Source organism: Corynebacterium glutamicum ATCC 13032, assembly GCF_000011325.1.
GTDB classification, from domain to species: Bacteria; Actinomycetota; Actinomycetes; order Mycobacteriales; family Mycobacteriaceae; genus Corynebacterium; species Corynebacterium glutamicum.
Window position 1 is genome coordinate 2,362,205 of the sequence record NC_003450.3, and the last position, 115,343, is coordinate 2,477,547.

The window sequence follows — 115,343 nt, forward strand, 5'->3', positions numbered from 1 at the left end:
AAGACTCGCTCTGCTTCAGGCCCGGTAACACTAGCCGTGTAAAAACCAGGCGTGCTCAAATCGTCTCGGGCAATGTTGTGTGCATCGCTGAAATCCTCAACCTCAAGCACAGCAGGCTGAGCTTTCACAGATTCCAGCAGCGCCTGAAACATCTCTTCCCTCGATGGCGCATCAAGTTTTAAGAGTTTCCACTGCAAAGGATTGGCGACCAAGTGATCACCGACAGCCGAGGAACCACCCAACAATGCAAAAAGGCGGACTCGTAGTTTTTCATCCTGGCGAATCTCTTGATCAAGCTCGTTTCGAGCATCCTCGCCGATTGCTTCAAGTGCCTGATACAGCCGAATAAGAAGGTTCAGCGCGACATCGGGATCGCCTGCACCTGACAAGCCCCACAACAAATCCAAAGACTCAACATTGCGCCAACCCAAATGCTCTAGATCTGCTTGGGCATGCTCAGATTTCAGCGATAAAGAACCAACTTTTGGCAGTGGGTCTCTGACAAAGCCAACGACTTTACGTTCACTTCTTAACGGTCCTGACATAGCTTCTCCCCTCCTTCATCGGGTCGCAATTGGGTCGCCGTAGGGTTTCCATTGGAGTGCAAAAGTCTAGTAATCAAGATTGTTTCGGAGCTCCCACGGAGTGATCTGCTCTTGGTAGTCACGCCATTCACGCCACTTATTGCGCAAGAAAAACTCAAAAACGTGCTCACCGAGGATGTCAGCAACAAGCTCTGACTTTTCCATTTGGCGCAGTGCCTGATCAAGGCTGCTTGGCAGATCGTTGTAGCCCATGGCGCGACGTTCCCGGAAGCTCAAGTTGGAGATATCGTCCTCAGCTGGCTCGTCGAGCTCATAACCTTCTTTAATGCCTTTCAAACCAGCGCCGAGCATCACTGAAAACGCCAAATATGGGTTACAAGCGGTATCAGGAAGACGCACCTCCACCCGGCGCGACTCCTCCTTATTCAAACGGTAGGTAGGAACACGAACCAGCGCAGAACGATTAGATACACCCCAGGTTGCCGCAGTTGGAGCTTCGTTTCCGTACACGATGCGTTTGTAGGAATTGACCCACTGGTTGGTCACAGCGGTGAATTCTGGAGCGTGATGCAAGATTCCAGCGATGAACTGTTTTGCGGTTTTGGACAGCATGTAAGAATCGTCTGGATCGTGGAACGCGTTGGTATCGCCCTCAAATAAGGACATGTGCGTGTGCATGGCGGAGCCTGCATGTTCTTGGAATGGCTTGGGCATAAATGATGCCCCGACGCCTTGGTCCCTTGCCACCTGTTTCATGATGTAGCGGAAGGTCATGATGTTGTCGGCCATGGTGAGCGCATCCGCATGGCGTAAATCGATTTCTTGCTGGCCAGGTGCAGTTTCATGGTGGGAGAACTCGACAGGGATGCCGAGTTCCTCCAGCGCTACCATCGCGTTTCGACGGAAATTCGGCGCCTCATTGAATGTGGCTTGGTCGAAATATCCGCCGTTGTCAGTGGGCACAGGTGGCAGTCCGTTGGTGCGAAGGCTTTGCACCAAATAGAACTCAATCTCTGGTGAGATCATGCAGGTCAAGCCTTCATCTGCAGCTAGTTGGACCTGCCTGCGCAGCACTTGGCGCGGGTCAGAAAAAGATGGCTGTCCGTCTGGCATCGTGACATCGCAAAACAGGCGTGCTGCCTGCAGTTTTGAGATGCCCGCTTCTAGTGGGAGGACCTGGAATGTCGATGGATCTGGGCGGGCAATGGTGTCCGCTTCCGAGATACGCGCGTAGCCCTCAATGGCTGAGCCATCGAATCCGATGCCTTCTTCCAACGCAGACTCTAGTTCTGCAGGAGCCACAACCACTGACTTCAAGTGGCCAAGAATGTCAGTGAACCATAGACGCACAAACTTAATGTCGCGTTCTTCAATGGCGCTGAGTACAAATTCCTGTTCGCTGTTCATGAAAACTAATCTACGCAGCGATGGGACATCGACTGCGCATTTGCCACTTTTATACTCCCATCGGGGGTAGTTTTTCTCAGAGTTACTCAAGGATGTCGCGGTTTTTTGATGACACGGGGGTGGGAGGTGTCCAGCTTGGGTGGTTCACTGAGAACCGCACCGAAATTAGAACACTCCTACGAATAAGGAAACCGCAATGACTCTCTCCCACTTCTCCGACAACGTCACCGACGCACAAGACTCTTACCGTCAGATTTTAGAAGAAAGCATCATCAGCCACCTAGGTTTCTGTGCGCTTCGTGGGTGGACTCCCGCCGATCTCCGCCATGAGTTTTCCGCCGATATTGATCCACTCCTGTTTCACGCGCTACCTGAGATTGCTTACTCCTGCTCCGATGAGATGTACACACTGTGGGTGAACGGAACGCGTGCCGCCGAAACTAGCCACTTGCCGGTGATGACCCTGGAGAAGATTCTCACCGAGCTACCGAAGCTAAGTACCTTGCCTGACTGGGCAATGCTCGCAGAGCTCCACGCCTTAGACAATCAAGACACCAGCCCAATGACCCCGGCACAGGCCAAAGCGCATCATCGTATCACCGCACTTTTGAAAAAGGCAGAGTCCACCAACTTCGAAGAAGAAGCCGAAGCATTGATCCTTAAAGCAGAGACACTTCGACAGCAGTACCGGATTGAATCACTGCTGATTAATTCCTATGACCAAGATGTCCAAGCTCGATCTTCTACGATTCGTGCATCTCGGGTGTATCTGGAAGCTCCATGGATCCGACACCAATACAAACTGCTCAATGCCATTGCTCGGGTGCATTCCAGCGAAGCGCTGCTGATCACCAAATCTGGCATCTGCACCCTCTTCGGCGAGCAAGATGACGTAGCCCACATTATTGATCTGTTCAACAGTCTTAATCGACAACGTGCCCACTTCATGAAAACGTCAGCAGGTGCCCGAATTGCCCAATTAAATGGCGAAACAAGCTCATATCGCCGTAGTTTTATGATCTCCTACGCCAGCCAAATCTCTAGACTTCTCATCTCAGCAAAAGAGGATGCATTCAACGAACTAGCTGGTCAGGCACCACTAGCTCACAGCGCCATCGTTCCTGTCCTAGAGAACAGAAGTGTGAGGTCAAAGGAAGCACTGAAGGAAACCTTCCCGAATATGCGGACAATGACCTTCAAATCGACCAACCGACGAGGCATTATTGACGGATTTAATGCTGCCAATGAATCCCACCTTGGCGGGGAATCTGCCAGCTTGGAAGACTCAACATTCATGTTCTAGAGCGGGTGAAAGCCCCATTTCCCGCGTAACATGAGGTGGGCAAAGACAACACAGGTTCCCTATGAAAACGGGGAACCTGTTTCACCTACTTTTTAATCACGCTTCACAATCACATAAGTCTTTAAAGGATGGATACAACAATGGGCCAGCATCTAGAAGTGGAAACTAAGTTTTCCGTCAGTGAATCAACTCAGATTCCACAACTTGAGGCTATCGCAGAAGTCGACCACATTGATCGCACCGAAATCCACCAACTAAGCGCTGTTTACTTTGACACCGTAGATTTGCGCCTCACCCGCGCAAAAATTACCCTCCGTCGCCGCACCGGTGGAAACGATGCCGGCTGGCACATTAAGTTCCCCGGAACCATCGGTCGCCGTGAAGTCCAAGCCCCACTTGATGGCGAAGGCGCAACAGAAACCCTCCCTCCACGTGAGCTCTTGGGACACATCCGAGCGCTGATCCAAGGCCGTGAGCTGACCCCTATCGCCCAGGTGGATAATGAACGCCACATGTCTTACCTCGCGGATGAGGACGGCGCAGTCATCGCAGAATTCTGCGACGATCATGTATCCACCGTGTCCCACCTTCCAGGTGGCGTGCGCAAGCAGTGGCGTGAGTGGGAATTCGAACTCGCTGATGGCACCCTCGCCGAAGAAGCCATCTCAGTACTGCTGCAATCTGCACAGTCAGTCCTGACCGCAGCTGGAGCTTTTGTCTCCAACAGCCCATCCAAACTTGTTTCGGCGCTGGACGAATCAGTCAACCACGCGCCAAAGCCTCCACAGATGGCGCAGCTGGACAAGAATGACCCAGCACGTGGTGTTCTTGCAGCAATCGCAGCCAACGCCTCAAAGATCGCCGAATACGATCCTCGAGTACGCGCCGATGAATATGATTCAGTCCACCAGATGCGCGTAGCTACCCGAGAACTACGCAGCCACCTCCAAACCTTTGAGGGCATCCTCGGCGGCGAAGACTACCTCAACCTGGAAAAGGAACTGAAGGTTCTCGCCAACATCTTGGGTCGCGCACGCGATGCTGAAGTTGTGGAAGAGCGCCTCAGCAACCTGATTAACACTGAGGTTGGCGACTCCATCGAGGAGGAGACTAAGAAGGAACTGCTTGAAGATCTTGGTGCAGAATACCGTCGTGAGCATGAGCGAGTAGTTCGTGCGCTGGATAATGATCGCTACACTGATCTTCTTCAGGCACTGGAAAACCTCCTTGTTGATCCACCGCTGATCACAGAAGTCGAAGAACCCGAAGCTACCGAAGCCCCTGAGTCCGCTGAGACTACCGAGTCCACTGACGTCTCTGAAGCAACCGAAGAAGCAGACGCAGAAGCTGAGTCTGTCGAAGAAGCTACTGAGCAGGAAGAATCAGCAGACGCGCCTGAATCTGCAGATCTGGACGCTCTCGATGAGGAGTACTCCCCTGGTTCCCAAGCGCCGGTGGAGGAGCCGAAGGAACCGAAGAAGGTTGATGCTGCTCTCGTACTTCTAGAGCACCTTGATAAGGCGCACGTGAAGCTCGTCAAGCTGGAAAAGAAGGCTCGCTCACAGTGGGATGATCTCAGCATTCCGATGCTGGAGCGGGAAGAAAACTTCCACAACCTGCGCAAGGCTGCCAAGAAGCTTCGCTACAGTGCAGAGGCAGTGGGCAAAGCAACCACCGTTGAGACGAAGAAACTGTACAAGGCGTGCAGTGGTTTGCAGTCAGTTCTTGGCGATTACCAAGATGCCATTACTTCCCGTAATGAGCTGTTGCGCCGAGCTCAGGTTGCCCGCCGCCAAGGCCGGGATACCTTCGCATACGGAATCCTCTACCAGCACGAACAAACCCTGTCGAGGGAATACCTGACTGGTTATTCCGATGCGTTCAAGAGCGTAGAAAAAGCCTATGCAAAGCTGGCTGAAGATACCGCCAAGCGTTCAAAGAAGAACAAGCGTAAGTAAACGCAGGCAATAAAAAACTGGGGTCGCATCTGAAAGTGTGACCCCAGTTTTTTTTAGTCTTCCTTGTCGTCCCAAATTTCGGCTGCCTTGGTTCGGGCTGCCGCAATGGAGATGGCGTGATGGGCTTCCTCTTCAGTGTCATATGGGCCCATGCGGGTTTCAAAGCCGGAAACCTTGCCTTGAAAAACCTTGCCGGTTGCCAGATCGTAGAACCACTTCAAATCTTCTTTAGCCATGTGGGCTCAGCTCCAATCACGAAACAAATCACGGTTTGTAGTGTGTAGCACCCCACTATAGACCTCAATAAGAACCCGCAACGGCTAGAGTGGGTCTGTTATTTATTTGTGATTTCTATCTGTGGAGGCTTCTCTCACATGGCCATTTGGCAGCCAACTCTCACCGGCCCGCACGGCGCACAAGTTGGATCGTCTCCCACTGAACTTCTTGAAGCCTGCGTGGCTTTCCACCGCACTTTCTTTGACGTCAATCCCAAAGGCGCTGCTACCGCACCGGCAACATGGACGCTTATTGGTGAGCATTCGGATTACGCCGGTGGTGTGGTGCTGGCGGCTAATGCGAATTGGCGGACTGCGGTTGCCGTCAATAAGAACCGCGACGATGTTGTTAACGTATGCGTTGTGGATGTGGAGGGAGGCGTCGAAAAGCATTCTTTAAGCACTGCGGACATTGCAGCTCGCGCACACGCCCATATGAAATCCCATGATGTTTTGGGGCGGCAGACTACGCCGCCTCAGCCGGAGGGCGGCGTTGCTGCCCGGTTGGGCGGGATTGCGTGGACAATGATCCATAAGCAAATGCTTTCGCGTGACACAAAAGGCCTGGATATCACCGTGTTGAGCACCATTCCTGAGGGGGTGGGGCTGGGTGAAAATTCCGCCATGGATGTGGCGCTCGCATTGGCGCTGTATCGGGAAAATATTGAGGAAGCCCCCACGAAGGCGCGCATTGCGGAGATTTGTTCGCAGTCCGCATTCATGTTCAGTGAGACTTCAGTGTTGCGTGCGCGGCACACCGTGGCGTTGCGGGGTGAAACTGGACAGATTTCGGTGGTTGATTACGCCGATGGTTCGGTCACTCAGGCGCCACATCCGGTGAGTCGTTCCGCTGGTTTGTCGGCATTTGTTGTTGCTGCGCAAACTGAAACTGATCCGAGCATTTACCGCGAGATCTATGCTCGACATGCGTTTATCGATGAAGCTGCGCGCGCTTTCAGTGTGGAATCTTTGCGGTTGCTTCCCGACGCTTCCACTCGTGTTGTGGATTGGTTGCAGGCCGTGATTGAGGTGACTGGTCGAGAGGATCTGCCCTCGATTGAACAAGCCCAGCGCTGGTTGAATCTGTGGGAAAACGAAACCCGGCGCGCTCAGAGGACAGCCAATGCCCTGCGTTCGAGAAGGCTGAGTGAGTTTTCTGAGCTGCTGATGGAATCCCAAGATGATTTGAGCGACACCTTCGATTTCCCCCCTGCTGATTTGGCGCTTGCTCGTTTGTGCGTCGAGCGGGGTGCCACAGCTGCTCGGTCCACGTCAGCGCGCGGTGTGATTGCGTTGGTTGATGCCCATCATGCGCACAATTTTGCTGCGGATCTCAGCGAGGATGGCTTGTTGGTGGTTCCTCTCGGGCACGGGGACGTCGCGGAACAGGGCTAGCACGCCTACTTAACCAGCCTGCATGCTTAGTCAGCCGGCCACGCAAACAAAACTTCACGCTTCTTCAAGTTCGCAGTCACCAGTGTGACATCTTGGTTTGTTCCCTGTTCTGGGGCGCCAATACACTTTGCCAACACTGGCGGTTTGTACACAAAAAGTCGAGCAGAGTTCTTTTCAGGTTCGCTCGCTACAACCACCGCGTTGAAGTTTTGGCCCTCCCAGTATTTCAACACGGTGGCTTCTGTGAGGTCGAGGCAGGCATTATCCACTTGGCTGGCCAAAATGGAGGAGTATTTCATGGTGTCGAGAACTTGCTCTTCCACCCTGGTCACCCATTCAGGAACGTCCGTTCCGGAGGCAATCGCAAGGCAATGTTCGGTGGCGAAACGGTCGATAAGTCGGCGCAGCGGTGCGGTGACGTGAGCATAGTAACCACCAACACCGGAATGCACTTCCGAGTCCCCATTTTTCACGCTGGCGTAGCCGGAGCCCCGCAAGAGTTTCTGTGCTTCCCTCTGAATGGCCATCCCTTTGGGCGTATTGGGATCCACACTTTGAAGAAACTCACCGATGGGTTGTTCGGGCGCGATCTCAAAACCAAGGGCTTGCGCCTCTGATCTGAAAGTAGCTTCGGATTCTTTGGTCGCCGGGGCGAGTGTACGCAGCAAACCGTGCCCCGCTTTCACCATCATCTCCCCCGCTACCATGCCTGTGAGCAGGGAAATCTCGGAATTGTAATCCATGATGTGCGGGCGTGGCTCGATGACAATTTCATAGTGTTCACCGGCGTCATCATTGGGCACTTTCACCACTCGCTGGCTGGGAATAGAAAGATTCACGGCTTCGCGCCGTAGCGCGCTTTCCTGCCTCAGCTGCCCGACCTTGGGCAATAAGCTTATCGACGGATGCAACCGACCATTCTCGGCATCTATTTGAGCCTGATCATAATCCAAACGCGCCCGGGATTTCACCAACCCGCGACGCACCTTGGTGGCTGTGACTTCGCCACGTTCATCTAGATCAATCGACCACACAACCGCTGGTCTCGTTTGTCCCTCCAGCAGGCTTGCCGCATCTTCGGATAATTCCTCAGGGTGCAGTCGCGCTGGGGAATCCGGCAGATAAATAGTCTGCCCGCGGTGAAGGGAAATCTTTTCCAATTCACTGCCCGGCTCCACGAAGGCTGCGACATCTGCAATCGCGTAATGCACCCGAAATCCGCTGTCGATCTCCTCAATCAGCACAGCTTGATCGAGGTCTCTGGAACCTACGGGATCGATGGTGACAAAGGGCATGTGCAGGAGATCTTCCCGCTCTTGCGCATACCTATCGACACTTGACGCGGCTTCGTCGTGGATATGAGGGTCAAAACCTCGCTCCACACCGAACTCTTGTGCCACTGGTTCAAAGTCGAGGACTGCTGCATAGAGCTTCATGCGCTCCCATTGTTCCACAGCGGAAAAGTATATGCAGGGGTGTTGAGTTTCCTTGGGCACAGAAGGGTCGAGGTTCCCCAGATAGGTCTTGGTATGGGTCGAGCTCATTTAGCCCGTTAAAAGCGATTCTGAGAGGGTTCCATTTTGGGACTGGTGGGGCAAATGTGATTTCTGCAGGTTTACTGATCAAGGACTCACCACATTCCCGTGGTCAGACCTTCAAATCGAACATATTTTTGCAGTCAAATGACCCAAACTTGCAAAAATCCACGACAATCGGCCAAGTCAAGGCGATTTGTGGTGTATATTCGCACATTCATTCCACTCCCGGCAAGCCCAAGGATGAGCATTCCATCCCCCAGCAACCAGAGCGCCAAAAACACAAATAAAAAGGGCGAATGAGCCAACCTATAAGCCGGATTCTGTACCAGTTGCAAAAACAACCGGCGGCGATCATCCATCTCGTCGCAGCCATTGCTGACTGCCTCTAGCAGCTACCTGCAGGCTTGGCGAGCAGCCTTCAACACCTGCACAGACATACCATTGGATACGTCCTCATGCCTTGCTCCCGGTGGGGTTTACCTGGCCAAATCAGTCACCTGACCTGCCGGTGCGCTCTTACCGCACCCTTTCACCCTTACCACCAAACTAAGTTGATGGCGGTTTACTCTCTGTTGCACTTTCCCGCGGATCGCTCCGGGTTGTTGTTAACAACCACCGTGCTCTGTGGAGTCCGGACTTTCCTCGGCCGACGCTTGGGAGCAATCCCCCAGTTCGTCGAACGCAATCACCCGGTTGCCTCATTCGCAACGTTTTACTTTACACCTCGAGGGTGGAAAAACTTAAAAACTCCGGCGAGCTTCGCCGAGCTTCCGTCAGACTGTCGTCACGCTTCCAGGTGTGAGGTGTCGTTGAACAGTCTTACGCAGGTTGGGCCGTCTTCGTAAAACTCTGCGATCGACAGCGACGCCAAGTCAAGGTGTGCCTTCTGAAAGAAGGATGGGCCTGCGTCCAATGCTTGCCTCATGATGGCTTTGATTGGGGTGACGTGGCTGACCACCAAAACATTCGCTGCACCGTATTCGCGTTGGAGGCTTTCACGAGCCTTTTTCACACGTCGATTAACCGTCTGCAGGGACTCACCACCGGGTGGGGCTACAGATGAGTCAGTGAGCCACTTGGTGTGCAGTTCTGGATCTTGTTCGTGGGCTTCTGAAAATGATTTTCCATCCCACAGTCCAAAGTCAGTTTCGATGAGATCATCGATAACACGTACTTTCATTCCCAGTGCGGCCGCTGCTGCTTCTGCGGTTTGCATCGTGCGGGTGAGCGGAGAACTCACAATAGCGTCGATGCCACCGGTTTGAGCGAGTCGTCGTGCTGCCGCTGCTGCTTGTTTTTCACCAAGTTCAGACAGCTCTGGGTTGGACCTACCGGAGTAAAGGCGTGCCACTGACATAGCAGTTTGGCCGTGGCGAAGCAACAAGAAACGAGTGGGATCTGTGGTTGCGCCGTTCCAGTTGGTGGGTTTGGTTTCGGTGCAGTTGAGGTCTTCTTTCTCTGAGCCCGCAACCGAAGAAGCAGAAGATACAGAAGCAGAATCCCCTACAACACCTACCGGCTTACCTGCCGCTGCAGCATCCATCGCCACGTTGGACAATGCGTCAGCTCGTTTGTTTTTCTCACGCGGAATCCACGTATAAGAAACGGACCCGATTTCGGAAGCAATCTCCTTGGCTTCGATCGCTAGAACTTTCATGTCGGGGTGTTTGATTTTCCACCGGCCGGACATTTGTTCAACGACAAGTTTGGAGTCCATGTAGACATCCACGGAGGTAGCGCCGAGCTCGCGGGCTGCTTTGAGGCCTTCGAGTAGTCCGCGGTATTCGGCGACGTTGTTGGTGGCTTTTGTTCCGACAACATAGGCGATTTCTTTGAGAACTTCTGCTTTGTTGTCGGAGTACACCACGGTGCCGGAGCCGGCGACGCCGGGGTTTCCGCGGGAGCCGCCGTCGGCCTCGATGACTAATTTCACTGGGTGGTCTTTCTAAGAGATGTCAGTGATGAGGTAAGAGCCACATTCTGGGCACTGTGGAACCTCATCTTTGGGGGTGTTGCGGATGTCGGAGATACCGGTTGCAGGGAGAACCATGGCGCATCCGCTGCAGGAGCGGCCGTTGAAGAGTGCTGCGCCTACGCCGTTTTCGAGGCGTTGTGCATGGAATTCTGCCAGTGCTTCGGAGGGAAGTTTCTCTTCCAGGTGTGCGATGACTACTGCTGGGTCTTCACCTTCTGGGGTTGCTGCTGCGGCGGCTTCTGCGGCTGCGCGGGCGTCGGCAACTTTGCGTTCGGTGTCTTTGACGCGAGACTGTGCGAGGTCGCGGTTGTTGCGCAGCGCATGGATTTCATTGTGAGCTTCTTGCAGTTCGCTCATGAGGTCAGCGATGCGGGACTTCGCAGTGTAGACGTCGTGGTTGAGGTCGCGGCGACGCTCTTCGTCAGTTTCTGCACCGAGTGCGTCCTGGCCGTCTTTCTTGCGGCGGCGCAGTTTGCGTTCGTCGGACTGAATGCGCAGGATTTCGTTTTCCATGTCATCGACAGCCATTTGTGCAGCGGATGCAGCGTCGCGGTTGCGGGAAAGTTCAGCGACAGCCTTGTCTACAGCTTCCTGCTCCGGGGTGGTCTTCGGTGCGGAGTTGGCGTTTTGGGTGCGCAGGGTGGTGGCGAGCTGCAGCAGGGTTTTGTGCAGAGATGGGTCCAGCTTCATTGAAGTTCTCCTTTTTTAGTTCTCAAGAATTTAGTTCACTGCTCGCGCAGACATGGTCCAGGGGTCTGTGCGGATCGAAATCACATCAACTTCAACCTGTGGGGCTTTGTCCTGCAAAATTTCTTGGGCTTGGGAAGTCCATGGAAATTCGCTGGCCCAGTGTGCAGTATCGATTACTGCAGGGCCACCTTCTCGGAGATATTCATCAACTGGATGGTGGCGCAGATCAGAAGTGACATAAACGTCCACTCCGAGCTTAATCACATCGTTTAAGAAACTGTCACCCGACCCTGATGAAACCGCCACACGGGACACCATTTGTTCAGGATCGCCGGTAGCGCGCACGCCCCATTCGGTGACAGGCAGGTTGTTGGCCACTTGTTGCACGAAATCCGCGAGGCGCATCGGCTCCGGCAATTCACCCACACGACCCAATCCGGTCGCATTTTCTAAACTCTCAGCGCTGTGCATTTCAACAATATCGAAGGCAGGCTCCTCATACGGATGAGCCTCCCGCAGCACCGACGTGAGCCGGGCGCGCAGGTTGCGCGGTGCAACAAACTCGATGCGCAGCTCAAGGGATTTAAAAAGCTTATCGACGTCCCCCTCTGCCGGATTCGCCCCCTCCACGGGCCTAAACTGCCCGGTTCCTTCGATCTCAAAGGCACACTCTCGGTAGTCGCCGATCGCACCGGCACCTGCGTCGAAAAGCATCTTCTTTAGGTACGCTGCATCCTTGGGCAGAACGTGCACGCCCCATTTGTCCATGCCGCCTAAAAGCCGTGTCGCGATGGGTCGCCCGGCCGTGATGCCGACGAGCTCGGCGAGTTTATCGTTGACACCTGGGCGCGCGGAATCCGCATTAGTGTGCGCGGAAAACAGTGCCACCCCGCCGCGAATTAGGGTGTGAATGACCTTGCCTTTTGGCTCATCCGCAGCAACAGACGTCACCCCACGCAGCAGCAATGGGTGGTGAATGATCAGCATGTCCAAACCCATGTCCACAGCCTTGTCGGCCACTGCCTGGGTGCAATCGAGTGCTAAACCGACACGCTTCACCGACTCTGTTGGATCACCGCAGATCAGCCCCACTTTGTCCCAGCTTTCCGCCAACGCCGGCGGATAAGCCTCATCCAAAATGCGGCGAATATCGCCAACGGTTACATCACTCACGCATTAACTCCCCTGGTTGGTACCGCATGTTCGTTTCCCAAGTCTAGCCAAGCCTTGAAAAATTCTGGCAAGGTTAATGGTGTGACTACGCCTTCTAAGAAAACTCTGCTCTTTGATCTCGACGGAACCCTCGTCGATTCTTTCCCCGGTATCCGCACTTCATTCCTTCACACCCTGCACGAAAAGAACTGGGAAATCCCCTCTGAGGAACGCATCTCGCAAGTTCCAGGACCTCCCATGGAATGGACGTTCCAGGATTTGGGCATGACTCCAGAGCAGGCACAAGACGCTCTGCAGACCTACCTTGAGCATTACGGCCAGGTGGGTTGGGATCTTTCCGAAGCATTCCCCGGCATGCGAGATTTGCTGATCCGCTTGAAATACGAAGGTTTCCGTCTGTGCACCGCCACCTCCAAGGGCGAGTTCTTTGCGGAGAAGGTACTTCGCAAATTCGAGATGTTCGATCTCTTCGAATTCATGGGTGCCGCCACCGACAACGGCAACCGACGCAGCAAATCTGCCGTGATCAAACATGTCCTCGACAGCGTTGGGTTGGACGAACCAAATGATATTTTGATGATTGGTGATCGATCACACGATATTGAAGGTTCGAGTGAATTCGGCATCGATTGTGTTGCCGTAACCTGGGGCTACGGCAGCAAAACTGAATGGGACGCTGCCCGCTACACCGTGAGCACCGCAGAAGAATTAGAAAGGATCATCCATGACTGGGCCTAAAACTTCGCTACCTGTGGAAATTGTTTTCGTATGCACCGGAAACATTTGCCGATCCCCCATGTCGGAAGTCATCGCGAAGGCAAAAGCGGAAGAAGCTGGCTTGGAAGACAACGTCATTTTCTCCTCCTGTGGCATGGGCAATTGGCACGTTGGCCAACCTGCTGACAAGCGAGCTCTCGCGGAACTGAAATCAGCCGGTTACAACGGCGACACCCACCGCGCAGCACAACTTGGTCCCGAGCACATGCGCGCAGATCTCTTCGTCGCGCTAGATTCCGGCCACGCCGGTGAGCTCGCCGCAACGGGTGTTCCCAACGACAAAATCCGCCTCATGCGTTCCTTCGACCCAGAGTCCAACCCCACCGACGATGTCGCAGACCCTTACTACGGCACATCCCAGGATTTCGTGCTCACCCGTGAAAACATCGAAGATGCTATGCCGGGCCTTTTGGAGTGGGTCAGAGATCACATCCGCACTGATTCTTAGGTCTTTGAGCTAAAAAGTCCTAAGGTAGACAAGTGTGGACAGCAAGGTAAATAGCCCTTCCGGGCACGATAAGCATGACGTGAGCTCCCGCTATTCCGGAAATTCACGGTCAAGAACCAAACCAAAGGGTTGGAGAGCATTCCTCTCCCCCGGTTGGATTATCTCTGCCTTGCTCATCGTCTCCTTCTCCTACGCGGCAATTTCCATGCTGGCGCCATGGCAGCTCCACAAAGACGACGACATCGTCGCCCGCAACGAGCAGATCACCGAAGCCTTCGAGCGCGACGTCGTCCCATACGCGGAGCTTTTCGACGCCTCCGGCCAGATTCCTTCATCGCAGGAGTTCTTCCGCGTGTCACTCACCGGACAGTATCTTCCAGACAGTGAGGTTTTGCTGCGCCTTCGCCCCGTCGACTCCGGCCCAGCATTCCAATCGTTAACCCCCTTCGAACTTGAAAACGGACAGATTGTCCTCGTCAACCGTGGTTACGAATCATCAGAGGGCACAATCGTCCCAGAGATCGAGCCTGCTCCTTCCACACCAGTAACCATCACCGGATTCGCCCGCAAGAACGAGGGCCTCCCAGGTTCTGCACCTATGGAAGACAGCGGCTACACCCAGGTCTACGGAATTAACACCGAACAGATCAGTGACGTCACCGGCCTTGATCTTGGCACCGACTACGTCCAGGTCGCAGAAGGCGAACCTGGTGTTTTGAACCCAATGCCACTGCCTCAAATGGACCGCGGTAACCACCTCTCATACGGCTTCCAGTGGATCGCCTTCGGCATCATGGCACCTTTAGGGCTTGGATACTTCATCTGGGCTGAAATGCGCGAACGACGCCGCGACAAAGCAGAACGCGAACAGATGGCCGAGCTAAACACTCTTGAACCAGTGGTGGAAACCCCTGAAGTTGTTGAAACTGCAGAACCAACCATCACCCCGGCTGCATCCAAACGACGTTCACGCTACGGCGATCAACACCGCAATCACTACGAGAAGATCTCCAAACGAGACCAAGAGCGCTTCTAAGCCCGTCTCATTTTTGCACCTGCCATTCCGTGAGGATATGGCAGGTGCTTTTTCATGCCACTATCTGGGGTTCTCGGTGTTAGATCTTCTGATAAAAACCCGATAGTTTTCTTGCGCTAGACACTAATTACGGCACCGCTTAAGCATGGTCGTGACACGTAAAACCTGACTTAGGCCATTTTGGTGTGGTGTAGATCATATTGACGTCCAGGCCTGTGAAAACAGGTCCTCCCAGGGCTGAAATGTCAGACTAAGAGATTGTGCGGATAGGTTAAGGTCTGTGGCCCGGTCGGGTGTCCCAGCGGTAACTAGTCCAGGCCTGTTTGATAAGCCGACGCAGAATGATCACCGCGTTGGCTAAAGCGATAAACGCTTCCACGACCCGGGTACATCGTTCGGTGCAGATACTAAGTTTCTTAAAACCCCGGTTATGCCAAGAGTTAGTACGCTCCACCACCCACCGAGCCCCAGCCTGCAGCGGCTTACCTTTAGTGCTGATCACCCAGCTATAACCACGTTCGCTGAGTAGCCTGCGGGTTTTCTTCGAGTCATACCCAGCATCGAGATGCACCGTGATCTGATCGGGAAGACAACCTCCAAACCGGCCGAGCGTGTCCAAGGTTGCAGCTAACAACGGTGAATCATGCCGATTGGCTCCGGCGACCACGCACCCGATCGGGATTTTATGTCCATTAAGTTTTCTAGGTCTAACCCGATGAAACGGTCGTAGGACTCCAGACAGATCTGTTCTAAATTCTTAAATATCCCGGCAGTGATCCACTCGTCTCGGCGGGTGCGTAGCGTGGTGGCTGAGCATGTGGAATCGAAAAATCTTGATATAGGAGGCACCGAGGACAAGCACTGCGATGAGTTTGTCGAAGATGATCCGGTCAGCAATGCGTGGACGGTGGCACCCTAGTGGGTGGGTGTTGATAACCGGTGGGATTAAGGCGGAGAACTGGCGCCAGAGGGGGTCGATGATAGATGATGAAAGGGCAGGCACGAGCGTTCCTGGATGATGATGAATTCTTGGTCGAATTCTTATGTACCAGGCCTCGTGCTTGTTCTATTTCATGACCCCTGTGTTTTTCCTTTTATCCACCTATCCGCGCAATCTCTTAATCGGGGACTCGTCGACCGCCTTCACGAAAGAGCTCATAGCTAAAATGAATGAAGTGACTAACTCCGCCGAATCCACATCGTCTAAAAGGCCTGGGCGACCACGTAAAGACGGGCACGACGAGAAGATCATCGACGCAACTTTACGGCTCATCGACAGCAATCGTCCCGTCACGGTCAATGCAGTTGTCAAAGAAAGCGGAGTGTCACGTGCAGCGGTTTATCGACGCTGGCCCGGGCTAGTGGATCTAGTAGCGGAAGCTTTAGATGCCGGGCGAGCTCCAGTTGAAATAGATACCTCAGGGGACATCAAAGAGACCTTGATTGATGGGCTGTTTACAAATCAGGCGAAAACCACTGGAGTCTCCTATCCTCGTCAGCGATTTCGCAAACGGCTCGAGTTGGTGATGTCAGATCAAGAATTACAGCTCGCCTAATGGAATTCACATGTGAGGAGACGTCGAGAAGCAAATATTCGCGCGCTGCAAGTCGTGCAAGAAAAAGGCCAAATCCGGGCGGATCTAGACATCGAGGCGTGCCTCGATGCAATCCTTGGGGTGTTTTATTACCAATCGGTCGCGCGTGGAGTAAATTTCACCGACCAAGGCACAATGCAACGATGCAACGATGCAGAGAAGCTTTCGAGGTGATCTGGCATGGAATGGAACCTTAAATTCAGGTTCTGACGAGGTGCGAAGCAAGTTGTCGCGCGCCGCACCTCAGTATCCGGATCAACTTAATTTCGAAGTGCTGGGTTTTCTCATGCATACCCAATGCGTACCGATGTGCCCATGAGCGAAAAACAGGCCACGATAAGTTTCTTAAAACCTATCGTGGCCTGCTTCTATATTTGTGCGCCCTGACGGGCTCGAACCGCCGACCTGCTGGGTGTAAACCAGCTGCTCTTCCAGCTGAGCTAAAGGCGCGCACGTGCTTTTCTAGAACCACCTTGGTGGCCTCGAAAGCAACGAGTGAAATACTAACACACAATCTCCACAGACCTAAAATCGCTGCTCAGGCCGTGGAAATTAGCGATTGTTAAGGCTTCTTGTTTCCACGCTGGACGAGGCAAGAACCTTGCCAATTACCGAGACGTTCTGCCTTGGTCTGCACGAGACCTGCCAGTTGAGCTGATTCAGAGATAACTCCAGGAGCCAGGGCTCCTTCTTTACCAATGCCAGGAGTCAACACCCAGATACGACCATTCTCAGCGAGGGAGCGGATGGAATCCACAAGTCCGTCGACGAGATCGCCGTCATCCTCGCGCCACCAGAGCAGCACGACATCGCACAGCTCGTCGGTTTCTTCATCGAGTAGTTCCTCACCGATTGCATCTTCGATGGACTCGCTGATCAGCGTGTCGGAATCTTCATCCCATCCAATTTCTTGAACGATATGACCCGATTGAATGCCGAGTAGTTGAGCATAATCCTGGGCACCTTGCTTGACTGCGCCCGGAGCGTCGGCCACTTTAATAATCCTCCTCGTGTGGGCCCCGATGTGTTTTTCGATTACATGGATTCAACATGAAACCGCGGGGCTATTGATATATCCGAATTGCACATTACCGTCCAACCGGTACTTTGAACCACCTTTCCCTGGAATTTTTTCCTTTTCCTCCCCCTTTACGCTCAAGAATCAATGAATTCAATCACTGGCCAGCGATTAACTTTTCGAGTTTTCAGTCTTGGATTTCCACAATTCTCTTCAAAATAATGGTGGCTAGATTTTTCATCAAACCCTCACCAAAAGGACATCAGACCTGTAGTTTTATGCGATTCGCGTCAAACGTGAGAGAAACATCACATCTCGCGGGAAACTACCCGATAATTCTTTGCAAAACTTTGCAAAGCGGAATGAACATGCAGCTAGTTTCCGTAGAAATGTTCTTTAAAAAATCCACAACAATTGCCAGGAAGCACACCGATTGATGGATACCTGAAATCCCAGTGAGCGCACCGCTCCCCTTACGTCACAGTCTGTAAAACAAATCTTCGGTGTTGCGTATCCTTGTTAATAACTTATGCGTTGACTCATTCGTGCACTTCGGCGTGTCACAATTAGGTACGACCAAGAATGGGACCGGGAAACCGGGACGTATAAACGAAATAAAACATTCCAACAGGAGGTGTGGAAATGGCCGATCAAGCAAAACTTGGTGGCAAGCCCTCGGATGACTCTAACTTCGCGATGATCCGCGATGGCGTGGCATCTTATTTGAACGACTCAGATCCGGAGGAGACCAACGAGTGGATGGATTCACTCGACGGATTACTCCAGGAGTCTTCTCCAGAACGTGCTCGTTACCTCATGCTTCGTTTGCTTGAGCGTGCATCTGCAAAGCGCGTATCTCTTCCCCCAATGACGTCAACCGACTACGTCAACACCATTCCAACCTCTATGGAACCTGAATTCCCAGGCGATGAGGAAATGGAGAAGCGTTACCGTCGTTGGATTCGCTGGAACGCAGCCATCATGGTTCACCGCGCTCAGCGACCAGGCATCGGCGTCGGCGGACACATTTCCACTTACGCAGGCGCAGCCCCTCTGTACGAAGTTGGCTTCAACCACTTCTTCCGCGGCAAGGATCACCCAGGCGGCGGCGACCAGATCTTCTTCCAGGGCCACGCATCACCAGGTATGTACGCACGTGCATTCATGGAGGGTCGCCTTTCTGAAGACGATCTCGATGGCTTCCGTCAGGAAGTTTCCCGTGAGCAGGGTGGCATTCCGTCCTACCCTCACCCACACGGTATGAAGGACTTCTGGGAGTTCCCAACTGTGTCCATGGGTCTTGGCCCAATGGATGCCATTTACCAGGCACGTTTCAACCGCTACCTCGAAAACCGTGGCATCAAGGACACCTCTGACCAGCACGTCTGGGCCTTCCTTGGCGACGGCGAAATGGACGAGCCAGAATCACGTGGTCTCATCCAGCAGGCTGCACTGAACAACCTGGACAACCTGACCTTCGTGGTTAACTGCAACCTGCAGCGTCTCGACGGACCTGTCCGCGGTAACACCAAGATCATCCAGGAACTCGAGTCCTTCTTCCGTGGCGCAGGCTGGTCTGTGATCAAGGTTGTTTGGGGTCGCGAGTGGGATGAACTTCTGGAGAAGGACCAGGATGGTGCACTTGTTGAGATCATGAACAACACCTCCGATGGTGACTACCAGACCTTCAAGGCTAACGACGGCGCATATGTTCGTGAGCACTTCTTCGGACGTGACCCACGCACCGCAAAGCTCGTTGAGAACATGACCGACGAAGAAATCTGGAAGCTTCCACGTGGCGGCCACGATTACCGCAAGGTTTACGCAGCCTACAAGCGAGCTCTTGAGACCAAGGATCGCCCAACCGTCATCCTTGCTCACACCATTAAGGGCTACGGACTCGGCCACAACTTCGAAGGCCGTAACGCAACCCACCAGATGAAGAAGCTGACGCTTGATGATCTGAAGTTGTTCCGCGACAAGCAGGGCATCCCAATCACCGATGAGCAGCTGGAGAAGGATCCTTACCTTCCTCCTTACTACCACCCAGGTGAAGACGCTCCTGAAATCAAGTACATGAAGGAACGTCGCGCAGCGCTCGGTGGCTACCTGCCAGAGCGTCGTGAGAACTACGATCCAATTCAGGTTCCACCACTGGATAAGCTTCGCTCTGTCCGTAAGGGCTCCGGCAAGCAGCAGATCGCTACCACCATGGCGACTGTTCGTACCTTCAAGGAACTGATGCGCGATAAGGGCTTGGCTGATCGCCTTGTCCCAATCATTCCTGATGAGGCACGTACCTTCGGTCTTGACTCTTGGTTCCCAACCTTGAAGATCTACAACCCGCACGGTCAGAACTACGTGCCTGTTGACCACGACCTGATGCTCTCCTACCGTGAGGCACCTGAAGGACAGATCCTGCACGAAGGCATCAACGAGGCTGGTTCCGTGGCATCGTTCATCGCTGCGGGTACCTCCTACGCCACCCACGGCAAGGCCATGATTCCGCTGTACATCTTCTACTCGATGTTCGGATTCCAGCGCACCGGTGACTCCATCTGGGCAGCAGCCGATCAGATGGCACGTGGCTTCCTCTTGGGCGCTACCGCAGGTCGCACCACCCTGACCGGTGAAGGCCTCCAGCACATGGATGGACACTCCCCTGTCTTGGCTTCCACCAACGAGGGTGTCGAGACCTACGACCCATCCTTTGCGTACGAGATCGCACACCTGGTTCACCGTGGCATCGACCGCATGTACGGCCCAGGCAAGGGTGAAGATGTTATCTACTACATCACCATCTACAACGAGCCAACCCCACAGCCAGCTGAGCCAGAAGGACTGGACGTAGAAGGCCTGCACAAGGGCATCTACCTCTACTCCCGCGGTGAAGGCACCGGCCATGAGGCAAACATCTTGGCTTCCGGTGTTGGTATGCAGTGGGCTCTCAAGGCTGCATCCATCCTTGAGGCTGACTACGGAGTTCGTGCCAACATTTACTCCGCTACTTCTTGGGTTAACTTGGCTCGCGATGGCGCTGCTCGTAACAAGGCACAGCTGCGCAACCCAGGTGCAGATGCTGGCGAGGCATTCGTAACCACCCAGCTGAAGCAGACCTCCGGCCCATACGTTGCAGTGTCTGACTTCTCCACTGATCTGCCAAACCAGATCCGTGAATGGGTCCCAGGCGACTACACCGTTCTCGGTGCAGATGGCTTCGGTTTCTCTGATACCCGCCCAGCTGCTCGTCGCTTCTTCAACATCGACGCTGAGTCCATTGTTGTTGCAGTGCTGAACTCCCTGGCACGCGAAGGCAAGATCGACGTCTCCGTTGCTGCTCAGGCTGCTGAGAAGTTCAAGTTGGATGATCCTACGAGTGTTTCCGTAGATCCAAACGCTCCTGAGGAATAAATCACCTCAAGGGACAGATAAATCCCGCCGCCAGACGTTAGTCTGGCGGCGGGATTCGTCGTAAAGCAAGCTCTTTTTAGCCGAGGAACGCCTTGTCAGACAATGTTGCGCCCTTGATGTTGGCGAACTCCTGCAGCAAATCGCGCACAGTCAACTTCGACTTGGTAGCCTGATCTGCCTGGTAGACAATCTGGCCTTCATGCATCATGATCAGGCGATTGCCCAGGCGAATTGCCTGTTCCATGTTGTGCGTGACCATAAGCGTAGTCAGATTTCCATCTGCCACGATCTTTTCGGTCAAGGTGGTCACAAGCTCTGCACGCTGTGGATCAAGCGCTGCGGTGTGCTCATCCAACAGCATGATTTTAGGTTGAGTAAAACCAGCCATCAGCAGGGACAATGCCTGACGCTGACCGCCAGAGAGCAAACCAACTTTGGCAGTGAGCCTGTTTTCCAGACCCAGCTCAAGGCGCTCAAGTTCCTGCTTGAATTGCTCACGGCGCTTCGAGGTCAGTGCAAAGCCCAATCCACGGCGCTTGCCGCGCAGCAACGCGATGGCCAGATTCTCTTCAATGGTGAGATTCGGCGCGGTGCCGGCCAGAGGATCCTGGAAAACGCGGCCGATGTAGCGGGCACGCTTGTGCTCTGACATCTTGTTTACCTTGTTGCCGTCGATGGAAATCTCGCCGGAATCAACAAGCAAACGGCCAGAAACAGCGTTGAGCAGCGTGGATTTACCCGCACCGTTAGAACCGATGACGGTGACAAAATCGCCCTCAGCCATATCGAGTTTGAGCTGCTGCAACGCGCGGCGCTCATTCACAGTGCCGGGGAAGAACGTCTTAGAAATTCCGTTGATGGATAACATGTCTTAAGCCTCCACTGCTACTGGTTGCTTAGGCTTCGGTGCCTTGGAGAACTTCGCACGCCACCTCGGCAGCAGCATGGCGACAACCACCAAGATCGCAGAAATTGCCTTCATATCGTTGGGGTCAAGGCCAACGCGCAGTGCTGCGAAAATGATCAGGCGGTACGCGATGGCACCGACGATGACAGCCAACACAGCCAACCACACGCGACGCTGACCGAAGATGGCCTGGCCCAAAATAACCGATGCGAGACCGATCACGATGAGGCCAATACCCATCGAAATATCTGCGAAGCCCTGGTACTGAGCGATGAGTGCACCGGCAAGACCAACAAAACCATTGGACAGGGAGATGGTGAGGATTTTGGTGAAATCCGTTGAAACACCAAAGGACTGCACCATCGGCCCGTTGTCGCCGGTGGATCGCAGCGACAGTCCGATATCAGTGTTGAGGAACCAGATGACGATGAGTCCCAAAATTCCCACTGCAACGGCGAGGATCGCCGGGCCTGCCCATGTGCCGAGGAGGCCGGCGTCGCGAAGCGGGGTGAAGAGGTTATCGGTGCGCAACAATGGCACGTTCGCGCCACCCATGATGCGCAAGTTAACCGACCACAACGCAATCATGGTCAAAATACCTGCGAGCAAACCATCGATCTTGCCCTTGGTGTGCAGCAAACCGGTGATCATGCCAGCGATAAAGCCAGTAACGAAACCAGCGGCAGTAGCCATAAGGGGAGGCCAGCCAGACATAAGAGCTGTCGCAGCTGTTGCCGCGCCAGTGGTCAGGCTGCCGTCAACGGTGAGGTCGGGAAAGTTGAGCACACGGAACGTCAAATAGACGCCCAATGCGACAACTCCGTACAACAATCCGAACTCAAAAGCGCCGATCATACGCGTTCGGCCTTATCCAAAATCTCTTGAGGGATCTCCACGCCCTGGCGCTCTGCTGCATCTTCGTTGATCACGTAGGTGAACTCAGTTGCAGTCTCCACAGGCATGGTTGCTGGGTCTTCGCCGTCCTGCAGAATACGCAGAGCCATCTCACCAGTCTGGCGGCCAAGCTCGGTGTAATCGATACCCAGGGTTGCCAGTGCGCCACCCTCAACAGTGCCGGACTCAGCGCCGATCACAGGGATCTGCTTCTGCTCAGCAACCTGAACCAGAGAAGAAATACCGGAAACAACCATGTTGTCAGTTGGAACGTAGATGACATCAACATCGCCGAGAGCTTCAACAGCCTGCTGAATCTCGTTCACGGTAGTGACAGTCTGAGTATTAACGGACAGCCCCAGTGGCTCAGCAGCCTTGGTGACCTCATCGACCTGCACCTGAGAGTTGACCTCACCAGACGCGTAGACGATGCCGATGGACTTTGCGTCAGGAACCAGCTGCTGCAAAAGCTCCAACTGCTGCTCAATCGGTGCGATATCAGAAGTACCGGTGACGTTTCCGCCAGGTGCTTCATTAGAATCCACCAGCTCTGCCGACACTGCATCGGTAACTGCGGTGAACAGGACTGGGATATCAGTGATATTCTGCGCAGTTGCCTGTGCTGCTGGAGTTGCAACAGCCAACACGAGATCCAAATTGTCAGAAGCGAACTGCTGAGAAATAGTCAGTGCAGTGCCCTGCTCGCCGTTAGCGTTTTGCTCATCAAAGGTGACGTCAACGCCTGCCTCTTCAAAAGCTTCCTTGAAACCAGTGGTCGCTGCATCAAGTGCAGGGTGCTGAACAAGCTGGTTGATGCCAACTCGGTAAGAGTCGCCACCTGCAGCATCAGTGGAGGTGGAGCTGTCACTGGAATCGCTTGAGCACGAAGCCAACGCCAAGGCGCCAACAGTAAAGATGCTTGCGAGTACCTTCGAACGGGAAGAAAACATGGCACATCTCCTTAAAGTGTTATTTTCAAAAAGGGGCAGACAGCGTCAACACATGTCTCGGATAAAGAACCATATGTGAAATGTCTCATGATTTAAACTACTTGTTCTACCAGTCATATGCGCAATTCCCCCTGGATATCCCGCAGGACATGGACAAAATGGGTGGATAGCGGGTGCACCAATTCAATCTTTTAGAGGCCCTAGACACCGCGGTTTCCTTAATCGATCATTAAAGAGGGATCCTCTCCCCTAACAAACCTCCAAAGACTAGAGTGGGGAACACCATGAACGTTTCCTCAAATAAACCCAGTGACTCTGACCGCGAATATCTTCAATCAGAACTCACCCGGCTCGTTGGCCAGGGGCGACTCGATCTAGATACTTACCAAGACGTGGTTGATACCGTTTGGTCTACTGATGATCTAGGCGAGTTGATGAGGATCCGTGCCCGCTTCCTGGGAGGGCCGCAGGTTTCGCAGCAGCGGCCCCAGCAGCCGCCACAGCATTATGGACAACCCGGCTACGGCCAATCACCTCAATATCCACCGCAGCAGCCTCCGCATAATCAGCCCGGCTATTACCCCGATCCCGGCCCTGGCCAGCAGCAACCACCGATGCACCAGCCACCAACGCGTCCAAATCAATATCAGCCTGGCCCACAAGGTGGAATTCCAGTGGGTGGCCATCTGCCACAACCAGGTGCAGGGCACATGCCGGAACCAGAAACCTCCACGATGGGCTCCATCCAAAAGTCCGGTGAATGGCTCGTTCCTGCATATTCGGCATACAAGCTCAACGGTGCTGACCTTTTCTTAGATATCCGCCATGCCACCGCGGCTGCTCCTGTCATTACCTTTGATGTCAACATGACCATGGGTTCTATGACGCTGATTGTTCCACCGGGTGTGTATGTGGAAGTGCAGATGGCTTCCAAGAACTGGTCGGATTTCAAGGTTCAAACAACCAATCCTCTCCCCGGTGCTCCCCGAGTGTTCATCACTGGTGTTGCACGCGCATCAGGGTTGAAGGTTTTCACCAAGCATCCTCATGAGCCTTTTGGGTTCTGGCAGAAAATGTTTGAGTAGCCTCGGGCCACGCCCGAACCAGGTTCCTCAGCCCAGCCCGTCCAAAATGTTGCCGATCGCATTATTGAGGATTCCTGGCGCTTCAAGCGGAAGCATATGACCTGCTCCTTCTGCGATTTGAAGGCGTGCGCCGGGCCAGACTTCGCAGATGCGGTCGGCTTGGCTAATTGGGGTGACATCATCTAATTCGCCGGCAAGGACGTAGCCTTTGAGGCCTTCCAATGCTGGTGCGGCATCGAGTTCGTCGTGTTCTTGGAGGTCGTCGAAGAAACCGACGAAGGTATCCAAGGGGGTTTCGTGGATCATGGCGGCGTGGAAATCGATGACTTCATCGTTTGTGTCTCGTTGGAAGACTGCGGTGGCCAGGGTGGGGGCTAGAAATGTGGTGGCGTATTGGCGGAATTTTTGGGCATCGTTGGGGGCTGCTTCGACGGCGTTTTTGATGTTGTCGGCAAGGGGTGATGCCAGGACTTGTGGTAGACCTTGGGTGGATAATGATTCGATCGATGTGGCGACTAGAACCATGCCGACGATCCTCTTCCGAAGTGAGTGATCTGCCCGTTTAACCAGGTTAAGTGCCGTGAGTCCGCCGAGGGAATGCCCAACCAAAATGAGCGGGCCGGTCGGTGCGTGTTCGTGGATGGCTGCGAGAACATCGTTCGCTGTTCCTTCGATGGTGCAGAGCTCTGGGCGGATCTGGCCGGTGGCGCCGTGGCCGCGGGCGTCGATAAGCACGCTTTTAATATTTGGGTAAAAGGTTTGTAGGTAGTCGACCTGCATGTAATACACTTCGGCGGCGAGGGTGAAGCCGTGGATGAACACGACCGTTGCCGTGGCATTTTCGGCATGGCCAACCATGTACGTGTGGATGCTGAGGCCGTCGGAGTCCACGATGGTGTGGCGGTCGACGTGTTTTAGACCCGGGGTACGGTTTTTGCTAAATGCTGCGCCACGCTCCAGGAGGAGTTGCCTGCGACCATTTGGCGTCATCTTTAGCCTTGCTTTATGAGCTTTTCCCCGCAATGAGCCGCGTTGTGTATCCATAAGTCTTAGCCTACAAGCGCTTTGAGGTAGTTTGGGATCATGGATTTCAACGACAAAGCCGCTTCAGAAAACGCTGTAAAGACTGGCGCAGAAGGCCCCAACGTTTTCGCGAGCGTGGCCAAGATTTTGCAGGATGTTGGCGGAATTTCAGCCGAAGACGTCACTCCGGAATCTCGTTTTACTGAGGATTTGGCAGTGAGCTCACTCAATTACATCGAGTTGATTGTCAATGCGGAGGACGCATTTGGTGTTCGCATTGAGGACGCCGATGCCAAGGATTTGACCACCGTGCAGGATTTGATTGACTTTATTAACACCAATAAGGCTGATTAGCGGGAAAATTTCGCCCAAAACAGGGACAATGGTGTTATGACAGTGAACATTTCATATCTGACCGACATGGACGGCGTCCTCATCAAAGAGGGCGAGATAATTCCGGGTGCAGATCGTTTTCTTCAGTCTCTCACCGATAACAATGTGGAGTTTATGGTTTTGACCAACAACTCCATTTTCACCCCGAGGGATCTTTCTGCACGTCTTAAGACTTCCGGTTTGGATATCCCGCCGGAGCGTATTTGGACTTCTGCAACCGCCACTGCTCACTTCCTGAAATCCCAGGTCAAGGAGGGCACAGCCTATGTTGTTGGCGAGTCCGGTCTGACCACTGCGTTGCATACCGCGGGTTGGATTTTGACGGATGCAAATCCTGAGTTTGTTGTCCTGGGCGAAACCCGCACATATTCCTTCGAGGCAATCACTACTGCGATAAATCTGATTTTGGGTGGCGCTCGCTTTATTTGCACCAACCCGGATGTCACTGGACCTTCACCAAGTGGCATTTTGCCTGCTACTGGCTCTGTCGCCGCACTTATTACCGCAGCTACTGGCGCTGAGCCTTATTACATCGGCAAGCCAAACCCTGTGATGATGCGCAGTGCGCTGAACACCATCGGGGCGCATTCCGAGCACACTGTCATGATCGGCGACCGCATGGACACCGACGTGAAATCTGGTTTGGAAGCCGGCCTGAGCACCGTGCTGGTTCGAAGCGGAATTTCCGACGACGCCGAGATCCGCCGCTACCCCTTCCGCCCAACTCACGTGATCAATTCCATCGCCGATCTTGCCGATTGCTGGGACGATCCTTTCGGTGACGGTGCATTTCACGTACCAGATGAGCAGCAGTTCACTGACTAGTATTCTGTAGGTCATGGCATTTGCAGACATTGTGCGCAGCGTCGAAAACCGCACCAACGCAGCGACCCTCAACTGGTCCATCAAAAATGGCTGGAAGCCCGAAGTCACCGGATTTTCCGGGTACGGCTCCGGGCGTCGAGTGCGCGTCCTTGCGCGCGTGCTCATGTCCAACCCCGAAAATTTGCTTGTCGACGCCCCCTCCCAATCAATTACCCAACAAGCACAGCGCGGTTGGCGCCAGTTCTTCACCATCCAAGTGCCCAACCTGCCAGTAACTGTCACCGTTGGTGGGAAAACAGTTACCTCATCCACCAACGACAACGGCTACGTTGACCTCCTGGTGGAAGACCACAACCTTGACCCCGGCTGGCACACCATCCAGATCCAAGCCGAAGGTTCCACCCCCGCCGAAGCCCGCGTCCTCATCGTGGAAAACACCGCCCGAATCGGACTCATCTCCGACATCGACGACACCATCATGGTCACCTGGCTTCCCCGAGCACTCCTCGCCGCATGGAACTCGTGGGTTTTGCACACCAACACCCGCAAACCAGTCCCCGGAATGAACCGCTTCTACGAAGAACTCCTCAAAGACCACCCCGACGCACCCGTGTTCTACCTCTCCACCGGCGCATGGAACACCTTTGAAACCCTCCAAGAGTTCATCAACAAACACGCACTCCCCGACGGCCCCATGCTGCTCACCGACTGGGGACCAACCCCCACAGGACTATTCCGCTCAGGTCAAGAGCACAAGAAAGTCCAACTGCGCAACCTGTTTATCGAATACCCCGACATGAAATGGATCCTCGTCGGCGACGATGGCCAACACGATCCCCTCATCTACGGCGAAGCAGTCGAAGAACACCCCAACCGCATCGCAGGCGTTGCAATCCGTGAGCTCTCCCCCGGCGAACATGTGCTCTCCCACGGAACAACTGCGTCACTGTCCACCATCACGACCAACGGGGGCCAAGGAGTCCCAGTAGTTCACGGCCGCGATGGATATGAGTTGCTGCAGCGCTACGAGACGAAGCCGTTCGCCTGAGTCCTACTGGGTGTCTCATGAACCAAACCGGGTGACCAGCGTCGCCTTAATTTTGGGTTCCTCGGTCACCTAGTTTGGTCCTTGGTTGCGTTCGCGTATGGCATAAATGGGCACTGACTATTTTTGGGGCGGGGCCCCGAGGTAAAAGGCGATTTAAGAGGTTGAGATCCCCAAATAGGCTTTTGGTATGGAGGACGCCCGTTGAGGCTCTTAAAACCGATTCTGAGAGACCTCGGCTTTGTGACCAGTGGGACAGATGAGATTCCTGCGAGCTTGCTGATCAAGAACTCACCACAATTGTGTGGCCAGACCGTCAAATCGAACATATTTTTGCACTAACTAGACCCAAACTTGCAAAAACCCACCACAAACACTGTCTCGCCAGCAATCTGTGGTGAATTTTCGCATAATTGTTCGACCAAGAGTCCGACGGTAATCAACACGTCACAAACCACCCCACAAAGTGCGCCAAAAACCCGTGGGGCCTCCCTCTTCCTCTAGAGAGGCCCCACGGGCTGGTCTATTTACACCCCGCCGAGCTAAAGAATCACTGGCTTTCTAGTCAACGATTCGCAGCTCAACTTCAAAACGGTATTCATCAGCCAGAGATTCCAGCACTCCTCGAAGTTTGTCGAGTTCGCGTGGAGTTCCGGTGATCACCTCTCGACACTCAGTGAGGCCAAGTTCGAATGGGTCACGGCGCCATGCAGTGAACCATCGTGCGGTGAGCGGGTCCCTGTTGGAGCCGGACAGCTCCGAAGGACTCGGAATACACACAACCATTGCGGATTCCACGGTCTGACGCAGTTCCTTTGGCATTCCGCTGATTTCTAGAACAGCGGTATGCATTGGGAGGGCTACATCGTCGATGGATTCTTCGATGGTAGTTTTCAGTTGGGGCAACCCCATGTCTTCCCAGAAGTCTGCCGTGAGCAAATCCGCCTGATGACGGGTCCGGGTTGGCACGGTTAATGCATTGTTCGTCATGTTCGGTTTCCTTCGGCAACACTTAACTGCCTTCAATTCCCGCACACATATACAAGTAGATATGTGCAGTTACTAAAGGAAGTAAGACGAGGTTCGTCTTCCCCAACGGCCTCGAGCTCGCTTCAAAATCCCTTGAATGACTACACAGGCGATTGTGGTTGAGTAAGTGGACCCCGGCAACCCTCAACTTAAGCTTTATCCCCCATTTACTAAAGCTAAAGTTAAGGTTTAAACTTCATAACATTTCGGACATTTTCCCACGTCACAGAAGTAACATCTGTAACACTGGCCATAATTAAGCACCGTAATTACGGCAAAAGTTTATGAATTTAACTCGGCCCAGACTTCGTCATTGAAGGCAGTCCACAACGGTTTAGCCCAAGGACCGAAATTTCGGTCAGTCAAAACAACCCCGACTTGACCTGAGCCTGGAACAGTCCAAAAGAATGTTCCCGACTGTCCAAAGTGTCCAGCAGTGTTCTCCGGCATCAAGTCACCTGTCCAGTGCGGCGACTTCTGTCCCTTAATTTCAAAGCCCAATCCCCACGGACACGGCTTCTGCATGCCATAACCGGGGACGGTGCCAATCAGTTCCGGGAATTGCACCTGGAAAGCCTCTGCAAGGGTTTCTGGTGAGATCAGAGTTGGTGCGGTGAGCTCTTGGCCGAACTTGGTCAGATCAGCCACTGTGCTGCGCGCCTCGTGGCCCGCAGAACCCCATAGTTCAGAGTTCTCCATTCCCAAAGGCTCGAACACAGCCTCGCGGAGATACTCTGCAAACGGCATTTCAGCTTCAGCGGCAACAGCATCCGCCAAGATGTCCATGCCAGCAGAGGAGTAAATGCGGCGCTCCCCCACTCCCTTTTCCGCTACCGGCTTATCGAATGCCACGCCGGAAGCATGTGAGAGCAGATGCCTCACTGTGGATCCTTCAGGACCCATCGGTGAATCGAGCTCAAAAACACCTTCTTCGATGGCAACAAGGAAACCGTAGGTGGCCAGGAGTTTTGTCACACTCATGAGTTCAAAAACACGATCGACGTCGCCGTAAAAGTGCACGGCGCCGTCGGAGATGACACTGGCCGAAACATTGTCGACAGGCCAAGATTCAAGCGTCTTAAAACTCTGCATGGAGACAGACCTTAGCAACTAATCTGTTAAACCCCTGGCAACACAACGATGTATGTTAAGAAATTTCTTCTACAACCTTTTTTATAGCTCTGGTTGGAGGAAAGCTTCCTCGAAATTCTTGAGCGCAAATTTGGTTTTCCCGGCGCGGATTTTGCGCTGACGGTCGGTCAAAGAAGGGTCCTCGAGGTTGAAAAATCCCGTGTCGAAACGGTTGGCGCCCCGAGGATAGGTCTGCTTGCGGAGCCCTTCGACCAGTGTGGTGCAGTAGTCCATGATTCTGTCGAATTCTGCTGGGTCGTTTTCTGCGGTGCTGGCGTACAACTCGGCGATCGCTGATTCTTCGTCGGAGTGGTGGATTTGGGCGGTTTCATCGATGTCCCAAAACAGGCGAAGGGCTAGCGCTCGGTCGCATTTGGGGTGTCGGACTACTGCAAGGGGAACCGCGAAGCCGTCGTCCCAGTTGTATTCGTTGATGATTTCCCACAGTGCGGTTTCATCGGAGAGGTCCGCGATTTCGGCAGGCAGGTTTGCTTGGTTCATGGCGAGGATCCTCCATTTTTCCGCGACGGTTTCCACCGAGTGTAATTACGTCGATAAGCGTGCTTGTAAATAGGCGCGCAAGTCCGGCGCGTGGACGTGCTCGTTCTCAAACGCCCAGATCTCAGGCTCGGGCGCGGCGAAGACGAAGTAGGCGCGGTTGTAGGGCGCGCGTGCAAGTGCGTCGAGCGAGAACAGCGCGCACCGGGCAGGGTCGAGCGGGCGATTTTGCTTATCGACGAGCACCCCCACCCGTTCAAACTCATTATCCAGAAGATCCTGCAAATGAAGGCGAGGGTCGGTGAGATGATCGAGGTAGTCATCGGGATCAATGACGTTTCCCAAGGCCTCACTGTTTGTCCAGGATCGGGCGTAGCTATAGAACTCCGTCAGCTGCGGGCTAAGCGGTAGCTTTGTGTGCCCGTCTAAAGCCGTGAGATACGCCGGCGGTTGGTTCGCTGGGCCGCACAGTAGTGGTCCGAATTCTGCAGCCCATTCCGCTTGCTCGGGAGAAAATCGGAGGGCATCCAACGTGTCGGTGATCGACACGGTTTCTGCAGCATCCTCAAGGACTTGGATCCAGCCGTCGCCAAAAGAGACCGTATGGCTCATGGGCTTTATTGTATTCTGGCGGGCGTGAATAACACTCCCGCATGGCTCGTTACCCAAGATGATTCCGAGGATCTGGGTTTTGCGTTCGATTGCCTCATCGTTGATGCAATCACTCTTGATGAACTCAAAGAATGGATTTATCGAGTCATCGTGGAAATGGATGAATTCCCAGACTATTTGATCGACATCACCGATGTCAGTCATAAGCACGATCTTATTCTTGGCTACCAGGATATTGTTGGTTTTTGGCCCTACTCGACACTATAACGCACCGAGGAAACTGCATTGGTGGGAATTGCTTACGCCCGTTTCCCTGATACCCGCGACGATTCCATCAGCCGCGGCAAAGCACGATCAGCGTTGGAGAAATCCACGGGCCTTAAAGAGCGTTTCGCGCGTCATTTTCCTGCAATTTCCATACCTGTCGATACGGGTGATGCTGCAGATATTCTCGTATCGGGTTGGTGGCTTTCAGGTTCTAAAAAGAAGATCCTGACTGCAGCGGAAATCCAGACCTTATTTATCAACCGATTGGCCACAGGTCCATTGAGCACTCAATTGGAAACTGCTACCGGGTTGAAACTGCAGGTGGTGACCAATCGAGAGCGTATGAAGATCACTCTCATTGAACCCAAAGGCACATCAGGACATGCCATCGACCCCCAAGCTGGCAAGGGTTCAAGGGGTGGCTTCCTCCTGGACAATGGCCAAGAAGATGAATACGACGATGTCGACACCGTCACAATCCCCGATGCACTCAATGTCATCGGTTACATTCTTACCCATGGAACTCCACCTCAAGAAGGCTGGAAGGTAGACGTGTTGGAGCGTTAGTCCTCGATGAATTCTTCTCCCATCACGATCGCCTGCTGAATTTCTTCTGGGCTAGCTTCTGCTGCTTCGCATAGTTTTTCCAGCGCAACAACGATATCTTCGCGCACCCCGGCATCAATGAAATTCTTCTTTGCGGCGAGCTGGTTGATGCTTGCGATGAAGCTGCGCAGGGTTTCTTTTAAGGGATCCTGGTCTGGGGTCTTTGTTGAGGCTCTCATGGTTCGAAGGGTCTCTTTGTAAATATTTCCAGCCTTTTTCGCAGCAGACACCGGGATATGAGGATTATCGCCCCAGTGTCTCAGCGGATTATCGATATTTTCCGCCAACCACTCGGGCTTCCGCGGACCGCGAATATCAACCCACGCATCGATGCGCGGTTCAAAACATGCAGAATAGTCACCTGCGGAAAACCCTTGGATGCTCATTCCCCCAAAAACTACTACGGGTGTGAATCCAATGTGCACGAATACTATTCGCAGAACTGCCTGACGAATAAAAGCCGTATTGCGACTACATTGAGATCCAAGAAATTTCGCACCTCAGGAGTAGCGATACTTCGTAAATTTGGGAAGAAGGAGTAGCCACATGACGTTGATCGACCTCACTGCTGGAGTGAGCGCATGAGCGATTCACCGTGCACCGTCGTCATCCTGAACCGCACAGCTACTGCGACTTCCATCCTGAGAGATATTAAAGCCCTCACCGGTTACGGCCTGTCTGAGATCAGGTCGCGCATCGTTGCGGGACTTCCCGTCGTGATCGAGGAGATGTTCTCAAACGCCTGGTACGACGAACGCGCACAACTGTTGCTGGCACTGCTGACCAAATGGCAGAACGAAGGAATCACATTCGAGATTCGGGAAGTCGCTGAGGATGATCCCATCGAAGCAGGGGCATTGATCTCTCTAGAAGTGCTGCGAAACATCATTGAGCCAGACGATAATGAATCGAGGGACGGTATCTAGTGGTGAACGTAAACCCCCGGCCAGACGACCGGGGGTAAAACATTCAATATTGGTGGGGCCACCGGGGCTCGAACCCGGGACCAATGGATTATGAGTCCACGGCTCTAACCGACTGAGCTATAGCCCCTACCGCTGCACGTTCATGCAACGAGAATCAGTATAACTAGGTCCACTTTCTAATTTGAATTAAGCCCTCTTCAATTTTCCGCTTTCGCTGCGAGGTGTGCCAATGTGGCGCATTATTTAATGCATACTCGGCGCTATTTTGAGGAGCCTCATGCCACAGTTAAGCAGACGCCAGTTCTTGCAGACAACCGCCGTTACTGCAGGTCTAGCCACTTTTGCGGGCACACCTGCACGCGCTGAAGAACGCCAATTCCAGCATGGCGTGGCTTCCGGGGACCCCACCGCAACCTCTGCCATTTTGTGGACTCGGCTGACCCCAATTCCCGACGCCACACCTGGAAGTGGCCTTGGCCCCGACTCTCCTGTCACCTGGGAAGTCTCCCCCACTCCTGATTTCGCCAGCATCACGCGCTCGGGAACCGTAATCACCTCCGCAGCAAGCGATCACACCGTCCACGCGCACGCCACGGGTTTGAGCCCATCCACCCGCTATTTCTACCGCTTCATCTCCTCCACCGGCGAGGTCTCCCCTGTGGGGCGCACGCAAACAACATCGCTTGTCGACGCTCCCCTCCCGCACCTTCGCTTTGCCCTTGCGTCGTGTGCCAATTGGGAGGCAGGATTTTTTGCCGCCTACGGCGACATCGCCCGGCGCGCTGACGCCGGCGAATTGGAGATGTTGATTTTTTTGGGTGATTACATCTACGAGTACGCCACCGGTATGTTCGCCGGAAAGGACGGTGTGGTGCGCCCGCATCAGCCTCTTCATGAAACCATCACGTTGGAGCACTACCGCACTCGTTATGGCCATTACCGCAGTGACAATCACTTGCAGGCAGCGCATGCGGCGTTGCCGTGGATTGTCATGTGGGATGACCATGAGTCGGCCAACAACTCTAATCGTGAGGGCGCGCAGAATCATTCCGCTGATGAGGGTTCGTGGGTGGATCGTCAAAATGCTGCTCGGCAGGTCTTTTTGGAGTGGATGCCGATCCGCCAGGAGGACACGCTCTATCGTTCCTTCACTTTTGGTGACCTCGCCACGCTGTCACTTCTTGATCTTCGAAGTTTCAGAGATCCAGCACCCTCCCAGCAACAGTGGCTGGAGGGTCAACGTGCGGACACCATGATGGGGTCGCAGCAGTTTGAGTGGCTGAAATCCAACGTGGAACACACCACCACGACGTGGAATATCATCGGCAGCTCAGTGATGTTTGCCCCCATGGCAATTACCGGGCAGCCTCTTTTCCAGATCCCTGAACCTATTCCCGCCAATTTGGATCAGTGGGACGGCTACTCCCGTGAGCGCGACCGACTCCTAGCTGTACTTGCCGATTTCGCCACTCCAACGCTTTTTCTATCTGGCGATATCCACTCCGAATGGGCAAACGCCATCCGGTTTAATGGTCGAGAAATCGGTGTCGAGGCAGTATGCAGCTCCATCACCTCAGCTAATGTCAACGACTTCGCCAAACTCCCTGAGGACAATCCGGTCTCCCTGCAAGCGGAACAAGTAATCCGAGCCAACAGTTCGCATGTGCGCCACGTTGATCTTGACGCCCACGGCTACGCCACGGTGAATCTCACCCAAGATGGCGCGCACATGGTCTGGCACCGCGTCGCCGATCTCTCCCTTCCGGACTCAGAAGTTGCTCCGGCAATTGCACTTGAGTGGAAACCAGGCGTCGGATTCACTACTTGAGCTGCTGATTTGTAGGTTTTAAGACCTTGAAGATATAGTTAATTCTCGTTGCAAGGAACCAGATTCCAAGCAATGCTTATTCCTCCATAGCTCAGTTGGCAGAGCATTCGACTGTTAATCGAAGGGTCACTGGTTCGAGCCCAGTTGGAGGAGCAAATTGAAACCCACTGTTTTTTAACAGTGGGTTTTTTGCATGTTCCATACAGTTAACGAACCCCAATTTTGTAACTTCCACTCTCCTAGCTATGATGAGTACTCGTTGCAAGGAAGTAATTTCTTTCCAATACTTATTCCTCCATAGCTCAGTTGGCAGAGCATTCGACTGTTAATCGAAGGGTCACTGGTTCGAGCCCAGTTGGAGGAGCAATACACACAGCCCGCCGTTTTTCTTAAAACGGCGGGTTTTGTTGTGGAGGGGCGCGTCGAAAAGCAATTTTTTTTCCAAGATAGCTCACTTTATTGGAGTCACCTGGCCTGAAATCCTCTACTCTGGGCGCATGACCATTCCAGGAGCTTCCACACAGACTGATATCCCTCTGGACACACTTCTTGAGGATTACGCGCTACTGTCAGACACTCACACCGGCGCTCTGCTGTCCAACATGGGCAGTTTGGACTGGTTGTGCCTGCCTCGTTTTGATTCCCAAGCCATGTTCACCAGGCTGCTTGGTGATCGCGAGCACGGACACTGGAGTTTGCGTGTCCCAGGTGGTGAGGTGATCAGCCAAAACTACCTCGGCGATTCCTTCGTGGTGCAGACCGTGTGGCGTTCAGAGACCGGTACTGCCCGGGTTGTTGATTTCATGCCAATTCACGGTCAAGAACAACCCGATATCACCGACCTGGTGCGCTCTGTGCACTGCGTGGAAGGCGAAGTGGATGTGGAATCGATCCTGCGCCTGCGTTTTGATTATGGCGAGTCCACTCCGTATTTCCGCACCAGCACTGTCGACGGCATCAGCATCGTGCAGGCTGTCGCCGGCCCCAATGCGGTATATGTTCGTGGACCTGAGATGCCACACCGCCCTGCAAAGGATTGTCACAGTGGCACCTTCCACCTGACGGCCGGCGAATCCGTGGAATGGGTTCTCACCTGGGCACCGTCGTTCGAACCGCATCCCCCCATGCCGGATTACACCCGCTCTTTGGAGAGCACCTTGAGCTTCTGGGCATCATGGGTTGAAGAGCTCCCCCACCAGCGCCTCTACGACGCTGAAGTCCGCCGCTCCATGCTCGTACTGCGCGCCTTGACCGATCTACAAACCGGTGGCATCGTGGCCGCACCGACCACCTCACTACCAGAGGATTTCGGAGGCATCCGTAACTGGGACTACCGCTACGTGTGGCTGCGCGACTCCGCACTCACCATTGAAGCCCTCGTGGAATACGGATTCTCCCAAGCAGCCCTCCAATGGCGCACCTGGCTGCTGCGCGCCATCGCAGGCGACCCGGAAAACCTCCGCATCATGTATGGCCTCGGCGGCGAACGACACCTCCCTGAACGCGAACTCCAACACCTGCGCGGATACGAAAACTCCGTGCCTGTTCGCGTTGGCAATGGAGCCGCCGAACAATACCAAGCAGATGTCGTCGGCGAAGTAATGGTCGCGCTTGAAACCATCCGCCGCGCCGGGTGCCTCGAGGACGAATTCTCCTGGGGCATGCAAAAAGCCATCCTCGATTTCCAAGAAGCCAACTTCGACCGCAAGGATCAAGGCATCTGGGAAATGCGCTCCGAACCGCAATATTTCACCCACGGCCGCGCCATGATGTGGGCCGGCTTCGACCGCGGCATCAAAGCCATCGAAGAATTCAACCTCGACGGCCCCATCGAGCGCTGGCGTGAACTCCGCGCCAAACTCCGCGAAGAAATCATGACCAACGGCTTCAACGAAGAGATCCAATCCTTCACCCAGTGCTACGACAACACCCAAGTCGACGCCTCGCTGCTTCAGCTCGCCCAAATAGGCTTCATCGGCTTCGACGATCCAAAAATGCTCAGCACCGTAGCGCGCATTGAGCAAGAGCTTCTCGACGCCCACGGCTTTCTTCACAGGTACCACACCGACGGGTCTGACGGCCTTGCCGGCGACGAATACCCCTTCCTCATCTGTTCATTCTGGCTGGTAGAACAATACGCAAGCTCCAACCGCCTCGACGAGGCCAAAGAAAAGATGAACCGCATCCTTGCCGTCCAAAGCCCACTTGGCCTACTGGCTGAGGAATACTCCACCCACCATGGCAGGCTCGCTGGAAACTACCCTCAGGCCTTTTCCCACATTGGTCTGATCAGCGCTGCCCGTGCCATAAATTTCGAAGAAGCGCGAAACAGGTAGAGTCTAAGGTGTCATTCTTGGTACAAGTTTTATATTTAGGGAGAGTTATCCACACATGATCCAGTTAGTGATAGGCGCTGCAGCAGGCTACGTGCTTGGCACAAAGGCCGGCCGCAAGCGTTACCACCAGATCAAAAAGGGATATGAGGCAGCGATTAACTCCCCTGCCACCAAATCTGCAGTAAACGCCGCCCGCAAAGCCATTGCCAACAAGCTGGATCCGCAGCCCCGCATGAAGGAAGTAAAAAACCTGCGGACTGCGGACGGGCATGAAGTCCTCGAGCAAGACCAGGACTAAATTACCCTCTAAACGCCCGGGCCAACAGCTCCCGGCGCGCCTGTTCCAGGGCAACCAGATCGGAAAACAGCGAGTTGTAGGCTTGCTCATCTTCAGACGGACGCATTCTTTGCAGCTGTCCTTTCAAGATGGCGATCTGGTTGCCCACTCGTGTTTCCTGCAGCCTGGACAACACACCATCGGTATATGATTCCAGGTCTTGCGCTTCCACCTCGATGGGTTCCATCGCCAGCTCTGACACCAACGACGTGCCCAAAATATCAGTCATATTTTCCGATACGGCAGGCAACCAATCAGTGCCATCGAGGGCACGTTCACATCCCCCAGCAGCCGAAATGGCATCGCGTACCATGCGGTAGGCAGGGTTGGTGAAGCTATCGGTTGGCAGTCCATCAAAGTACGATCCCGCGAGCTCCGGATATTGCAGGGCGATCTTGAGTGATTCCCGTTCCTGCCACAGCACAGGGTTCCGCGGATTAGGCAGCGCCATGGTGGGTCGCAGGCTTTGATCCTCGAGCGGTTGATCGAAACGCTTTGCACGCACAGGCTTCTTATCGCGCTTGGGGCGACGTGCTTCCTCGTGAACCTGACGCAGCACCTCTGAAGGATCAGACCAGCCGACCCAACCAGACAGCAGGCGGGCGTATTCAGACTGCAGCGTCTTATCGCGAATATCCGCCACGATGGGGACTGCCCGACGAAGCGCAGCCAGACGGCCTTCCACGGTGTCGAGGGTGTATTCGCTGATGATCGATTGGATGACGAACTCAAACATCGGGATGCGTCGTGCCACAAGATCACGCACCGCCGCATCGCCACGCTCAAGGCGCAGATCACACGGATCCATGCCGTTGGGTGCCACAGACACAAATGATTGTCCTGTGAACTTCTGATCGCCCTCAAAGGCACGCATGGCGGCCTTCTGGCCGGCCTCATCACCATCGAAGGTGTAAATCAGTTCACCGCGGAAGTAGTTATCATCCAGCATGAGTCGACGAAGCATCTGCAAGTGTTCTTCACCAAACGCAGTGCCACACGATGCCACGGCTGTATCAATGCCCGCGGCATGCATGGCCATCACATCGGTGTAGCCTTCCACCACTACTGCTTGGTGGCCAGCTGCAATGGCCTTCTTTGCAGAATCTAGACCAAAGAGCACCTTGGACTTTTTGTACAACAACGTCTCAGGCGTATTCATGTACTTGCCCATTTTGTCGTCATCGAAAAGCTTGCGGGCGCCAAAACCAATGACATCACCAGACAGGTTCTTGATCGGCCACAGCAACCTGCGCTGGAACTGATCAATCGGACCGCGCTTACCCATCTTGCTTAGACCGGCAGCTTCTAATTCCTTGAACTCAAAGCCCTTCTTCAGCAAATGCTTGGTCAAGGTATCCCAGCCGGCAGGCGCATAGCCACATTCGAAATGATAAATGTGCTGCTGTCCGAATCCACGCTGCAGCAAAAACTCCCTGCCAGGTTGTGCTTCGGGGGTTTCTAATTGCTCGCGATAAAACTGGTGCGCAGCCTTATTAGCCAAAATAAGGCGCTGGCGAGTTCCAGGTTCCTCACGGCGCCCCGGGCCACCACCTTGGTAATTGATCTGATAACCAATTTTCTCCGCACACACTTCCACAGCCTCAGGGAAAGAGATGTGTTCCATCTCCATGAGGAAGGAGAACACATCTCCACCTTTGCCGGTGGAGAAACAGTGGTAGTAACCACGGTTGGGGCGCACATGGAACGATGGTGTTTTTTCATCTTTAAAGGGAGAAAGCCCCTTGAGCGAATCAGCACCTGCCGATTTCAGCTGCACATAATCACCCACGATCTCCTCGATCGGGGTGCGCTCGCGGATTGCCTGAATGTCACTTTCCGGAATACGTCCCTTTGCCATGACCATCACTTTAGCCCGTCCCTTTAGTGTGCCTATATTGGTTGTATGCAAAACAGCAAGAAGACCCTCGGCGGAGTGCTCGGAGTCATCGTTGTCCTCGCTGCTGCATGGTTTGGAATTGATCTGTCCACTTCAGGTGAAGCCACCAGCCAAGCATCAAGCTCAGCAACTACTACCACTATTACTAGCTCTAACACTCCAACATCTGAGTCCATCTCCAGCAACAGCGACTTAGACGGTGACAGCTGCTCCATGAGTGAGCTGCCACAAGAAGCTGATGAGGTGGTCGACGATATCCTCGCCGGTGGTCCTTTTGATTACCCAGACAATGACGGCGTGCGCTTTGGAAACTACGAAGGCGTACTACCGAAAGAGTCCAGCAACTACTACCGCGAATACACCGTGGAAACCCCAGGACTTAGCCACCGCGGTCCACTGCGCATTGTCACCGGTGGATCAAACCCAACTGATCCAGAGGTGTGGTACTACACCTCAGATCACTATGAAACTTTCTGTGCCATCACCGATGCGGAGAACTAAATGAATATCGTCTTGCAGGGATCGTTTAGCACTCGACAGGAGTTCTTTGATCTCCTCGGTGCCGCTGCCTGGGGTGTGGAACGACCAGCGCCAACCAATCTGGACGGCATGGTCGATCTGATCCGGGAAACTGGACTGGACACAATCACCGTCAAAGGTCACTGGCTTGTACCGGCAGAGGAAACAGAACGGATTGAAGAAGTCTGCGATGATCTAGGCGTTGATCTGCGCTTCAACCGTCGCTAAAAACACCACAAGTGCCGCCCCTTGGGGCGGCACTTGGCGTCGAGAAGCGAAATCTTTTTATTCGACGGTGACAGACTTTGCCAGGTTACGAGGCTGATCCACGTTGTAGCCCTTTGCGGTTGCCACAGCGCACGCAAAGATCTGCAGAGGCACGGTGGACAGCAGAGGCTGCATCAGGGTTGGGGCCTGAGGAATGCGGATGATGAAGTTGGCGTAATCGTTGACAGCCTCATCGCCTTCCTCTGCAATCACGATGGTGACAGCGCCACGTGCACGGATCTCCTGAATGTTGGAGACAACCTTGGAGTGCAGGGAATCGCGACCACGAGGTGAAGGCACGATAACGAAGATCGGCTGGCCTTCCTCAACCAAAGCAATTGGGCCGTGCTTGAGCTCGCCTGCAGCGAAACCTTCAGCGTGCAGGTATGCGATCTCCTTGAGCTTCAACGCACCCTCAAGCGCAACTGGGAAACCAACGTGGCGGCCCAGGAACAGCACAGACTTAGCATCTGCCATATCTTGGCCAAGCTTCTTGATCTGCTCTTCTGCATCGATGACCTGCTGAATCTTCTCAGGCATCTCACGCAGGCTGTCCAGAATGGAAGAAACCTCATCAGCGAACTTGTTGCCGCGCAGCTGAGCCAAGTACAGGCCAAGCAAGTAAGAAGCAGTGATCTGAGCCAAGAACGCCTTGGTGGACGCCACAGCGATCTCAGGGCCAGCGTAGGTGTACAGGGACGCATCTGCTTCACGTGGAAGAGTGGATCCAACAGTGTTACAAATAGCAACAACCTTGGCACCCTGCTCACGTGCGTGGCGAACAGCCATGAGGGTATCCATGGTCTCGCCGGACTGGGACAATGCCACAACAAGGGTCTTCTCGTTGAGGATTGGGTCGCGGTAACGGAACTCGTGAGCCAGCTCCACCTCGGTTGGGATGCGGCACCAGTGCTCAATGGCGTAACGAGCAACCTGGCCTGCATAAGCTGCAGTACCACAAGCAACAATGACGATCTTGTCGACACTACGCAGAATAGCTTCATCGATGCGCAGCTCATCAAGAACGAGCTTGCCATCTTCATCAAGACGGCCCATCAGGGTATCGCGAACAGCTGCTGGCTGATCGTGGATTTCCTTCTCCATGAAGGAACCGAAGCCACCCTTTTCAGCAGCTGCAGCGTCCCACTCCACGTCGAAAGGCTTGCCAACTGCTTCTGATCCATCAAAGTTGGTGATGGCGTAATCATCAGCGGTGATGGTAACAACCTGGTCATTAGCCAGCTCTACAGCCTTGCGGGTGTAATCAATAAAGCCAGAAACGTCAGATCCGAGGAAGTTCTCGCCCTCGCCGACGCCGATAACCAAAGGAGAGTTACGACGAGCTGCAACGATGCGGTCATCGTGATCAGCATGAATAGCTAGCAGGGTGAAAGCACCCTCAAGGCGCTGACCGGTCAGCTGCATAGCAAGGGTGAGGTCACCGTTTGCCTGAGTATTGTAAATTTCAGCAAGCAAAGAAGCAGCAACTTCGGTATCGGTATCGGATACAAAGTTGTAGCCCTTAGCGGAAAGCTCAGAGCGCAGTTCCGCAAAGTTTTCGATGATGCCGTTGTGTACTACGGCAAGCTTGCCATTGGAAACAACGTGGGGGTGAGCGTTGACATCGGTTGGGCCACCATGAGTTGCCCAACGGGTGTGTCCAATTCCCAAAATAGAATCTGGAAGAGGTGCTTTAGCGATTTCTGCATCTAGTGCAGCAACCTTTCCGGCCTTCTTTCGGTAGCTAATCTCACCATTGGCGTGAATAGCAATACCTGCGGAGTCATATCCGCGGTATTCCAGGCGACGTAGTCCTTCAACAACTACATCTAGAGCAAAGTAATCACGGGAGTCGCCCGCTTGGCCAATATATCCAACAATTCCACACATGCGCATGACTTTACAACAACTTTTTCTCGATCACTTAATGGACGAGAATAAACAATCCACACAGCACACTGAGCTGGGAGGACCATAATTAAGTTGCAGCACGCAATGTGTTCAGGAACGAAAAACGCACTCCTCTAGTAGTGCGATTTTACGGTAGTTGGCAGCTTTTTTACGAAATCTTGAGAAGCTTAGGATTGAGCGGAAACTTCAGACAAGCACTGACCAACGGATGATTAGCAGTGACACCAGTCAGCTCAGAAACTAGAGCATCCGATGCTTCAGGGTTCCCCCGTGCTTGGGAAAGACGCGCTTGCAGATCAACAGCCTCTGCATCACCTTCCACATCAAACGCTAATGCTGCTGCAAACGGCAGACCTCAGATTATTTGGGTTATGTCCGTGTTCTGCCAGCTCTGCAGCGGGGCCAATGAATCGCTCGTTGGCAGAAATCTCACGGATTGGTACGTCCCACACGATTGACCGTGTCAGGCAATGAGGGGCTCGTGAGACGATGCAGGATCTTTTCTACATAAGCCTTTCGAACCTCCGGTTCAAATCGGAAACCGTGGCCGAAGATTTGAGACCCACAAAATTTATAAAATTTTATTTACTTGGCAGAAACCGACTGATCCGACAAATCACTTTTCTAAACCCTCGATATGTAAGCAATAAGCTAAATGGGTTTGACCCGCTTCTGGGGAATTGTGACTTTTGGGGTTTCGACCCAGAACGAACGCCCGATCACACCAGGGTGCATAACGTGCTGATACTTTACAGCGGTAAACGACTCAGACACCCACAAACCTTAAAGGCGAAATTTTTGGGCAGCGTGATTTGATCCCTGTTTAGTCCCCGAGCACGAATTCATGTTCGCTAGCCTTAAGGCCACTACTTCACCCCCATCTGACACGACACAGGTTTAAGCCAGAACATTTTATTAGCCTCACTGAAACTTACTGCTGCTCTAACCAATTATCCCAAAAATCCTGAGATGTCAGCAGCATTCCGGGCAAGGCGTTCCAGACGAGACTCCGTCATCGACGCAATCTGATCAACAATCACACGGATCTGTTCCGATTCTGAATCCGCTTCAATAAACCACTGGCGATACATCGGATCCAACGATCCCGGAGCCCCCAGCACCAGGTAGTCAAAAACCCGGAAGATACGATCCCGTTGCCTGTTTTGGCGCGCAAGGTGCCCTGGGTCATCCATCACGTAGAGAACCGCTAACGTTTTGAGCAGTTTTACTTCACTGGCCGCTGTTTCTGGAATGATCAAATCGCCGTGCATGCGTCCCACATCAATGCCAGCGTGTGTTTTCTTTGTTGACTCGATGGTAGAGCCAACGTATCTTCCCACTAGTTCTGAAGTCATCGCCTTCAGCGCAGCGTAGGAACGCAGTGAGAAATCAAAATCCGCAGCGGCAGCCACCACCGGAAGTTCCCGCAACGATGCTGCACCCTCGATGAGCTCTGCAGGCGAACCTCCGAAAGCAGCTGCTCCTTTGTCTGCCAAAGCTGCTAATTCAACCAGGTCCCACAGCACTTTTAAGTCGATACGCCCGGATACAATACCGTCTTCCACATCGTGCACCGAGTAGGCAATGTCATCAGAAAAGTCCATGACCTGCGCTTCGATCGGTGGGCGAAGATCCTCATGGCCTTGTCTAATCCAAGCGAGGATTTCTGCGTCCTCGTCATAAGCACTGTATTTCTTATTGACACTGCCATCCGCATTTGTTTTAGCCCACGGATACTTACATGCAGCATCAAGAGCAGCCCGCGACAAGTTCAGCCCAAAGCTCTCCCCCTCATCAGAGACAATTTTTGGCTCCAGACGCGTGAGAATACGCAAGGTTTGGGCGTTGCCCTCAAATCCTCCACAGGCCGCAGCAACTTCATTCAACGCGTTTTCACCGTTGTGTCCATACGGCGGATGCCCAATGTCATGGCACAGCCCTGCCAGATCGCACAGATCAGGATCCAAATCCAGTCCAGCTCCGATTCCCCGTGCAATTTGAGCTACTTCCAAAGAGTGCGTCAGCCGGGTGCGCGGAGTATCACCATCATTGGGGCCAACCACTTGGGTTTTATCCGCGAGGCGTCGAAGAGCAGCAGAATGCAGCACGCGAGCCCGGTCGCGGGCGAACGCGCTGCGGGTGTCTACGGCGCTGGTACGCAGTTGGCTGGACTTGGCGCGCTCAGGCTGGCGTCGAAAAGCGTCTGCGTCGGAATAGGGGTACATCTACTTTTTCAGCCTCCGAAGTTGCTCATGGCGTGCACGCCGCGAAGGGCGCAGCAGACCTTGGATTGCGCGCAAAGATGCTTCCACCTTATCGGCCACCCGTTCACCCAAGAGCCGCGACACGTCCTGTACTACTACCCCGCCCCACTCATGGGACAAGGTCAGAAAATAAACTATCGACGGAAACTTCGCGGGACTATAGGTTGTCGGGGAAGGTTTCGCGTCAAAGCCCATGCGTCGCGCGATGCGCACCGCCCGATACGAATGGTTCGGATCAGTAACAATCAGCACCCGACCAAGCTTTTCCGGATCAAGCGCCTCATAGGAGGAGACAGTGTCATTGCCAACTGCAGAGACAAAAATCAGATCCGGATCCACGCCCTCTTTGATCAAATACTCCCGCGCGACTTCTGCTTCGGTGAAACGATCGCCAGGAAGTTTTCCGCCGACAGTATATACATGCTGGATTTCATGAAGACGCCACAGCTTCGCGGCATGCCTCAAACGAGCAGCAAACTGCCTCGATGGAACTCCATCATATTGAGCTGTGCCCAACACCAAAATTGAATCAATTTTGTGCCGATTATTAGGCGTTCTGAGCATCGAATACGCCACCACCCTCAGGGCTGGCTGCACTACTGCGGTTAAGAGTAAACTCTTGGCTAAAAATCTTCTCACGTTAACTAGTGTGCCAGCTGGACTCGTCTAAGGTGGGGACCATGAACTTTAGTTTGGTGCATCTTCGGGAAAACGTCCGCCGTGTATCGGTCACTGTGGCAATTGGAGCTGGCGCGCTCCTTATCAGTGGACCATTTTTTACTGCTCACACTGCAGAAGCCACAGAAACATATGTCTTGGCTGAATCACCAGAATTTTACCAAGACAATGTCACTGACTACACCGGCCAGATTTCCTCGTCCGATATCACCAACATTCAGGCTGCCATCGATGATGTAAAGGCATCTGAACAAAAGGTTATTTTCGTTGTTTTCCTAAGCTCTTTCGACGGAGTTGACCCTGAAACGTGGACGCAGCAAGCACTCCAAGCCAACGGCGGCGGAAACGTCTTGATTTATGCACTCGCTCCCGAGGAACGGCAGTACGGCATCCAAGGTGGTACTCAATGGACCGACGCTGAACTCGACGCCGCCAACAACGCTGCTTTCCAGGCACTTTCCCAAGAAGATTGGGCAGGCTCTGCACTAGCGCTGGCAGAATCAGTTGGTTCTAGTTCTTCCAGCTCTTCGGGCTCGTCCAGCTCTTCCGATTTTTCCGGCGCTTGGTTGGCTGCTGCGGGCGTTGGCACAGTGGCCGCTGGTGGCGGAATTTGGGCCTATTCCCGCAGCCGCAAGAAGAAAACAAGTGCTGCAACCTTGGAAGATGCACGCGAAATCGACCCGCGCGATACCAACCGCCTCATGCAGCTTCCCATGGAAACTCTCGAACACCTTGCCCAAGAAGAGCTCACCTCCACTGATGACTCCATCCGTCGCGGAAAAGAAGAGCTCGCTATCGCTACCTCCGAGTTCGGACCAGAGCGCACCCGCAGCTTCAACCGCGCCATGAACCACTCCACCGGCACCCTGCAAAAAGCCTTTGAGATTCAGCAGCGCCTCAACGATTCTATCCCAGAATCCGAAGCCGAACGTCAATCCATGCTGGTAGAAATCATTTCATCCTGTGGCCAAGCCGACGATGCCCTCGACGCCGAAGCCCAAAACTTTGCCGATATGCGCAACCTGCTGATCAACGCGGGCAGCAAATTGGATGCTCTCACCCAAAAATCCGTCGACCTGCGCACCCGCCTCCCCAAGGCCCAAGAAACACTCGCTGGCCTGCGCACTCGCTACTCAGCAGAGGTCCTTGAAAGCATCGACGACAACGTCGACCTCGCCAGCGCTTCGCTCGACGAAGCAGAAGAAGTCCTGCCACAGGCGTACGAGATAGAGTCCATGCCCGCAGGCGAGCAGGGCGGGCTTATCGACGCGATCCGTCACATCGAGCACGCCATCACTACCGCAGACAAACTCCTCGCGGGCGTCGAGCATGCCGATGAAAACATCTCCACAGCCAAAGCAAACGTTGCCGATCTGATCCAAGAAATCTCAGACGAAATCAACGAAGCCGGCCAACTCAAACAAAGCGCAGGAGCCGACGGTGCCCGTGCCGACTGGGCCTCCCTCGACGATGCTGTCCGCGCAGCCAGCGCAGCACTAATCACCGCATCAGCAGACGCCGAAAAGGATCCGCTCGGAACCTACACAGAACTTGTCGATGTCGACTCCGCCCTCGACACTCAACTTGACACACTTCGCGCCACCGCAGCTGATCAAGCCCGCCAGCTACGCGTATTCGACCAACAGCTGCAATCTGCAAGAAGCCAAATCCAAAAGGCCGAAGACCTCATCTCCACCCGCGGTCGCATCGTAAAATCCGAAGCCCGCACCCACCTGGCCAACGCACAAAAGCTGTACGCCATGGCACAACAAAACCGCACCCGCGACACCCGTGCAGGAATTGATTACGGACGTCAAGCAGCAGTCGCAGCCCAACGCGCCAGCAAGTCAGCACAAAACGACATCACCACCTACAACAATCGCCACAATTCCGGTGGCGGAACCACCGGTGCGATTGTCACCGGCATGGTGATCAACTCGATTCTCAACAGCGGCCGCGGTGGCGGTTTCGGTGGAGGCGGAGGCTTTGGTGGAGGCGGTGGCGGCTTCAGCGGTGGTGGCGGTGGCGGAGGAGGGTTCCGCGGAGGCCGCTTCTAGCCTGAAACGAGCAAAACCAAGTGACCGAAGAGACCTCGCATAGGACATTTTCGGTCACCTGGGATGGCAGCAAACTTGAACTTGGCTCAAATTAGTGCCGAAGGCGAGTCAACGACCCTAATCCTCCACTTCTTTAAATGAGATAGAGGTCTTTACGGAACTCTTTCCTTCACACCGAGGGCAACTTAGTGCGGAAAACCTATGATTCACCAGCCCAAACATCCTGGTCAGGGCGCCAATGTGATCTTCCACAACACAAAATGAGCAAAGTCATTACACGGCGGTTTAAGCGGTTGGGATCGTGGAACGGGTATTTGCGTCGGTTAGTGGGTGGGAGGCTCTTAAACGCGATTCTGAGAGGGCACTTTCTGGGCCTCCCAATGGGAGTTTACGGCCGAAGTTGGAGGGGGCTGCATTTTGAGGCCAAACGCCGGTTGGGGAATGGGGATCTTGGTTTGATATTGCAGTATCGGCGCCGGAAAGTGTTCATTTAAGGCCAAACGCGGGGTCGGCATAAGCAGTTTTGGTTCGAAACGAACGTGGCCTAGCTGACTTGGCTCAAATTAGTGCCGAAAGCGAGTCCACGACCCTAATCCTCCACTTCTACAGATGAGATAGAGGTCTTTACGGAACGATTTCTTTCACACCGAAGGAAACTAAGTGCGGAGATTGGATCCTTCAAAGGAAATGATCCCCCGGCTACAAAAAACAGGTGGAGGGGTGCGTCGATAAGCAAAAAGCTTTTAAATTTTCGGCCGGCGCACGGCCGAATCCACCAGGACGCACGCCCAGCTCAAAAATACTGCGTCGACGAACGGCAACGCCTCGCTGCCCGCGGTGCCCACAATGAATTCGACTTTACCGCTGGTCATCGGGCGAAGCCGCGCCACTTCCACCCCATTGTTGGTGATCAGGCGTTCTTTACGCCACGGCGACACCCTTTTTAGTGAATACGTCCGGCGCCCGCACACCGCAGTGAGATCCCCCACAGTGAAAGAATTCTGAGTCATCGTATAGACCTCACCCCCGGACAGTGTTGCGCGGCAACGAAAACGCATGGTGCCGGGGGTGGATTCGATGAGTAGTCGTTCGCGATCCACGTAGAGGACGTCGGAGCGAACGTCGGCGATGACCTCGCCGGACTCGTCGAAAAGTTCATTACCGAGCCACACCCATGTTTCTTCTGTGTGGCTACCGAAGATGCCTGCTTTGGGGCGCTGAGCGTCTACCATTGCATGGTCCTTTTAGCTGAAAGTGAGGAAAATAATGATTGGCGTCAAAATGATCAAAAACAGAGTCAGTCCCCAACTGGAGCCCAACATGCGGGATTCCAGAGTTTTCCGAGCAACCCACGACAAGAAAATTTCCTGCTCCTGGGTGACTTCTACGTCAGGCTCAAACTCCACAATCGCGCGACGCACACCGTTGTTCATACCGGTAAACTGAGCGACTTTATTCTCTTCAGAATCGTCGATAATCCAATTGTTTTTATCTTCATTAACAGCAGCCATCGCGGTGCCGTCCATGTCGATTTCAATCCGCTTGGACTTGGTAAAGGTCTTCTCACCTGCATTCGCGCTGAACACACGACCATCAGGAAGCTTGGCAGTTGCCGTTCCATCAATACTGAAGGACAGTTCCCACTGCTGCTCATCAACCGTTGCGGTGGTTTCAAATGATTTGCTGGGAACTTCACCGAAAGTGGCTAAAACCTTTTCATCAGCACTATCAGTGGTGCTGCGAAGTAGGTTAATAAAAAGCTTCCCGTCATTCTTGAAACGCTTGCCCCAAGACGTATAGGAGGTCACAATCAGATCCTTCGAAGTCATGCGAACAGAATAGCACCGGCCTGTTAAGCCGGTGCTATATGTTGCTGCGATTACATTCGCCTTAGCGAATTATCGCTCTATTGGTTGCCGTTTAGCAGCCGATGAGGCGCTGAGCCAAGTAACCCTGCAGCTCATCAAGTGGAACACGAACCTGCTCCATGGTGTCGCGCTCACGCACGGTCACAGCGTTGTCCTCGAGAGAATCAAAGTCAACGGTGACGCAGAATGGAGTACCGATCTCGTCCTGACGACGGTAACGGCGACCAATCGCACCTGAAGTGTCGTAATCAACGTTCCAGAATTCACGCAGCTCTGCTGCGAGCTTTTCCGCCAAAGGCGTCAAAGTGTCCTTCTTTGACAGCGGCAAGACCGCAACCTTAACCGGCGCAAGGCGACGGTCAAGCTTCAGAACAACACGCTTATCGACGCCACCCTTTGAGTTTGGTGCTTCGTCCTCGTGATAAGCATCCATCAGGAACATCATCATTGCGCGACCAAGACCTGCAGCAGGCTCGATTACGAAAGGAATCCAACGCTCATTGGTCTCCTGATCGAAGAATGACAGGTCCTCACCAGAGCCCTCAGAGTGCACGCGAAGATCGTAATCAGTACGGTTCGCGATCCCCTCCAACTCGCCCCACTTGGTGTTAGCAAAGTTGAATGCGTACTCAATATCAACAGTGCGCTTGGAGTAGTGAGACAGCTTCTCCTGAGGGTGCTCGTACAGACGCAGGTTCTCAGGCTTAATGCCCAGGTTGATGTACCACTGCAGGCGAGTATCAATCCAGTGCTGGTGCCACTCTTCGTCCTCACCAGGCTTGACGAAGAACTCCATCTCCATCTGCTCGAACTCACGAGTACGGAAAATGAAGTTACCTGGGGTGATCTCGTTACGGAAAGACTTACCGATGTTCGCGATACCGAAAGGTGGCTTCATACGTGAAGTGTTCATCACGTTCTTGAAGTTCACGAAGATACCCTGAGCAGTTTCAGGGCGCAGGTAGTGCAGACCCTCTTCGTCGTCCACAGGTCCCAAGAAAGTCTTCAGAAGACCAGAGAACGCCTTAGGCTCAGTCCAGTTACCTGGCTGGCCGGTCTCTGGATCGTTGATGTCAGCCAAGCCGTTTACAGGTGGGTGACCATGCTTCTCTTCGTACTGCTCCAGCAGGTGGTCCGCACGGTAACGCTTGTGGGTGTTCAAAGACTCAACCAGTGGGTCAGTGAAGACCTCAACGTGGCCGGAAGTTACCCACACCTGGCGAGGAAGGATGACAGAAGTATCAACACCCACAACATCTGGGCGGGAAGTAACCATAGAACGCCACCACTGGCGCTTGATGTTTTCCTTCAGCTCCACACCCAGCGGGCCGTAGTCCCACGCAGAGCGGGTACCGCCGTAGATCTCACCACAGGGGTACACCAGTCCACGTCGTTTACACAGGTTAACCACGGTGTCGATGATCGATTGCTGAGCCACGTCGGATGCTCTCCTCCACGTCGAATGAAAAAATAACCGTCCCTTTTAGGACATACCCAACCAATCCTAGCCCAACTAACGATGTTGCTTCCGCTGACCCCGTCATTTTGCGGTCTTCGCGATGTAAACTAGTTCTAATAACTATTTTTTCATTTCCCTCATAAAAGGTTTATATAGAAGGTAAAATAGCAAGCGTGCTAGATCCATTCCAGACCTAGCCTAAGGACGGAAGGACTTCCCCGTGGCTCAACACTCAAATCGGAATTTCGTCACCCCTGCAGAAGAGTCCGAATCCACAGCATCAGCTGAGCTTCAGAAACTTGCAACAGCAAAAAACATCAAAGCGATCAGCCTGCTGATTAGGGCACTAGATTCCCCCTTAAGAATCGAAATCATCCTCGCCCTCAATGAAAGGCCCCACTACGTCCACGAATTGGTCAAGCTAGTAAAAAGTTCGCAACCACTAGTGAGCCAGCACCTCAAAGTCCTTAAAACTGCAGGTATCGTCGACGCAGAACGTCAAGGCCGGCAAATGACTTATTCACTTGCCGAACCACTCGTCCTCGACATACTTCTCCTGGCACTAAACGCAGGGGTTGACACATCTGGGTAGACTATCGAAGTACATTTTGTGTCATTGAGGAGGATCAACGGTGGGTATCAATCGCATCAGCCAAGGCTCTGCCCCGAAGCTGGGAGTGCGAAGCACCAGACAGCGAAAAGCCGTAATTGACGTTCTTGAGGAAATCGATAACTTCGCTTCCGCCAAAGAAATCCATCACGAGCTATCCACCAGGGAACACAACGTCGGCCTCACAACCGTCTACCGAACCCTCCAATCCCTCGCCGACATCGGAGCAGTCGACGTACTTACCGTCACGGGTGGAGAAACTCTGTACCGCCAATGCCACGACGAGGGACACCACCATCACCTGGTCTGCACCAATTGCGGTCGCACAGTCGAAATCGATGGCGGTCCAGTAGAGACATGGGCACAGGAAATTGCCACTAAAAACGGCTTTGCTCTCAGTAGTCACGAGGCTGAAATCTTTGGACTTTGCGCTGATTGTAAGGAAAAAGTTACGTAGTTCAAGGACATATGAAGCTGTCGAACATGTGAGTGCTCGACAGCTTTTCTATTTCGAAAAATAGCCTTGTATTCGAAAATTTGATCGGGTATGGTGGTTGGTATTAGCACAGGGAACTAAACGGGAAAGGGGGAAGACACCATGAGCATCACCACACACGTCCAAGCACTCACCACAGCACTCAACGCCATCGACAACCATTTGGCCAGCATGCTTGACCATGGTGTCACCCCAGACCAATACAAGGCCATCGAGCCCGACCTCATCGCCCTAGAACACACCATCAACCACCACGCCACCATCGCCGCCCAAACCACCGCCCTCGCCGAACGCACCAATGCTGCGCAGTCGATTGGCTCCACCCACCTCATCGACTACCTCACCACCACCTTCGGCCTATCTAAAGCACGCGCCCACCACCGCATCAATCTCGCCCACTCCCTCTACCCCATACCGAAGCCAAACTCTGGATCTGGCAACGGCGGTAATGGTGGCAATCCCGATGGCGGTCCTGATGGTGGCGACTCGGGTGATGACGACTCCGGCGATGATGACCCCGACCCCGAACCGGACAAGCCTGAAGACGGCAAACCTGATAGTGATAAGCCCCGTAGGCCACGGATCAGCGCGGAAAAACACGCCATCATCACCGACGAACTCGCCCGCCTCAACCCGAATACCACACCCAGCGCCGAGGAACTACGCACCCAAGCCCTGAGTCAAGCGATCTGGCGCACCCCAGAAGACCTCCGCACGTGGCTACGCCACCAGGTCACCACCGCGAACAAAAACAACCCCAACCCCATCACCGCCATGAAAAGGCGCTACCTCTCAGTAGGTAAACCCGATGCCGACAACATGGTCCGCATCAGCGGCCTCGTGCCCGCAGCCACCGCAGCACTGATCACCGCGAACACCGCACCGTTAACCAAACGTGGCAACCTCGTGGATCTACCAGCAGCAGAAGATATGCGCACCCGCGGGCAACGCCATGCGGATGCGTTGCATCACATCATGGAGATCTACAACCACGGTATTGTCACCCCAGCTCGTGGTGGAACAGCCAGCATCATCATCTCCATGACCACCGATGATCTTGACGAGATCAACCACGGTGATCATGGCGATGGCAGTCTACTTAACAACCTGTACCCCACGAACACGGGTTACTCATTGAACTTGGCGGAGATCATGAACCTCATCGCTGCGAAATACGACTTCGCTGTGCTCCTCGATGGTGAGACGGGGCAGCCGTTGAACGTCAATAGGATGCAGCGCTCAGCGAACCTGACTCAACGCATCGCGTTGTTTGCTTCTGAGTTGGTGTGCTCGGCACCCAATTGTGACAGGCCGCAGTTAGAGTGCGAGGTTCATCATTTAGATCCCTGGATGAGAGGTGGGCTGACCAACCTGGTCAATCTCACGCATCAGTGCTTTAATCACCACCCACGCAACGATGATTCCAGGAGTGGGGTCAATGGTAAAGGGTTTATGGACCGCGATCCTGCTACTGGAAGAGTGGGGCACTACCCAGTGGGTGGTGAGGGGCCGGTGTTTAACCGGTCGGCTGCTGCTGATAGTTCGGGTGGTGCGTGGGCCAGACGTAAACATCATGGCCCACCACCCGAACCGCCGAGCCCGCCGGATCCACCTGGTCCTGAGCCGGATCCTGGTGATGAGGGCAGATTGTTCTAGCCCTTGTTATTGCTGAGTTGTTGTCATGTTGTTGTGCCTGTTGTCAGTCGCCCCAGTGTGTCTGATACCGGACACACCCATGCCTTGCATCAACATACCGACAAGCCAGCACACCCCGAACTGGCCAGCCGGGCCCGGGCCGCCTGCAACCTGACGTCGAGAAGCAAGAGCTTTTAAAGGATCATGCCGAACAGGAGGCCGAGCACGTAGGTGACCAGCGCCGCGCCGTAGCCGATCGACAGCTGACGCACCGCGCGGATTCCCGGTGGCTTTCCCGATAGCAGGCCGGTGGTCGCGCCCGTTGCCATCAGTGATAGTCCGACGAGGACTAGGGACACCACTGCCCCGGCGAGGCCTTCCATGCCGAAGACGTATGGGACGATCGGGAGGAATGCGCCGATGGCAAAGGACAGGAAGCTGAATGTGGCGGCCGAACGAGCGGAGCCGGCGCTTTGGATTTCGGTGCTGCCGAGGACGTTGTCGCTGATGCGTTTTTGGTCGCTGATTCTTTGGAAAACTTGTGACGCTTTTGCCCGCGCTTCGTCTTCGCTCATTCCGCGGGCTCGGTAGACGAGTTCCAGTTCGTTGGATTCGACGTCGAGGGCGTGGAGGGCTTCGCGGGCTTTGGGGTCTGGGAGGGAGGCGTCGAGAAGCTCTGTTTGGGAGCGCACTGAGATGTATTCGCCGGCGGCCATGGATAGCGCGCCGGAGAGCAGACCGGAAATGCCGGTGATGAGAACAATTTGGGCGGGCACGCCGGTGGCCATGACACCCATGACGAGGGCGACGTTGGAGACCAGGCCGTCGTTGATTCCGAATACGGCGGCACGGAAGTTGCCGCTCATGCGTTCTCTGCCGCGGCTGGCTAGGCCTCGAACGACTTCGGCGTGGATGCGTTCGTCGGCGCTGATTTGGCGGGAGGCGTCGGCATCGTCGTCGTAGGGGCTGCGCGTTTCGGCGGACTGCATGAGTGCCAGGGTGAACACGGAGCCGAATCGGCGTGCTAGAAAACCGAGCAGGCGGGTTTTGACGTCGGCTTTTGGTGGGTTTTCGGCATCAGGGCCGAGCTTTTCCACCCAGTAAGCGGCGTGTCGGTGTTCAGCGTCGGCGAGCGCTAGGAGGATGTCTCGCTCTTCGCCTTCGCGTCGTTTGGCCAGGTCGCGGTAGGCTGCGGCCTCTGCTTGCTCATTGGCCAGGTATCCGCGCCAGCGTTTGATTTGGGCTGGCGTCGGCTGGTTGGTGGGCATTATGCGCTTCCGAATCTGCGATCCCGCTTGGCGTATTCCAGGACCGCGTCGTACAGATCTTGCTGCGTGAAATCAGGGAACAGCTTGTCTTGGTAGACCATTTCCGCGTAGGCAGACTGCCACAGCAGGAAGTTTGACGTGCGCTTCTCACCGGATGGGCGCAGGAACAGGTCGACGTCTGGCATGTCAGGTTCGTCGAGGAAGTTCGGGAAGGTCTTCTCAGTGATTTGTTCCGGGCGCAGTTTGCCTTCAGCTGCAAGGCGGGCGATGTCGCGGGCTGCGTCGATGATTTCGGCGCGTCCACCATAGTTCACACACATGGCCAAGGTCATGGTGGTGTTGTCTTTGGTTAGCTCTTCCGCAGTTTCCAGCTCACGGATAACCGAACGCCACAGGCGGGGACGACGGCCAACCCAACGCACACGAACGCCCTTTTCATGTAGGTCATCGCGTTGTCGTCGCAGCACATCTCGGTTGAATCCCATGAGGAAACGGACCTCATCGGTGGAACGACGCCAGTTTTCAGTAGAGAAGGCATAAGCAGAAAGGTACGGAACACCAAGTTCAATGCATGCATCAACAACATCAAGCAGGACTGCCTCGCCACGCTTATGGCCTTCGGTGCGCTTCATGCCACGCTCGGTAGCCCAGCGTCCATTTCCATCCATGACAAGCGCAATATGCTTGGGTAGGAATTGGGCAGGGATTTCGGGTACTTGGAATTCACTCACCTAAGCTATTCTGCCATGCAAACTATTTGTGTTTGCCATTTAGCCTGATCTCAGGGTCTGGAGGGGCTGCAGTTCAGCCAGGCACCTCGGCCTTAAAGCCGGACGCCTAAGCCTAAGCACTAGGCCTGATCCAGCACCGCCAGCGTGGGCAGCTTTCTTTCAATATGCCACTGCAGATGCGCGGTTGTCAGTTGGTGAATGGTGGTTTGCTGCTCTGGGTGTTCCCGGGGAATGCGGGCTGCTTGGCCGTTGGCGACCAACCACATCATGTGTAGTGCTTCTGGTGGGACTTCGGCGCTTCCCGGCGGTCGGCAGTACAGGCACACTGCCCCGCCGACGCCTGGGTGGAATGCGTTGTGAGGTCCTGGTCGGCCGCAGGCTGCGCAGTCGAAAAGGCTTGGTGCCCAGCCGGCGTGGTTCATGGCGCGGAGCATGAACTCGTCTAGGTTGAGGATGGGTTCTGGGGAGTCCTGAATGTTTTTCAACGCCCGGGTGGTTTCTTCAAACAGGTGCGGATCGTTTTCCAGTCCTGCGATGTGGGTGGCGATTTCCAGGATGGCGGACGCACAGGAATACCGAGTGAAGTCCTCGATGATGCCTGATGCGTAGTAGCCGACGGTGTCCGCGCCAGAGATGGTGGACAGTTTTCTACCTGGGTAGAGCTGCACGTCGAGTTCCACAAAAAGCTGCAGCCTTGACCCAAACCGGGATTTGGATCGGCGTACTCCTTTGGCAACTCCGCGCACGATGCCGTGGTCTCGGGTGAGCAGCACAATAATGCGGTCGGCTTCGCCAAAATCATAAGTTTTGACTACTAGCGCGCGGTCCCGAAAACTGTCCCTACGCATGAACTCACCCCCTTAAAGCTAGAAGCCCAGGCGGTTCAAAGCCTTTGGATCGGATTGCCAGTTCTTCAGCACCTTGATGCGCAGGTCAAGGAATACGTTTTGGCCGAGGATCTTGATGATGTCTTGGCGTGAGGTGTGGATGATGCGCCCCAGGCGCTGTCCCTTGTGTCCGACGATGATGTCTTTCTGACCAACACGCTCGACGTAGATGATGGCGTGCACAGCCAGGACACCGTTGCGTTCTGGGTCTGGCAGGATTTCATCAACCTCAACTGCGACGGAGTGCGGCAGTTCGTTCTTCAAGCCAGACAGTGCTGCTTCGCGGATGGCTTCCGCGATGCGGGTGTTGGTGTCCTCATCGGTGATGTGATCATCCGGGTAGAACTTGGGGCCTTCAGGCAGCAGGTCGGTCATGACCTTAATAAGCGTTTCGACGTTTTCCCCCGAGGTGGAAGACACTGGGACTACCTCGCTGTTTCCGCCGAGCAGCTCATGGACAGCCATCAGTTGGGCCGCAACCAAGTCACGTGAGACGCTGTCTGCTTTGGTGATGATGCCGAGGATAGGAGTTTTAGGCGATACCTTGCGGACTGCTTCAAGGATCCAGCGGTCGCCAGGACCAATCTTCTCGTTTGCTGGAACGGTGAAACCGATCAGGTCGACGTCAGCGTAGGTGTCTTTAACTGCTTCGTTGAGGCGCTCACCCAGCAAGGTGCGTGGGCGGTGCAGGCCTGGGGTGTCCACGACGATGATCTGTGCGTTGTCGCGGTGGACCAAGCCACGGATTGGGTGGCGGGTGGTTTCTGGCTGGTTTGCGGTGATGGCGATTTTCTCGCCGACCAGCGCGTTGGTCAGGGTGGACTTGCCGGTGTTGGGACGTCCCACGAAGCTGACGAAGCCGGAGCGGAAGCCATCAGGGGTATCGGTAAAGCTCATAAATCCTCTTTGAAAGTTTGGGATGATCGAACCAGCCACTTCTTGGCAAAAAAGGGCCGGTTTCCTTGGACGTCCCAGCATAGTCCCCTACTGCTGTAAAAAACTAACCTTCGTTGTCCTCGCTGGGCTCGCCAACTTCTACGACTGCTGAATGCATGCGCAAACGACCCCGGCGGTTCTTGGCTCCCTCGGCGGTGAGCTTTAGTCCGCAGGTTTCCACAGTGGCACCCGGCAGAGGCACTCGGCCAAGTTCAAAGGCAATAAGGCCACCGACAGTGTCGACCTGATCTTCAATTTCATCACCGAATTCGATTTCTAGGTCGAGTTCTTCTTCGATGTGGTCTTTGAGATCTTCCAGCGAGAGTCGGGAGACCACGCGGTAGGTGCGGTCGCCGATTTTCTCGATGGGGGCTACTTCGCGGGCGTCATATTCATCAGCGATTTCACCGACGATTTCTTCCAAAATATCCTCAATGGAAATAAGACCTGCCACGCCGCCGTATTCATCAACCAGGATTGCGATGTGTTTGTGGTCTTCCTGCATTTCCTGCAGCAGCGCATCAAGGGACTTGGAGTCTGGCACGAAGGTAGCTTCGCGCATGACCTCGTCTACAAGCACAGACTTTCCGCCATCAGTGGCGTAGTAGGTTTTTTGGACCAAGTCTTTGAGGTAGACGATGCCGATGATGTCGTCGACGTTTTCACCGATGACTGGGATGCGCGAATGACCAGAGCGCACGCACAGCGCGGTTGCTTGCCCGGCTGTTTTTCCAGATTCAATCCAGATCATTTCAGGACGTGGCACCATCACCTGGCGAACCGTCGTGGATGCCAGGTCGAACACCGACTGGATCATGCGGCGCTCTTCAATTTCCACGATGCCGTGTTCTTGGGCGATATCGACCATCTCACGCAGTTCCACTTCAGTGGCGTAAGGGCCATTGCGGAAACCTGGGCCGGGCGCGATGATGTTGCCGATCCAGATGAGGCCACGTGCAATGGGGCCAAGGATTTTAGCTAAACCGCTCAGCACGACTGCGGAGCGAAGCATCACTGAATATGGGTTTTTGCGGCCAACGGTGCGGCCAAACACGCCCACTACTGCGAAGGTCAGGAGGGAAACCACCACGATGGCCAGGACGATGCCCCACGCCCAGCTGTCCATCACATTGACTGCGATTGCCCCGGCGAAGACTGCTGCGGAGGCATCCAGCAAGGTGCGCAACATGATGAGCATGTTGATGTGGAGTGCGCGTTCGTCGATGACTCGCAGCAAGGACGCGGACCCGGAGGCTTCATCCTTGAGCATTTGTTCAACGCGGGCGCGGGAAACAGAAGAAAGCGCAGATTCAACCGCACCTAATAAACCGGAGAAGAGCAACGCAACGACTGTGGCGATGCTCAACCATATAACTGAGGATTCCACCTAGGACTCAACGCCTCCAAAGCCAGAGTCATCCGCTTCCATCTTTTCGTCCAATTCCAGACGATCAGCAGCGGTGGGGAATGCACCGGCGCCGGATGGTTTTGGCTGGTAGGTGACGCCACGGGCTTCGACGTTGTCGTACCAATCGGCAAGCAGCTCGTTTTGAAGGGCGAACATTTCACGCTCTTCGGCTGGATCGACGTGGTCGTAGCCAAGCAGGTGCAGGCTGCCGTGCACGGTCAGCAAAGCTAGCTCGTGGGCTAAGTCGTGGCCTGCTTTGGTCGCTTGCTTTGCCGCGAACTCTGGGCACAGCACAATGTCGCCCAGCATGGCGGGGCCGGGGGTGGCGCCGTCGGGGCGGGAGTAGCCGGGGGTGAGCTCATCCATCGGGAAGCTCATCACGTCGGTTGGGCCTTCAAGATCAAGCCATTTCACGTGGAGATCGGCGATGGTGTCGACGTCGACGATGTGGATGGATGCTTCGGCGTCGGGGTGGATGTCCATTTCCCCGAGTGCGAAGGAGAGGACATCAATGAGCATTTCTTCATTGACGCCGTCGTATCCTGATTCGTTGAATACCTCAATGCTCATGGCCGTGTCTCCTGGCGTTTGCGTTTCAATTCGCGGGCCTCGCGTTCTTCATAGTCTTCGTATGCATCCACAATGTGTCCAACCAGTTGGTGGCGGACCACGTCGGATGAGGTGAGCTCGGAGAAGTGCACATCGTCTACTCCGCGCAGGATGTGGCGAACCAGGCGCAGGCCGGACTTTTGGCCTCCTGGGAGGTCCACCTGGGTGATGTCACCTGTGACTACCATTTTGGAACCGAATCCCAGGCGGGTGAGGAACATCTTCATCTGTGCTGGGGTGGTGTTCTGGGCTTCATCCAGGATCACGAATGCATCGTTGAGGGTGCGTCCGCGCATGTAGGCAAGTGGGGCGACTTCTACGATGCCGGCTTCCATGAGTTTTGGAATGACTTCTGGTTCGACCATGTCGCGCAGCGCGTCGTGAAGCGGGCGCAGGTAGGGGTCGATCTTTTCGTTCAGGGTGCCGGGCAAGAAGCCGAGTTTCTCGCCGGCTTCCACTGCGGGGCGGGTCAAGATGATGCGGCTGACCTGCTTTGATTGCAGCGCTTGGACGGCTTTTGCCATGGCCAGATAGGTTTTACCGGAACCGGCTGGGCCCAGACCGAACACAATCGTGTTGGTATCAATCGCGTCCACGTAGTGCTTTTGGCCAAGCGTCTTAGGGCGGATCACTTTGCCACGGCGAGCAAGGATATCGCCGGTCAAGATTTCAGAGACGGTTTGCGGCGTCTCCACGTTAATCATGCTGATGACATTTTTTACTGTCTCAGGGCTAATCACATGTCCTCGACGGGCAATCGCCTGCAGTTCCTCAAATATTTTCGAGGCGCGGGAGACTTCGTGGGCTGGCCCGGTGAGTTCCACGTGGGTGCCACGCACGTGAATATCGCAATCAATTTGATTGTCCAACACACGCAGGTTTTCGTCGTTGATTCCTAAAACGGTTTGCGCGAGCGTGCGTTCTAGATTGAGGACAGTGGTGATTACTTCTGTGCGGGTTTTTCGCGGGGCAGTCACAGTGCTAGTTCGGCCTGCTTTCGGAATGTTCAAGAAAGGTTATGTCAGAGAAATGTTACCAGCGGTCAGACAGCACGCCGATAGCTGCGAGCGCCACCATGCCTGCGGAGGCAGTGCGCAACACCTCAGGGCCTAGTTTCACGGTGTGTGCGCCAGCGTCGACGAAGCGTGAAATTTCCGATGGCGCGACGCCACCTTCGGGTCCGATGATCACCACGACGTTGCCGGAAAATTCCAGTTCACGGATCGCGGCGGTTGCTTCTTCGTGCAGGATGATGGCCAGGTCGGATTCGTCGATAAGCTTTTCGACGCCCTCCTCCCCCACTACGCCAAGAATTTCAGGGATCGTTGCGCGCCGCGATTGCTTGGCGGCTGCTTCCGCAGCCACCTGCCATTTAGCCAGTGATTTTGCTTCCTTGCCGCCCCATTTTGCTACGCAGCGCGATGCTTGCCACGCAACAATCCGATCGGCGCCAGCTTGGGTGAGCAGGTCGATGGTCAGCTCGGAACGCTCTGATTTGGGGATAGCCTGCACGATGGTGACCTGTGGGTTCGGTGCGGGGATTTCCTCGACCAAATCCACCACAGCGTTCAGGCGGTCTTTGCCCTGCAAGGCGGTGACCGTGCAGGTGCGCGCTGTACCCCGGCCGTCGATAAGCGAAATCTTTTCGCCTACCTGGATCCGTTTGACGGTGACGGCGTGCCGGCCTTCCGGACCGGCGAGCTCAATGGTTTCGCCTGGTCCGGCTGCGGAATCAGAGATAAATACTGGCAGTGACATTATTTGCGGAACTTGTTTCGGAGCTTGTCAAAGAAACCGGATTCTTCTCCGCCTTCGCGATGCACGGAAGCGTTGTCGCTGCGATGGTTGCGGATTTCTTCAAGCAATTCGCGGGTGCGGTCATCCAAATCGGTTGGCACAAATAGATCGACATGCGCCATGAGGTTGCCGTGGCCTTCTGCGCGCAGCTTCGGCATGCCTTCACCATCCAAGGTGATCACATCGTTGGGCTGAGTACCTGCAGGGATGGTAATTTTCACCTCTTCGCCGGTGAGGGATTCCACGTCCAATTCGGTGCCAAGCGCTGCATCGAACATTGGAACCTTGATGCTGGCGTGCAGATCGTCGCCATCGCGGGTGAAGATGGCGTGCGGGCGCACCATGACTTCAATGTAGAGGTCACCCGCAGGACCGCCACCAGCGCCAACCTCACCTTGGCCTGCCATGCGGATGCGCATGCCGGACTGGATGCCAGCTGGGATGTTGGCCACGATGTCGCGGCGAGCACGCACACGACCATCTCCTGCACACTCAGTGCAAGGATCTGGGATGATCTCACCGGTGCCATCGCAGGTGTGGCATGGGCGGGACGTCATGACGTTGCCCAGGAAGCTGCGCTGCACTTCCTGAATTTCACCAGCGCCATTACAGGTGCCACAGGTAACAGGCTTCTTGTCGGATGCAGATCCAGAACCATGACACTTGGTACACAGCACTGCGGTGTCAAGGGTGAGATCTTTCTTAGCGCCCTTGTAAGCCTCTTCCAAGGTGATGGAGGTGCGCCACAAGGTGTCACTGCCTGGCTGCACGCGGGAACGTGGTCCACGGGAACCGCCCGCGCCACCGCCGAAGAAGGCATCGAAGATATCGCCCAGTCCACCGCTGCCGCCGAAGCCTCCACCGAAGCCACCAGCGCCAGCTCCGCCGCCTTGCTCCATTGGGTCACCGCCCATATCAACAATGCGGCGCTTATCCGGATCAGTGAGTACCTCATGCGCAACAGAAGCCTCGCGGAATTTCTCCGCTGCTTCCTCACCTGGGTTTACGTCCGGGTGGTATTTGCGGGCAAGCTTTCGGTATGCCTTTTTGATCTCTGATTCGGTTGCATTGCGATCGACGCCGAGAATGCCGTAATAGTCACGTGCCACGGTGGGTGATACTTCCTTTAGCTTCTAAACAGATTAATCAAAACAAATGGCCAACTATACCCGCAGCTATTCGCCAGCGAGCACACGACCAACATACTTAGCAACGGCGGACACCTTAGAAATTGTTCCCGAGTAGTCCATATAGGTGGGGCCAACCACCCCCAATCCGCCCAGTGCGCTGCCCTGGGAGCCGTAACCGGTGGTAATCACCGTTGCGCTGCGCAGCTCAATGTCTTCATTTTCGCCGCCAATATGCACGCGCACTTGGTCAAGATCAGTGACATTGGACAGCAGTTTCAACATGACCACCTGCTCTTCCAAGGCTTCTAAAACCATGGGCAGGCTCGCGGAGGTTTCCCGGCTTAAGCGGGTGAGGTTTGAGGTGCCGGCGAGGATCAGGCGGTCAGAGGGTTGATCGACAAGCGTGTTCACCAGCACATCGCAGCAGCGGCGCATGGCATCACGAATATCGGTTGGGGCTTGCTGAGCCAACTCTTCCAGCGCATCTGATGCAGCCGTCAGCGTTTTCTCCCCTAGCGCGCCGTTGAGCAGATCGCGCAGCACATTAACTTCTTCCGCCGCCAGCGGTTCCTCAAGTTCCACGTTGCGCTGATCTACACGGCCAGTATCGGTAATGAGCACCAGCAGCAAGCGCATCGGCGACAGCGGCACCACCTCGCAGTGCTTCACGCGCGCTGTTTTCAGGGTGGGCAGCTGCACCACGGCAGCCTGATGGGTGAGCTGAGACAACAGCTGCACAGATCTGCGCAGCACGTCCTCTAAGTCCACTCCCCCTTCAAGGAAGCCCAAAATAGCGCGCCGTTCCGCCAGCGACAGCGGTTTGATGTCATGGATGGAATCAACAAAAAGGCGGTAACCCCTTTCGGTTGGTACCCGGCCAGAACTTGCATGCTCCTGGACGATAAAGCCATCGGATTCCAGCACCGACATATCGTTGCGGATCGTCGCAGAACTCACGTTGAGCTTATGGCGCTCGAGGAGTGACTTCGATCCGACAGGTTCCTGAGACGCAATGTAATCAGCGACGATGGCCCGCAACACTTCGTATCTACGTTTCTCTGTTGCACTCACCATGTCTGTAACCCTACTAAATATTTAGTCTTCTTCACTAAGCAAAATGTCGGCGATGATGCCGTCGGCAAGCAAACGTCCCGCATCGGTCACCGCCAGGTTGCCCAGCGCATTGACGTGCAGCAGGCCCCCTGCGATATGACGGTCGATGACCGGGCGCGCTGCGGGTGCGAAAAGGTTCAGCGGCACGCCTTGTTTCAGGCGCAAACCAAGCATGACGCGCTCGGTGTGGTGATCTTCCGCCGTCAGCCGCTCTGTTTCCTTAATGGGCAGCTCGCCGGCCGCAATCTGCGCGGAGTAACGCGCTGGGTGCTTGATGTTGTAGAAGCGGCGGTCGCCGATGTGCGAGTGCGCGCCCGGGCCCGCGCCCCACCAGTCGCCGTCGACCCAATAGCCCATGTTGTGCTTGCATTCTCCGCCGGGTTTCGCCCAGTTGGACACCTCGTACCAATCGAAACCAGCTGAGCGCAGGCGAGCGTCGATAAGCTCAAAACGATCAGCGTAGACATCCTCGTCCGGCGCTGGCAGCTCGCCCTTGCGCACCTTGCGCGCCATCGCCGTGCCATCTTCCACGATCAAGGAATAGGCAGACACGTGATCCACGTTCGCTTCGAGCACCGCATCCAGCGTCTTGCGGACATCATCATCGGTCTCTGTCGGCGTGCCATAAATCATGTCCAAATTGACATGCTCAAACCCCGCCTCACGTGCCTCCTTGGCCGCCGCCACCGGGCGCCCTGGGGTGTGCGTGCGGTCCAGCACCTTCAAAACGCTTGACGACGCCGACTGCATCCCTAACGAAATCCTGTTGTAGCCCGCCTCACGCAGGCCATCGAAAAACTCAGGCGAGGTAGACTCCGGATTGGACTCCGTGGTGACTTCCGCACCATCCGCAATGCCAAAAGTATTGCGCACAGCCCCCAAAACCCTGGCCAAACCGTCCGCACCAATCAACGACGGGGTACCCCCGCCAATAAAGATAGTTTCCGCCTGCCGAGGATTATCCAGCGAAGCCACAGCCATCTCCAACTCAACTTCCAACGAGTCAAGATAGGTGTCCGGGCCTGCAGTACTACCTAATTCCCCAGCAGTATAGGTGTTGAAATCGCAATAACCGCACCGAGTTGAACAAAACGGCACATGAATATACACACCAAAAACTGACATGCCCCAAGCCTAGTGCCTGCCCCCTATACATGATTAATTGATGTTAAACATAGCGAATTCCTAAGAACAGGGTAGAGTGCAGGGTATGAAACGGAAGATGGTCGCAGCGGCGCTGGCAACAGCGCTTCTTTTTGGGGCTGCACCTGCGCACGCTTCCGAATTGGTAGAGCCCACCACAGTTGCAGAGTCAGTGGCACTCGATCCCAACAAAGCAATCAATATTCTCACCCCAGATCTCTGGGAAGACATTGAGGCAAAACCAGGCGATATCGTCCACATCCCCTACCAGGGCACCCGAAACTACGAGGACCTCACCGTAGAAGTCGCGAAACCTTTCGAAGATTTCCAAATCCTCGTCGGACTCGACAACAGCATCGTCATCGCAGTGCCAAAGAACTTAAGTGGCGCAGCATCAGTCGCCCCAGTTTTCACTGTCTCTGACAAAAACGGTGAGATCGACTCTTTCACCATCAAAGTAAGCGTCGAGCCACGCCGCCAAAGCGACGAAGAAAAGCGCTCCGCACTATTTGATGTCATCTCTGAGCTTGCCTACCGCATGCCTCATCTGCCATTCGTGTCAGAGTTGCTGAAGTACTAGAACAGTAACGAGAAAACCCCGGGAGTCGCGTTGAGCGCCCGGGGTTTTAGTTTTTGCTGCACCGAGATTTCTAGGAAACAGCGTTGCGCTTTTGCGCAAGCTTGTCTGCAACCCGGGCCACGACAGCGTCGATACGCGCACGCTCAAGCAGGAAACGTGGCGGGTTGCTGCCTCGCATGGTGCGCACATACGCCGGATTGGCGGTGCCCACTGCGTTGATCCATGCGCTGGTGGCGCTTTCGATCACCGCTGCAACGCGGCCATAAAGCAGTGGCAGAGACAGGGAATCCAGATCGTTGGCCACCTTGTCAGTTTCCGCCAGCACCCACTCCACAGTGGCCTCCAGGCGCTTAACCACAGCGTCTGTGCGCGCATTGAGCGCGGTCGACAGATCGCGTACATCAACGAGGCCGGCATCAATATCGAAGTCGCGCTCCAGCTCGGAGGCGGTCAGGCGTTCCGGCTTATCGACGTCCACCTCCACCGTGGCTCTAGCGCTCACGGTGCCCTGACGGATACCAGTGGTTAGTGCGTGACGCAGGCCTGAAAGTTCAGCCACAACAGTGCGGGAGTCATCGCGGGCTTCAGTGATGATCTCATCGAATTCAGCGAGGCAATCTTCCACGAGCTCCAGATCCCAGTCGGAGACTGCTTCCATGATGTGCTCAATGTATTCAGCGACCTCGTCGCCGATGTTGTAGATCTCCTGGGTCAGCTCTCGGTGGCGTAGCTGTGCGGTTGTACTGCTCATCGCGTTCCAACACACCTTCCTTTTCTTGCCTCGTAGCTAAAGTTCTAGCCGGTCTTGATCCGGTTTGCTAGCCGTCCTCTAGCCAATTTCTCAGCTATTTTCCAGCTAACATTCGCACCAAACACGACAGGAGTCACACGGTTAACAACCATGTTTTTCAAGCTCTTTAGTGCATTTTCACACCTTGAGACCCTCAAGTAACACTTGAGAGTTTCCCTTAACGGGTTCTGACTTTATGTGAAACAGCTTGGAATGTCGTGACGGCGCGCCGGTGTGTCGGAAATTTGAGGTCGTGAGATGAAGCAAGAGCTGACAGCGATTGCGGTTACCTCACTAAAGCCCGAGAAAAATCACCACGGCAATGCCGGCAACTCCATCGCCGAGACCAATTCATTGAGAATCCGCGTGGGTTCGCCACGTGACTCCTCATCAGATAGTCGCGACAAATATTTATCTACAACCTTCAGGGCTGCCGGCTCGGTTCCCTGCTGGCCAATGCACTCCACCACATACTGCGGATTATCCTGAGCGAAAAGCCACTCGGGATCACCAAACGTCAGACCCGGATTTGAGCCCAAAGTAAAGAACTCTTCATCCCCGTCCGTGCCAGTGGCTGCAATGTAGGCGAAATCCTCCATCACGCCCACAGCGAAGCGTGTTGGTGCTTCGCCGACTTCGGTGCGGGTCCATGTCGATCCATCCCAATCAAATTGGGTCTCTGTGTTACTCATCGGTTGTAGATGTGGTCGATGGCGTCTGCGTAACGGCGAACAACAACGTTGCGCTTGACCTTCAGCGTTGGGGTCAGCTCGTCGGCTTCCTCGGTCAGGTCGCGATCAAGGATGTAGAACCGCTTGATCGCCTCTGAATGAGACACCGTGGCATTAGCGTTGTTGACTGCATCCTGGATTTCCGCACGCAGTGCAGGATCAGTAGCAATCTCAGAAACCGTGCGGGATTCCGCAATGTTGTGGTTCAGCTTCCACCGCTTCAACATATCTGGATCCAAGGTCACCAGCAGGCCAACGAATGGTTTACCATCGCCCACCACCATGGCCTGGCTGACCAGTGGGTGTGCGCGGATGATGTCTTCCATGGGTCCTGGGGAAACGTTCTTGCCGCCCGCGGTCACGATCAGATCTTTCTTACGTCCGGTGATCACCAGGTGTCCAGACTCCAACAGCTCACCCAGATCGCCGGTGTTGAACCAACCGTCGTGGAGGGCTTCTGCTGTGGCTTCTGGGTTGTTCCAATATCCCTGGAACAACATCTCGCCTTTTAGCATGATTTCGCCATCTTCATTGATCTTGATGGTCATGCCACCCATCGGCTTACCCACAGTGCCGATCTTTTGATCAGTGAAGTCCACCGCTGCAGCAGCCGCAGATTCCGTCAGACCATAACCTTCGTAGATGGTCATGCCCACACCGCGGAAGAAGTGCAGCAGCTCCTGCCCCATCGCTGAACCACCGGTGATGGCGTACTGCACATCGCCACCGACAGCTGCACGGATCTTGGAGTACACCAGCTTGTCAAACGCTTTATGTGCCATAACCTGGGACTTGCTTGGGCCTTCTGCAGTATCAAGAGCCATGGAGTATTCAATGGCCGCCTTTTCGGCACGCTCAAACATGATGCGCTTGATTGCGCCACCGTCAGCAGCATTAGCAGCAGCGGCGTTGCGGACCTTTTCAAACACGCGTGGAACACCCAAAATCAGGTTCGGGCGGGAACGCTGCAGTTCCAAAGTAAGGGTGCTGAAATCAGACCAGTGGGACTGGGTTGCACCGGTGACAGCGAAGGCCAAGTGCACTGCGCGAGCAAGAACGTGCGCCAAAGGAAGGAAGGTGAGCAACCTTGAACCTGGCATCGCGATCGCTCCGATGTCATTGGTGATCAGCGCTCGGACCTCAGCCAACCAGTGGTAGTGGGACAACTCGCAGCCCTTCGGCCTACCAGTTGTGCCAGAGGTGTACACCAAAGACGCCAGGTCAGCGGCCTTGGTTGCATGAATGCGTTCCCACACCAGCTCATCAGAAAGCTCGCGGCCCTCAAACTTCAAGGTCTCCAACGCCGAAGAGTTGATCTCTAGAATGCGGCGCAGCTTGGAAGGTGAACCCTTAATCGCTGGAGTTCCGTCTTCACCGATGACCAGGTTCTTCATCAAGTCGGTATGATCAGGGGTTTCGGTAATGGCCAAAACAGCGCCGGAATCCTCAATGATCCACTCAATTTGGGACAGTGAAGAGGAGCTGTAGATAGGCACGCTCACTGCGCCAGCGGCCCAGATAGCGAAATCAAGCACAGCCCACTCATAGCGAGTATTGGACAGCAGCGCGACACGGTCTCCCTGCTCTACGCCGACTGAAATAATTCCTTTTGCAACCGCAAAAACCTCGTCCTGAAATTCTTTGGCAGTTACATTCACCCACTCATAGTTGGCAGGCTTGCTGAACAAAACTCCGTAAGGTCGAGTCTTAATCTGATCTAGAAGGGCGGTCAGGCAGGTTTCAGATTCTCCGATGGTGTACTTGGCAGGTTCAGTGTATTCCTGCAGGGTATTAGGTGAAGTCATGGTCAAATTCAACCTTTCCTTTAATTTGGCTGTACTTGTGTCGTCACGTCTTTAGTCACGTTTTTGGTCAGATCTTTAGGCATATCTTTAACCACATGGAATTTTTCTCTATGTATTCAGTGTGTCAATAACTTCTTATATCTGCACCAATCAGGGTGTATAAAAGCCACCCCAAAGCCCAATCCAAAAGATGTATTTTCTAACAAACTTACCCTCACGCTACAAATATGCTGTGCCCACACGCTATTAGTGGCATAATGTTGTGTTGTGACTGCTCGCAGATTTTTGAATGAACTCGCCGATCTCTACGGCGTAGCAACTTCCTACACTGATTACAAAGGTGCCCATATTGAGGTCAGCGATGACACATTAGTGAAAATCCTGCGTGCTCTGGGTGTGAATTTAGATACAAGCAACCTCCCCAACGATGACGCTATCCAACGCCAAATTGCCCTCTTCCATGATCGAGAGTTCACTCGCCCACTGCCTCCATCGGTGGTTGCAGTTGAAGGTGATGAACTAGTTTTCCCGGTGCATGTGCACGACGGTTCCCCTGCAGATGTCCACATCGAATTGGAAGACGGCACGCAGCGGGATGTTTCTCAGGTGGAAAACTGGACAGCGCCACGGGAAATTGATGGGATTAGGTGGGGCGAGGCATCGTTTAAGATTCCTGGTGATCTCCCCTTGGGTTGGCACAAGCTTCACCTTAAATCCAATGAACGCTCAGCTGAGTGCGGTTTGATCATCACCCCGGCTCGTCTGTCTACTGCTGATAAGTATCTTGATTCCCCTCGCAGTGGTGTCATGGCGCAGATCTACTCTGTGCGTTCCACGTTGTCGTGGGGCATGGGTGATTTCAATGATTTAGGAAACTTGGCAAGTGTGGTTGCCCAGGATGGAGCAGACTTCCTGCTCATCAACCCCATGCACGCTGCAGAGCCGCTGCCTCCTACTGAGGACTCTCCTTATCTGCCCACAACCAGGCGCTTTATCAACCCGATCTACATTCGGGTAGAAGATATTCCGGAGTTTAATCAGCTTGAGATTGATCTACGCGATGATATCGCAGAGATGGCTGCGGAATTCCGCGAACGCAATCTGACCTCAGACATCATTGAGCGCAATGACGTCTACGCTGCAAAGCTTCAAGTGCTGCGCGCCATTTTTGAAATGCCTCGTTCCAGCGAACGTGAAGCCAACTTTGTCTCCTTCGTGCAACGGGAAGGCCAAGGTCTTATTGATTTCGCCACCTGGTGCGCGGACCGCGAAACTGCACAGTCTGAATCTGTCCACGGAACTGAGCCAGACCGCGATGAGCTGACCATGTTCTACATGTGGTTGCAGTGGCTATGTGATGAGCAGCTGGCGGCAGCTCAAAAGCGCGCTGTCGATGCCGGAATGTCGATCGGCATCATGGCAGACCTGGCAGTTGGTGTGCATCCAGGTGGTGCTGATGCCCAGAACCTCAGCCACGTACTTGCTCCGGATGCGTCAGTGGGCGCCCCACCAGATGGATACAACCAGCAGGGCCAAGACTGGTCCCAGCCACCATGGCATCCAGTGCGTCTTGCAGAGGAAGGCTACATTCCGTGGCGTAATCTGCTGCGCACTGTGCTGCGTCACTCCGGCGGAATCCGCGTGGACCACGTTCTTGGTTTGTTCAGGCTCTTTGTCATGCCACGCATGCAATCCCCTGCTACGGGCACCTATATCCGCTTCGACCATAATGCGTTGGTAGGCATTCTAGCCCTAGAAGCAGAACTCGCAGGCGCCGTTGTCATTGGTGAAGATCTGGGAACGTTTGAGCCTTGGGTACAAGATGCATTGGCTCAGCGTGGCATCATGGGCACCTCGATCCTATGGTTCGAGCATTCCCCAAGCCAGCCGGGTCCTCGCCGCCAGGAAGAGTATCGTCCGCTGGCCTTGACCACTGTGACCACTCATGATCTCCCTCCGACTGCTGGTTATTTGGAGGGCGAGCACATTGCTCTTCGTGAGCGATTGGGGGTGCTCAACACTGATCCTGCTGCAGAACTCGCTGAGGATCTGCAGTGGCAAGCGGAGATCCTTGATGTCGCAGCATCTGCCAACGCATTGCCAGCCCGGGAATACGTGGGACTCGAACGCGATCAGCGCGGTGAGTTGGCTGAGCTGTTGGAAGGCCTGCACACTTTCGTTGCGAAAACCCCTTCAGCACTGACCTGTGTCTGCTTGGTAGACATGGTCGGTGAAAAGCGGGCACAGAATCAGCCGGGCACAACGAGGGATATGTATCCCAACTGGTGTATCCCACTGTGTGACAGCGAAGGCAACTCCGTGCTCATTGAATCGCTGCGTGAAAATGAGCTGTATCACCGTGTGGCAAAGGCAAGCAAGCGAGATTAGGTCCGCTTCAGTTGTGGTGGCTCCGAATCTGATGAACAATGATCATTCCTAATTCATTTACATCTTTATCAAAGAGAGCCACCACCTACTAATGCGACTTCTTGGTCGAATTTTAAAAACCACGTCTGCGCTTTGGCCCTACTATCTCGGAATTATCGTCGTATCCATTGTGATCGCGGCGTTGTCGCTGCTGTCGCCGTTTATTCTCCGCGAAGCAACAGATTCCATTGTTTCTGCAGTAACCGGATCTAACACCGTCGATGCAGTTACTCGCACTATTATTTTCTTAGCTTTAGCCCTGTTTGTCGCAAGCTTCCTCAATACGGTGATGACCAACATCGGTGGCTACATCGGTGATGTCATGGCATCTCGTATGCGCCAGATTCTGGCCACGCGCTATTACGCAAAGCTGTTGGCGCTGCCTCAGAAGTATTTTGATAATCAGGTCACCGGCACCATCATCGCCCGCCTTGATCGATCAATCAACGGCATCACGCAGTTCATGCAGAGCTTCTCCAACAACTTCTTCCCCATGCTCATCACCATGGTGGCAGTGCTGATTATTTCCGCGATTTTCTACTGGCCTCTGGCAATTCTGCTGGCCATGTTGTTCCCGATTTACATGTGGCTGACGGCGTTGACATCGAAACGCTGGCAGAAATATGAGGGCGAGAAAAACCATGAAATCGACGTGGCTAACGGCCGCTTCGCTGAGGTTGTCGGCCAGGTCAAGGTTGTTAAATCATTCGTCGCAGAGACCCGCGAGCTGGCTGATTTCGGTGGGCGTTACGGCAAAACAGTAGCGATTACCCGGCCGCAATCCGGTTGGTGGCACCGCATGGATACTCTCCGTGGCGCGGCACTAAATATCATCTTCCTGGCCATTCACCTGCTGATTTTCTACCGCACCTTGCACGGCCATTTCACCATCGGCGACATGGTCATGCTCATCCAGCTTGTCACCATGGCGCAGCAACCGGTGTACATGATGAGCTACATCGTCGACTCCGCGCAGCGCGCCATCGCCGGCTCCCGCGACTACTTCGAGGTCATGGCGCAGCAGGTCGAGCCCACCGCCAATAAGGAGCTTGTCGACGCCACCCTCGCCTCAGACACTCCACGCATCAGTGTGGGCACGCCCGCCGCGCTGCCCGCTGGAGAACCAGCGATGGAATTCAAAAACGTCACCTTCGCCTACGAAGAAGGCAAGCCGGTTATTTCCGACGTGTCCATTACCGCCCGCCACGGCGAGCGCATCGCGTTGGTCGGTGAATCCGGCGGCGGTAAATCCACCCTGGTCAACCTTCTGTTAGGTCTGTACAAACCAAACAGCGGCAGCCTTGCAGTATGTGGCGTGGATGTTAAAGATCTGACTTCCGAGGAACTTCGCGCATCCGTGGGTGTGGTCTTCCAGGACGCCAGCTTGTTCTCTGGATCTATTGCAGAAAACATCGCCTACGGTCGCCCAGGTGCCACCCGCGAAGAGATCATCGAAGTGGCTAAGAAAGCCAACGCACATGAGTTCATTTCCGCCTTCCCTGAAGGATATGAAACCGTCGTCGGTGAACGCGGACTCAAACTTTCTGGTGGCCAGAAGCAGCGCGTCTCTGTGGCACGGGCCATGCTTAAAGATGCCCCACTTCTTGTTCTCGATGAAGCCACCTCTGCACTGGATACCAAGTCTGAGCAGGCAGTCCAAGCCGGTTTGGAACAGCTGATGGAAAACCGCACCACCTTAATGATCGCCCACCGCCTGTCCACCATCGCAGGCGTCGATACCATCGTGACCATCCAAAACGGACGGGTTGAAGAGGTCGGATCTCCTACCGAGCTCGCAGTCTCAGGCGGTATCTATTCCGAACTGCTGCGCCTGACCAACTCCACAGCAGAAGCCGACCGGGAGCGTCTGCGCGCCTTTGGTTTCACTGGCGATGCACCAGCTGAAGAAGAGGACTAGCCCCGCGAAAGAACAATCCCCCAGTGCCCAAAGGTACCAGGGGATTTTTCTTAATTCCATGCTCTAGATCAAGGAAACAAGCCACGCAATAACAACGATGACCAGCAACACCACGAGCGCTTGGGTAACGCGTGACTGTGGGTACTTGCGCTTACGCTTCGGGAGTTCTTGGTCTCTCTTGCGGAGCTCTTCTGGGTTAGCCATGGTGTGGTTCTTGTCCCTTTCCGGAGGATTGTGGTGTTCCAATTCGCTGCACCCAGGCGCCGAGGATGTCGACTACGCGGAGCAGAAGTACTGCTAGCAACGCGCAGACCACTACTGATCCTAGGATGACGATCGGTGACTGGATCCACAGCGGTGATGTTGTAAGCAGCTGTGAGATCCGGTCGAGGAATGCAGTCATGGGTTATTAGCCTACACCGGGTTGTTTAGATTGCCCCAGCCAGACCTCGGCGGCGCAGAAGTGGGCCGAGGTCTTTGGAACGGCCACGGAGTTCTTCGAAGGCGTTGCTGTAGTCGGAGGCTGCGCCGCGGGATAAGACCAGGTCACGGAATTTCTGGCCGGCGGTGCGGGCTGCGTCGAGGGAAGCCACGGATCCGGCTGCGCCTTCTTCGCGAAACCAGTCGAAGCCGTCGGCGTCGAGTGCTTCCGCCCACAGGTAGGAGTAGTAGCCGGCTGAGTAGCCGCCAGCAAAGATGTGGTTGAAGTAGGTGGATCGGTAGCGCGGTGCAATGTTGTCCACGTCGAGGCCTGCTGCGGCTAGTGCGTCGGCTTCGAATTGGTCAATGTCATTGACTGCTGCGGCTTCCGCTGTGGACAGGGAGTGCCAGGCCAGGTCGATAATCGATGCTGCCAAGTATTCGGAGGTGGCAAAACCTTGTCCGAATTGGCGGGATGCTTCCACTGCCTCAAGCAGGGAGTCTGGAATGATGTCGCCGGTGTCCACGTGGCGGGCGTAGTTGCGGACTACTGCAGGGTCGAATGCCCAGTTTTCGTTGATCTGGGAGGGGAATTCTACGTAGTCGCGGGGCACGGAGGTTCCGGAGAAGCTTGGGTAGCGCACCTTGGACAGCAAGCCGTGCAGGCCGTGGCCGAATTCGTGGAAGATGGTGGTTACTTCATCGAGGCTGAGTAGTGCTTCGCCGGTGGTTGGTTTGGTAATACCCATAACGTTGACCACGACTGGCTTGGTGCCTAGCAGCTCGGATTGGTCGACAAAGCTGGACATCCAAGCGCCGCCCCGCTTGGATGGTCGGCCGTAGTAGTCGGTAAGGATCAGGCCGATGCCGGAGCCGTCAGAATCGAGGACTTCCCAGACGTCCACGCCCTCGGCGTAACCGCGCAGGTCAGGGCGTGGTTCCACGGTGATTCCGTAGAGGCGGTTAGCAGCGAAGAAGACGCCGTCACGGAGTACTTGGTTCAATGGGAAGTAGTTGCGCAGTTCGGTTTCGTCCAGGGCGTAGTCGCGGGCGCGGACTTTGGCTTCCCAGAAGCTCCAGTCAGCTGCGCCGACTTTTTGGCCGTGTTCTTCTGCTTCTTCTGCGGAGAGTTTGTATTCGGCTTTCGCATTGGCAGAGGCGGCTGGGGCGAGATCATAAAGCAAGGCGCGCACGGCTGCGACGTCATCGGCGGTTTCTTCTTCGATGACGTAATCGGCGTGGGTGTCGTAGCCTAAAAGTGTGGCGCGTTCAGCACGCAGACGCACGGTTTCGAGCAGCACGTCCTTGTTCAGGCTGGCGCCACGCTTCTGGGAGGCTTCATAAAGCTTTGCACGCGAGGCGGATTCGGTTAATACTGCCTGCTCTGACTGCACGGTGGGCAGTTCCAGTGGAACCACGTAGCCTTCGGTGCCAACTGCTGCTGCGTAGTCAGCGGCGGCGGATATGCGGGCTTCGCTAAAACCGGCAAGTTCAGATTCTTCAAAGTTGACCGCCAGATCGCGGGTGTCCTGAAGCAGGTTGCGGCCGAACTGTTCGGACAGTGCCGATAGGCGCTGGTTGATGGTGCTCAGTCGGGCCTTGCCGTCGGCGTTGAGTGCTGCACCGCGACGTCGAAAAGCGCGCTTGGTGTGGGACAACAGGCGTTGCGATTCCTCGTCGGCCGGTGCTTCTACGGCCTCAATGCGCGCGAAAAGCGCAGCATTGTGGAAAATCGCATCCGAATGCGCGGAGAGTTTCGGCGCGATAGTGGCTGCGATTTCATCCATTTCAGGGGAGGAATCGGTGCCCTGCAAGTTGAAGAATACGGCGGCGACGCGGTTGAGGGACAGGCCTGCGCGTTCCAGGGCCTCAATGGTGTTCTCCCAGGTAGGAGCGTCCTCATTGGTAGCGATCGCTGTAATTTCAGCATCGTGTTCAGCTAATGCGAGTTCGAAGGCGGGCGGGAAATCAGCCACCTTGATCGCTGCGAAATCGGGCAGCTGGTAGGGCAAGGTGCTGGGCTTGAGCAGGTGTTCAACAGTCATAGTGACCGATACTAGTTGCTAGAGTTTTCATCATGTCTGCCACCTCTTCCGTCACCGTTGAATGCCCGGCGGGAACCATCACCGGCGAGCCCCATTATTTCCGCTCGATTCCCTACGCAAAGGCGCGCCCGTTTGCTGATGCCGAAAAGCTAGAACCCCTGCGCATTGATGCGACCGGCAAGCACGAGGGTCTCTATTTAACGTTGGCAACCCCGGAGGCACGGTTCGGCGCGGATGCCCCGGTGATCGTTTATATCCACGGCGGAGGATATGACGGTGGCACGCGTTTCGATGCCCGCACCGAGCCCACTTTCTTCCGTGAGCAGGGCTTTGTGGTGGTCTCCATCGATTACCGCGTCGGCCTGGAGGGCTTTGCGCGCTTCCACGACGACGAGGCCAATCGTTACCGCGGCATCGATGATTGCGTGCTCGCGCTGGAGTGGGTGCAGAAAAACATCGAGCATTTCGGCGGCGATCCCACCAACGTCACCCTCATCGGGCAGTCCGCGGGCGCCGGCATCGCGCTCTGGCTCACGCGCCTAGACCACTATAAAGGTGCTTTTCGACGCCTGGTTGCGCTCTCCCCCAGCTTCCCGCGCCAGCCATTCGCTGCCCGAAAAGGTGCTTTACGACGCGCCCTGGGCAAACCCGTCACCCGCGCCTCGCTGGCGGGCATCAAGCCCGCACGCTTGGACAAAGGCTACCGTCGCTTTGCTCGCCGCTACTTCACCGACCTGGCACTCGGCCCTACCCCATACGACCCGAATGAGCTGGCCGACATCGATTTGATCATCTCCTCCACCCGCGATGAAATGTACGGACACCGCGCAGGCTTATGGTTCGACCAGCGTGGCTTCGGCGCAAAACTGGCCGCGCGACTTTTTGGCCTGGAGAATTCGGATACCTATATTAAGGAAGCCCGCAAGATCGACAACCGCGTTGTAGGCCGCATGATTGGTGATGCCGTGATCCGCCGCTACGTCGCGCAAACCGAAAAAGGTTGGTGGATGGAATTTCCCGGCAAGCACTGCGATGACCTGTCCTTGGTCTTCTTGGAAGATTCCGAAGCACATCACCACATCGCCTCCTTCGCCCGCGGGGCTACGCCATCGTGGCCTCAATATTCCGAAGAAAACCGCGCAGCTCTCTCACTAGTCTCAGGTGAGGCGAAAGTGGTGAAAGACCCGCTACGCATGGTGCGCCTGGCTTTTTAGAATGTGCTGCAAACCTCCTGGCATTTCTCTATCCTGGCAGGCATGACTGATACCTCTCCGTTGAATTCTCAGCCGAGTGCAGATCACCACCCTGATCACGCGGCTCGCCCAGTTCTTGATGCCCACGGCTTGATCGTTGAGCACGAATCGGAAGAGTTTCCAGTCCCCGCACCCGCTCCCGGTGAACAGCCCTGGGAGAAGAAAAACCGCGAGTGGTACAAAGACGCCGTTTTCTACGAAGTGCTGGTTCGTGCCTTCTACGATCCAGAAGGCAACGGAGTCGGATCGTTGAAAGGCCTGACCGAAAAACTGGATTACATCCAGTGGCTCGGCGTGGATTGCATTTGGATCCCACCGTTTTATGATTCCCCACTGCGCGACGGCGGTTACGATATCCGCAACTTCCGTGAAATCCTGCCCGAATTCGGCACCGTCGATGACTTCGTGGAACTCGTTGACCACGCCCACCGCCGTGGCCTGCGTGTTATCACCGACTTGGTCATGAATCACACCTCCGACCAGCACGCATGGTTCCAAGAATCCCGGCGCGACCCAACCGGCCCCTACGGAGATTTCTATGTGTGGAGCGATGATCCCACCCTGTACAACGAAGCCCGCATCATCTTTGTAGATACAGAAGAATCCAACTGGACCTATGATCCGGTGCGTGGCCAGTACTTCTGGCACCGCTTCTTCTCCCACCAACCAGACCTCAACTACGACAACCCCGCAGTCCAAGAGGCCATGCTAGATGTCTTGCGTTTCTGGCTGGACCTGGGACTTGATGGTTTCCGACTAGATGCCGTTCCTTATCTTTTTGAACGCGAAGGCACCAACGGCGAAAACCTCAAAGAAACCCACGATTTCCTCAAACTGTGTCGCTCTGTCATTGAGAAGGAATACCCCGGCCGAATCCTGCTCGCAGAAGCCAACCAATGGCCCCAAGATGTGGTCGAATACTTCGGTGAAAAAGACAAAGGCGATGAATGCCACATGGCCTTCCACTTCCCTTTGATGCCGCGCATCTTCATGGGAGTTCGCCAAGGTTCACGCACCCCGATCAGTGAGATCCTGGCCAACACCCCGGAGATTCCCAAGACTGCCCAATGGGGTATTTTCCTGCGTAATCATGATGAGCTCACCCTTGAAATGGTCTCCGATGAGGAACGCAGCTACATGTACTCCCAATTCGCCTCCGAACCTCGCATGCGCGCCAACGTAGGAATCCGCAGGCGCCTTTCCCCACTGCTTGAAGGCGACCGCAACCAGCTGGAACTCCTTCACGGTTTGTTGCTGTCTCTACCTGGCTCACCCGTGTTGTATTACGGTGATGAAATTGGCATGGGCGACAATATCTGGCTCCACGACCGCGACGGAGTGCGCACCCCCATGCAGTGGTCCAACGACCGCAACGGTGGTTTCTCCAAAGCTGATCCTGAACGCCTGTACCTTCCAGCGATCCAAAATGATCAATACGGCTACGCCCAAGTAAACGTGGAAAGCCAACTCAACCGCGAAAACTCCCTGCTGCGCTGGCTCCGAAACCAAATCCTTATCCGCAAGCAGTACCGCGCATTTGGTGCCGGAACCTACCGTGAAGTGTCCTCCACCAATGAGTCAGTGTTGACATTTTTACGAGAACACAAGGGCCAAACCATTTTGTGTGTCAACAACATGAGCAAATATCCTCAGGCAGTCTCGCTTGATTTGCGTGAATTTGCAGGACACACCCCTCGAGAGATGTCGGGCGGGCAGCTGTTCCCTACCATTGCTGAACGGGAGTGGATTGTCACTTTAGCCCCTCACGGATTCTTCTGGTTTGATCTCACCGCCGATGAAAAGGACGATATGGAATGAGCATTGGCCAACACATCATCACCGAGCGTTTCTACGGCGCCAAGTCCCACACCATCGACAACGTAGATATTGTGTTGTCCCGCGAATGTGGCGAGAACACTTTGGCTGTAGTGCGCATCAACAATGCGCTGTATCAGTTGTTGGTCAATGATGATGGCAAAGATGTTCTCAACGACCACGTAGAAGAGGTCGGTGCGAGTTTCGGAGCATGGACTGGCAGCTCTGCTTTTCCCATTGGCCCTTTCACTCCACTCGGCACAGAACAATCCAATAGCTCTTTCATCACCGCCGACAATAAAGCGATCGTGAAATACTTCCGCAAATTAGAATCCGGGCAAAACCCCGATGTGGAGCTAATTTCTAAAATTTCCTCCTGCCCCAACATCGCGCCCATCCTGGGTTTTTCCTCCGCTGAGATCTCCGGGGCTAACTACACCCTGGTCATGGCGCAGCAGTACGTTCCAGGTTTGGATGGCTGGTCACACGCGCTGACTACTACCTCTGGCAGCTTTGCAGAGGATGCAGAAAAGATCGGCGAAGCCACCCGCAATGTTCACACTGCTCTTGCATCGGCCTTCCCTACTCGGGTAGTTCCCGTAGAAGCACTCGCCGATGCGCTCACTACCCGCCTTAATGAACTAATCTCCCAAGCACCCGAAATCGCCCGCTTCAAAGAAGCAGCCATCGACCTCTACCAATCGTTGGAAGGCGAAGCCCACATCCAACGCATCCACGGTGACCTCCACTTGGGGCAGCTCATCAAAACCCCCGAACGCTACATCCTCATCGATTTCGAAGGCGAACCTGCCCGCCCACTTAATCAACGACGCCTCCCCGACTCTCCCCTGAAAGATCTCGCCGGCATCATCAGATCCATCGACTACGCAGCCTACTTCGACGGCGAACACACCCAATGGGCCAACGAAGCCACCGCGCTATTCCTCGACGGCTACGGATCAATTGAAGACCAAGAACTCCTCAATGCCTACATTCTGGACAAGGCGTTGTACGAGGTTGCCTATGAAATAAACAACCGCCCCGACTGGGTGAAAATCCCACTCGAGGCGGTCGAAAGGCTTCTAGACTAGTTAGTTACTCTGCGTCAAACGCTTCCAGGATGGCTTGGCGCAGCTCAGGGGCGCTAAGCTGATCCACTAGCCATGGAGAAAACACAAATGGTGTGGCATCAACAGCGTCGAAAAGCTTCTGCGGTTCCGCCCACTCGAACTCCTCCACCTCATCATCCAGTGGCTCCACAAATTCCCCCACCGCTAAACGCACGAGGTGGACCGGGCACAACTCCCACTCCACAATGCCGGACGCGTCGACAGCACGGTACTGGTAATCAGGCAGAATCTCTTGAATATCCAAGAAAGAATCTACCTCCAGCCCCAACTCATCGACACCCCTGCGACGAATCGCATCCGCGTTTGTCTCATCCGGACCAGGGTGCCCACACATAGAGTTCGTCCACACACCAGGCCATGTCTTCTTCGACAATGCACGACGCGTCACCAACAGCTCCCCACGCGGGTTCAAAATATAGGTGGAAAACGCGAAATGCAGAGGCGTGTCCTTAGTGTGCACCGTAGCTTTCGGCGCAGTACCAATAGGATTGCCCTCGGAATCAGCTAAAACAACCAGTTCAACCTCAGTAGTCATGCCCCTAAGCTTAGACACATTGTTGCGTTAGCCCCTCACCCAGTCACCAATCACACCCGGAACAACCGGCCCCCGATCACCCAGCAGCGCCGCCAAATTGCGGTCTTCCTCCACCGCAGACGTCACCGTTTTCACCTTGCCGGTATTCTTCTGCCCACCGCCGGCGCCTCCCATGGGCATCATGGGCATCATCGGCATCATGCCGCGCCCAAAATTGCTTATCGACGGCTTCCCACTCCCTGATCCCACCATCCCCAGGCCAGAACCCGACTGCGAACTAGATCCAACCGACGATCCAGTCTGGCGCGCATACTTGCTCTGAGAACCAGTACCACCTGCACCAACGACGCCACCAGACATTCCGCCAGCACCACCCATCATCGGAGCGACAGCTCCCGCGGAAGAAGCACCATGAGTTCGAGCTCCCATCAACGAATCCGAGGTAATCCCCGGCGCGCCAGGACCACCAGTCATTCCCGGTACCGAACCACCTGCGGATCCGGCCGCTCGACTACTGATCGCTCCAGGTGCCGAAGATCCAATCGAGCCACCCTGTGCGCCCAACCCTGCACCGCTGCCAAACGCACCAAGCGGCGATGCCGCAGACATCGAGGAAGGAATCGCACCGGACGCCGAATTAGGCGTAGAAGTAGGCATCGCCAAACCATTCGCAAGGCTCTGCCCAGCTGAGGCAGCAGAGGTCAACATATCCCCAATATTGATGCCATCCAACTGATCAGTGACAGTGCCAAAACTTCCAACCCCACTCTGCCCCGCAGCACCTTGAACCGCTGCATCCGGCGCGATACTGCCCGCATTGGCGACACCACCCTGCGCAGCCCCCGACGGAGTCAACCCCGCCGCAGACCATGCCTGCCCACTGCCAGCAATCTCATCCATCCCCAGAGCAATTTCCCCCGCAGAACCATTCGCCCCCTTCATCTGCATCAAATTGCTCACAGGAGGCATACCCGTCAACACATCCGCCTGAAAAGTAGCCTGAAACGACGCCAAAAACGCCCTCTCCGCAGCAAGCCTCTGCACCGGATCCAAAATCGCCTTAATCGACGTCGCAGCCATAAACACCTGCATGCGATGCCCCATATAAATCCGATTCAGCGTCCCCACCGACGCCCCCATCATTTTCGCATTCGCAGCAAACGTCGCCCCCGCAGCCGCCACCTCATTAATCCGAGCAGCAGCCTGCTCAAACGTTTCGCCTGAGTTCTCCGCCAAAATCTCACCAGCAATCGACGACAACGAAGCCGACACATTGCTAATAGCCGACGCCATAGAGCCCCAAGACCCCTGCGCCTCCAAAACCGCCCCCGAGTTGGTTCCGGAAAACTGACTACACAACGCATCCAACGACAACGAAGGACTAACAGCTGGTGGATTAAAAACGAAAGACTCAAACCGAGGTGCCGGCCGCGCCGGGAACATTACTGACTCTTCTACAACCCTGCCACCGGTATCCGCTACATCCATACCCCTAGCGAATAATTCATCCTGGCCAGTCAAAGCCGCACCAGAAGCCTGCAAAGCCGCAGACAACCACTCGATTTGTTCGGCATAGGAATTCAGCACAGAGTTTGCTGCGCCTGCCCCACCATTAATCACATTCCCGTGACCGGAACCCAATTGATCGAGTCCAGAGACGGGCGAAAACGCGGATAGAATTGTTGATTTCATTCCCACTTGAGATGCAGTAATAGCTTGATGCTGAAGCTCATTCAAGCGAGACACAGCACTACTGATGGACGAGGGATCAATTTTCAATGTCATGGAATTCCCCTTAGTTCCTTGATGAGATTTTCTAAAATTTCAACAGCATCAGAGCACAAAATTTCTGGCTCCCAGCCCTCACCTAATTCGAGATAGTCAACCGTAAGCCGGCCCCAGTCATAGTCAACTGCTGCCTCACATTGACGACCCGTCTCGGACATTTGATGCACATACAGATCTGGATTGTCATTGGATCCCCAATCCAATGTCTCTAGATCTTGGTTTTCAACAAATTGTCGGTTTGCTTGGTCAGTTGAAATGAGCCACGTACCTGAAAAATCCTCTCTGTCTGCTTTCCCGAAACTGCAACCTAAACCTGTCGAGCCGAGGTAAGCGTCTTCAACAATCAAGACTCCCAATCCGACTTCTTCGAACTGTTCCTGCGTGAGTACTTCACACGGATGAAATTGGCTGGCAAGTATGTCGTTGGTCGGCTCCGTGGATGCAGCCTCCTCCGACGTTGGCGTTGCGGTTACCGTGACGGTTGTGGGAGTGGTGGATCCACTCGTGCAGCCGGCGACAGTCAATGCGATGCCGCATACGAGCAGCCAGATTCGTCGCATAAAATACCCCGATCTTTGTAGTCGTAACGAGGGCCGTGAAAAGGCACTCATAAGCGTTAGACTGCAAAAGTTCGGGGTAGGTTCCCTAAAATTCAAATTATTTTTTGAACTTACGCCAAGCTGTTCAAATTGCCTGAGTAGATGACGTTTCCGATCTGGAATTTAGCATTCGACAATGAGCCGTTTGAGGTGTTGAACGCGTATTGCAGGTTCGTTGTCGCGCCGGCACCCAGTGGTAGGTCGAGTGGGATGTTGTCGTCGCCGGAGAGGGTTTCGATGTTGGTTTTGTTGCCGTTGTAGTCTTCGATGTCCAGGGTGGGTGGATCGATGGCGTCGGCTGGCAGGGCTACGTCGTTTAGGTTTTTCACCGCGATGTGAATAATTGAGCCACCGTTGGTGCCGTAGCGGGTGCCTCGGAAGATAAATTCAACATTGAGACCTGGGTCTTCAACCCTGATATCGCCGCTTGGGACTGTGATTGGGCTTACCTCTTTGGCTTCGAACACCGGGGTTGAGGTAGTGGTTACTTCCATGGTTTCCTCAGCGGAAACGGCTTGGCTATCAGCACTTTCACCCGAACAGCCTGCAAGAAGTGCGACGGCTAACAGGGCTGGGATTGTCCTCAACTTCACTTCGGGCTCCTTCTTAGTAATAGGTTCGTAGAAAAGTTTACTAGCCTAGAGAGTATGCGATTTCCTGAACTCGAAGAATTGAAGAATCGCCGGACCTTGAAATGGACCCGGTTTCCAGAAGACGTGCTTCCTTTGTGGGTTGCGGAAAGTGATTTTGGCACCTGCCCGCAGTTGAAGGAAGCTATGGCAGATGCCGTTGAGCGCGAGGTCTTCGGATACCCACCAGATGCTACTGGGTTGAATGATGCGTTGACTGGATTCTACGAGCGTCGCTATGGGTTTGGCCCAAATCCGGAAAGTGTTTTCGCCATTCCGGATGTGGTTCGTGGCCTGAAGCTTGCCATTGAGCATTTCACTAAGCCTGGTTCGGCGATCATTGTGCCGTTGCCTGCATACCCTCCTTTCATTGAGTTGCCTAAGGTGACTGGTCGTCAGGCGATCTACATTGATGCGCATGAGTACGATTTGAAGGAAATTGAGAAGGCCTTCGCTGACGGTGCGGGATCACTGTTGTTCTGCAATCCACACAACCCACTGGGCACGGTCTTTTCTGAAGAGTACATCCGCGAGCTCACCGATATTGCGGCGAAGTACGATGCCCGCATCATCGTCGATGAGATCCACGCGCCACTGGTTTATGAAGGCACCCATGTGGTTGCTGCTGGTGTTTCTGAGAACGCTGCAAACACTTGCATCACCATCACCGCAACTTCTAAGGCGTGGAACACTGCTGGTTTGAAGTGTGCTCAGATCTTCTTCAGTAATGAAGCCGATGTGAAGGCCTGGAAGAATTTGTCGGATATTACCCGTGACGGTGTGTCCATCCTTGGATTGATCGCTGCGGAGACAGTGTACAACGAGGGCGAAGAATTCCTTGATGAGTCAATTCAGATTCTCAAGGACAACCGTGACTTTGCGGCTGCTGAACTGGAAAAGCTTGGCGTGAAGGTCTACGCACCGGACTCCACTTATTTGATGTGGTTGGACTTCGCTGGCACCAAGATCGAAGAGGCGCCTTCTAAAATTCTTCGTGAGGAGGGTAAGGTCATGCTGAATGATGGCGCAGCTTTTGGTGGTTTCACCACCTGCGCTCGTCTTAATTTTGCGTGTTCCAGAGAGACCCTTGAGGAGGGGCTGCGCCGTATCGCCAGCGTGTTGTAAATAATGAGTAAAAAGTCTGTCCTGATTACTTCTTTGATGCTGTTTTCCATGTTCTTCGGAGCTGGAAACCTCATCTTCCCGCCGATGCTTGGATTGTCGGCAGGAACCAACTATCTACCAGCTATCTTAGGATTTCTAGCAACGAGTGTTCTGCTCCCGGTGCTGGCGATTATCGCGGTGGTGTTGTCGGGAGAAAATGTCAAGGACATGGCTTCTCGTGGCGGTAAGATCTTTGGCCTGGTGTTTCCTATTGCTGCCTATTTGTCTATCGGCGCGTTTTACGCGCTGCCGAGGACTGGGGCGGTGAGCTATTCGACGGCGGTTGGCGTCGATAATGCGCTTTATTCGGGCTTGTTTAACTTTGTGTTTTTTGCGGTGGCACTGGCGTTGTCGTGGAATCCGAATGGCATTGCAGACAAGTTGGGTAAGTGGCTCACGCCAGCGTTGCTCACGTTGATTGTGGTGCTGGTGGTGTTGTCGGTAGCCAAGTTGGATGGCACGCCAGGTGAGCCAAGTAGTGCGTATGCGCAGCAGCCTGCGGGGGCGGGTTTGCTTGAGGGCTACATGACGATGGATGCGATTGCTGCGTTGGCGTTTGGCATCGTGGTGATTTCTGCGTTCAAGTACCAAAAGGTTAACAAGGTCCGCACGGCAACTGTCGTGTCGGCGTTCATTGCCGGAATTTTGTTGGCGCTGGTTTATCTTGGTTTGGGCTCAATCGGTCAAGTAGTAAACGGTGAGTTCGCTGATGGCACCGCAATTTTGAACTACGCTGCACTGTCCACGATGGGTCAGGCTGGTCGCATCATGTTCGTGGCTATTTTGATCCTTGCATGTATGACCACCGCAGTTGGTCTGATCAGTGCGACGTCTGAGTTTTTCAATTCGCTGCTGCCAGGTGTCAAGTACCACGTCTGGGCCACTGTTTTCGCGCTGATTTCCTTTGGCGTTGCCACCATGGGTTTGGATACGGTGTTGGCCGTTGCGGCTCCAGTGATTAGTTTCATTTACCCATCGGCCATCACCTTGGTGTTCTTGTCGCTCATCGAGCCCCTGCTGTTCCGTCTCAAGTGGACCTACCTATTCGGCATTTGGACTGCAGTTGTGTGGGCGCTGTTCATGTCTATCCCTGCGCTGAATCCATTCATCGAATGGGCGCCGCTGCACAGCATGTCTTTGGGTTGGGTTGTCCCAGTTCTCGTGGCCTCTGCCATCGGTTTGGCTATTGATTGGAACAAGAAAGGTGCCCAGTCTGTTGCAAAGAAGGAATCCATTTCCGTCTAATCGCTAATTGCGAGGAGTCTTTGCATGTCTATCCCACTTTCACTGATTGATTTTGCCACCATTTTTGAGGGCGAAAGGCCTGGTGACAGCTTCAAACGATCAGTGGCATTGGCGCAAAAAGCTGAAGGTTTAGGCTTCAAGCGCATTTGGTACGCAGAGCATCACAACATGGAGAGCATTTCTTCAGCTGCTCCTGCAGTGCTTATTTCTCACATCGGTGCGAACACCAAGACTATTCGTCTGGGTGCCGGCGGCGTCATGCTGCCCAACCACTCCCCATATGTCATCGCTGAGCAGTTCGGCACCTTGGCGGAGTTGTACCCAGACCGCATCGACCTCGGCCTGGGCCGTGCCCCTGGCACGGACATGAATACCTTGCGCGCTTTACGACGCGACCCTCAGTCCGCCGAGAACTTCCCGTCCGACGTTGTCGAGCTGAACTCTTACCTCACCGGCCGTTCCCGTCTCCCAGGGGTTAACGCAATTCCAGGCAAGGGCACCAACGTACCGCTGTACATCTTGGGTTCATCCCTCTTTGGTGCACAATTGGCAGCACAGTTGGGTATGCCTTATTCCTTCGCATCCCACTTCGCACCAACTCACCTTGAGCACGCGGTGCAAACCTACCGGGATAACTACCAGCCTTCAGAGCAGCATCCTGAGCCTTATGTCATTGCGGCCGTCAATGTCACCGCATCTGATTCCACTGAACAAGCCCACGATGATTTCTACAAGGTAGCGCGTGCACGCGTGAAGAACATGGCATTGCGTGGCCGACAAGTTACTGATGAGCAACTTGATGAACTCATGGATTCACCAGCTGCTCGCCAAATTGTCGACATGCTTCACTACACCGCTATAGGCACTGGATCCGAAGTTAAAGAATACCTAGACGGTTTTGTAAAGACGGCACAGGCTGATGAACTGATGATCTCCCTGCAATCCCCCAACACTGAAGCAACCACGCGCAATATGGAAATTCTTGCGGATGCGTGGATTAATTAGTACCGATGGGCCGGTAGACAACCCGGGGGTCTGCTATTTAAATTTTCTCCGCTCGTCCTGTCATGATTGTTCGGTTATCTTTTAAAATCAAACAGGCGTGTCAAAGATTCCATTTTTAGGAATTCTTGGCACGCCTGCAAGGTTTACCGAACGTGTGGCTTTAAGCCCTCCTCGCAATATCCCTGTAAAATCGCCCAGCAGCGCTTCTAGAAGGTGTGACGTTCAGGTTTTCCACAAGGCTGGGTTTTTACCAACGATTCTCTGCCGTCCCACCCCACGCGGGATACTTAAACAGGGTGGGAGGTGCGTCGAAAAGCAATCGTTTAAATATCGTATTCGTCCCTGGACTGGGGCCGAGTTTGCTCGACGATCTTAAAACGAGACCCCATCTCTTGGGCTTCCTCAGGATCGTCGACCACATCACCAACTACCCCAAGATCACCTTCAATGACTACGTTGCCTGGGATAACAATGTTACCGTCCTCATCATGTTCGAGGGCAGGCATTGGCAAGGGGTTGCCCTCGTCATCATAGCCCGGGGCTGGTTGGGACGAATGCTCTTCAAGTTTTTCTGGTGTATCAGTCTTTTCCCACTGACGAGTCTGCACACGACGAACCGCAGCAGCATCTTCACTCATGCCTTTAAGCAAAGAAAACATCATGACAAATTGCACGAGGAAGAATGGGAAAGCCACGATGATAACCACTTCTTGCAGCGTGGCAATACCAGAGGATGGGGAAATGATCAGCAAGGAACCTGCGACCGCCCCAATGGTGCAGGCCCACATCACGCGGTAACTAGTCGGTGTTTGATTTTCTGCACCGGTAGCGAACATATCGTTAACTAGCGCTGCGGAATCGATGGAGGTGATAAAGAAAATCACAATAATTACAAGTGCAAACGCGGAGACAATTCCAGTCAGCGGATACTCTTGCAGCACATTAAAAAGCGCTGCTGGCACGTCACCTTCAACAACAGTTGGCTGGGTCAAGAAACCTGGGTTACTCAGTTCCACTTCGATGCCTGCACGACCAAAGATAGAGAACCAAACTACGCCAAAGATCGCTGGCAGAGCTAGAACCCCACCGATAAATTCACGGACGGTACGTCCACGCGAAATACGCGCCACGAACATGCCGACATATGGCGACCAACAAATAGTCCATGCCCAATAGAACACCGTCCATTTGCCCTGCCAGCCTGGGTTATCTTGGAAAGAGTCAGTCCAAAACATCAGATTAGGCATCCAGGATGCATAGATTCCGAAGGATTCTACGAGAAAGCGCAGCAATGTGAGGGTTGGACCAGTGAACAAGATGAAGAACATCAACGCAACGGCCATTGCAATATTAATGTTGGACAGTAACTTAATGCCCTTATCCAAACCGGAAGCAACGGAAATACATGCAACCGCGGTGATGATCAAGATGATCAAAAGCTGAACCCACGATACTTGCGGGGTGCTCCATAGTTTGTTCATACCTGCATTGATTTGCAGCACACCAAGACCTACTGACACAGCAATACCAAACGTGGTGCCTACGATGGCCAGTACATCGATGAGCTTGCCGGGTGTGGAATAAATGTGCTTACCCAAGATCGGAGAAAACACAGAGGATAGACGGGGAGGTAGCTTACGTTTGTAAATAAAGTATCCCAATGATAATCCTGGGAGTGCCATGATTACCCACATGTGAATACCGAAGTGATAGAAAGTATAAGCAAAAGCCTGCACAATTGCGGCTTCACTCATGGATTCTTCATTAGCCATTGGCACGTTGAACGCGTGGTTAATCGGTTCGGCAACACCCCAAAACATTAAGACTGCACCGACACCGCCAGCAAAAAGCATACAGAACCACACGATTAGGGTGTGCTCGGGGTCATCATCGTCATCACCAAGTTTTACCCGGCCATACCGGGACGCAAAGATACCCATGAGGAAAATGAAAACCAAGGAGACACCCCCGATATACATCCACCCTAAATTTTCTAAGAGCCAGCCGGCAATCGCGGAAAAGGTTGTTCGAGCTTTCTCGCCTAGCGCAATTGTGGCGATGACAAACACCACGATAAAACCGACAGAAATGGAAAAAATGAACGGGTCTGATTTGAGACCCTTTTTATTTTTCCCTTCAGGCTCGGTCGTGATAGCTATATTTGAGCTCATCTCATTCTTCCAATCAGTGGATAACTACGAATCTGAAAGAGTACCGAGAAATTCCCAGATTCTCACCTTCATGAAGAATTTTAACCAGAACTTGTCTAAAGTCTTACCCTGGAATATTTGGGAGCATGATCAGTTATCACAGTGAAATCAAAGTCGCCCCAAGCGATCCAAATTTAACTCAGGTTTTTCACTTAACAAAATCTCCGCCAACTCAAACGGCTGTGGTTGTGCACCGGACGGAAAATTAACAATATATGGTTGTACCGAATGTACACCTGTCACATTTGCACGTTCCTTGATGTGGTGAGGCAGTAGCGCCATATACGAACCTGATTTCAGGTCTGACCATAATTGCACTGTATCTAATTCTTCTATAGCAAAGCTTATGCCACTGCCGGGGATCCGCACCTGATCATCAACGATTAATACTGCTTGTCGACGCCGCCCCCACACCACGCACATAGACCCGATGGCGGCCACAATGCCGCAGCCCGGCAGCGTAGCTGCCACCAAATAAAGGGTATGCATGGTTCCTTCAGCGCTTTGGAGAGCGATGAGGAAAAACAGCAGAAAAGGCGCGCACATGAGCACAAAAAGGATGCACGTAAACATCGCTTTAGATCTCATCAGCGCCGGCACACCGGTGCGCACTTTGACTGCATTCATGACCACTAATGCTAACCCTAAGATCCAAAGATAATGGAGACCGCCACCAATACGGGGAAGGAAATGAGTGTGGTGACCACCCCTGTGTCTCTCGCCATCGATTCAGCTGTTCTAAATCGCAACGCGTAGGTGTAGACATTCTGCGCTGTTGGCAGTGCACCGAGAATCACCGCCGACAACAAGGCAGTACCTTCCATACCAAAGGCTAAGGCTAAAAGTCCCGCAACAATTGGGTGCAGAACATTCTTGAACAGTGCCGCCGTAAACACATCGCGCCTGGATACCTGCCCCTTTTCCAGGATCTTGCTCTTGGACAAGGACAGTCCGAACACCACCAAAGCCAGTGGCACTGAAGCATTCGCCAACATTTCCACTGGCTGAGCAATCACCACGGGCACGCTCATCGAAGTCAAAGACACAGCAATACCGGCAATCGCTGCGAGCACCATGGTGTTGGTTAGTGGCGTGACCAGGAGGTTGCGCACCAAGTTGGTGGATTTCTTGTTGGTCAGCATCTCCATGATGGTCATGGTGATCGGTGCGTAGAACGCCACCTGGAACAAAATCACGGGAATCACCACGGTGAAATCATCCAAAATATAGGCTGCCAAAGGGATACCCAGGTTACCGGCGTTGGCGTAGGACGCAGCTAGCATGCCGATCACCGATACTGCGGCAGTTCTTTTGATCACGAACCGCATGAGTAGGAAAAACAGGAAACCTACGATCAACGCAGAGAGTGCAATGACCACGAAGTTCAGAGAGAAAATCGTCGAGGTATCTGACTTGGTGACCCGATCAAACAACAACGCTGGGGTGGCCACGTAATAGACAAACAGGCTCAAAGGTTTCTGGGCATGTGTGCCCAAGGTGTCTCTTCTACCGAGAATCCAACCTATTCCGATGACGATGAACACCACCGTGAAACCCATGAGCACCTGTTGCATGATCGTTATTGTGCCATGTTGTTTTGCTCCAAGATGCTTAAGACCACCTCTGCAAGGTGCGTTGCTTGTTTTCCGGTGCCTTGTTCGATCTGGGTGCGGCAGGAGAAACCGTCAGCAATCACATGTCCTTCTGCTTTTCTGACCTTGGGGAACAGCTCTCGTTCACCAAGTGCGAAGGACATTTCAGCGTGGTCTTTTTCAAAGCCCCAGTTTCCGGCAAGCCCGCAACAACCAGTGGCAATTTGTTCATCTTTTACACCCAAAGCTTCAAGAACGAGTGCCGATTGTTGTGGGTCGCCTAGCGAACGCTCGTGGCAGTGCACCTGGGTAAGCGCAGTTGATTCTGTTAGCTGGAGGCTTCCAGACTCGACTAGCTCGGTGATCTTTGGTGCGATGACCTCAGCGAATGGTTTGGTCAGTGCTGCAAGGCGTGCCAGATCAGGGTTATCGGAGAGTTCTGTTGCCTCATCTTGAAGCATGACGGTGCACGAAGGTTCCAAACCAACGACTGTTAGACCTTGGTCCAGGTAGGGTTTCATCACTTTCGCCGTTTGTTCTAGGACTTTCTTTGTCATGCTCAATTGGCCGGTGGAATGCCAGGTGAGTCCACAGCAGACGAAGCCATCTGGGATGACCACGTTGTAACCGAGGGCTTCAAGAGTTTTGATCGCTGCGTGAGCTGGTCCGGTGTCGAGGTTGGTGTTGAAGGAATCGGGCCACAGCACCACCGTTTCACCTGAGTTTTTCTTCGGCTTGTACTTGCGCAGCGAGCGGTGGGCGAAGGAAATCAACGGGCGATCAGCGAGCCCGCCGACCTTGCGCACCACTGGGGCGGTGAGTGCTGACTGCATGGTGGCGTCGATAAGCGTAGGAAGAAGCGGTATTTTATGGGCAACGTGTCCCAGAAGCGGCAGCCAGCCCATGACGTAATGGGCCATGGGGCGAAGTCGGCCGGCGTAGTGTTTGTCCAGGAATTCGGCTTTGTAGGTGGACATGTCGACGTTGACTGGACATTCCGATGCGCATGCTTTGCAGGAAAGGCACAGGTCAAGGGCTTCATTGACTTCTTCGCTGCGGTAGCCGTCGGCGATGGATTCACCGCGGAACATCTCAGAGAGCAAGCGGGCGCGGCCTCTGGTGGAATGTACTTCGTCGCCGGTGATTTGGAAGGACGGGCACATCGCGTCGGATTCTGAGCGGCATGCGGATACACCCACGCAGCGATTCACCGCGTTGATCATGGAACCTTTGTCTTTAGAGAATTTGTGTACGGGCGTGATGTCGAGGGCGCGCTGGCCCGGGTCCATGCGAAGTCCTTGCATGACAGGATCTGCCCAGACCAACACTCCCGGATTGAAGATGCGCTGGGGATCGAAAATCAGCTTGAATTCTTCGAAGAGTGCACGCATTTCTGCTGAATACATGCGGTCAAGGAAGGATGAGCGGGCGCGACCGTCTCCATGCTCGCCCGAGAGGCTGCCACCATAAGACGCCACCAAGGTGGAGGCTTCATTCATGAACGCCTCGAATTTCTTCAGGCCTTCCTTGGTAGAGAAATCAAAACTGATGCGAACGTGGACGCAGCCTTCTCCAAAGTGTCCAAATGGAATACCCTGGTAATCGAACTTATCCATCAGCGCATAAAGATCGCGGAGATAATCAGCTAAATTCTCTGGAGGCACCGCCGAGTCTTCCCAATTCGGCCACGCTTCCCCACCATCAGCTAAGCGCGTGACAATGCCCGCCGAGGATTCACGGATGCGCCACAATTCCCGCATTTCAGAAGGCTCAGACACGACCACGTAATCAATGGTGTCAACGGCGGTTGCGACTTCCTCGGCGGCTTGTACCGCGGCCTGCAGGGTGTCACTTCCTGTCTCGCAGTACAACCATCCGCCGGCTTCAATGCCGATGCGGTTTCCTGGAAGATTCTGCCCAGCTTCTGATTGTCCCTGTTTACTGCGCAGCGCAGCGAGGAGATCTCCGCCCATGCCTTCAATGGTTGCTACCCCAGGCAGTCGCAATTTGGCGGCTGCTCGGGCGGCGTCAAAAACCGTGTCGAAAGCCAGGACAGCAAGCGCTTTCACTTTGGGTGTTGGAACCAACTTCACCGTCAACCGAGTAATGATTCCAATGGTTCCCTCGGTGCCCGCCATTGCTTTGGCCATGTCGTGGGCAAGATAATGCAAACCGTAGCCCGACACTTGGCGAGGGAAACGACCCAGTTCTTTACTAATAAGGTCCTGATTCTTGGACGCTAAGTCGGTGAGCTTCTGATTGATCTCAGCATCATCGCAGCCATCTTTTGTCACAGTGACTTCTCGGCCATCGCTGAGCATGAGCGTGACATCCACGAGATTTTCCGCAGCTGTACCGAATGCAACCGAGTGTGAACCACACGCATTGTTGGCAACCATGCCACCGATCGTGCACCGGGAATGCGTGGAAGGATCCGGGCCGTAAGTTAATCCGAATTCTGCGGCTGCATCGCGCAAGGCATCACACACCACACCGGGTTCCACAACTGCAGTTTGTGCAACTGGATCAATATCTAAAATGCGGTTGAAATAGCGTGACGTATCGATGATCAAACCTTCACCGATCGCATTTCCAGCAACCGAGCTTCCTCCACCGCGCCCAACAACAGACCACCCTCGTGCCACCGCAACAGCAATGGCATCACGAATTTGTTCCACATTTTCTGGTTCAGCTACAGCTGCAGGGACGCGTCTAAAAATTCCTGCATCAGAAGAATATGCTGCACGGGTTGTCATATCCGTGCGCAGCTTCGCGCGAGAATGCTGGCTAAATACTTCTGGGTCGAGTCTGTTGAATTTGATGGTGTGAGTCATGGTGGGTCCTTTTGTGAAATTCGATCCAAGCGGGCTTTGAGTAACATGTTACCGGTTACTGTGGTGAATTGTGCGATAATGTCAGACATGCCAACAAAAAGGGTTGCCCCCGCACGCTCACTCACCGACCAAGTCATGGATTTCGTCCGCGAATCCACCCTTGATAAAACAATGGTCACCGGAGAGTGGTACAGCGTTTACCAGGTCAGCGACCAATTAGGCATTTCCCGCTCCCCCGTCAGAGACGCGCTGCTCCGCCTGGAAGAAGCAGGGCTCATCCGCTTCACCAGGAACCGCGGATTCCAAATTGTCGAAACCAAACCCTCTGATGTCGCCGAAATTTTTGCCCTTCGTCTAGGCATTGAACCCGCCGCAGCATACCGGGCAGCACAGCTACGCACCGAAGAACAGCTCCACGAAGCAGATGACATCATTGCACTCATGGCGCAAGCCGAGGCCGACAATGACGAAGAAGCATTTTTCACCCATGACCGGCAGTTTCACCGACAAATTATGACCATGGGACACTCCCAACGCGGGGCTGACCTGGTAGAAAAACTACGCGCACACACCCGTATCCTCGGTGCTTCTACTGCCGGGAACAAACGCACCCTTGGCGATATTTTGGAAGAACACGAACCAATCTTGGATGCCATCAAACGACAATCAGCAGAAATGGCACGAGCCACCATGCGGGAGCATATCCAAGTCACCGGAAAGCTACTACTAGAACAAGCAGTGGAAAAATCCGGCGAAGGAGCTGCTCAGAAGATTTGGGATCAGTACACGGCGGGAGTTTAGGCATATTTACCTAATCAATTTCATGCTGAACAGTATCGGAGCCAGTTGGACGGCCGGGCCGGTACCTCAACACAAATGCGCACACTGCACAAAGTGTCGCGGAGCCAAACGCCCACGGAGCAATATTCCGAGTGGCACCAGTAACTAGGTCTTCACTCAGCAAGATCACTCCCACTGTTTGAACACCGACAATAAGGGTGCCACCAATGAGGAAAGCCACTAGAAATACGGCAAACAGAACACTAAATAGTTTGAAAATTGAGTTCATTTTTACCCCTTTAACCCGTAGGAACAATCACTGGTAAGAATCCCATTCCAACTAGCCAAGCAAGCAGAATCATGGGGACAACAAAGTACGTAATCAGTGGTACGAACATTTTCGTTGGGTTTGCATCGGCGATCGCAGCAGAAAGGTAAATCGGCGCGCCCACCGGCGGGGATGCACCTTCAGTGGAAGTGCACAGCAAGATCACTACGATCGCCACAGTTGGATCAATACCTACCGCAGCCAACGCAGCGACAGCGGGAGCACCAATCGCAGCCGCGGTTGCTGTTGACGACAGTGGCGTTGCCACCACAATGCACATGATGCAGACAATGATCACCATGACAGACTTAGGTAGGTCCATGGAATCAAGCCAGTTAGACAACTGCGGGCCAACACCCAGTTCTTCCATGATGTTCGCTGCTGCAAGCGCAGAAAACAACGAAATTCCTACGGTGGCAAATTGTGGCAAGTCCTTGGAGATCTGAACCCTAAAGTGTGCCATGTTGTTAGCAATTCGTTTACGCCCTTCAATCAGAGCAATTGCCGTAATCAGAATTGGCACCCACACGATGATCGACATCGATTTAACACCAGACTCCCCAACTCCATGTGTCTTTAACCATTCAGACAATGGGCCGATTGTGAGGATTACGGGGATCAAAATTCCAAGGAAGATCAACGGTGAACGCCATCCAGTCTTCATTGCCTCACCGAATGACACCCGTTGATCATCAGGGGTGGCAGGAATTTTATCTTTACGTGTCCAGTAAAAGACGACCGCTAAGCGGTAGAGCACTGCATACGCACCACCACAAGCCAAAGCAATGTACACCTGAGAGGCCGAAGAAGCTGCTGCAGCTGGCAATGCCAAAATGATGAACATTGTTGAATTGGGAGGCAACGCAACACCAAGGCCAGAGTTGCCCGCGACTAACGTTGCGGACCTTTCAGCAGTCCATCCCGTCTTTTTCATCCAAGGGATCGTCACTGAGCCAACCGTCGCGGAGTTTCCAGCCGTTGATCCAGCGATGAGTCCAATGAGCGCAGATCCAAGAGTGGAAACATAACCTGCGCCACCTCGAAGCCGACCAAAAATCGAGTTAAGGATTGCGATTAATCGATCAATCAATCCAGTTGATTGCACAACGATGCCCATGAAAACAAAGGCCATACCTGCGAAAGTAACTTCCGACTGAGCAGCATCCACTACAGCATCAATCAGTAATGTCGGTGCATTTACACCGCCGACAAGCGCAGTTCCTACTAATCCAACTAGCAATGCTTCTGAAATATCTCGTTTCAAAAACACATTCAATATCACGGCAATTGCGATAAAAACGAGCAGAGCAATGATTCCCATAAGCGCCTCCTTTAAGTGACCGAAAAAACCGTAGCATGTTACATGTGATTGAATTGACTTAAAGCGGCATTAACTTCGTGGAATTTTCACCCAAAAAGTGGCCCCTTATCCCAAAATCCCACGTCAGTGGATTACGTCACACCTTTAAAAACGGTGAGACGTACCTCTATATGGGGGTGATAGAACCGTTTAAGGCCCTCACTCCAAAGAGTCAGGCACCTCTAGGCAGAAATGGAGAGAAGGAGGGAAACGTCGAAAAGCGAGAGCCTAATTGCTCAAGCCCGCAGCCCTCTCGCGGACCTTGCGCGCGACTTGGCGGTTGTTGATGAACATGGGGATCCAGCCCAGAAAGCACAGACCTGCGATGATGAAAAGAATGAGCGAGACAGTCATTTCGAAGCCGACGGAAGTCGCGGACGTGTAGCCGTCGGCAATCGCAGCCTGCACGCCGGAGCGAAATGCCCAGGCAGTCACCGCGATGAATAGTGCGGGAGCGATCAAACCTATGGCCCACGCGCCAAATACGCAGGCGGCGAGGGTACTCATGAAGGCGGCCGGCATGAACAGGGATACCAAATCGTTGGTGGCGCAGCTGCCTCCCCCGCAGTCCCAGGAGACGGTGTCGGCGAGGTGCCCAAAAGGAATATGCACACCACCCTCCGAGAGCCGCCACTGCAGCAGAGATGAGGGCAACGAGGATTTTCCATTGGCGGAGGTTCATGCGGCGGGTATCCATTGCCTTCCATTTTAGTTTTCCATTTAGTTTCCCGGATCACACCGACTAATCTCAGAAGCCATGAAGATCACGCGCGGACTCCTGCCATCATTGCTGTTGGCAAGCACAATCGTGGTGTCGTCATGCTCTGCTGGATCGACTGCGTATCAGCAGCCCCCTGCTGTTGATCAATCATCCATTGTCATTGCTACCACGGCTGCTGCGGCGTCACTTGATTTCACCAATGCTGCGGGCGCTGCTATTCCGCAGGCGATGATGTCCAATATTTACGAGGGGCTTGTGCGCATCGATGCGGAGGGTGAGATTCAGCCGCTGCTTGCCACGTCGTGGGATATTTCAGACGATCGCACCGAGTACATTTTCCATTTGCGGGAGGGTGTGCTGTTTTCCAACGGCGATCCCTTCAATGCTGATTCTGCGAAGTTTTCCATTGATCGGGTAAAAACTGACTGGACCAATGGTTTGAAAAGTGGCATGGATGTGGTGGAGTCCACCGAGGTGATTGACGATCACACGCTGAAAGTTTCGCTGGTCAGGCCGTCCAACCAATGGTTGTGGAGCATGGGTACCGCGATCGGTGCCATGATGACGGAGGGGGGCGTCGATAAGCTGGCAACTGATCCCGTTGGCACCGGCCCGTACACGGTGACGCACTGGGCGCCGGGCCGCGCAATTGGGTTCGGCGCGCGGGCCGATTATTGGGGGCAGAAGCCGCTTAACGACGCCGCAACCATCCGCTACTTCAGCGATGCGACGGCCTCGACCAATGCGCTGCAAAGCGGTGACGTGGACGTGATTTGGGCGATGCAAGCGCCCGAACAGCTGGCTACGCTGCAGGAATACACCGTGGAAGTGGGCACAACCAATGGTGAGATGTTGCTGTCGATGAATAATCAGCGTGCACCTTTTGATGATGTGCGTGTGCGCCAGGCGGTGATGTTTGCGATTGATCGCCAAGCCGTCATTGATACCGCGTTGGAAGGTTACGGCACCGACACTGGTGGCGTGCCTGTTCCGCCGACTGATCCGTGGTACGAGAAATCCACGATGTACCCCTACGATCCGGACCGCGCACGGGCATTGTTAGAGGAGGCCGGCGCCGAGGGAACGCGGATCACCATGTCCATTCCTTCGTTGCCGTACGCTCAGGCAGCCTCTGAAATCCTGTACTCGCAACTGCGAGATGTTGGTTTTGATCCTGTGATTGAATCAACCGAGTTCCCAGCCGTCTGGTTGGCACAGGTCATGGGGCAAAAAGACTACGACATGTCACTAATCGCGCATGTGGAACCCCGCGACATCCCCACGCTGTTTAGCCCCAACTACTATTTGGGCTTTGACGACACCGAAACCCAAGCCCTCCTCGCAGAGGCAGACAGTTCAGCAAACGAAGTGGAATTGATGCAACAAGCTGTCGATCGAATCATGGAACAAGCCGTCGCCGACAACCTCATGAACGTGGCCAACATCGTGGTGATGTCACCAGAGATCACCGGCATTGATCCCAACGTGGTGTCCGGGGCGTTGGAATTGTCGTTGATTGGTCGGAAAGAATCCGGGGTAGCGCAGTGAGTAAAACAATCGCTTGGACTGTGCTGCGGTACACCCTGACTTTTGTGATCGCCAGCATCATCATTTTTGTGCTGATTCGAGTCATCCCCGGTGACCCCGCCGCTGTTGCCCTGGGAATTACCGCGACACCAGAAGCAATCGCTGCGTTGCAATCACAATTAGGTACTGATCAACCGCTTTTCCAACAGTACTTTTCCTGGATAGGTGGAATGCTCACTGGCGATTTCGGCACCTCGCTGAGCTCTGGCCAAGACCTTTCCCCCATCATTTTTGACCGCTTACAAGTGAGCCTCATTTTGGTGGGATGCTCCATTGTGTTGTCGTTGCTCATTGCCATTCCACTTGGTGTGCTTTCGGCCCGGCGCGGTGGCGTGATCATTTCCGGCATCAGCCAGATTGGCATTGCGATCCCTAGTTTCCTCGCCGGTATTTTGTTGGTCGCTGTCTTCGCCGTTGGTTTGGGGTGGCTGCCCGCCAATGGCTGGATTCCGCCGTCGGAAAACTTTGGAGGTTTCTTAGCCAGGCTGATCCTCCCGGTTCTGGCTCTTACTGCTGTTCAAGCAGCAATTTTGACCCGCTATGTCCGCTCTGCAGTAATGGATGTAATGGGGCAAGATTTCATGCGCACCGCGAGGTCGAAAGGTATGAGCTTCAACCGCGCGTTGATCATCCACGGTCTTCGGAATGCTGCTCTTCCTGTCCTTACCGTCACTGGTTTGCAGCTAACAACCTTGGTTATCGGCGCCGTGGTGATTGAACAAGTCTTTGTCATCCCCGGAATCGGTTCGATGCTGCTGGAGTCCGTGTCCAACCGTGATCTCATCGCTGTGCAATCTATTGTCATGCTGCTGGTGGCGTTCACGTTGCTGGTTAATTTGGTGGTTGATCTGCTGTATCAGGTGGTTGATCCAAGAGTCGGTGCTGTTGGGGTTGCTAGCACTAAGGTTCCAGGGAGCGTGGCTTAAGTGACAACGATCAAAAACATGCCCCTTTCAGGGAAAATCGGCGGCTTCATCGTTGCCGTTGTATTTGTTCTTGCTGCGCTGTCTTTCATTTGGACTCCGTTTGATCCAGTTCAAGCTTTCCCACAGGAGCGCCTTGAGGGAAGTTCTTTGAGGCACCTGTTGGGAACGGATCGTTATGGTCGCGATGTTTTATCCCAGATCATGGTTGGTTCCCGCGTCACGTTGTTGGTGGGCATCATTGCGGTGGCGATCGCAGCATTAATCGGCACGCCACTGGGTATTGCTGCGGGAATGCGCCGTGGCATGGTGGAAACCTTTGTCATGCGTGGTGCCGATTTAATGTTGGCGTTCCCAGCACTGTTGTTGGCGATTATTTCCGGCGCCGTTTTCGGCGCCTCCACGTGGTCCGCGATGGTCGCGATCGGCATCGCAGGCATCCCTAGTTTTGCCCGCGTGGCTCGTGCAGGCACATTGCAGGTGACCAGTCAGGATTTCATCGCAGCTGCTCGGCTATCAAAAGTAAGTTCCGCCCGGATCGCGCTTCGCCATATTTTGCCCAACATCACCAGCATGTTGATCGTTCAGGCATCAGTAGCTTTTGCCCTGGCGATCCTGGCGGAAGCCGCATTGAGTTTCCTCGGTTTGGGCACCACTCCCCCGGATCCCAGCTGGGGTCGCATGTTGCAAACCGCTCAAGCATCCATCGGCGTCACCCCCATGTTGGCGGTGTGGCCCGGTGCTGCGATCGCTTTGACGGTCCTTGGTTTTAATCTTTTCGGTGATGGTTTACGCGATGCCATCGATCCAAAGCGGGAGGTCGGCCGTGCTTAAAGTTTCTGATTTAACGGTTGGCAACAATTTTGTCCACAACGTCTCCTTCGAGGTCAACCCCGGCGAACGCGTCGGCATCATCGGCGAGTCCGGCTCAGGCAAATCACTCACCGCGCTATCCATCATGGGTTTAACTGACCTGCCGACCACCGGCCAGATCACCTTCAACGGCAAACCCTCCGCTACATTCCGTGGCACCCGCATCGCCATGGTTTTCCAAGAACCAATGAGCGCACTCAACCCGCTCATGCGCATCGGCCGCCAAATCGAAGAAATGATGACCCTGCACGGGGCAAGCAAAAAAGACGCGCGGGCGCGCTTAAAAAGCTTGCTTATCGACGTCTCCCTCCCCGAACGCACCGCTTCGGCCTACCCACACGAACTTTCAGGCGGGCAACGCCAACGCGCACTAATCGCAATGGCGCTGGCCAATGATCCTGACCTGTTGATCTGCGATGAACCCACCACGGCTTTGGATGTGGTTGTGCAAAAACAAATCGTCGATCTGCTGCTGCGTCTCACCAAAGAACGTGGCACCGCTTTATTGTTCATCACCCACGATCTTGGACTCATCGCGCGCACCTGCGAACGCTTATTGGTGATGAAATCCGGCGAAACCGTAGAACGCGGCGACACCGAGGCAATTCTTCGCTCCCCCGCCCATTCGTATACCCAACAGCTCCTTGATGCTTCAATCCTTGACCAGCCAGAAATCGCCTCAGATTCTGGCGCGCCGGTAGTGATTGATGTGGAGGAGGCGTCGAAAAGCTTTAAAGAAACCACCGCCCTCCACAAGGTTTCATTGGCGGTGCGCAAAGGTGACCTGCTTGGAATAGTCGGCGGATCAGGTTCCGGCAAAACGACTCTGCTGAAGCTCATCGCCGGTTTGGATAAGCCCACAACCGGTACCGTTGCGGTAACCGGTGGTGTGCAGATGGTGTTTCAGGATCCCCAATCAAGCCTCAACCCACGGATGAAAATCAAAGACATTGTCGCCGAACCACTGCTTGGTTGGAACGCGGCGGAGAAAACCACACGGGTTGCGGAAGTCATCACCCAAGTGGGACTGAGCCCCGATGTCTTAGATCGCTACCCCCACGAATTCTCCGGAGGACAGCGCCAACGAATCTCCATCGCCAGAGCCCTCGCCATCAAACCAGCGATCCTGCTTGCCGACGAACCTGTCTCCGCCCTCGATGTGTCCGTACGTAAACAAGTACTGGATCTTCTCCAACAACTCGTCGAAGAATACGGCATCACCTTGGTGTTCGTCTCCCACGATCTGGCAGTGGTGAGACACCTGTGCACAACCGTGTGGGTGATGGAACAGGGACGAGTCCTTGAGCAAGGGCCCATCGATTCGGTTTATGATCACCCACAGACCGAATACACCAAGGAGCTGCTTGATGCCGTTCCGCGGTTGAGCCTTTAAACCAGCGCAGATGACAACGCAATGGTGGCCACGGTTGTATACAGTGGCCCACCGCTTCTGCCTTTTCCAGGTTCAGAAGACACCAGTTCAATCTCATCGACTGGCCATTCGGGGCCTTCGTATATAGAGAGAGCGTGGACCAGATCGGGGATGACAGGATCCCAATCGCGGCTGCGCTGTCGCTGCGTTGGTTTCGCCACGGTCAGGTGTGCACGCTGGCGTCGGCGTTCCTCAGGATCAATCAGACAATCAGCCATCAGTCGCCGCAGATCTTTGGTGTCACCACCAACACCCATCCACAAATTCTTCCGATTAAATGAGCCTGCGCCTTTGATTCTGATGGTGAATTCTTCATTGATTCGGGCTGCACTTGTCAGATGCTCAATGAGATCTTCGACTGCCCCATCAGGTAATTCTCCATAGAACGCCAACGTGATGTGCCAATTGTCTGGATCAGACCACCGCAGATCATCCTTGTAGGGACGAAGCGCGTTGATCAGATGCTCGGTGACTTCAATCGGCGGAGTGATAGACGCGAACAGTCTCATGAAGCCATAATAACCACCTTCTACAAAGATCGACGTAGAATGGAATAACCCCTTATGAAAACGTTTGCATAACTCCGCTAAGGATGTTCCATGAATAATCGAATTGTCGTAGTCGGCTCCATCAACGCTGATCTTAATGTTCTCGTTGACCGCCACCCAGCACCTGGCGAAACACTGTTGGGCAGTGGTGGACACATCACTGCAGGAGGCAAAGGCGCCAACCAGGCAGTAGCTGCCGCTCTTCAAGGTGCAGACGTCGCCTTTGTCGGCGCTGTGGGCAAGGATCCTTACGCTGCCCCAGCCTTAGAATTCCTTCGTTCGTCAGGCGTCGACCTTACGGCAGTATCCGAAGTAGATGACACCACCGGGCTTGCAGTTATCACCGTTGCCAAAGACGGCGAGAACAATATCGTTGTCATCCCCGGCGCGAATTCCCTGGTCAATTGTGATTATGTAAGCAGCCAATCCGCTCTTTTAGCTGAAGCTGGAATCCTGTTGCTGCAAGGTGAGATCCCTGCGGATGGCTTCAAAGAGGCCATTCACCACACCATGGGTCGCGTCGTGGTGAATCTAGCGCCCGTCATCGAGGTAGAGAAGTCCGCGTTACTTGAGGCTGATCCGATCATCGCCAATGAGCACGAGGCCGGCCTGATTCTGGATCAATTCGGGGCAGGCATCGATTCCATGGATCCCCACGAGCTCGCGCAAGCTCTCCTCGACGCCGGTTTCGCCTCTGTTGTTTTAACGCTTGGATCCGCAGGCGCGTTGGTCGCCGATGCCACCGGTATCACGGACATCGCCACACCAACGGTGCAGGCAGTTGACACCACGGGAGCCGGTGACGCTTTTGCCGGAGCCTTCTGCGCACGACTAATTAAAGGCGATTCGCTTATCGACGCCGCCACCCACGCAGCACGCGTCGGCGCTTACTCGGTGCAAACCGCCGGAGCGCAAGCGTCCTATCCGGACGCGAGCGTTTCACTTCCCTCTGTTTAAAAAAACTATTTAAGAAGAGGTGATGTGTAACAAGATGTCATCGTGGAGGATTCGCTCCTCCGACACTTCGAAAATCTGGTTCAGGTATTCCACCTGAGCATCAAAATCATGTGCATTCATCATTGCTGATCATCATAGACCTGTTGGCAAATGAATTCACCAATTCTTTAAAGCTCTCACCCTCTTTAGGGAACTGAATGCGGTCTGTACTCGACTACTGGATCATGACTCTTGCACCTTCCACCAATGCGGTTTCGCAGCAAACAAGAAGGAACCCTTCCCAAGCGCCGCGACTTCTTCATCGACTTCACTTCTTTGCCGGCATTATCTGCGCACCGTTGATTTTCATCGCTGCGCTCACCGGACTGGTGTATGCGTTCTCCCCCACCATTGAAAGCATCTCTAATCAGGAAATGCTCACGGTCTCCAAGTCGGCTAGCGACACAGCTCTTCCGGTGCGTGAACAAGTGAGCATCGCCCAAGAACTCCACCCCGATTTAGATCTCTCAGGTGTCCGGCTTGGCGATGATTCCTCCACCACCCGCGTCCTCTTCGCCGACGAGACGCTTGCTGAATCCACAGTCCGCGCCGTGTTTGTTGATCCCTACACCGGCGAGATCACCGGTGATACCACCCAATACGGAAGCTCAGCTGCACTGCCGTTTCGGCAATGGGTCTCGCAAGGTCACCGCATGTTGTGGCTTGGTGAACCTGGACGTATTTATTCCGAACTTGCGGCAAGTTGGCTCGGAGTTTTAGCCGTAGGCGGTTTCGCATTATTGTGGTTGCGCAACAAAAAGCCCGGCCGCTTGAGAAAGATGGTGCGAACTGGTGGCCGTGGTCGAGTGAAAACGTATCGCCGACATGCAGCATTGGGCACCGTAGCGGGCTTGGGTTTTGTGTTCCTCACCTTTACTGGCCTGACCTGGTCAACTTATGCGGGATCCAACATCACGGATTTACGCACCCAACTCAATTGGACGCAGCCTTCCGTTAACGCTTCTCTAACAGCTGCCCCACAAGTGGACATGCATGATGAACACGCAGGTCATCACATGCATATGGAGTCGGCAACCTCAGGCTCAGGTTCTATAGATCTGGTAGCGGCCACGGCTATCTCCGAATTACGCACTCCCCTCACCATTACTCCCCCAGCACAAGATGGCCTCGCGTGGACTGCCACAGAAAACCGCGACGCCTACCGATTCACCACTGACACCATCGCTGTTGATGGCGACACCGGAATGCTGACCAACCGTTTGAATTCCACTGATTGGCCATTAGCTGCTCAAGCGAGTGCATGGCTCATCCAGCTTCACATGGGCACCCTGTTTGGCCTTCCCAACCAGGTTGTACTTGGGCTGTTGGCTGCCTCAATAATCGTGATGATCGGCCTTGGGTATTGGATGCTGTGGCAGCATCGGCCACGGGAAGGTTGGCCTAGCGCTCCCAAGCGTGCAGGATTTGAAAAACCCACCTGGGGAACTATCGCGTTGGGTGTTGTGGTGATCGCGTATGGGCTTCTCGCGCCACTTTTTGCAGTTTCACTGCTCGTGTTTATTGGATTAAGCCTTGGAGTGCGGTTTATTTCTCGTATGTCCGGGCGCGCGGACACGTCCAACTAAGAACACCAAACCACACCGCCCACGAATCCTGGAAATGGGATCCGTGGGCATCTGTGACTGGTTTTAAGACCTCAAAACCGGTCAGAAATGCCCACGAAACTGAAAAACAGTTTTCGTGGGCAGCGTGGTTTGGTCTGGCTCAAAAACTAGATAAGAACTCGAAAAAGTCGACTCTCTGTATAGCCGTTAGAAGCTCCAACATGAGCTCATCCAAGGGCACGCCCGTGTCAAAAACTCAGCGCCTCTAACGGGCAGCAAATAAGTTAGCTGGAAACCGCGACGGATTCCTTCTTCCTTGATGCCTTAGTCAAAGGCCTGTTTCGTACCAGCCCAACATAAACTGCGCCGGTGATGTTGTGGACCAAGGCAGCGACAGCACCTGGAAGGGCTGCTTCTGGGGTGAAGAATCGTCCTGCCATTCCCGATGCGAGGCCTGCGGATTGGGTTCCGATTTCAATCGCCATGGTGCGGTTTGCTGCTTCTGGGAATTTGAATACACGGCCGGTGAGGTATCCCACAACGTATCCAAGTACGTTGTGCACGATAACTGCAACGAACACGATGAGTCCGACAGACACGAGTCGTTCCGCGTTGGCTGCGACTGCGCCGAACACCACGCCACCGATACCGAGGATGGAGAGATAAGGAAGGATCGGCAAAATCTTGTCGATCCACTTGTTCAAGAAGACACGCAGAACTAGGCCGATGATCACAGGCAGCAGCACTGTTTGTACCAAAGTCCACGCCATGCCTCCACCATCGACGGCGGTTTCAGTACCTGCCAGCATGAGCATGAGGAAAGGCGTCATGATTGGGGAAACAATGGTGGACACAGAGGTCATGGTGACCGATAGCGCGACATCTCCTCGGGCGAGAAACGCAATCACATTGGAGGAGGTGCCACCCGGAACGGATCCCAGCATGAGAAGGCCAACGGCGAGTGCTGGGTTGAGGTTGAACATTTTCGCAACCACGATCGCCAGGAATGGCATGATGACAAACTGCGCTACTACACCGATCAAGATAGGCAGTGGACGTTTAAGCACCATCTGAAAATCGGGCACCGTCAAGGTCAAACCCATGGTGAACATGATGATCGTGAGGAAGATATTAATGTAGTTTGTCAGCGGAATGAATGGTTCCGGGAAGATAAACGCAATGATCGCGCCCAGCAGAATGAAAGTTGGAAACGCGTAAATAATTATGGCCGCTGAACGGCCTTCTTCTGTTTTGGACACTAGAAAACTCCAAGAAAGTTAAAACTGAAATGGTCGTGCTAGTGGTGGGCACAGAATTAAATCGCTGGTGTGCGAACTTTCATACCTTAACGCAGTAGTGATGCTTAAGGCACAACGTGGGGGCAATTCCGGCCTATACTTTGGAAGTATGACTACTTTTATTACCTCCGGTGGCTTGGAAATCTCCCCCGCTGGCGCTCATATTGTTCACGCCGAATCACCTGAAGGTGAGCTGTTGTTTGTTAGCTCCGCTTCCCAATATGGGGAGGGAAATGCAATTAGGGGTGGTGTGCCCATCATTGCTCCATGGTTTGGTGGACTGCTTGGTTTGGACCCTGCACATGGTTGGGCGAAGCGTTCCGCGTGGGACGTGACTGAACATGACGGCCAAATTCACGCTGAATATGGCCGCGATGGTTTACTGCTGGATATTCGTGCGAACAGCACTAAGAATGGTTTTGAGATCACCCTGCGCGCTTACAACGACACCGATGAGGCACGCACTGTGCAGTTGGCCTTCCACCCTTATTTCAAGGTGGATGATGTAGAAAAGATCGAGGTCCGTGGCCTTGATGGGGTGGACATTCTCAATCGCCTGAACAATGAGGTGGAGACCCAAGATGGTCCCGTTACTTTTGATGGCGAGTTCGATCGCATTGCGCTAGGGACTCCGGTTGTGAGGATTTTTGATACCGATCGCATCATCACCATTGAGGGCGATGGTCATGATTCCACTGTGGTGTGGAATCCAGGCGAAAGTCGCGCCTCCACCGTGGCCGATATTGGCGAAGGTGAATGGCGCGACTTTGTGTGTGTTGAACCGGCGCTTTTGGGTGCTGACCAAAAAGGAGTGAGGGTGGCTCCGGGGCAGTCAGTCACCGTTGGGATGCAGGTAAGCGTCGAAAAGCGTGCTTAGTTTTTTGCTTTGAACTCGCGGCGGCGTGCGTGCAAGATGGGCTCGGTGTAGCCCGATGGGGACTTGGTGCCTTCGAAAATCAAGTCCTTAGCCGCCTGGAAGGCGAGGGAGGCGTCGTAGTTCGGCGCCATATCGCGGTAGGCCTCGTCGCCCGCATTTTGCTTGTCGACGACCACTGCCATTCGTTCCAGTGACTCCAAGACCTGCTCCTTCGAGACAACATCATGGCGGATCCAGTTGGCCAGCATCTGCGAGGAAATACGCAGCGTTGCGCGGTCTTCCATGAGGTCGATGTCATGGATGTCTGGAACCTTGGAGCAACCAACACCGTGCTCAACCCAGCGCACAACGTATCCGAGGATGGACTGGCAGTTGTTGTCCATCTCTTCCTTCTTCTCTTCCTCAGACCAATTGGTGTTTGGTGCGGTTGGAATGGTGAGAATGTTGCGCAGGCTGTCGCGGCGGCCGGCAGCACGCAGTTCGTCTTGAACCTTGAACACATCAACCAAGTGGTAGTGCGTTGCGTGCAGCGTCGCACCAGTTGGTGAAGGAACCCATGCAGTGTTGGCGCCTTCGCGTGGCTGGCCGATCTTCTTCTCCAGCATTTCTGCCATGAGTTCAGTCATCGCCCACATGCCCTTACCGATCTGAGCCTTGCCAGGAAGACCACGCTGAATACCTGCATCAACGTTGTTGTTCTCGTAGGCCTGCTTCCACGGTGCGGTCTGCATATCAGCCTTGCGCACCATGGCGCCTGCTTCCATGGAGGTGTGGATTTCATCGCCGGTGCGGTCCAGGAAGCCAGTGTTGATGAATGCCAAGCGGTCAGCAACTTCCATGATGCTGGCATCCAGGTTCACGGACGTGCGACGCTCCTCATCCATAACACCAACCTTCAAGGTGTGGCGTGGCAGATCAAGCAGATCCTCAACGCGGCCGAAGAGCTCGTTGGTGAACGCGACTTCTTCAGGGCCGTGCTGCTTAGGCTTCACGATGTAGATGGAGCCCTTGCGGGAATTGCGCATCTTGTTCTGCGGAGCAATTCCTGGGATGGCACAAACAGTGGTCAAGACAGCATCCATGATGCCTTCGAAGATCTCCTCGCCATCAATCAAGATGGATGGGTTTTGCATGAGGTGACCAACGTTGCGGACGAACAGCAGGGAACGACCGTGCAGAACCAGCTCGGTACCATTGCGGCCAATGTAGACGCGGTCCTTGTTGAGCTCACGGGTGAAGATGCGTCCGTTCTTGGACATCTCTTCTTTCAGTTCGCCGGTGTTGAGTCCGAACCAGTTAGAGTAACCTAAGGTCTTGTCTTCAGCATCAACAGCTGCAACGGAGTCTTCGAAGTCCATGATCGTGGTGATCGCAGATTCCAAAACGATGTCTTTGAGACCAGTCTTGTCTGCCTTGCCGATTGGGTGGACAGGATCGATCTGCAGCTCGATGTGCAGGCCGTTGGTTTCCAGCAGGATTGCTTCTGGATCAAGGAAGTTGCCGGTGAAGCCACGGTAGGATTCACGGTTTTTCAGTCGGTAGACGCTATCTCCAATGTGGGCTGCAAGCTTTCCATCGGTGATGTTGTACTTCTCAACATCGGCATGCGAAGCACCGTCCAGTGGGACAACGCTGTCGAGGAATTCACGACCCCACTCGATGACCTTCTGGCCGCGGACCGGGTTGTACTCCTTGCCCTTTTCAGCGCCATCAGTTTCTGGGATGGCGTTGGTGCCGTACAACGCATCGTAGAGGGAACCCCAGCGAGCATTGGCAGCGTTCAGCGCGAAGCGTGCGTTCAGAATTGGAACAACCAGCTGAGGTCCTGCGGTGCTGGAGATTTCCGTATCGACGTTTTGGGTACGGATTTCTGCAGCTTCTGGCTCCTCAACCAAGTATCCGATTTCTTTGAGGAAATCCTCGTACGCCTCTTGGTCGATGGTGCCGGAGTTGTTGCGGTGGTAGTCGTCGATAAGCATCTGCAGTTCATCGCGGCGAGCAAGCAGCTCGCGGTTGCGTGGGGTGAGGTCCCGGGCGATGGCGGCGAATCCGGACCAGAACTTTTCCGCATCCACACCCACGCGAGGGAGTACCGCTTCGGTTACAAAGTCGTAGAGAACTTTTGCAACCTGCATTCCGCCCGCGTCAACGCGTTCGGTGCTGTCAGTTCCAGCGTTGTCGGCAGTCTGAGCAGACAACAGTTCCTGTTCAGTCATTGAAGGCTCCTTTTAAAGCATGGGTTTTAGATGACCTGTGCCTAAACCAGAAGAATGCGAATCCTTCTTGTTTGGCTACGCCGTTAACGGTTGTGAAAACTCTTTTAAGAAAAGCACTCTGACTACCTCTGGAATCTAGGTGCCACTCTTCTTTCGATTTCAACCCTTATCGTGTTTGGCGATGTGATCAGACTAAGTGATCACCGTCACCAGCAAAAGGGGTTTGCGAACTTTACTAAGTCATTACCCCCGCCTAACCCCGACTTTTATCTAGGTCACACCTTCGAAACCTACGGAACGTTGCGGTGCCTGCATTTTCCCATTTCAGAGCATTTGCCCAGTACATCCGTACTAGCAACTCCCCCGCCCACTTTTTCTGCGAAGCCAGAACTTTGCAAACTTCACAACAGGGGTGACCACCCCCGCACAAAACTTAAAAACCCAAACCGATTGACGCACCAATGCCCGATGGAGCAATGTGTGAACCACGCCACCACGCAAACCGATGCACATCACGTCGAAACAGTGACAGTGCATTAGCTCATACTTTGTGGTCGGCACCGCCCATTGCGAATCAGCACTTAAGGAAGTGACTTTGATGTCAAACGTTGGAAAGCCACGTACCGCACAGGAAATCCAGCAGGATTGGGACACCAACCCTCGTTGGAACGGCATCACCCGCGACTACACCGCAGACCAGGTAGCTGATCTGCAGGGTTCCGTCATCGAGGAGCACACTCTTGCTCGCCGCGGCTCAGAGATCCTCTGGGACGCAGTCACCCAGGAAGGTGACGGATACATCAACGCGCTTGGCGCACTCACCGGTAACCAGGCTGTTCAGCAGGTTCGTGCAGGCCTGAAGGCTGTCTACCTGTCCGGTTGGCAGGTCGCAGGTGACGCCAACCTCTCCGGCCACACCTACCCTGACCAGTCCCTCTACCCAGCGAACTCCGTTCCAAGCGTCGTTCGTCGCATCAACAACGCACTGCTGCGTTCCGATGAAATCGCACGCACCGAAGGCGACACCTCCGTTGACAACTGGGTTGTCCCAATCGTCGCGGACGGCGAAGCTGGCTTCGGTGGAGCACTCAACGTCTACGAACTCCAGAAGGCAATGATCGCAGCTGGCGCTGCAGGCACCCACTGGGAAGACCAGCTCGCTTCTGAAAAGAAGTGTGGCCACCTCGGCGGCAAGGTTCTGATCCCAACCCAGCAGCACATCCGCACCCTGAACTCTGCCCGCCTTGCAGCAGACGTTGCAAACACCCCAACTGTTGTTATCGCACGTACCGACGCTGAGGCAGCAACCCTGATCACCTCTGACGTTGATGAGCGCGACCAACCATTCATCACCGGTGAGCGCACCGCAGAAGGCTACTACCACGTCAAGAATGGTCTCGAGCCATGTATCGCACGTGCAAAGTCCTACGCACCATACGCAGATATGATCTGGATGGAGACCGGCACCCCTGACCTGGAGCTCGCTAAGAAGTTCGCTGAAGGCGTTCGCTCTGAGTTCCCAGACCAGCTGCTGTCCTACAACTGCTCCCCATCCTTCAACTGGTCTGCACACCTCGAGGCAGATGAGATCGCTAAGTTCCAGAAGGAACTCGGCGCAATGGGCTTCAAGTTCCAGTTCATCACCCTCGCAGGCTTCCACTCCCTCAACTACGGCATGTTCGACCTGGCTTACGGATACGCTCGCGAAGGCATGACCTCCTTCGTTGACCTGCAGAACCGTGAGTTCAAGGCAGCTGAAGAGCGTGGCTTCACCGCTGTTAAGCACCAGCGTGAGGTTGGCGCAGGCTACTTCGACCAGATCGCAACCACCGTTGACCCGAACTCTTCTACCACCGCTTTGAAGGGTTCCACTGAAGAAGGCCAGTTCCACAACTAGGACCTACAGGTTCTGACAATTTAAATCTCCCTACATCTGTACAACGGATGTAGGGAGTTTTTCCTTATATATGCCCTCCACAAATCCCCTATCGTGTGAGATGTGTTTCATAGGTGCCCCCAACGTTGCCTGTTGACTGCAAATTTTCCGAAAGAATCCATAAACTACTTCTTTAAGTCGCCAGATTAAAGTCGTCAATGAAAGGACATACATGTCTATTTCCCGCACCGTCTTCGGCATCGCAGCCACCGCAGCCCTGTCTGCAGCTCTCGTTGCGTGTTCTCCACCTCACCAGCAGGATTCCCCAGTCCAGCGCACCAATGAGATCTTGACTACTTCTCAGAACCCAACTTCTGCGAGCAGCACCTCAACCTCTTCCGCAACGACTACTTCCTCAGCTCCTGTGGAAGAGGACGTAGAGATCGTTGTTTCACCAGCAGCGTTGGTGGACGGTGAGCAGGTTACCTTCGAAATCTCTGGACTTGATCCAGAGGGCGGCTACTACGCAGCGATCTGCGATTCCGTAGCGAACCCTGGTAACCCAGTTCCTTCTTGCACCGGCGAAATGGCTGATTTCACGTCCCAGGCATGGTTGAGCAACTCCCAGCCCGGCGCGACTGTAGAGATCGCAGAAGACGGCACCGCAACTGTGGAGCTTGAAGCTACCGCAACCGGCACTGGCTTGGACTGCACCACTCAGGCTTGTGTAGCGAAGGTCTTCGGCGATCATACCGAAGGTTTCCGCGATGTTGCTGAAGTCCCAGTTACTTTCGCAGCCGCTTAAGTTTTCTTAAAACGCACTCAAGGCGCATCGTCAAGGTTGATTCCTTAGGATGCGCCTTCTTTGTCTTTTAAATCTTCTCGCTCAGCGATTCCCACAGCTTGAGCTGCACTAATTCACGAGGTGCCGGCTTCAAACCCCACGCCTCTACCCCAACATCAACCTGCCCCGGCCCCGTCATGGGGAACTGGGAATGCAAATGCCCATGAATCAGCAAAGGCACACGCAGGCGGAGATCATCAAACCGCGATTCCATCCCCGGATGATCTTGGCCCGGCCGAGGGAAATGCGACAAGTAGACATCCTCGTCGTCCCATTTCATCCGCTGAAACGCCTGAACCGAATCAAAAACCTCCAAAAACCGCCGCTGTCGCTTGTACGCATGCCGGTACATCGGGTGGCAAGAATCGTGGTTTCCAGGAACAAGATGCTTGACGACGCCGCCCAGCCGCTCAGCAATTAAGCCCAGCGCGCGCTCTTCAGCGCGATGGGCACCAGAGGAAAGATCTCCCAGAATCCACAGCACATCATCTGGGCCGATCGTGTTCTCAAAATTGCTCAGTATTACTTCATCGTGTTCATCTGGATCGTCGAAACCCCGCATCGATGCCACGAATTTGTGACCTAAATGAAGGTCAGAGCTAAACCACATGTCAGTCATAGACGCCAGTCTAGCTTTTGCGATTGACTCCCCATCCGTGAATACTAGGGAGTCCAATTGCTTATAATACAAAAACAGGAATATTTAACTCGACTTCTTAAAAAAGCTCTATACGTAAATATCTTGCCCATCCAGCACCACCTCATTGTGGTGCACAATGGAGAGGACACACATGTCCACCAACTCTGGCAATAACTTGCCTGAATCCCAAGAGTCACCCGAGGAACCTCATTATCCTCACGACACCCACCCAGGCCTAGTTCCTGGCATTTCGGTCGATGCTCAACGCAACAAGTTCGGACTCGACAAAACCGTTTTCGGCGTCACCGCAGCATTAATTCTGGCGTTCATCGCCTGGGGCATTTCCAGCCCTGATTCGGTTTCTTCAGTATCGTCCACGATGTTCAGTTGGGCTATGACGAATACTGGTTGGCTCCTCAACTTTGTCATGCTGATCGGCATTGGCACCATGCTCTACATCGCTTTTTCGCGCTACGGCCGCATCAAGCTGGGCACGGACGAAGACGAACCAGAATTCTCTCGCTTTTCCTGGATTGCGATGATGTTCGGCGCCGGCATCGGTGTCGGTATCTTCTTCTTCGGTCCTTCCGAACCGCTGTGGCATTATCTCAGTCCCCCACCTCACACCGTGGAAGGATCTACACCTGAGTCCTTGCACCAAGCACTTGCGCAGTCCCACTTCCACTGGGGCTTATCCGCCTGGGGGCTGTATGCCTTGGTCGGCGGCGCGTTGGCGTACTCCAGTTACCGACGCGGCCGCGTAACCTTGATCAGCTCCACCTTCCGGTCACTTTTCGGTGAGAAAACCGAAGGTATCGCGGGTCGCCTCATCGACATGATGGCGATCATCGCCACGCTGTTTGGAACGGCTGCAACCTTGGGCCTTTCAGCAATTCAGGTTGGTCAGGGCGTGCAGATTATTTCTGGCGCTTCGGAAATCACCAACAACATCTTGATCGCCATCATCGCGATCTTGACCATTGGCTTCATCATCTCCTCAGTATCTGGCGTGTCCAAGGGCATTCGTTATCTTTCCAACCTCAATATTTCCTTGACGCTTGGATTGGTCCTGTTTGTGTTCATCACCGGCCCCACCTTGTTCCTGCTCAACTTGATCCCATCGAGTGTGTTGGAATATGGCAGTGAGTTCTTGTCAATGGCTGGCAAGTCTTTGTCGTGGGGTGAGGAAACCATTGAATTCCAAGCTGGTTGGACGGCGTTCTACTGGGCATGGTGGATCGCATGGACTCCATTCGTGGGTATGTTCATCGCGCGTATTTCTCGCGGCCGCACCTTGCGTGAATTCGCGCTCATCACCATGGCTATCCCCTCCTTCATTTTGATCCTGGCGTTCACCATTTTCGGTGGAACTGCCATCACGATGAACCGCGAGAACGTAGATGGTTTTGACGGCAGTTCATCCAAGGAACAGGTGCTGTTTGATATGTTCAGCAACCTTCCGCTGTACTCGATCACACCGTTCATTTTGATCTTTGTGCTGGCAGTATTCTTTGTTACCTCTGCCGATTCCGCCTCCGTGGTGATGGGAACGATGAGCTCCCAAGGTAACCCTGCACCAAACAAATTAATCGTGGTGTTCTGGGGACTGTGCATGATGGGCATCGCGGTGGTCATGCTGCTTACTGGTGGCGAATCCGCGCTGACTGGTCTGCAGAACCTCACCATTTTGATCGCCATTCCGTTTGCGCTGGTGTTGATCGTGATGGCTATTGCCTTTATTAAGGACTTATCCACAGACCCAGCCGCTATTCGACAACGCTATGCAAAGGCAGCCATCTCTAACGCGGTGGTTCGTGGCTTGGAAGAACACGGCGACGACTTCGAGCTCTCCATCGAACCTGCAGAGGAAGGTCGTGGAGCGGGTGCTACCTTCGATTCCACCGCTGATCACATCACCGACTGGTATCAGCGCACCGACGAAGAAGGCAATGATGTTGATTATGACTTCACCACCGGCAAATGGGCCGATGGTTGGACACCGGAATCGACCGAAGAAGGCGAAGTGGACGCGAAAAAGGATTAAAAAATAACGACTGGCTGGGATTCACACCATGTGAATCCCAGCTATTTTGTTTGCTCAGTGCCCTCGTGACCGTCCTATGTGACCGATGAGGTGAGTTTCGGGGAGTCTTCGGCTGCCTAGTTTGGTGTCCAAGGCGTAATAGCCAAACTAGGTGGCTAAGAAACAATCCGAATAGGCTTTATTGGCCGCTTGGTCTGTATCTGGAAACTCTGAGCACAAGACTAAAAACTAAAGGCCGGGATTCACATCGAGTGAATCCCGGCCTTTAGTTAATTTATGGGCAGCTAAAACTTATGCTGCCATGCCACGGTTGAGGGCAATGAAGTCAAGCAGGTCTGCGTTAACGTTGCCAGCAATCTGCTGAAGTGCAGCGGTTGCCTCGCGAGCGATGAAAATCTTGCTGAAGACGGTGATCTTGGCTTCGCGGTTAGATGCGACATGGTCCAAAATTGCGTCTACCTGGACAGGATCGACCAGGCCATCGAAGCGAGCGTGAAGATCCTCACGTACGCTCCAAAGAGCATCTTGCTGTGCTGGACGGATCGTGGAGATCTTGGAAGCTGTGGTAGCCATTGTCGTGTTCCTTTCTGTTTCCGAGGGAGTTAATACTTGAACCCCCGGCTGTTAACCTGATGTTTACTTTAGTTTACTTTCTATCAACCTACAAGCACTCCAGGCGAAAAGTAGTGGGATCGGGCCAACTAATTTCAATCCACCCCCACAAAATCCTTAAATCGGCACAATTTATACCAGACCGCAAAAAACATAACAGCAGGTCAGGGCTACTTAAGCTACCTAAAAAGCAACTCAGGACACCTTAGCTAAACTTAGTGACTAGAATCACCCCCAGGGTGTGAATAAAACTTGTTTCCTGGTCATTTCCCCTACTGAACTGCGCTTATGCCTATGCTTAGAAACCAGAGACAAGCTTAAGAAGGACAGGGGCCGGCCATGAATGATTTCGAAACAACCATCGATCGGATCTCTAAAGAACAAGATCCCGCAGCCCGAAGCCGCGTGGAACAGTTCATTGTGGAAACAGTACGTGCACTACCCAACTTGACCACCAAACAAGGTGCATCGTTGGCTATCCAACTTCTTGATGCGGTACAGCTCGCGGATGCGGCGGGAACCAAGGGGGGTGCGTCGACAAGCAATGCTTCATCGCTGCCTGACACCTTTGACGCGCTGACCAGCCTGATTGGCAAGCTCGATGTGCGCAGCGATTCTGAATGGCGCTCGTTTGGGTTCCAGCCTTCTGAAACTGCGCACCCGCTAATGATCGCTATCCCTGAGATTGAGATTTTTTATCAGCACACCGATGTGGAGCCGGGAAGCGATGACGCCGTGGCGCCGGACTTTCAGGAAAATCAGGATATGTGGCGCAGGCGTCTCGGATCTGTCACCGAACCAAACCTTATATATAAAGAGTTTTCCGGACCCGGCAAAGCGCAGCGTGCCGTAGAAATGCTGGGCAATCTGTGGAAGATCGGCGTGGTGGTGAGTAGGAATACGGAAAGTCGCCTTGGGTTAACTCGTGTGGAATACACCCCCACCCCTGGCGAAGTACCCGTGCCGCTGATGTCGGAGAAGAACTGTTGGTACAGCATTCGGGTGTCTGAAACCATTGGTGAGAACCAGGTTCCGGAAATTGTGCGCTGCTTAGGCGAGATTTTCTGTGGCTATCTTCCCCAGATGTGGCTCAAAGAACCAGTAAAGGCCGGCAAGTTGCGAATCCAAGAATCGGAAGCAGCAGCGTATATCGCGATGGCGCGACTAGATCTTTCCCCACGCACCGGCAACACCACTTGGACCAACAGCTATATTTCCACGCGTCCTCTCTCCCCCGCTTTTAGGTGGGACGTGGTGCTGGAGGCTTCCCACCAATTGGAGAACCTGCTGCGTGGAGACACAGGGCCGGTCACTGCCACACAATCGGCAGCTGGTTAACCAAAAGTTCACGTGGAGATCACTCATCGATCACCAACTTCCCATAGGTTT

The 115,343-nt window shown here is 54.2% G+C and carries 103 protein-coding genes, 4 tRNA genes, 1 other RNA gene and 2 pseudogenes (1 of these 110 cut by a window edge); 48 read left to right on the top strand and 62 right to left on the bottom strand.

What is annotated here, in order from left to right:
- Together CGL_RS11040 and CGL_RS11045 are read right to left on the bottom strand one after the other, a co-directional pair.
- Positions 1-545, bottom strand: partial view of a bifunctional [glutamine synthetase] adenylyltransferase/[glutamine synthetase]-adenylyl-L-tyrosine phosphorylase gene (locus tag CGL_RS11040; RefSeq protein ID WP_011014971.1) — the beginning only. The gene continues 2,593 nt to the left of window position 1, outside the view; only the first 545 of its 3,138 coding nucleotides appear in the window; it begins with the start codon at positions 543-545; its stop codon lies beyond the left edge, outside the window.
- Between the two features lie 66 nt (positions 546-611).
- Entirely contained in the window at positions 612-1,952 is a 1,341-nt protein-coding gene (locus tag CGL_RS11045; RefSeq protein ID WP_003856962.1) for a glutamine synthetase family protein, read from the bottom strand.
- A 196-nt stretch (positions 1,953-2,148) separates the two neighbouring features.
- On the opposite strand from CGL_RS11045, the gene CGL_RS11050 reads away from it, so the two are divergent.
- Both CGL_RS11050 and CGL_RS11055 read left to right on the top strand, forming a co-directional pair.
- Complete coding sequence (locus CGL_RS11050; protein ID WP_011014972.1) at positions 2,149-3,255, top strand: DUF2786 domain-containing protein; 1,107 nt, start codon at positions 2,149-2,151, stop codon at positions 3,253-3,255.
- 140 nt (positions 3,256-3,395) lie between these two features.
- Positions 3,396-5,213: a CYTH and CHAD domain-containing protein gene (locus CGL_RS11055; protein WP_011265901.1), complete on the top strand. Its 1,818-nt coding sequence runs from the start codon at positions 3,396-3,398 to the stop codon at positions 5,211-5,213.
- Between the two features lie 53 nt (positions 5,214-5,266).
- On the opposite strand, the gene CGL_RS11060 is transcribed toward CGL_RS11055, so the two are convergent.
- The gene (locus CGL_RS11060) at positions 5,267-5,449 is read right to left on the bottom strand and encodes a hypothetical protein (protein WP_003856969.1); all 183 of its coding nucleotides are present in this window, start codon (positions 5,447-5,449) and stop codon (positions 5,267-5,269) included.
- 138 nt (positions 5,450-5,587) lie between these two features.
- On the opposite strand from CGL_RS11060, the gene CGL_RS11065 reads away from it, so the two are divergent.
- Entirely contained in the window at positions 5,588-6,883 is a 1,296-nt protein-coding gene (locus tag CGL_RS11065; protein ID WP_003856970.1) for a galactokinase family protein, read from the top strand.
- A gap of 26 nt (positions 6,884-6,909) precedes the next feature.
- On the opposite strand, the gene CGL_RS11070 is transcribed toward CGL_RS11065, so the two are convergent.
- The 5 genes from CGL_RS11070 to CGL_RS11090 form a co-directional block, all read right to left on the bottom strand.
- Entirely contained in the window at positions 6,910-8,319 is a 1,410-nt protein-coding gene (locus CGL_RS11070) for a ribonuclease R family protein (protein WP_020948617.1), read from the bottom strand.
- Between the two features lie 395 nt (positions 8,320-8,714).
- Positions 8,715-9,122, bottom strand: an RNA gene (rnpB, locus tag CGL_RS11075) — RNase P RNA component class A.
- An 83-nt stretch (positions 9,123-9,205) separates the two neighbouring features.
- The gene (locus tag CGL_RS11080; RefSeq protein ID WP_003859605.1) at positions 9,206-10,354 is read right to left on the bottom strand and encodes a bifunctional RNase H/acid phosphatase; all 1,149 of its coding nucleotides are present in this window, start codon (positions 10,352-10,354) and stop codon (positions 9,206-9,208) included.
- Positions 10,355-10,366: 12 nt separating this feature from the next.
- On the bottom strand, positions 10,367-11,086 hold the full coding sequence (locus CGL_RS11085; protein WP_011014976.1) for a zinc ribbon domain-containing protein: 720 nt from the start codon (positions 11,084-11,086) through the stop codon (positions 10,367-10,369).
- A 30-nt stretch (positions 11,087-11,116) separates the two neighbouring features.
- Positions 11,117-12,259, bottom strand: coding sequence for a Nif3-like dinuclear metal center hexameric protein (locus CGL_RS11090; RefSeq protein WP_011014977.1), 1,143 nt, complete (start codon positions 12,257-12,259; stop codon positions 11,117-11,119).
- A gap of 81 nt (positions 12,260-12,340) precedes the next feature.
- On the opposite strand from CGL_RS11090, the gene CGL_RS11095 reads away from it, so the two are divergent.
- The 3 genes from CGL_RS11095 to CGL_RS11105 are packed head-to-tail and all read left to right on the top strand — an operon-like array spanning position 12,341 to position 14,520.
- Positions 12,341-12,997, top strand: a complete 657-nt coding sequence (locus CGL_RS11095) for an HAD family hydrolase (protein ID WP_003856980.1) — start codon at positions 12,341-12,343, stop codon at positions 12,995-12,997.
- Positions 12,984-13,484, top strand: coding sequence for a low molecular weight protein-tyrosine-phosphatase (locus CGL_RS11100; RefSeq protein WP_011265906.1), 501 nt, complete (start codon positions 12,984-12,986; stop codon positions 13,482-13,484). The genes CGL_RS11095 and CGL_RS11100 overlap by 14 nt, the downstream gene beginning before the upstream one ends.
- Positions 13,485-13,518: 34 nt before the next feature.
- Complete coding sequence (locus CGL_RS11105; RefSeq protein WP_011265907.1) at positions 13,519-14,520, top strand: SURF1 family cytochrome oxidase biogenesis protein; 1,002 nt, start codon at positions 13,519-13,521, stop codon at positions 14,518-14,520.
- Between the two features lie 271 nt (positions 14,521-14,791).
- On the opposite strand, the pseudogene CGL_RS11110 reads toward CGL_RS11105, so the two are convergent.
- Positions 14,792-15,523: pseudogene (locus CGL_RS11110) on the bottom strand (transposase).
- Positions 15,524-15,695: 172 nt separating this feature from the next.
- On the opposite strand from CGL_RS11110, the gene CGL_RS11115 reads away from it, so the two are divergent.
- Entirely contained in the window at positions 15,696-16,076 is a 381-nt protein-coding gene (locus tag CGL_RS11115; RefSeq protein ID WP_231838275.1) for a helix-turn-helix domain-containing protein, read from the top strand.
- 416 nt (positions 16,077-16,492) lie between these two features.
- Here the strand turns inward: CGL_RS11115 and CGL_RS11120 are convergent.
- Both CGL_RS11120 and CGL_RS11125 read right to left on the bottom strand, forming a co-directional pair.
- Positions 16,493-16,565: transfer RNA gene (locus CGL_RS11120), tRNA-Val, on the bottom strand.
- 112 nt (positions 16,566-16,677) lie between these two features.
- Entirely contained in the window at positions 16,678-17,109 is a 432-nt protein-coding gene (locus tag CGL_RS11125; protein ID WP_003859595.1) for a DUF3052 domain-containing protein, read from the bottom strand.
- A gap of 666 nt (positions 17,110-17,775) precedes the next feature.
- Here CGL_RS11125 and aceE point away from each other — a divergent pair.
- A complete protein-coding gene (gene aceE / locus CGL_RS11130; protein ID WP_011014985.1) occupies positions 17,776-20,544 on the top strand; it encodes a pyruvate dehydrogenase (acetyl-transferring), homodimeric type in 2,769 nt (922 codons plus the stop codon).
- Positions 20,545-20,620: 76 nt separating this feature from the next.
- On the opposite strand, the gene CGL_RS11135 is transcribed toward aceE, so the two are convergent.
- The 3 genes from CGL_RS11135 to CGL_RS11145 are packed head-to-tail and all read right to left on the bottom strand — an operon-like array spanning position 20,621 to position 23,295.
- Positions 20,621-21,412, bottom strand: coding sequence for an ABC transporter ATP-binding protein (locus CGL_RS11135; RefSeq protein ID WP_003856990.1), 792 nt, complete (start codon positions 21,410-21,412; stop codon positions 20,621-20,623).
- 3 nt (positions 21,413-21,415) lie between these two features.
- A complete protein-coding gene (locus CGL_RS11140; RefSeq protein WP_003856992.1) occupies positions 21,416-22,306 on the bottom strand; it encodes an ABC transporter permease in 891 nt (296 codons plus the stop codon).
- Positions 22,303-23,295, bottom strand: coding sequence for an ABC transporter substrate-binding protein (locus CGL_RS11145; protein WP_003856994.1), 993 nt, complete (start codon positions 23,293-23,295; stop codon positions 22,303-22,305). Before CGL_RS11145 ends, CGL_RS11140 begins: the two co-directional genes overlap by 4 nt.
- A gap of 284 nt (positions 23,296-23,579) precedes the next feature.
- Here CGL_RS11145 and CGL_RS15710 point away from each other — a divergent pair.
- A pseudogene (locus CGL_RS15710) lies at positions 23,580-23,678 on the top strand (DUF1707 domain-containing protein); the annotation flags it as partial.
- A 28-nt stretch (positions 23,679-23,706) separates the two neighbouring features.
- On the opposite strand, the gene CGL_RS15715 reads toward CGL_RS15710, so the two are convergent.
- A complete protein-coding gene (locus CGL_RS15715) occupies positions 23,707-23,988 on the bottom strand; it encodes a hypothetical protein (RefSeq protein ID WP_011014986.1) in 282 nt (93 codons plus the stop codon).
- A gap of 17 nt (positions 23,989-24,005) precedes the next feature.
- Here CGL_RS15715 and CGL_RS15720 point away from each other — a divergent pair, with 17 nt between their 5' ends.
- Entirely contained in the window at positions 24,006-24,380 is a 375-nt protein-coding gene (locus CGL_RS15720) for a hypothetical protein (protein WP_003856997.1), read from the top strand.
- Positions 24,381-24,407: 27 nt separating this feature from the next.
- On the opposite strand, the gene CGL_RS11155 is transcribed toward CGL_RS15720, so the two are convergent.
- On the bottom strand, positions 24,408-25,370 hold the full coding sequence (locus CGL_RS11155; protein ID WP_011265913.1) for an alpha/beta fold hydrolase: 963 nt from the start codon (positions 25,368-25,370) through the stop codon (positions 24,408-24,410).
- A gap of 93 nt (positions 25,371-25,463) precedes the next feature.
- Between CGL_RS11155 and CGL_RS11160 the strand changes: the two genes are divergently transcribed.
- From CGL_RS11160 to CGL_RS11170, 3 genes are read left to right on the top strand one after another with little or no spacing between them, the layout of a single operon-like run.
- Positions 25,464-25,757 (top strand): acyl carrier protein, encoded by a 294-nt coding sequence (locus tag CGL_RS11160; RefSeq protein ID WP_003859586.1) that lies wholly within the window; start codon positions 25,464-25,466, stop codon positions 25,755-25,757.
- A gap of 36 nt (positions 25,758-25,793) precedes the next feature.
- A complete protein-coding gene (locus CGL_RS11165) occupies positions 25,794-26,621 on the top strand; it encodes an HAD-IIA family hydrolase (protein WP_003859582.1) in 828 nt (275 codons plus the stop codon).
- A gap of 13 nt (positions 26,622-26,634) precedes the next feature.
- Positions 26,635-27,669 carry an App1 family protein gene (locus CGL_RS11170; RefSeq protein WP_011014988.1) on the top strand — a complete coding sequence of 345 codons (1,035 nt, stop codon included), beginning with the start codon at positions 26,635-26,637 and terminating at the stop codon, positions 27,667-27,669.
- Positions 27,670-28,227: 558 nt separating this feature from the next.
- Here the strand turns inward: CGL_RS11170 and CGL_RS11175 are convergent.
- The 4 genes from CGL_RS11175 to CGL_RS11190 all read right to left on the bottom strand — a co-directional run bounded on the left by CGL_RS11175 (position 28,228) and on the right by CGL_RS11190 (position 30,936).
- Positions 28,228-28,656 (bottom strand): hypothetical protein, encoded by a 429-nt coding sequence (locus tag CGL_RS11175; protein ID WP_003857008.1) that lies wholly within the window; start codon positions 28,654-28,656, stop codon positions 28,228-28,230.
- A gap of 321 nt (positions 28,657-28,977) precedes the next feature.
- Positions 28,978-29,787, bottom strand: coding sequence for a serine hydrolase domain-containing protein (locus tag CGL_RS11180; RefSeq protein WP_003857011.1), 810 nt, complete (start codon positions 29,785-29,787; stop codon positions 28,978-28,980).
- An 81-nt stretch (positions 29,788-29,868) separates the two neighbouring features.
- On the bottom strand, positions 29,869-30,327 hold the full coding sequence (locus CGL_RS11185) for a DUF4274 domain-containing protein (protein ID WP_011014990.1): 459 nt from the start codon (positions 30,325-30,327) through the stop codon (positions 29,869-29,871).
- Between the two features lie 45 nt (positions 30,328-30,372).
- Positions 30,373-30,936: a hypothetical protein gene (locus CGL_RS11190; RefSeq protein ID WP_011014991.1), complete on the bottom strand. Its 564-nt coding sequence runs from the start codon at positions 30,934-30,936 to the stop codon at positions 30,373-30,375.
- A gap of 24 nt (positions 30,937-30,960) precedes the next feature.
- Here CGL_RS11190 and CGL_RS11195 point away from each other — a divergent pair, with 24 nt between their 5' ends.
- Positions 30,961-31,203, top strand: a complete 243-nt coding sequence (locus tag CGL_RS11195) for a hypothetical protein (protein WP_011014992.1) — start codon at positions 30,961-30,963, stop codon at positions 31,201-31,203.
- Positions 31,204-31,224: 21 nt separating this feature from the next.
- Positions 31,225-31,770, top strand: a complete 546-nt coding sequence (locus CGL_RS11200) for a hypothetical protein (protein WP_011014993.1) — start codon at positions 31,225-31,227, stop codon at positions 31,768-31,770.
- Here CGL_RS11200 and CGL_RS11205 read toward each other — a convergent pair.
- Positions 31,767-32,195 (bottom strand): hypothetical protein, encoded by a 429-nt coding sequence (locus CGL_RS11205; RefSeq protein ID WP_011014994.1) that lies wholly within the window; start codon positions 32,193-32,195, stop codon positions 31,767-31,769. The genes CGL_RS11200 and CGL_RS11205 overlap by 4 nt on opposite strands.
- Positions 32,196-32,390: 195 nt before the next feature.
- Between CGL_RS11205 and CGL_RS11210 the strand changes: the two genes are divergently transcribed.
- Positions 32,391-32,735, top strand: a complete 345-nt coding sequence (locus CGL_RS11210; RefSeq protein WP_011014995.1) for a hypothetical protein — start codon at positions 32,391-32,393, stop codon at positions 32,733-32,735.
- Between the two features lie 50 nt (positions 32,736-32,785).
- Here the strand turns inward: CGL_RS11210 and CGL_RS11215 are convergent.
- Positions 32,786-32,862, bottom strand: a tRNA-Ile gene (locus tag CGL_RS11215).
- A gap of 150 nt (positions 32,863-33,012) precedes the next feature.
- On the opposite strand from CGL_RS11215, the gene CGL_RS11220 reads away from it, so the two are divergent.
- From CGL_RS11220 to CGL_RS11240, 5 genes are all read left to right on the top strand, one after another.
- On the top strand, positions 33,013-34,563 hold the full coding sequence (locus CGL_RS11220) for an alkaline phosphatase D family protein (protein ID WP_011014996.1): 1,551 nt from the start codon (positions 33,013-33,015) through the stop codon (positions 34,561-34,563).
- 80 nt (positions 34,564-34,643) lie between these two features.
- A tRNA-Asn gene (locus tag CGL_RS11225) sits at positions 34,644-34,716 on the top strand.
- Between the two features lie 138 nt (positions 34,717-34,854).
- Positions 34,855-34,927, top strand: a tRNA-Asn gene (locus tag CGL_RS11230).
- A 133-nt stretch (positions 34,928-35,060) separates the two neighbouring features.
- Entirely contained in the window at positions 35,061-36,899 is a 1,839-nt protein-coding gene (locus CGL_RS11235; RefSeq protein WP_011014997.1) for a glycoside hydrolase family 15 protein, read from the top strand.
- Positions 36,900-36,954: 55 nt separating this feature from the next.
- Positions 36,955-37,197 carry a hypothetical protein gene (locus tag CGL_RS11240; RefSeq protein WP_011014998.1) on the top strand — a complete coding sequence of 81 codons (243 nt, stop codon included), beginning with the start codon at positions 36,955-36,957 and terminating at the stop codon, positions 37,195-37,197.
- Between the two features lies 1 nt (position 37,198).
- Here the strand turns inward: CGL_RS11240 and dnaG are convergent, their stop codons facing one another.
- On the bottom strand, positions 37,199-39,100 hold the full coding sequence (gene dnaG / locus CGL_RS11245; protein WP_003857029.1) for a DNA primase: 1,902 nt from the start codon (positions 39,098-39,100) through the stop codon (positions 37,199-37,201).
- Between the two features lie 39 nt (positions 39,101-39,139).
- Between dnaG and CGL_RS11250 the strand changes: the two genes are divergently transcribed.
- Both CGL_RS11250 and CGL_RS11255 read left to right on the top strand, forming a co-directional pair.
- On the top strand, positions 39,140-39,634 hold the full coding sequence (locus tag CGL_RS11250) for a ribonuclease (protein ID WP_003859561.1): 495 nt from the start codon (positions 39,140-39,142) through the stop codon (positions 39,632-39,634).
- Complete coding sequence (locus CGL_RS11255) at positions 39,635-39,880, top strand: hypothetical protein (RefSeq protein WP_003857033.1); 246 nt, start codon at positions 39,635-39,637, stop codon at positions 39,878-39,880.
- A gap of 57 nt (positions 39,881-39,937) precedes the next feature.
- Here the strand turns inward: CGL_RS11255 and glmS are convergent, their stop codons facing one another.
- The 3 genes from glmS to CGL_RS11275 all read right to left on the bottom strand — a co-directional run bounded on the left by glmS (position 39,938) and on the right by CGL_RS11275 (position 44,658).
- Positions 39,938-41,809, bottom strand: a complete 1,872-nt coding sequence (gene glmS / locus CGL_RS11260) for a glutamine--fructose-6-phosphate transaminase (isomerizing) (protein WP_011015000.1) — start codon at positions 41,807-41,809, stop codon at positions 39,938-39,940.
- 971 nt (positions 41,810-42,780) lie between these two features.
- Complete coding sequence (locus tag CGL_RS11270; RefSeq protein ID WP_011015002.1) at positions 42,781-44,055, bottom strand: deoxyguanosinetriphosphate triphosphohydrolase; 1,275 nt, start codon at positions 44,053-44,055, stop codon at positions 42,781-42,783.
- A complete protein-coding gene (locus CGL_RS11275) occupies positions 44,056-44,658 on the bottom strand; it encodes a YdcF family protein (protein ID WP_011265918.1) in 603 nt (200 codons plus the stop codon).
- 116 nt (positions 44,659-44,774) lie between these two features.
- On the opposite strand from CGL_RS11275, the gene CGL_RS11280 reads away from it, so the two are divergent.
- The gene (locus CGL_RS11280; protein WP_011015004.1) at positions 44,775-46,829 is read left to right on the top strand and encodes a TPM domain-containing protein; all 2,055 of its coding nucleotides are present in this window, start codon (positions 44,775-44,777) and stop codon (positions 46,827-46,829) included.
- Between the two features lie 743 nt (positions 46,830-47,572).
- Here the strand turns inward: CGL_RS11280 and CGL_RS11285 are convergent.
- The 3 genes from CGL_RS11285 to CGL_RS11295 form a co-directional block, all read right to left on the bottom strand.
- Positions 47,573-48,061, bottom strand: coding sequence for a hypothetical protein (locus CGL_RS11285; protein WP_011015005.1), 489 nt, complete (start codon positions 48,059-48,061; stop codon positions 47,573-47,575).
- Positions 48,062-48,073: 12 nt separating this feature from the next.
- Complete coding sequence (locus CGL_RS11290) at positions 48,074-48,658, bottom strand: hypothetical protein (RefSeq protein WP_011015006.1); 585 nt, start codon at positions 48,656-48,658, stop codon at positions 48,074-48,076.
- Between the two features lie 91 nt (positions 48,659-48,749).
- Positions 48,750-50,135 carry a glycine--tRNA ligase gene (locus tag CGL_RS11295; RefSeq protein ID WP_003857047.1) on the bottom strand — a complete coding sequence of 462 codons (1,386 nt, stop codon included), beginning with the start codon at positions 50,133-50,135 and terminating at the stop codon, positions 48,750-48,752.
- Positions 50,136-50,376: 241 nt separating this feature from the next.
- Between CGL_RS11295 and CGL_RS11300 the strand changes: the two genes are divergently transcribed.
- From CGL_RS11300 to CGL_RS11310, 3 genes are all read left to right on the top strand, one after another.
- On the top strand, positions 50,377-50,748 hold the full coding sequence (locus CGL_RS11300; protein WP_003857049.1) for an ArsR/SmtB family transcription factor: 372 nt from the start codon (positions 50,377-50,379) through the stop codon (positions 50,746-50,748).
- A 40-nt stretch (positions 50,749-50,788) separates the two neighbouring features.
- Positions 50,789-51,223, top strand: a complete 435-nt coding sequence (locus tag CGL_RS11305) for a Fur family transcriptional regulator (RefSeq protein ID WP_011015007.1) — start codon at positions 50,789-50,791, stop codon at positions 51,221-51,223.
- Positions 51,224-51,364: 141 nt separating this feature from the next.
- Positions 51,365-52,918, top strand: coding sequence for an HNH endonuclease signature motif containing protein (locus CGL_RS11310; protein ID WP_011015008.1), 1,554 nt, complete (start codon positions 51,365-51,367; stop codon positions 52,916-52,918).
- 173 nt (positions 52,919-53,091) lie between these two features.
- Here CGL_RS11310 and CGL_RS11315 read toward each other — a convergent pair whose 3' ends face one another.
- The 11 genes from CGL_RS11315 to hemW all read right to left on the bottom strand — a co-directional run bounded on the left by CGL_RS11315 (position 53,092) and on the right by hemW (position 63,901).
- Positions 53,092-54,165 (bottom strand): VIT1/CCC1 transporter family protein, encoded by a 1,074-nt coding sequence (locus CGL_RS11315; RefSeq protein ID WP_011015009.1) that lies wholly within the window; start codon positions 54,163-54,165, stop codon positions 53,092-53,094.
- Positions 54,165-54,896: an isoprenyl transferase gene (locus tag CGL_RS11320; RefSeq protein WP_011015010.1), complete on the bottom strand. Its 732-nt coding sequence runs from the start codon at positions 54,894-54,896 to the stop codon at positions 54,165-54,167. Before CGL_RS11320 ends, CGL_RS11315 begins: the two co-directional genes overlap by 1 nt.
- A gap of 119 nt (positions 54,897-55,015) precedes the next feature.
- Positions 55,016-55,744, bottom strand: coding sequence for a DNA repair protein RecO (gene recO, locus CGL_RS11325; RefSeq protein ID WP_003859464.1), 729 nt, complete (start codon positions 55,742-55,744; stop codon positions 55,016-55,018).
- A gap of 18 nt (positions 55,745-55,762) precedes the next feature.
- Entirely contained in the window at positions 55,763-56,680 is a 918-nt protein-coding gene (era, locus tag CGL_RS11330) for a GTPase Era (protein ID WP_011015011.1), read from the bottom strand.
- A gap of 103 nt (positions 56,681-56,783) precedes the next feature.
- Complete coding sequence (locus CGL_RS11335; protein WP_003859459.1) at positions 56,784-58,106, bottom strand: hemolysin family protein; 1,323 nt, start codon at positions 58,104-58,106, stop codon at positions 56,784-56,786.
- A complete protein-coding gene (gene ybeY, locus CGL_RS11340; RefSeq protein WP_011015012.1) occupies positions 58,107-58,697 on the bottom strand; it encodes an rRNA maturation RNase YbeY in 591 nt (196 codons plus the stop codon). It lies immediately after the preceding gene.
- Complete coding sequence (locus CGL_RS11345; RefSeq protein ID WP_230582022.1) at positions 58,694-59,680, bottom strand: PhoH family protein; 987 nt, start codon at positions 59,678-59,680, stop codon at positions 58,694-58,696. The genes ybeY and CGL_RS11345 overlap by 4 nt, the downstream gene beginning before the upstream one ends.
- An 88-nt stretch (positions 59,681-59,768) precedes the next feature.
- Positions 59,769-60,494, bottom strand: coding sequence for a 16S rRNA (uracil(1498)-N(3))-methyltransferase (locus CGL_RS11350; protein ID WP_011015014.1), 726 nt, complete (start codon positions 60,492-60,494; stop codon positions 59,769-59,771).
- Positions 60,494-61,642 carry a molecular chaperone DnaJ gene (dnaJ, locus tag CGL_RS11355; RefSeq protein WP_011015015.1) on the bottom strand — a complete coding sequence of 383 codons (1,149 nt, stop codon included), beginning with the start codon at positions 61,640-61,642 and terminating at the stop codon, positions 60,494-60,496. Before dnaJ ends, CGL_RS11350 begins: the two co-directional genes overlap by 1 nt.
- A 66-nt stretch (positions 61,643-61,708) precedes the next feature.
- Complete coding sequence (gene hrcA / locus CGL_RS11360; RefSeq protein WP_003859450.1) at positions 61,709-62,737, bottom strand: heat-inducible transcriptional repressor HrcA; 1,029 nt, start codon at positions 62,735-62,737, stop codon at positions 61,709-61,711.
- Between the two features lie 21 nt (positions 62,738-62,758).
- A complete protein-coding gene (hemW, locus tag CGL_RS11365; protein WP_011015017.1) occupies positions 62,759-63,901 on the bottom strand; it encodes a radical SAM family heme chaperone HemW in 1,143 nt (380 codons plus the stop codon).
- Positions 63,902-63,998: 97 nt separating this feature from the next.
- On the opposite strand from hemW, the gene CGL_RS11370 reads away from it, so the two are divergent.
- On the top strand, positions 63,999-64,499 hold the full coding sequence (locus CGL_RS11370; protein WP_041625527.1) for a hypothetical protein: 501 nt from the start codon (positions 63,999-64,001) through the stop codon (positions 64,497-64,499).
- A gap of 70 nt (positions 64,500-64,569) precedes the next feature.
- Here CGL_RS11370 and CGL_RS11375 read toward each other — a convergent pair whose 3' ends face one another.
- The 3 genes from CGL_RS11375 to CGL_RS11385 form a co-directional block, all read right to left on the bottom strand.
- Entirely contained in the window at positions 64,570-65,250 is a 681-nt protein-coding gene (locus tag CGL_RS11375; RefSeq protein ID WP_003859444.1) for a hypothetical protein, read from the bottom strand.
- Between the two features lie 350 nt (positions 65,251-65,600).
- Complete coding sequence (locus CGL_RS11380; RefSeq protein ID WP_003859442.1) at positions 65,601-65,981, bottom strand: hypothetical protein; 381 nt, start codon at positions 65,979-65,981, stop codon at positions 65,601-65,603.
- Positions 65,978-67,825: an AMP-dependent synthetase/ligase gene (locus tag CGL_RS11385; RefSeq protein ID WP_003859440.1), complete on the bottom strand. Its 1,848-nt coding sequence runs from the start codon at positions 67,823-67,825 to the stop codon at positions 65,978-65,980. Before CGL_RS11385 ends, CGL_RS11380 begins: the two co-directional genes overlap by 4 nt.
- Before the next feature lie 267 nt (positions 67,826-68,092).
- Between CGL_RS11385 and malQ the strand changes: the two genes are divergently transcribed.
- Together malQ and CGL_RS11395 are read left to right on the top strand one after the other, a co-directional pair.
- Complete coding sequence (gene malQ / locus CGL_RS11390; RefSeq protein WP_011015019.1) at positions 68,093-70,213, top strand: 4-alpha-glucanotransferase; 2,121 nt, start codon at positions 68,093-68,095, stop codon at positions 70,211-70,213.
- 91 nt (positions 70,214-70,304) lie between these two features.
- Entirely contained in the window at positions 70,305-72,170 is a 1,866-nt protein-coding gene (locus tag CGL_RS11395; protein ID WP_011015020.1) for an ABC transporter ATP-binding protein, read from the top strand.
- Between the two features lie 63 nt (positions 72,171-72,233).
- Here the strand turns inward: CGL_RS11395 and CGL_RS15460 are convergent, their stop codons facing one another.
- From CGL_RS15460 to CGL_RS11405, 3 genes are read right to left on the bottom strand one after another with little or no spacing between them, the layout of a single operon-like run.
- Positions 72,234-72,374, bottom strand: a complete 141-nt coding sequence (locus CGL_RS15460) for a hypothetical protein (protein WP_003859434.1) — start codon at positions 72,372-72,374, stop codon at positions 72,234-72,236.
- Positions 72,367-72,573 (bottom strand): hypothetical protein, encoded by a 207-nt coding sequence (locus CGL_RS11400; RefSeq protein ID WP_003859432.1) that lies wholly within the window; start codon positions 72,571-72,573, stop codon positions 72,367-72,369. The genes CGL_RS15460 and CGL_RS11400 overlap by 8 nt, the downstream gene beginning before the upstream one ends.
- Before the next feature lie 25 nt (positions 72,574-72,598).
- Positions 72,599-74,635 (bottom strand): M3 family metallopeptidase, encoded by a 2,037-nt coding sequence (locus tag CGL_RS11405; protein WP_011015021.1) that lies wholly within the window; start codon positions 74,633-74,635, stop codon positions 72,599-72,601.
- Positions 74,636-74,667: 32 nt separating this feature from the next.
- Here CGL_RS11405 and CGL_RS11410 point away from each other — a divergent pair, with 32 nt between their 5' ends.
- From CGL_RS11410 to CGL_RS11420, 3 genes are read left to right on the top strand one after another with little or no spacing between them, the layout of a single operon-like run.
- Positions 74,668-75,849, top strand: coding sequence for a carboxylesterase family protein (locus CGL_RS11410; protein ID WP_011015022.1), 1,182 nt, complete (start codon positions 74,668-74,670; stop codon positions 75,847-75,849).
- A 42-nt stretch (positions 75,850-75,891) separates the two neighbouring features.
- On the top strand, positions 75,892-77,706 hold the full coding sequence (gene treS, locus CGL_RS11415) for a maltose alpha-D-glucosyltransferase (RefSeq protein ID WP_011265922.1): 1,815 nt from the start codon (positions 75,892-75,894) through the stop codon (positions 77,704-77,706).
- Entirely contained in the window at positions 77,703-78,794 is a 1,092-nt protein-coding gene (locus tag CGL_RS11420) for a trehalose synthase (protein WP_011015024.1), read from the top strand. Before treS ends, CGL_RS11420 begins: the two co-directional genes overlap by 4 nt.
- Positions 78,795-78,798: 4 nt before the next feature.
- Here the strand turns inward: CGL_RS11420 and idi are convergent, their stop codons facing one another.
- The 4 genes from idi to CGL_RS11440 form a co-directional block, all read right to left on the bottom strand.
- Entirely contained in the window at positions 78,799-79,368 is a 570-nt protein-coding gene (gene idi / locus CGL_RS11425) for an isopentenyl-diphosphate Delta-isomerase (RefSeq protein ID WP_020948619.1), read from the bottom strand.
- Positions 79,369-79,395: 27 nt separating this feature from the next.
- Complete coding sequence (locus CGL_RS11430) at positions 79,396-81,153, bottom strand: hypothetical protein (RefSeq protein WP_011015026.1); 1,758 nt, start codon at positions 81,151-81,153, stop codon at positions 79,396-79,398.
- Complete coding sequence (locus tag CGL_RS11435) at positions 81,150-81,716, bottom strand: DUF3558 domain-containing protein (RefSeq protein WP_011015027.1); 567 nt, start codon at positions 81,714-81,716, stop codon at positions 81,150-81,152. Before CGL_RS11435 ends, CGL_RS11430 begins: the two co-directional genes overlap by 4 nt.
- A gap of 110 nt (positions 81,717-81,826) precedes the next feature.
- Positions 81,827-82,348 carry a hypothetical protein gene (locus tag CGL_RS11440; RefSeq protein ID WP_011015028.1) on the bottom strand — a complete coding sequence of 174 codons (522 nt, stop codon included), beginning with the start codon at positions 82,346-82,348 and terminating at the stop codon, positions 81,827-81,829.
- 54 nt (positions 82,349-82,402) lie between these two features.
- On the opposite strand from CGL_RS11440, the gene CGL_RS11445 reads away from it, so the two are divergent.
- Genes CGL_RS11445 through CGL_RS11455 form a run of 3 tightly spaced genes read left to right on the top strand, consistent with a single transcriptional unit; the run spans position 82,403 to position 85,798 of the window.
- Positions 82,403-83,509, top strand: a complete 1,107-nt coding sequence (locus CGL_RS11445; protein ID WP_011015029.1) for a MalY/PatB family protein — start codon at positions 82,403-82,405, stop codon at positions 83,507-83,509.
- Between the two features lie 3 nt (positions 83,510-83,512).
- Positions 83,513-84,793 carry a branched-chain amino acid transport system II carrier protein gene (gene brnQ, locus CGL_RS11450; protein WP_011015030.1) on the top strand — a complete coding sequence of 427 codons (1,281 nt, stop codon included), beginning with the start codon at positions 83,513-83,515 and terminating at the stop codon, positions 84,791-84,793.
- A 24-nt stretch (positions 84,794-84,817) separates the two neighbouring features.
- Complete coding sequence (locus CGL_RS11455) at positions 84,818-85,798, top strand: LLM class flavin-dependent oxidoreductase (RefSeq protein WP_011015031.1); 981 nt, start codon at positions 84,818-84,820, stop codon at positions 85,796-85,798.
- A gap of 323 nt (positions 85,799-86,121) precedes the next feature.
- On the opposite strand, the gene CGL_RS11460 is transcribed toward CGL_RS11455, so the two are convergent.
- The 4 genes from CGL_RS11460 to CGL_RS11475 all read right to left on the bottom strand — a co-directional run bounded on the left by CGL_RS11460 (position 86,122) and on the right by CGL_RS11475 (position 92,434).
- Positions 86,122-87,969 (bottom strand): BCCT family transporter, encoded by a 1,848-nt coding sequence (locus CGL_RS11460; protein WP_011015032.1) that lies wholly within the window; start codon positions 87,967-87,969, stop codon positions 86,122-86,124.
- Between the two features lie 147 nt (positions 87,970-88,116).
- Complete coding sequence (locus tag CGL_RS11465) at positions 88,117-88,635, bottom strand: hypothetical protein (protein ID WP_003859410.1); 519 nt, start codon at positions 88,633-88,635, stop codon at positions 88,117-88,119.
- Positions 88,636-88,652: 17 nt separating this feature from the next.
- Positions 88,653-89,582, bottom strand: coding sequence for an AEC family transporter (locus CGL_RS11470; protein WP_003859408.1), 930 nt, complete (start codon positions 89,580-89,582; stop codon positions 88,653-88,655).
- 5 nt (positions 89,583-89,587) lie between these two features.
- Positions 89,588-92,434, bottom strand: coding sequence for an FAD-binding and (Fe-S)-binding domain-containing protein (locus CGL_RS11475; RefSeq protein WP_011015033.1), 2,847 nt, complete (start codon positions 92,432-92,434; stop codon positions 89,588-89,590).
- A gap of 78 nt (positions 92,435-92,512) precedes the next feature.
- Here CGL_RS11475 and CGL_RS11480 point away from each other — a divergent pair, with 78 nt between their 5' ends.
- Positions 92,513-93,235, top strand: coding sequence for a GntR family transcriptional regulator (locus tag CGL_RS11480; RefSeq protein WP_011265924.1), 723 nt, complete (start codon positions 92,513-92,515; stop codon positions 93,233-93,235).
- A 10-nt stretch (positions 93,236-93,245) separates the two neighbouring features.
- On the opposite strand, the gene CGL_RS11485 is transcribed toward CGL_RS11480, so the two are convergent.
- The 3 genes from CGL_RS11485 to CGL_RS15725 all read right to left on the bottom strand — a co-directional run bounded on the left by CGL_RS11485 (position 93,246) and on the right by CGL_RS15725 (position 95,409).
- Positions 93,246-93,503: a hypothetical protein gene (locus CGL_RS11485; RefSeq protein ID WP_011015035.1), complete on the bottom strand. Its 258-nt coding sequence runs from the start codon at positions 93,501-93,503 to the stop codon at positions 93,246-93,248.
- A gap of 10 nt (positions 93,504-93,513) precedes the next feature.
- Positions 93,514-94,863, bottom strand: a complete 1,350-nt coding sequence (locus CGL_RS11490) for a TRAP transporter permease (RefSeq protein ID WP_004567745.1) — start codon at positions 94,861-94,863, stop codon at positions 93,514-93,516.
- Between the two features lie 267 nt (positions 94,864-95,130).
- The gene (locus tag CGL_RS15725; protein ID WP_227747712.1) at positions 95,131-95,409 is read right to left on the bottom strand and encodes a hypothetical protein; all 279 of its coding nucleotides are present in this window, start codon (positions 95,407-95,409) and stop codon (positions 95,131-95,133) included.
- Between the two features lie 250 nt (positions 95,410-95,659).
- On the opposite strand from CGL_RS15725, the gene CGL_RS11500 reads away from it, so the two are divergent.
- The 4 genes from CGL_RS11500 to CGL_RS11515 are packed head-to-tail and all read left to right on the top strand — an operon-like array spanning position 95,660 to position 100,399.
- Positions 95,660-97,171 (top strand): ABC transporter substrate-binding protein, encoded by a 1,512-nt coding sequence (locus CGL_RS11500; protein WP_011015037.1) that lies wholly within the window; start codon positions 95,660-95,662, stop codon positions 97,169-97,171.
- The gene (locus CGL_RS11505; RefSeq protein WP_011015038.1) at positions 97,168-98,136 is read left to right on the top strand and encodes an ABC transporter permease; all 969 of its coding nucleotides are present in this window, start codon (positions 97,168-97,170) and stop codon (positions 98,134-98,136) included. The genes CGL_RS11500 and CGL_RS11505 overlap by 4 nt, the downstream gene beginning before the upstream one ends.
- Entirely contained in the window at positions 98,137-98,967 is an 831-nt protein-coding gene (locus tag CGL_RS11510; protein ID WP_011015039.1) for an ABC transporter permease, read from the top strand.
- Positions 98,960-100,399, top strand: a complete 1,440-nt coding sequence (locus tag CGL_RS11515) for a dipeptide ABC transporter ATP-binding protein (protein WP_011015040.1) — start codon at positions 98,960-98,962, stop codon at positions 100,397-100,399. The genes CGL_RS11510 and CGL_RS11515 overlap by 8 nt, the downstream gene beginning before the upstream one ends.
- Here the strand turns inward: CGL_RS11515 and thpR are convergent.
- The gene (gene thpR / locus CGL_RS11520; protein WP_003859391.1) at positions 100,396-100,947 is read right to left on the bottom strand and encodes an RNA 2',3'-cyclic phosphodiesterase; all 552 of its coding nucleotides are present in this window, start codon (positions 100,945-100,947) and stop codon (positions 100,396-100,398) included. The two genes, CGL_RS11515 and thpR, sit on opposite strands and share 4 nt — an antisense overlap.
- A gap of 90 nt (positions 100,948-101,037) precedes the next feature.
- Here thpR and CGL_RS11525 point away from each other — a divergent pair, with 90 nt between their 5' ends.
- Entirely contained in the window at positions 101,038-101,943 is a 906-nt protein-coding gene (locus CGL_RS11525; protein ID WP_011015041.1) for a ribokinase, read from the top strand.
- Positions 101,944-102,167: 224 nt separating this feature from the next.
- Positions 102,168-103,568 carry a PepSY-associated TM helix domain-containing protein gene (locus tag CGL_RS11530; RefSeq protein ID WP_020948620.1) on the top strand — a complete coding sequence of 467 codons (1,401 nt, stop codon included), beginning with the start codon at positions 102,168-102,170 and terminating at the stop codon, positions 103,566-103,568.
- A 263-nt stretch (positions 103,569-103,831) separates the two neighbouring features.
- Here CGL_RS11530 and CGL_RS11535 read toward each other — a convergent pair whose 3' ends face one another.
- Positions 103,832-104,806 carry a bile acid:sodium symporter family protein gene (locus CGL_RS11535; RefSeq protein WP_003859383.1) on the bottom strand — a complete coding sequence of 325 codons (975 nt, stop codon included), beginning with the start codon at positions 104,804-104,806 and terminating at the stop codon, positions 103,832-103,834.
- 148 nt (positions 104,807-104,954) lie between these two features.
- Here CGL_RS11535 and CGL_RS11540 point away from each other — a divergent pair, with 148 nt between their 5' ends.
- Positions 104,955-105,722 carry a D-hexose-6-phosphate mutarotase gene (locus CGL_RS11540; RefSeq protein WP_011265927.1) on the top strand — a complete coding sequence of 256 codons (768 nt, stop codon included), beginning with the start codon at positions 104,955-104,957 and terminating at the stop codon, positions 105,720-105,722.
- Here CGL_RS11540 and glcB read toward each other — a convergent pair.
- A complete protein-coding gene (gene glcB / locus CGL_RS11545) occupies positions 105,719-107,938 on the bottom strand; it encodes a malate synthase G (protein WP_011015044.1) in 2,220 nt (739 codons plus the stop codon). The two genes, CGL_RS11540 and glcB, sit on opposite strands and share 4 nt — an antisense overlap.
- A gap of 598 nt (positions 107,939-108,536) precedes the next feature.
- On the opposite strand from glcB, the gene aceA reads away from it, so the two are divergent.
- Positions 108,537-109,835 (top strand): isocitrate lyase, encoded by a 1,299-nt coding sequence (gene aceA, locus CGL_RS11550; protein ID WP_003859378.1) that lies wholly within the window; start codon positions 108,537-108,539, stop codon positions 109,833-109,835.
- Between the two features lie 211 nt (positions 109,836-110,046).
- Positions 110,047-110,619 carry a thiamine biosynthesis protein ThiX gene (thiX, locus tag CGL_RS11555; protein WP_011015045.1) on the top strand — a complete coding sequence of 191 codons (573 nt, stop codon included), beginning with the start codon at positions 110,047-110,049 and terminating at the stop codon, positions 110,617-110,619.
- A gap of 67 nt (positions 110,620-110,686) precedes the next feature.
- Here thiX and CGL_RS11560 read toward each other — a convergent pair whose 3' ends face one another.
- Positions 110,687-111,349 carry a metallophosphoesterase gene (locus tag CGL_RS11560; protein WP_011015046.1) on the bottom strand — a complete coding sequence of 221 codons (663 nt, stop codon included), beginning with the start codon at positions 111,347-111,349 and terminating at the stop codon, positions 110,687-110,689.
- A 100-nt stretch (positions 111,350-111,449) separates the two neighbouring features.
- Here CGL_RS11560 and CGL_RS11565 point away from each other — a divergent pair, with 100 nt between their 5' ends.
- Positions 111,450-113,342 carry a BCCT family transporter gene (locus CGL_RS11565; RefSeq protein ID WP_011015047.1) on the top strand — a complete coding sequence of 631 codons (1,893 nt, stop codon included), beginning with the start codon at positions 111,450-111,452 and terminating at the stop codon, positions 113,340-113,342.
- A gap of 291 nt (positions 113,343-113,633) precedes the next feature.
- Here the strand turns inward: CGL_RS11565 and CGL_RS11570 are convergent, their stop codons facing one another.
- Complete coding sequence (locus tag CGL_RS11570) at positions 113,634-113,915, bottom strand: three-helix bundle dimerization domain-containing protein (protein WP_003859360.1); 282 nt, start codon at positions 113,913-113,915, stop codon at positions 113,634-113,636.
- A gap of 378 nt (positions 113,916-114,293) precedes the next feature.
- Between CGL_RS11570 and CGL_RS11575 the strand changes: the two genes are divergently transcribed.
- The gene (locus CGL_RS11575; RefSeq protein ID WP_011015048.1) at positions 114,294-115,292 is read left to right on the top strand and encodes a hypothetical protein; all 999 of its coding nucleotides are present in this window, start codon (positions 114,294-114,296) and stop codon (positions 115,290-115,292) included.
- Positions 115,293-115,343: the final 51 nt, after the last annotated feature.

Excerpts from the sequence above, each read along its gene's own strand:
- CGL_RS11405 (WP_011015021.1), bottom strand. The coding sequence starts at position 74,635 with ATGACTGTTGAACACCTGCTCAAGCCCAGCACCTTGCCCTACCAGCTG.
- CGL_RS11385 (WP_003859440.1), bottom strand. The coding sequence starts at position 67,825 with ATGACTTCACCTAATACCCTGCAGGAATACACTGAACCTGCCAAGTAC.
- CGL_RS11525 (WP_011015041.1), top strand. The coding sequence starts at position 101,038 with ATGAATAATCGAATTGTCGTAGTCGGCTCCATCAACGCTGATCTTAAT.
- CGL_RS11290 (WP_011015006.1), bottom strand. The coding sequence starts at position 48,658 with ATGACTTCGAAGGATCTGATTGTGACCTCCTATACGTCTTGGGGCAAG.
- CGL_RS11155 (WP_011265913.1), bottom strand. The coding sequence starts at position 25,370 with ATGACGCCAAATGGTCGCAGGCAACTCCTCCTGGAGCGTGGCGCAGCA.
- hrcA (WP_003859450.1), bottom strand. The coding sequence starts at position 62,737 with ATGGTGAGTGCAACAGAGAAACGTAGATACGAAGTGTTGCGGGCCATC.
- era (WP_011015011.1), bottom strand. The coding sequence starts at position 56,680 with ATGAGCTTTACCGATACCCCTGATGGCTTCCGCTCCGGCTTCGTCAGC.
- glcB (WP_011015044.1), bottom strand. The coding sequence starts at position 107,938 with ATGACTGAACAGGAACTGTTGTCTGCTCAGACTGCCGACAACGCTGGA.
- CGL_RS11285 (WP_011015005.1), bottom strand. The coding sequence starts at position 48,061 with ATGGTAGACGCTCAGCGCCCCAAAGCAGGCATCTTCGGTAGCCACACA.
- CGL_RS11420 (WP_011015024.1), top strand. The coding sequence starts at position 77,703 with ATGAGCATTGGCCAACACATCATCACCGAGCGTTTCTACGGCGCCAAG.
- CGL_RS11500 (WP_011015037.1), top strand. The coding sequence starts at position 95,660 with ATGAAGATCACGCGCGGACTCCTGCCATCATTGCTGTTGGCAAGCACA.
- CGL_RS11065 (WP_003856970.1), top strand. The coding sequence starts at position 5,588 with ATGGCCATTTGGCAGCCAACTCTCACCGGCCCGCACGGCGCACAAGTT.
- recO (WP_003859464.1), bottom strand. The coding sequence starts at position 55,744 with ATGCGTAGGGACAGTTTTCGGGACCGCGCGCTAGTAGTCAAAACTTAT.
- CGL_RS11375 (WP_003859444.1), bottom strand. The coding sequence starts at position 65,250 with ATGAGCAGTACAACCGCACAGCTACGCCACCGAGAGCTGACCCAGGAG.
- CGL_RS11085 (WP_011014976.1), bottom strand. The coding sequence starts at position 11,086 with ATGAAGCTGGACCCATCTCTGCACAAAACCCTGCTGCAGCTCGCCACC.
- thiX (WP_011015045.1), top strand. The coding sequence starts at position 110,047 with ATGTCTATTTCCCGCACCGTCTTCGGCATCGCAGCCACCGCAGCCCTG.
- CGL_RS11565 (WP_011015047.1), top strand. The coding sequence starts at position 111,450 with ATGTCCACCAACTCTGGCAATAACTTGCCTGAATCCCAAGAGTCACCC.
- CGL_RS11050 (WP_011014972.1), top strand. The coding sequence starts at position 2,149 with ATGACTCTCTCCCACTTCTCCGACAACGTCACCGACGCACAAGACTCT.
- CGL_RS11310 (WP_011015008.1), top strand. The coding sequence starts at position 51,365 with ATGAGCATCACCACACACGTCCAAGCACTCACCACAGCACTCAACGCC.
- thpR (WP_003859391.1), bottom strand. The coding sequence starts at position 100,947 with ATGAGACTGTTCGCGTCTATCACTCCGCCGATTGAAGTCACCGAGCAT.
- CGL_RS11280 (WP_011015004.1), top strand. The coding sequence starts at position 44,775 with ATGAACTTTAGTTTGGTGCATCTTCGGGAAAACGTCCGCCGTGTATCG.
- hemW (WP_011015017.1), bottom strand. The coding sequence starts at position 63,901 with ATGTCAGTTTTTGGTGTGTATATTCATGTGCCGTTTTGTTCAACTCGG.
- CGL_RS11465 (WP_003859410.1), bottom strand. The coding sequence starts at position 88,635 with ATGAATGCAGTCAAAGTGCGCACCGGTGTGCCGGCGCTGATGAGATCT.
- CGL_RS11430 (WP_011015026.1), bottom strand. The coding sequence starts at position 81,153 with ATGACATTGAAAATTGATCCCTCGTCCATCAGTAGTGCTGTGTCTCGC.
- ybeY (WP_011015012.1), bottom strand. The coding sequence starts at position 58,697 with ATGAGCATTGAGGTATTCAACGAATCAGGATACGACGGCGTCAATGAA.
- CGL_RS15720 (WP_003856997.1), top strand. The coding sequence starts at position 24,006 with ATGCCGGAACCAGAAACCTCCACGATGGGCTCCATCCAAAAGTCCGGT.
- CGL_RS11235 (WP_011014997.1), top strand. The coding sequence starts at position 35,061 with ATGACCATTCCAGGAGCTTCCACACAGACTGATATCCCTCTGGACACA.
- CGL_RS11220 (WP_011014996.1), top strand. The coding sequence starts at position 33,013 with ATGCCACAGTTAAGCAGACGCCAGTTCTTGCAGACAACCGCCGTTACT.
- CGL_RS11160 (WP_003859586.1), top strand. The coding sequence starts at position 25,464 with ATGGATTTCAACGACAAAGCCGCTTCAGAAAACGCTGTAAAGACTGGC.
- aceE (WP_011014985.1), top strand. The coding sequence starts at position 17,776 with ATGGCCGATCAAGCAAAACTTGGTGGCAAGCCCTCGGATGACTCTAAC.
- CGL_RS11255 (WP_003857033.1), top strand. The coding sequence starts at position 39,635 with ATGAATATCGTCTTGCAGGGATCGTTTAGCACTCGACAGGAGTTCTTT.
- glmS (WP_011015000.1), bottom strand. The coding sequence starts at position 41,809 with ATGTGTGGAATTGTTGGATATATTGGCCAAGCGGGCGACTCCCGTGAT.
- CGL_RS11400 (WP_003859432.1), bottom strand. The coding sequence starts at position 72,573 with ATGACTGCATTCCTCGACCGGATCTCACAGCTGCTTACAACATCACCG.
- CGL_RS15725 (WP_227747712.1), bottom strand. The coding sequence starts at position 95,409 with ATGAGTACCCTCGCCGCCTGCGTATTTGGCGCGTGGGCCATAGGTTTG.
- CGL_RS11045 (WP_003856962.1), bottom strand. The coding sequence starts at position 1,952 with ATGAACAGCGAACAGGAATTTGTACTCAGCGCCATTGAAGAACGCGAC.
- CGL_RS11165 (WP_003859582.1), top strand. The coding sequence starts at position 25,794 with ATGACAGTGAACATTTCATATCTGACCGACATGGACGGCGTCCTCATC.
- CGL_RS11055 (WP_011265901.1), top strand. The coding sequence starts at position 3,396 with ATGGGCCAGCATCTAGAAGTGGAAACTAAGTTTTCCGTCAGTGAATCA.
- CGL_RS11490 (WP_004567745.1), bottom strand. The coding sequence starts at position 94,863 with ATGGGAATCATTGCTCTGCTCGTTTTTATCGCAATTGCCGTGATATTG.
- CGL_RS11145 (WP_003856994.1), bottom strand. The coding sequence starts at position 23,295 with ATGTTTTCTTCCCGTTCGAAGGTACTCGCAAGCATCTTTACTGTTGGC.
- CGL_RS11540 (WP_011265927.1), top strand. The coding sequence starts at position 104,955 with ATGACTACTTTTATTACCTCCGGTGGCTTGGAAATCTCCCCCGCTGGC.
- CGL_RS11410 (WP_011015022.1), top strand. The coding sequence starts at position 74,668 with ATGTCTGCCACCTCTTCCGTCACCGTTGAATGCCCGGCGGGAACCATC.
- brnQ (WP_011015030.1), top strand. The coding sequence starts at position 83,513 with ATGAGTAAAAAGTCTGTCCTGATTACTTCTTTGATGCTGTTTTCCATG.
- CGL_RS11315 (WP_011015009.1), bottom strand. The coding sequence starts at position 54,165 with ATGCCCACCAACCAGCCGACGCCAGCCCAAATCAAACGCTGGCGCGGA.
- CGL_RS11370 (WP_041625527.1), top strand. The coding sequence starts at position 63,999 with ATGGTCGCAGCGGCGCTGGCAACAGCGCTTCTTTTTGGGGCTGCACCT.
- CGL_RS11175 (WP_003857008.1), bottom strand. The coding sequence starts at position 28,656 with ATGACGAACAATGCATTAACCGTGCCAACCCGGACCCGTCATCAGGCG.
- CGL_RS11575 (WP_011015048.1), top strand. The coding sequence starts at position 114,294 with ATGAATGATTTCGAAACAACCATCGATCGGATCTCTAAAGAACAAGAT.
- CGL_RS11070 (WP_020948617.1), bottom strand. The coding sequence starts at position 8,319 with ATGAAGCTCTATGCAGCAGTCCTCGACTTTGAACCAGTGGCACAAGAG.
- CGL_RS11350 (WP_011015014.1), bottom strand. The coding sequence starts at position 60,494 with ATGTCACTGCCAGTATTTATCTCTGATTCCGCAGCCGGACCAGGCGAA.
- CGL_RS11100 (WP_011265906.1), top strand. The coding sequence starts at position 12,984 with ATGACTGGGCCTAAAACTTCGCTACCTGTGGAAATTGTTTTCGTATGC.
- treS (WP_011265922.1), top strand. The coding sequence starts at position 75,892 with ATGACTGATACCTCTCCGTTGAATTCTCAGCCGAGTGCAGATCACCAC.
- CGL_RS11185 (WP_011014990.1), bottom strand. The coding sequence starts at position 30,327 with ATGAACCAAGCAAACCTGCCTGCCGAAATCGCGGACCTCTCCGATGAA.
- aceA (WP_003859378.1), top strand. The coding sequence starts at position 108,537 with ATGTCAAACGTTGGAAAGCCACGTACCGCACAGGAAATCCAGCAGGAT.
- CGL_RS11435 (WP_011015027.1), bottom strand. The coding sequence starts at position 81,716 with ATGCGACGAATCTGGCTGCTCGTATGCGGCATCGCATTGACTGTCGCC.
- CGL_RS11455 (WP_011015031.1), top strand. The coding sequence starts at position 84,818 with ATGTCTATCCCACTTTCACTGATTGATTTTGCCACCATTTTTGAGGGC.
- CGL_RS11060 (WP_003856969.1), bottom strand. The coding sequence starts at position 5,449 with ATGGCTAAAGAAGATTTGAAGTGGTTCTACGATCTGGCAACCGGCAAG.
- CGL_RS11180 (WP_003857011.1), bottom strand. The coding sequence starts at position 29,787 with ATGCAGAGTTTTAAGACGCTTGAATCTTGGCCTGTCGACAATGTTTCG.
- CGL_RS11485 (WP_011015035.1), bottom strand. The coding sequence starts at position 93,503 with ATGAACTCAATTTTCAAACTATTTAGTGTTCTGTTTGCCGTATTTCTA.
- CGL_RS15460 (WP_003859434.1), bottom strand. The coding sequence starts at position 72,374 with ATGGCTAACCCAGAAGAGCTCCGCAAGAGAGACCAAGAACTCCCGAAG.
- CGL_RS11170 (WP_011014988.1), top strand. The coding sequence starts at position 26,635 with ATGGCATTTGCAGACATTGTGCGCAGCGTCGAAAACCGCACCAACGCA.
- CGL_RS11190 (WP_011014991.1), bottom strand. The coding sequence starts at position 30,936 with ATGAGCCATACGGTCTCTTTTGGCGACGGCTGGATCCAAGTCCTTGAG.
- dnaG (WP_003857029.1), bottom strand. The coding sequence starts at position 39,100 with ATGGTCATGGCAAAGGGACGTATTCCGGAAAGTGACATTCAGGCAATC.
- CGL_RS11460 (WP_011015032.1), bottom strand. The coding sequence starts at position 87,969 with ATGAGCTCAAATATAGCTATCACGACCGAGCCTGAAGGGAAAAATAAA.
- CGL_RS11445 (WP_011015029.1), top strand. The coding sequence starts at position 82,403 with ATGCGATTTCCTGAACTCGAAGAATTGAAGAATCGCCGGACCTTGAAA.
- CGL_RS11530 (WP_020948620.1), top strand. The coding sequence starts at position 102,168 with ATGACTCTTGCACCTTCCACCAATGCGGTTTCGCAGCAAACAAGAAGG.
- CGL_RS11210 (WP_011014995.1), top strand. The coding sequence starts at position 32,391 with ATGAGCGATTCACCGTGCACCGTCGTCATCCTGAACCGCACAGCTACT.
- CGL_RS11570 (WP_003859360.1), bottom strand. The coding sequence starts at position 113,915 with ATGGCTACCACAGCTTCCAAGATCTCCACGATCCGTCCAGCACAGCAA.
- CGL_RS11270 (WP_011015002.1), bottom strand. The coding sequence starts at position 44,055 with ATGTACCCCTATTCCGACGCAGACGCTTTTCGACGCCAGCCTGAGCGC.
- CGL_RS11205 (WP_011014994.1), bottom strand. The coding sequence starts at position 32,195 with ATGAGCATCCAAGGGTTTTCCGCAGGTGACTATTCTGCATGTTTTGAA.
- CGL_RS11240 (WP_011014998.1), top strand. The coding sequence starts at position 36,955 with ATGATCCAGTTAGTGATAGGCGCTGCAGCAGGCTACGTGCTTGGCACA.
- idi (WP_020948619.1), bottom strand. The coding sequence starts at position 79,368 with ATGACTACTGAGGTTGAACTGGTTGTTTTAGCTGATTCCGAGGGCAAT.
- CGL_RS11275 (WP_011265918.1), bottom strand. The coding sequence starts at position 44,658 with ATGCTCAGAACGCCTAATAATCGGCACAAAATTGATTCAATTTTGGTG.
- CGL_RS11250 (WP_003859561.1), top strand. The coding sequence starts at position 39,140 with ATGCAAAACAGCAAGAAGACCCTCGGCGGAGTGCTCGGAGTCATCGTT.
- CGL_RS11135 (WP_003856990.1), bottom strand. The coding sequence starts at position 21,412 with ATGTTATCCATCAACGGAATTTCTAAGACGTTCTTCCCCGGCACTGTG.
- CGL_RS11395 (WP_011015020.1), top strand. The coding sequence starts at position 70,305 with ATGCGACTTCTTGGTCGAATTTTAAAAACCACGTCTGCGCTTTGGCCC.
- CGL_RS11380 (WP_003859442.1), bottom strand. The coding sequence starts at position 65,981 with ATGAGTAACACAGAGACCCAATTTGATTGGGATGGATCGACATGGACC.
- CGL_RS11475 (WP_011015033.1), bottom strand. The coding sequence starts at position 92,434 with ATGACTCACACCATCAAATTCAACAGACTCGACCCAGAAGTATTTAGC.
- CGL_RS11470 (WP_003859408.1), bottom strand. The coding sequence starts at position 89,582 with ATGCAACAGGTGCTCATGGGTTTCACGGTGGTGTTCATCGTCATCGGA.
- CGL_RS11140 (WP_003856992.1), bottom strand. The coding sequence starts at position 22,306 with ATGATCGGCGCTTTTGAGTTCGGATTGTTGTACGGAGTTGTCGCATTG.
- CGL_RS11480 (WP_011265924.1), top strand. The coding sequence starts at position 92,513 with ATGTCAGACATGCCAACAAAAAGGGTTGCCCCCGCACGCTCACTCACC.